This window comes from Pseudoflavonifractor sp. An184, assembly GCF_002160305.1.
GTDB classification, from domain to species: Bacteria; Bacillota; Clostridia; order Oscillospirales; family Oscillospiraceae; genus Lawsonibacter; species Lawsonibacter pullicola.
Window position 1 is genome coordinate 57,672 of the sequence record NZ_NFKI01000004.1, and the last position, 84,778, is coordinate 142,449.

Below are 84,778 nucleotides of genomic sequence, written 5' to 3' on the forward strand. Positions count from 1 at the left end.
ACGGCATCGTTGACCGGCCTCTTTTGGACCTTCGGCTCCTCCATAGGTTGCTGGCTCAGGATCTCGTCCAGACGGCCGATGGCTTCGTCGGCCTCCATCACCGCCTCGCTCATATACATGATGCGGTTGATCATCTGGCCGCAGGCAGGGGCGAACAGGGCGTAGAAGATCAGGTTCACCAGCGCCGTCCGCACGTCCCCGCCGGAGGCGATGAGCAGCGCTGCCGGGATCAGCAGGGCGAAGGCCCCGTTGATGAAGGTGAGGAAGCAGGTCTGGCCTGTCCGGCAGCTCATGGCGTACTGGCTGGCCAGGTTGCTGTAATCCTGAATGGCAGCGTAGAAGGCCTTGAAGGAGTAGACCGTCTGCTGGAACATCTTTACCACCGGAATGCCCCGGACATACTCCACCGCCTCGCCGCTCATGCGCTCGATCTCCTTTTGATAGCGGTGGAAGAAGCCGGCATTTTTGCCGCCCATCATCAGGCACATGGACAGCAAAGCCAGCACCATGGTGAGCAGGCACAGAAGGCCCATCCGCCAGTCAAAGAGGAACAGCACGACGATGGCAGCGATGGGTGTCACCGCCGTGGCGGCCAGGTCGGGGAGCTTGTGGGCCAGCAGGTCCTCGGTGAGCCCGGCGTTGTCGTCGATGAGCTTGCGCAGCCGCCCCGATTGATTCCCGGTAAAAAAGCCCAGGGGGAGCTTCAGCACATGGGCCATAGCGGCGCGCCGGATGTTCCGGGCGGTGCGGAAGGCGGCGATATGGGTGGACATAAGGGCGGCAAAGTACAGCAGGATACTGCCAATGGCAAACCACACCGCCATCCAGCCAAAACGACCCAGATCCCCGGCCCCGTCCAGGCTGGGCCAGGCGGCCAGTATGCTTCTGGCCACCAGCCAGACACACAGGTAGGGTACCAGCCCCAGCACCGCCGACAGGGCGGACAGGATACAGCCCAGGATCGTCAGGTTTTTGTGCCCGCCCGCATAGCCCAAGATGCGAGTCAGGCTGCTTGGTTTCTTTTGTTTCAAAGTGATCCCTCCTTATCAAAATAGTTAGCATTGACTAACCAATATCCAAAAAAGACAGGGGTCAAGCCCCCATCAATTTCAGCCATCCGGCAGTGTAGAAGTCGCGGAGTTGAGCCACATCCCGCAGGGCCTGATCCCGCGGCATATCGTGGACCACGATCTCGAATATCCCGTTGAACATCCCGCTGGCGATGATGTGACATAGGGATTTGTCCAACTCGGGAATGTCCTTTCCCAGGCGGCGGAGAACCTCCATGTATTGGAGGGTGTATTCTACCTCCACCTCCACCATGTTGTGGACGAAGTGCTCGTAGCTGGTGCCCTCTGAGCGGGTGAGGAGCAGCTTTACCGGCTCCCGGTGCTGACAGATGTAGTCCACCATCCAGTCCAAATAGGTCCCGGATTCCACCCCCATGTGGGATGGCTGCTGCTCCTCGGGCAGCTCGGCAAAGGAGGTCTGGGCCTCCATGAACTTGCCCATAAGGGCAGCGGCATGGGGCTCCACCAGGGCGTTGAACAGGGCCTCCTTGCTGGAGAAGTAGCCGTAAAAGGCCCCGGTAGTCACTCCGGCGTTCTTTACGATCTGCCGCAGGGAGGCACCCTGAAATCCTTTATCCAGGAACTCCGCCAGCGCAGCTTCCTGGATTTTTTCCAGAGTTGCAGTGGTTCTCTCTTCCATGAGGCAGCCTCCTTATAACAGTGTGATATAACATCGTTATAATACGGCTGACGGGAGCATTTGTCAATAGGCAGATTGAAAAAGCCCGGTGCAAACGCGCCGGGCTCTGTCTGGGTACGTTATTCTGTTTTGGACATGGGCAGGGCGCTCATGCTGTGGAGGCTCACCCCAAGAGTGGACAGGTTGTGGAGCATGGCGGAGGTTGCAGGGGGCAGGATACCCGCTACGCCAAGGCCGATGAGCGCCCCGTTGAAGCCGATAACGAAACGGTAGTTGTTCTGGATGCGGCGCATCAGAGCCATGGCCAGCTGCCGCAGGCGCACCAGCTCCCACAGGCTGTCAGCGGCGATGGTGATGTCGGCGATCTCCCGGGCGATGGCCGCCCCATCACTGATGGCGATGCCCGCGTCCGCCTCGGAGAGGGCGGGGGAGTCGTTGATGCCGTCCCCCACCATGAGGACGGTGCGGCCCTCCCGCCGGAGGGCGGCTACATAGTCCGCCTTGTCCGCCGGAAGCACTCCGGCCTGGAAATCGTCAACTCCCAGCTGTGCCGCGATGGCGGCTGCGGTGCGGGGGCTGTCCCCGGTGAGCATGACGGCGTTTTTCACGCCCAAGCCCCGCAGGGCGGAAAGCACGTCCTTCGCCTCCTCCCGCAGGGGATCGGAGATACAGATCACGGCCGAAAGCACTCCTTCGATTGCGAGATAGAGTTGGGAATACTCCGGGGGCAGGGCGTCGAACTTGGCCTGTTCGCCCTCCGGGATGGTCACCTTTTCGTCCTCAAAGATGAAGTGGGCGCTGCCGATGCGCACCTGCTCCCCATCCACCGAGCTGGCGATGCCGTGGGCCACCAAATATTCCACCCTGGCGTGGCGCTCCTCGTGGGTGAGCCCCCGGCGGTGGGCCTCCTCCACCACGGCGTTGGCCATGGAGTGGGGGAAGTGCTCTTCCAGGCAGGCAGCCAGGCGGAGCATCTCCGCTTCTTCCTTCCCGTTGAAAGGGACGATCCTCGCCACCCGGGGGCAAGCGTGGGTGAGAGTGCCGGTCTTGTCAAAGACGATGGTGTCCGCCTGGGCAACCGCCTCCAGGAATTTGCCTCCCTTGACTGTGATGTGCTCCCGTCCCGCCTCCCGCATGGCGGAGAGCACCGCCAGAGGCATAGCCAGCTTCAGGGCGCAGGAAAAGTCCACCATCAGCACCGACAGGGCTCGGGTCACATTCCGGGTGAGGGCCAGGCTCAGCAGGCTCCCGGCAAAGGTATAGGGCACCAGCCGATCCGCCAAACTGGATGCCTTGGCCTCAGCGGCGGACTTCATCTGCTCTGACCGCTGGATCATCTCCACAATCTGGTCGTAGCGGCCCTGGCCGGAGGCCTGTTTCACCTCCAGGACGCACTCGCCTTCCTCCACCACAGTGCCGGCGTAGACCGCGCCGCCGGGGCGCTTAGCCACAGGGACGGACTCGCCAGTGAGGGAGGCCTGATTGACGGTGATCTCTCCTTCCGCTACCACGCCGTCCAGGGGAATGACACCCCCGGCCCGGATCACCACCCGGTCACCGGGCTGGATCTGGCCGATGGGGGTGAGTACCTCGCCGGCCTCTGTTTTCAACCACACCCGATCCACATGGAGGGACAGGCTCTCCGCCAGGTCGGCCACAGACTTCTTCCTCGTCCAGTCCTCCAACAGCTCGCCGATCTCCAGCAGGAACATCACCATACCGGCAGTGCCGAAGTCCCGGCGGCCCACAGAGATCCCGATGGACAGGGCATCCAGCAGCTCCACCTTGATTTTCCCTCGGTTCAGGCAACGAAAACCCTTATGGAGAAAGGGCGTCATATGCCAGATTACCCGGGCAACCCGCAGCGGAGCGGGCAGGAACAGGGCGGCGGCCCCCTTCATCAGCACCTTGCCCACCAGTTTCTCCTGAAATTCCCGGTTCAGTTCCCGGATACTGTGACTGGGAAGGGTAACTGACTCCTCTGCCTTGGTCCAGGTGAAGCCGCCGATAGCGGAGAGGACGGTTTCCCGCTCCCCCGCATAAGTCACAATGACGCAGCAGGTACGCTCATGGACGACCGCCTCTTTGGTCCAGGACTGGGCCTTCAGCCAGGTCTCCAGCAGGTCCGCTTGGCGGAAGGTCATAGTTTTCTGCCTCAGCCGCAGGCGCATCCGGCCTCTGCTCTCGTGTACGATGGTCGCTCTCATAGTTGATCTCTCCTCATGGAAAAAGGGAGCCGCTTACCGGCTCCCTTCCGCAGTTTTTCAGGCCTCCTGGCCCTCTACCTGAGCCTCGGCCTCCTTGGCGGCCCGGGCCTCGTTGATGTCCTTGGCGGCGGCAAGAATGTCGGCGGCGTTCTCTTGGGCGGAGGTAACCGTCTCCATCACGCTGTCCTTCATCCGCAGGCCGGCAGCGGTGATGTGGGTATAGGCCTTCTTGGCGTCCTTGCTGGTGAGCAGCTTCACGCCGGCGGAGCCAAACAGGGCGCCGCCCACGAAGCAGGCCAGTCTGACATAGTGTTTCATCATGGGGGTTTCTTCCTTTCTGCTATGTACTTATTTGCGTTTGTAGCCTGTGATCATCACCATGACCATGCAGATCACGGCGCCCCAGGCCCAGAAGCGATGCTGTTTCATCAAGATCTCCTCCTGTTGGAAAACAAACATATCTCTTTGCGTATTGAAGTATTATAGCAGACACCCTGTGTAACTGCATTGCCAAATCAGCCGAGTAACCGCCTATTCAGACATTTTTTCGGTATTGGCCCGGAGGCACTCCATATTGTTGGCGGAAAGCGGCGGCAAATTGACTGACGCTGCTGTAACCTACCGCTTTTGCCACTCCTTCCAGATTTAATCCGGACGTGTTCAGCAGTTCTGCCGCTCGTTCCATCCGCCTCTGCCGCAGCCAGGTATGAACAGGCAGGCCATACAGCCGGCGGAACGCCTCCTTAAACGTGGTGGCGGAGAGACAGGCTCGGCGACTCAGGGCTGGGATGGTGAGAGGCTCATCCAGATGCGCTTCCATGTACCGACAGGTCTCCGCCAGAGACCGGGCTATATTCCGATTTGGCATCGAACCCGGGAGAGTATACGTCCCCTGTTCATCCTGGGTGGAGAGCAGATAGAGCAGTTCCACCGACTTCCACACGCACCAGCGCGCCTGCTCGCTTTGGGGAAGACGGTCCAAGTTATCAAAAGCTGCCCGGCTCCAGTTGGTGGGACCCTCCACGGCGCAGCCACCCCGACTGGCCATCCATCGCCGCACCTGCCCTGTGTCCAGGGTTAGGCCACCCAGCAGATTGCAGATAGTTTCCAGGCTCTCTCGGGCACCCCGGGCATCTACCGCCACCAGGACGCCAGCCAGAGATGAGTCCACCCGGGCATTGGTCAGCCCAGAGAAGTCAGTGAGAATCAACACCTTCCTGGCGTCAGCGGTCAGGAAGGTTCCGTTCCGCCGGGTCAAGGTCACTGATCCCCCCAGGCAGAACAGGGCCTCAAAGTGCAAGGGAGCCAGTTGGAGGGGTAATAGGTGTGGTCCCTTCTCCAGAGAGAACAGACAGGCTCGGGCGCCGGGCATCACCTGGGTCCAATCTCCACGGTCTGCCAGAAATTCCGCCAGCAATATTTTGCCCCCTTTCCATCTGTCTGCATCCCGGCTCTTTACCGGCTGAACAGCCCCTTCTTTTCCCAGGGCTCCTTCCGGATCTCCCCCACCTCATAGCCGGTGGCGGAAATGGCAGCACGCAGGGCATCCTCGTCCAGGTCCGTCTCTGCAATCACCGTGGTCTCTTTTTTGCTCCGGGAGGAGGTGACCTTCTTCACTGGAAATGATTTCCGAACCGCATCGTTTACATGGCTTTCGCACATGCCGCACATCATGCCGTCTACTTGGGCCGTGTACTTCCACATCGTCTATTCCTCCTGTCTATTTAAAAAGGTTAGATCACGCTAACTATTAGGCATGAAAAAGTGGTCGTTTTGGATGTCTCGCTTAGCCCAGTGCCACGTCCAGCGCCATCATCAGGGTGAAGCCCAGGGCGAAGGTCAGCGTTCCCACATTGGAGTGCTCCCCCTGGGACATCTCCGGGATCAGTTCCTCCACCACCACATAAAGCATGGCGCCGGCGGCGAAACTCAGCAGATAGGGCAAGGCTGGAACCACCAGCCCGGCGGCCAGGATGGTCAGCCCGGCGCCCAGGGGTTCCACCGCACCGGAGAGCACACCCCCCGCAAAGGCCCGGACCTTGCCCACCCCCTCCGCCCGCAGAGGCATGGAGATGATGGCCCCCTCGGGGAAGTTCTGGATGGCGATGCCCAGGGACAGGACCAGCGCGGCTGTCATCGTGATCTGGCCTTCTCCCGCCAGGAAACCCGCGTAGACCACCCCCACCGCCATCCCCTCTGGGATGTTGTGGAGGGTGACGGCCAGCACCATCATGGTGGAGCGCTCCAGCCGGGTGCGGGGTCCCTCTGCCTGCTGGCTCCGCTGGTGGAGGTGGGGGATCAGGTGATCCAGACCCAGCAGGAAGAGGATACCGGCCCAGAAGCCGATGACCGCTGGCAGAAAGGCCCAGACGCCCGCCCCAGCGGACTGCTCCATGGCGGGGATCAGCAGGCTCCAGATGGATGCAGCCACCATAACGCCGGAGGCAAAGCCGGTGAGCCCCCGCTGCACCCGGTCCCCCAGGCCCTTCTTCAGAAAAAAGACGCAGGCGGCGCCCAGGGAGGTGCCGAGAAGCGGGACGAGCAGCCCCCAAGCTACTGCCAGTTTCATTCCAACTCCCTCCTGTTCTTTGTCTGCCGGGACAAGTTTTCTTTCTGCTAATTAAGAGTAATAGTTAGTATATGCTAACTTATATGTATTGTCAAGGACCACACGAGTATTGAATCATCTTTTTCTATTCTGCCTTTATATTTTTACCACCATATAGGAGAATTTCATTCAGGGCACAAAGCCAATTTGCCCATTTACATTGTAGATTCCATCGTATTCGTATTCTTATTGACAAAAAGAACTTTTGTTCTATACTGGACACAGGCGAAAGCCGAAACTCGCAGCTTTCCGGTGAGGTTCACACCCCTGTGAACCTCAGGCATTCATGGGCCTCGTAGGGCACCAAAACCACCCTGAACGAAGGGAACATCCATGAAGGTCTTCAGTATTTGGCGCTGTACCGGCAGCGCGGGTGTGCGCCTTTCCGTGGAGAGCGGAAAGGACATGAATGGACGACTCTGTCGTTGTTCTCTACAATGGTGAGCCAGTATCGGTGCCAAAGGAGGTAGCGGAATTTCTGGAGCAGGAGCGGAAGCGGGAGCAGGCGCAGGACAAGCGGGACGAGAGGCATCTGAGTAGAAGTGAGTTTGAAACGGTGCTGTCCTGCCTTGGAAACACCGATCCTCCCGTGGAAGAAACTGCGATCCAGGCCCTCCAGCTTGAAACTCTGCGAAAGGCTGTCCAAAAATTGGATGCCCAGGAGCAAAACCTGGTCGCCCTGCGCTATGGTCAGGAGCTGACCATGGAGGAGATCGGGAGGCTCTGCGGCATCTCGAAAATGGCGGTATCAAAGCGGCTGAGAAGGCTCCACGAAAAGCTGAGGAGCTCTGTCACATGACAGGGCTCCCCAGCTTTTTTCTGTCTCTGGGCTTGCTATTCATAAGCTCCGCTCTCGTCCATACTGGATGGGAGCAAAATTTTTTCCAAAGATTTTCTATTTTCTGGTTTACAAACTGCTTCTGAGTGTCCTAATGGGTGAAGGACAAAGGTTCCGAATCGGAAAACCAGCTGATGGCCGCAGTTGGGATTGTCCTAAAACAAACTCAGAAAAGAAAGAAGGGCGAACATGAATCCAACCCCGTTGACCTATCTGGACGGCGAAACTCTGATGAGCACCGTCCTGCCGCCCATCCGCTTTGTCGTAGACAAACTGCTCCCCCAGGGACTGCACATCCTGGCTGGAGCGCCGAAGGTAGGAAAATCCTGGCTGGCTCTGTGGCTCTGCCTGTGTGTTGCCAAAGGAGAGCCGGTCTGGAATTTCCCCACTCTCCGGGGCGGCGTCCTCTACCTCTGCCTGGAAGACAGCTATTCCCGCATCCAAAACCGCCTGCTGGACATCACAGACAACGCCCCAGCAGACTTGTGCTTTGCCACCGTGTCTGAGAAACTGCACAGCGGGCTGGAGGAGCAGATCGAGGGATTTCTTGGCGCACACCCAGATACTGCGCTGGTGGTCATTGACACTCTCCAGCGCATCCGGGCTGTGGGAAACGAGGCAAATCCCTACGCCAGCGACTACCGGGATCTGGGTGTACTGAAGGAATTGGCAGACCGGAACCGCATCGCCATTCTGCTGATCCACCACCTGCGGAAACTAAACGATGAAGACCCCATGAACATGATCTCCGGTACCACCGGCATCAGCGGCGCCACGGACACCAACCTGGTACTGAAGAAAGGAAAAAGGAGCGGCAGCGCCGCCACTCTCTACTGCACCGGGCGGGACATCGAGTACCAGGAGTTGGCCCTGGAGTTCGACCAAGACGCCCATGTATGGAAGCTGGTGTCCAGCGGGGAATCCACAGAAGAACAGGACAAAATCCTGGCTTCTCTCTCTGCTTTCCTCGCGGAGCGCCGGGAATTTACCGGCACCGCCACGGAGCTGGCAGAGGCGCTGGAGCCCTATTGCAAAGAAAAAATGCGTCCCAATGTGCTGATGAAGCACCTGCTCCGCCGCCAAGAGGAGCTGTCCCGCATGGGGATTGCTATCCAAAACAGGCGGACTCGTGACCGGCGGGAGCTGTTGTTGACACGCGCCTGTGACGGCAATGACGGCAGTGACGGGAAAAACGATACGGAGCCGGTGCCGGATTTGTTGTCACAGCCGTCACAGCTGTCACCGAATCCAACAGACACTTCTGACGAAGGGGGCGCGGACAAATGAACCGATTGGAGAAAGATTTGAAATTGCTCTTGGATTCCTTGGCGGACCGCTGCATAGATGAGACCATGCGCTCCGTCATGGAGGCAATGAAACAGTCCATGGATGACGAGGAAATTCCCCCAGCGGAGACAGTGAGATCCTTCATCCAACACCCGGGACAGCCCACGGAGCTGACGGCTTTCCAGCAGGCCCTTGCAATGGACAATCTGCTGGAGCAGGCGGAAGTAAATTTCCGTACGCTCTGCGATCTGCTCCGCTACCACTACTGGAAACAGGCCGGAGCGGTCAGCTCCGTGGAGGAGTTCATAGAGCTGTTCCGGTAAGACGCTGAGTGGGTGCCGATAACGGGGATTCCTCCCTTTCGGGAGGGCAAGCATCGCGTCCGGCTATACGCCGGCCACCGTTCCGGGGTGCTGCCCCGGACCACAGCCCCTGAAGGGGAGAAAGGAGCGTCAATGCAGAGAGAAAAGAAAACCGAGATCATCACTCTGCGGGTAACACCGCAGACGAAAGACCGCATCCGGGCCAAGGCGCGGGAGCTGGGCCTGACGGTCACCGACTACCTGTGTCTCTGCGGGCTGGGCAAGAGGATCATCCGGGTGGAGGGCCTGGACAATGTGCTCTCTGAACTGAAAGCCCAGGGGCGGAATCTCAACCAGCTCACCACTCTGGCCAACATGGGCAAGATCGCCGTGGTGTATGGGGATCGACTGGCGGAGGGCTACGGTCAGATCAACGAGCAGCTCCGCCAGCTGTTGCGGGAGGTGACCTGAGATGGCTACTTTTACCGTCGTCAAGAACCGGGGCGGAGGCCGGGGCGCGCTGGGCGGAGTGCTGCGATACACCCAGCAGGACGAAAAGACGCTGTGGAAAGGGCAACGGTTAGCGACAGGCTGGAACTGCACCGCCCAGTCCGCTCTCTCCGAGATGCGGCTCACCAAGGATCGATTCCGAAAAACGGACGGGCGGCAGTGCTATCACTTTGTCCAGTCCTTTGCGGAGATAGACGACCTGACACCCCAGGAGGCCCACGCCATTGCTCTGGAGCTGGCCCAGCGGGAGTTCCCTAACTTCGAGGTGCTGGTGGCCACTCATATCGACACCGACCATCTGCACAGCCACCTGATCGTCAACAGCGTCAGCTTCCAGGACGGCAGGAAACTCCATCAGAGCGCCGCCGACCTCCAGGCCCACCGGCTGGCCAGCGATGAGATCTGTGCCACCCACGGCCTGGAGATCCTACCGCCGCCTCAGAGACAGGTCAAGCAGAAACGCATGGGCAGCCGGGAATACCGCTCCGCCGCCAAGGGCGAGAGTTGGAAGTTCCGACTGATGGACACCATCGACCAGTGCATGAAGTACGCCGAAACCAAAGACAAATTTATTTCTTTGATGGAGAGCGAGGGCTACCAAGTGCGCTGGACGGACAGCCGGAAGAACATCACCTACACCACACCGGAAGGAATGAAATGCCGGGATGACCGGCTTCACGAAACGAAGTATACGAAGGAGGTCATGGAACGTGAATTCCGAATCCGGGCAGAAATTATCTCTGGAGGAGTTGAAACAGCGAAATCGGGCATCGGCCTTTTCCGTGCCAGCCGCGCCGCCGGACACTCCCACGAGGCAGGACAGGGAGAATCTGCTGGCGGTACTCACGGCCCTGTACCGGCTGGAGAGCACCAACAGCAGCCGGCTGGAGCACCTGGAGGCCAGCGTTGCGGCACAGGAGGCCCTGTTTCGGGCGTTGAGCCGGCAGGTGGGGCAGCTCCCCACACAGTCCCAGCTGGAGGCGCTGGCGCGGGATGTGGCCCAAATGAGGGCGGAGCTGAAACAGGCTGGGAAGAAGAAAGAGCTTTCTGTTTCTCCGCCCAGTTTGGAGACGGCACTGTCCGTCCTGATCTGGCTGGCCCTGATTTTGCTGGGCACGCTGGTGGGCATGGTGGTCTTGCGGACGATCTGGTCCGGCTTGGCCGCACTCTGGAGCGCGATGCGGACGCTGATCCCGTAAGGGATGCCACCACCACACATCAGCACGGTGATAGAAAAGCCCTCCGCAGGGAGAGAGAGAAAAAGATCGCCCTTGGCCACAAGGAGGACGATCATGAGGAAGAACCAACTTGGCAGCAGACCATGAGCTGAGGCCAACCGTTCCCTGATATGGGAAGAAAGGCGAATATGAAAAAAGATTACGAGGAGTATCGGGACACCGGCATTCTGGGCGGCTACCACCCGGAGATGGCCGTACTGCGGGAGCAGAGCGATGGGGAGGTCATGACGATATTTCGTGACACAGAGTATCACCAGCAGGAGCAGAATATGGAGTGCCGGCGGGAGATGCTCATCCGTGGAAAGGTGTTTCATGTGACCTCTGTATTTCCCAACCAAGCCATAGCAACGCCCACGGACAAGATGCTCTCCCTCATCGACGCGGAGTTTTCCGAAAAGGGCCACAGCGCCTGACGTTTCAGTAGACTTGGGGGAGCCGGCGGGGTATACTGTTGCTGCCCCATACCGGCTTGCCCCAGGAAAAGGAGGTTACAAAATATGGCAAGCCAAAAATATAATATCCTCTATGGCCGGCTCAGTCAGGAGGACGAGCGGCAGGGGGAGTCCAACTCCATCCACAACCAAAAGCTGTTTCTGGAGAAGTACGCGGCAGACAATGGATTTGAGAACACCCTGTTCCTGTCTGACGACGGATACTCCGGGACCAACTTCGACCGGCCCGCGTGGAAGAAAATCGTGGAGATGATCGAGGACGGTGAGGTGGAGACCCTGATCGTCAAGGATCTCAGCCGGCTGGGACGGGAGTACCTGCAGGTGGGACAGCTGACGGAACTCTATTTTCCAGAGAAGGGCGTCCGGTTCATCGCAGTCAACGACGGAGTGGATTCCCTGGTGGAGAGCAGCAACGACTTCAACCCCATCCGCAACTGGGCCAACGAGCTCCACGCCAAGGACACCAGCAAAAAGGTGCGGGCCATCAAGCGGATGCAGGCGGAGCGCGGAGAGCGTTCTGGCTCCAAACCACCCTACGGATACAAAAAGAAGGATAAGGACACCAAGGAAATTGTGCCGGACGAGGTGACCGCCCCGGTGGTATGCCGGATGTTCGAGCTGTGCGCCGCTGGGAAGGGGCCCAACCAGATCGCCAGAATCCTGACCAGAGAGCAGATCCTGAACCCGACCAACCAGTACTACCAAGAAACTGGGAAAAACTGCAACCACCTGGACACGACCCGTCCATATAGCTGGAGCGGCAAAACAGTAGCAAATATTCTGGAGAACATCGTCTACCTTGGCCACACGCTCTCCCTGCAGCGAACAACGCTCTCCTACAAGAACAAAAAGCAGATCCGCAGACCAGAGAGTGAGCAGATCCTGGTGAAGAATACCCACGCTCCGCTGATATCTCAAGAGCTGTGGGACATCGTGCGGGATGTACGGGCACATAAGCGCCGCCCGCCCAAGCACATGGAGGAACCTAACTTGTTCTCCGGCCTGGTCTACTGCTCCGACTGCGGACAGTATCTAACGCTCTGCCGGACGGAGAAGATGCGGGAGGATCAGTACTACTTCCGGTGTTCTACCTACGGCAAGAGAGGCAAGGATGCCTGCACGCCTCATCAGATCCGAGAGATGGATCTGAAGCAGATCGTGCTGGACGATCTGCGCAGAGTGACCCACTTCGCCCGGATGAAGGAGCGGCAGTTCGCCCAGTACATCAACCAGAAGAACACCTTGGAACTGCGGCGGGAGATCAACCGTGTGCAGAAGGAGGTGGACGCCATGCGCCGCAGGAACGGGGAACTGAGCACCCTGTTCAAGCGGCTCTACGAGGACAACGTGCTGGGGCGGGTGACCAACGAGCAGTTCCGGATGCTCTCCGCCGACTACAACGAGGAGCAGAAAGAACTGGAGTCGGCTATCCCCGCGAAGGAGGAGCAGTTAGAACGGCTGAAAGCCTCGGTCGCCCATGTGGATGCCTTCATCGAGAAGGCCAAGCAGTACACTGCCATCGATGAACTGACGCCCCAGCTGCTGCGGCTGTTCATCCAGCGCATTGAGATCGGGGAGCGGTCGAAAAAGCACTCCCGCTCCGCTGGCCAGAGCGTTCGGATCGTGTACCGGGACATCGGCGCGCTGGACACGCCCATGCGGGAGGGCGACCACGCACCGCGCATGACCAAAGAAATCACAGAGAAAGAAGCAATCATCCGATTGCTGGCATGAAAACACAGAGGCGGACGGCTTCCGCCGTCCGCCTCTGTGCCTGAAAATTCACCCGGTTCAGAAAATGTACCTATGGGAACCATCAGAAAGCAGTTGCCTTTTGTTTTTCTGTTGTGCGGGAAAAACAAGGGCGGCTGGTGCCGCCCTTGTTCCTATGATTCCACCGGAACCAGCCCGTCCAGGGGGAAGGTCTGTCCAAAGATGGTAATAGAGGCAATTTCCGCCGGGGCAAAGACCCGCTCCGGGCGGTATCCCACTCGGGCAAACGGCGCATAGGTCCGCTCAAACATACCGTAGGAGACGGTCTCCGTCTCTCCCGCGGCCCTGCCGTACACCTGCTCCGCCATCCGAACCGTCTCGCCGGACTGGGTAGTGAGGACGGGCGATGCATCGTTGGAGGAAATCATGACCTCCCAGATGGAGTCGGAGAAGGGATCATCCCCGCTGGGGCGGATGCCGTAAAAGACCGCGATAGGGGAGAGATAGACAGAGTCCAGGAGGACCTCCTCTCCTTCCACCGTGAGGGGTTGGCCGACGGACTGAACGAAGCCGGAGGCCTGTTCCGACAGGGTGATGGTCAAATCGGTTGTCCAGTGGCCGCCCACAAAATCAAAGGTCTCTTCCACGCCCTCCGAGTATTCGGTCAGGCGGTAGGGGTAAAATTTGGTCTCCAGACCCAGCAGACTGACGGGGTCCTCGAGACAGACTGCGGTGATCAGAAAGGATACCTTGCCGTCGGCAGAATTGCCGTCGGGGAGGTAATCTAGGCTCCTGCCGCCTATGCGAGGGGGCCACGGGTTGTCGGTCTCCTCCCACCAGTACTTCAGGGAGTAGTTGTCCCCATCCAGGACAACTCCCTCCGGGGCGGTCACGTCCACCAGGATGGCCGCGGAGTACAGGCCTGTGTACATCTGATTCACGTCAACGGTCCACCCGTTTTGGAAGGTGTGGGACAGTCCCACCGGCTCCCACTCCTGGGAAAAGAGGGCCTCATCCTCCTGCCGCACGCCGAAGTAATCCAATACCTGCCGGCCAAAGCCGGTCACCGCCGCAAAGGCGCAGGTGGTCAGCAGCAGGGCGGCGGCCGCCAGCACTGCAATAGTTTTTTTCATCAGCTTCATAGGCCGTCCCTTCCTTTCTTCCAAAAAGAGGCGCTCCAGCATGGCCTCCTCCTGAGACCGGGTGGGTTTGACCTGCTCAAATACCCGGTAAATGTCACGATCTCCCACTGTGTTCCGCCTCCCATCGTTCTTTCAGCTTCTTCCGGGCCTGGACCAGCCAGGTGCGGACGGTGGAGGGTTTTTTCCCCAAGATCTCCGCCGTCTCCTGGGCGGTATAGCCCTGGTAGTAGTGGAGATAGAGCACCAGCCGGTATTTCTCCGGCAGGGACAAAATCAGCTCCCACAGCGCCCCGTCCTCCGGCTGCTCCCAGGTCAGGGCGTTTAACGCGGATTCGTCCGCCCGGCGGGTGCGCCACCAGTGCTTGAGCTGATTTTTACACTCGTTCCGGGCGGCGGTGATGAGCCAGGCCCTCTCGTGGTCCGGACTCTGAAAGGGTTTGTCCCACTCCATCACCTTGCGAAAGACATTCTGGGATGCGTCCTCCGCGTCGGGCACGTTTTTTAACAGCACCAGACAGATCTGATAGACCATGGCCACGTGTCTCCGGTAGAGGCTGGCCACTTCCTCCCGGCTGCGCGCTGGGTCCATCCTAAACGCCTCCCCTCTGCTCTCTCTATTTATCATACAATTTTCCACACCGAAATGTTGTGCTATGAACATAATTTTTTTAAAAAACTGGGAGCACTTTGGCGCTCCCAGTTTTTGCGATATGGCTAAAGGGCGAGGGGATGGTCGAGCTAAAGAAGGCGGCAGAGGCAATTTCAGCCGGGGCGATGATGCGATCCGGCAAGAAGCGGAAGCGTCCTTGCTCCGGCCCAACTCCAAACCGGTCTGTTCGTCTTCTCGAGTGCTGAACATTGGCCCGGTGTCTGTAATTTGGACGCTTCCGCCTTCCACTGTTGTCAGAGAGAGATTCCCCGCCCAGATGTCCACGACCTACTCGAAAATATCCGCCACCCGGTCCTGCACCTCCTGCATCTCCACTGTCAGTGAGAGCGGTGAGACGTAGATGGCCGAGAGCTGGATACGGCGGCCCTCCACGTCAAAGGGCTGCTGGAGCGGCAGGTATCTCCCCGGGGCCTCATCCGGAATGGCCAGAGAAAAGGACCAGTTCCCAGTGAACAGAGGCGGAGCCAGGACCCCGCTCTCCGATTGGTAGAACCTGGTCAGGGTCAGGTCCACCGTGCACCCTAGAAGGCTGGGTTCCTCCCGCCATGGGTTGGATTTCATAGAGCGGGGTAACATGGTTAGGTCAGCTTCTCCAGGGCCTCGGGGTTCTCCCAGCGGGTGTTCCACCAAGGTCGGGGAACCGATATGAACGACAACGTAAGAGCTGGACAGGATAGAAGTCGCACAGAGAGGCAAGTAAGACTTAGAAGGGCGTGGAAACCTGTAAAGGGTCAACTAAAGGGGAAATCGCCTAATTCAGGGCAAGAAAAATCCCATGAACCGTTGAGGCTCTAAGGTTTCTTTTTGACAAGTCACTACAATCTAGATATTTAAAATTTTGAATCAGCTATCTTAAATCTTGTCCAACGGTCCTTCTGGGCCACGCCGCTTTTGCGGCGTTCGAGCGTTTTGCCGCAGGTAAAACCTCGGCGCAGAGCGAATTCATTTCGCCCGAGCATTTTAAAGAATCCCGGGTACCAAAAAAAGAAGCACCTGCTATGCAGGTGCTTCTTTCAGGCTGTCGAAAAAGTCTAAGGACTTTTCCGACAGCCTGCAAAAATGCCGTTACTTTCCCGCCGCTGTGCGGCGGAAAAGTTCTCGCTGCGCTCGCTGAACGCCTTGCCATGCAAGGCATTCAGGGCATTCTATCCCACTCGAGGCGGGCTGCCGCCCCCTCGAGCTCCCCCGCCAACACTCGGGCGGATTCGTCTGAACAGAGGTTTTTCGACAAGCTGAAAGAAGCACCTGCTATGCAGGTGCTTCTTTTTTGACAAGTCACTACAATCTAGATATTTAAAATTTTGAATCAGCTGTCTTAAATCTTGTCCTACGGCCCTTCTGGGCCGCGCCGCTTTTGCGGCGTTCGAGCGTTTTGCCGCAGGCAAAACCTCGGCGGAAGGGCGGCTTCGCCGCCCTGAGCATTCTAATGCCGAAGGGTGTAGGCCGCCTCTGGCGGCCGGAACCCAAAACAAAAGGCAACTGCTTTCGCAGTTGCCTTTTGTTTTGGCAGCGGGAGAAGGATTCGAACCCTCACAAACAGAGTCAGAGTCTGTCGTGCTACCCTTACACAATCCCGCTATTTTTTGGTTTTTTGTTTCGCCCTCTCGCGAGGACAGGTGCTATTATACGCAAGGCCGGCGGAAATGTCAATAGTTTTTTCAAAATTTTTTGACAAAAATTTTCACGCCGCAAAAAGGCCGAAAAGATCCCCCTCAGAGTCGGGGCCGGCGGACGCTTCCGCCGGCCCCCATGTCTTGTTTCATCACAGCTCCCACGGCTGTCCCGTGGCAAAAAACCATAGCACCCGCCTGAAAACCTTCCGCCCGGTAACCCGCTCCAGGGCCCGGCTGTATGCCTCCAGCTGGGGGCGGTACTCCTCCGCCCGTGTCCCCTCGCCGCCGGGGCGGATGCGGTCGCTCTTGAAATCCAGGACGGTGAGCCCGTCCCCCTCGGCAAACCAGCAGTCGATGACCCCCTGGAGAAGCACCTCCTCCCCCTCCAGCCCGGGGCCGTAGTCCGAGGCCGGGGTCAGGATGGAGAACTTGAACTCCCGGTGGATCTCAGGAGAGGCCAGCAGCTGTTTCCCCAAGTCGGAGGCGAAGAAGGCTGCCGGCACCGCCGGGTCCACCGCCTCCCGCTGGAGGTGGGTGAGGAACCCCCCCGCCGCCAGGCGGTCCAGCTCCCGGCGGATCCCCTCCGGGCTGTGGTCCCCATTCAGGGGCAGATACTGCATGGCCAGGTGGAGGGCGGTCCCCCGCTCTGTGGGGGTGAGCCCCTTTTCCCGGGCAATGAAGTCCGGCCGCTGGATGGACTCCGGTCGGTGCTCCCGGGGCTTGGGGGTCTCCTCCGCCGCCTCCTGGTCCAGCACCCGTCCCTTCAGCTGGGTGGCGGTGAGCTTGGAGGGCATCTCGGACGCCGCCCCATAGGGGTAGCGCCAGGTGAGGGCCTCCATCAGTTCCCCGGCCTCTCCATCCTGCTCCGCCGCAGGCAGGTCGGCAAAGCGGCCCTCGGGCTGAGAGGCCGCCCGGAGCCCCGCCCCCTCCACCCAGCGGATGTCCCAGGCGGGCCCCAGCCCTTGGGCGCTCCGCTCCGGAGCGCCGCACATGGCCCGCAGCCCCTCCGCCTCCGGCCGGGTGAGGGCGTGGAGAAGAATCCATGCCCCCACGCTCTGCTGCCGCTCCAGGGCCGCCGGGGCCACCGGGGCGTCCGCCTCCCCCGCCAGCCGCTCCAGGGCCTTGAGCCCCTCGGTGAGGGCGATGGACAAAATCAGCTTCTCCTGGGCCCGGGTCATGGCCACGTACAGCAGGCGCAGCTCCTCGGCCATCATCTCCCGCTCCAGCTGCCGGGCCACCGCCCGCCGGGCCAGAGTGGGGTACTCCACCATCCGCTCCCGGTCCAGGCCCTTGGGGCCCACCCCCAGCTGGGCGTGGAACAGCACCGGTCGCATGAGGTCGTCCCGGTTGAAGCGGCGGGACAGGCCGCACACCAGCACCACCGGGCACTCCAGCCCCTTGGAGCGGTGGATGGACAGGATGGACACCCCCTCCCCCTCCCGGGCGGAGGAGGCAGCGGAGAACTTCCCCCCCGCCGCGCGGATGCGCTCCAGGCGCAGGAGGAACTGGAACAGAGAGCGGCAGCCGCTGTCCTCCAGCTCCCCGGCCAGGGCATACAGGGAGAGCAGGTTGTCCTGCCGCTCCTGTCCCCCGGGCATGGCCCCGAACAGGCCCAGCAGGTTGGTCTTTTCATAGATGTGCCAGATGAGCTGGCGGCAGGTCATGTCCCCCGCCCCGAAGCGCAGCTCCTCCAGCTCCTCCAAAAAGTCCCGGCACTCCCCGTCCCCCTCCTGGGCGGCGCGGACCACAGCGGAGTAGAAGTCCCCGCTTTTGCTCCCCGCCCGGAGGAGGGCCAGCTTGTCCCCGTCAAAGCCGTACAGCGGGGAGCGCAGGGCGGCGATGAGGGGCACGTCCTGGCGGGGGTTGTCCACGATCTGCAGCAGGGCCAGGGCCACATTCACCTCAGTGGTCTCAAAGAAGTCCCCGCCGCTGTCCGCCCTCCAGGGGACCCCCGCCTGGGACAGCTCCCGCAGGTAGTGGTGCATCACCACCCCGGGGCTGCGCAGGAGGATCATCACGTCGGAGGGGCGCAGGGGCCGCTCCCCGTCCCCCTCCTTCACCATCAGGGGCTGATCCAGCAGCGCCCGGATGCGCCGGGCGGCCCACCGGGCCTCCAGGCGGTTCTTGTCCTCCCGCTCCCCCTCCTCCTGGTCTCCCAGGAAGGACAGGTCCAGCAGGTCCAGCTCCAGCTCCTTGTGTTCACGCTCCGGGAACTTGCCCTCGGGGACCAGGGCCTGGTCGTCGGTGTAGTCCAGCTCGCCAAACTCAGTAGACATAATATTTCGGAACAGGTCGTTGCACCCCTCCAGCACCTGCCTCCGGGAGCGGAAATTCCGGGAGAGCACCCGCCGCCGGGGCTCCCCCTCCGCCGCCTCGTCCCCGTCCGGGAAGCTGCGGTACTTTCCCAAAAAAATGGTGGGGTCGGCCAGCCGGAAGCGGTAGATGGACTGCTTCACGTCCCCCACCTGAAAGAGTTTTCTTCCCCCGTCGGACACGGCGGAAAAAATGGCGTTCTGCACCTGGTTGGTATCCTGGTACTCGTCCACCATCACCTCGGCGTAGCGGGCGCTCCAGCTCCGGGCCAGCTGGGTGGGCTCTCCCGTCTCCGGGTCTGTGAGCAGGCGGACGGCGAAGTGCTCCAAATCGGAGAAGTCCAATAGGCCCCGCCGGGCCTTCTCCGCCTGATAGGCCCCCTGGAAGGTCCCCACCAGGTCCATGAGCCCCTGGACCGCCGGACGGCTCTCCGCAAGGGCGGCAAGCTGTTCCCCGCTGTCCCCGTCGAACCAGTCGGACAGCTTTCCGAACCGCTCCTTCACAGCGTCCCGCAGGTCCTTCACCCGCTGGGTGGCCGCCAGGGCCCGGGCCTCCTCCATGGGGCTGAGTTCCACGGTCCGCTTCCGCTTCCGGCCCACCGCCGGGAAGGGGATGGGCAGGCAGGCGAACGCCCGGTCCCAGCTGCCCCCCTCGGCGGCGGCGCAGAAGGCCTCCACCCCCTCCAGGGTGGCCTGGAGGGAGGGGGCGTAGTTCCCCTCCAGCAGCTCGTCGGCGGCCGTCAGGGCCAGGGCCTCCTCCAGCCGTTTGGCGCAGTCCCGCCCCTGCCGGGCGGCGTCGGTGAGGAGCAGCCGGCCCCAGGCGGTCTCCCCCGCGTCGGTCACCCCGGACAGCTCCCACACCTCCCGCTGCTCCCTCAGCCAGCGCTCCGGGTGGGGGTGGCTCTGGATGCGGCCGAACACGTCCAGCACGATCTGGGCCAGGCGGCTGTCGTCCCGCCCGGCGGACAGGGTGTCCACCAGGACGGCAAAGGGGCTGTCCGGCTTGATCCCCTCATACTGCGCCTCCAGCACGTCCTCCAGCACCTGGGCCATGAGCACCTGGGCCTCCCCCTCGTCGCACAGCCGGAAGTCCGGGTCCAGGTCCAGCCGGTGGCCCTCCTCCCGCAGGAGGGCGGAGCAGAAGGAGTGGATGGTGGAGATCTGGGCCCGGTACACCAGGGTGGACTGCCGCCGCAGGTGCCGGTCCCCGGGGTTCTCCGCCAGGCGGGAGGACAGCTCCTGGGCGATGCGGGTGCGCAGCTCGGCGGCGGCGGCCTTGGTGTAGGTGATGACCAGGAAGCGGTCCAGGTCCAGCCCCTCCCGGGTCACCCGGTCCAGCAGCCGCTCCACCAGCACCCGGGTCTTGCCCGATCCGGCGGCGGCGGACACCAGCAGCTCCCCGCCCCGGTCGTCTACGATCTTCTTTTGTTCGTCGGTCAAGGGAAAGGCCATAGAGGTTCCTCCTGTCGATTTATAGAGATGCAGGGGCGGCCTCCGGCCGCCCGCGTTCGTCTGAAATGGTGCACGATCTACGGGCGGCCAAAGGCCGCCCCTACGGCGTACCGGTCAGCGTATTTATCCGGACGGTCACCGTTCCCGCCACATCTGTGCGGTAGATCTCCGCCCCGGCGGCGGCGATGCGCTCCAACGTCTCCTGGGCCGGGTGGCCGTAGCGGTTGTCCGCCCCCACGGAGACGAGGGCGTACTCCGGCCGGGTCTGGTCCAGCAGGGCCTGGGAGGTGGAATATTGGGACCCGTGGTGGCCCGCGGCCAGCACCTTCAGGTCGGGCAGCTGGGTGTGGCGGAGCAGCAGCCCCTCCACGTCGGAGCCCATGTCGCCGGTGACCAGCACGTCAAACTCCCCCTGGGAGGCCAGGACGGTGAGACCCTCCTCGTTGGTCTCCCCGCTGCCCAGCGGAGCGATGAGGCGGATGGTCCGCCCCTCCCCCAGGTCCAGGGTGGTATCGGTCTGCACATACAGCACCTGAGTGCCCCGCTCCTCCGCGAAAGAGACGATCTCCTGCCGGAGGGCGCTGTCCGGCTCCACGTCGGGGATGGCCAGAGTGTCCACGTCCACCCGCCGCAGGAGCTGGGTCACCCCGTTGGCGTGGTCGCCGTGGAAGTGGGTGAGCACCAGCAGGTCCAGCCGCCCCACGCCCCGGTCGGTCAGGTAGTCGGCGGCCGTGTCCCCGGCACTGTCATAGCCGTCCCCGCCGCAGTCCACCAGGGTCAGGAAGCGGCCGGAGCGCACCAGAATGCTCTGCCCCTGGCCCACGTCCAGGGCGGTGACCGCCCCGGCCCCCTGCCAGAAGCTCAGATTGCTCAGCACCATGGACAGGCACAGGGCGGACGCCCCGGCGCAGATTGGGGTGACCCACCGCCGCCTCCCCCGATGGAGGAGGACGAACAGGATCAGCAGATAGACAAAAACCAGCCACATCCGGTAGTAGGGCGTGTCCAGGGTGACGGCGGAGAAGGGGGCCCGGGATAAGCCCTCGATGCTCCAGGCCAGGTACCGCCCCAGCAGAGAGACCGGCCGGGCCAGCAGGGCGGCCGCCTGGGGCAGGAGAACTCCCGCTCCGCCCAGGATCAGCCCCGCCCCGAACAGTCCGCCCACCGCCCACAGGGTGAGCAGGTTGGACAGCAGGGAGATGAGGGGCACCGAGTTGAAGTACAGGGCGGTGAGGGGCGTGGTGAGCACGCTGGCCCCCACGGTGGCGGCCATGGTGGAGACCAGGAAGCGCAGGACGCTCCGGGCGCACCAGCCGGGACTCCCACGCTTGGAACCCTGAAAGGGGACGCGGGCCATCAGGGCCTCCTGGATGCGTCCGGCGCACAGAAGGATGCCCGCCACCGCCGCGAAGGACAACTGGAGCCCCACATGGGTGATGGAGAAGGGGTTTGCCAGCAGAATGAGCAGCAGGGCCGTCCCCAGGGCGGTGGCGCTGTCCCGCTCCCGGCGGAGCAGCGGGGCAATCTGGAGCAGGATAATCATAATGGCCGCCCGGACGATGGACGGGGTGCACCCGGTCATCATGGTGAACAGGATGGACACGGGGATGAGCACCAGGGCGGTCCCCCTCCGGCTGCCGCCCAGCAGGAGGGACAGCAGCCCCGCCAGAAGCACCAGATGGGAGCCGGACACCGCCACCGTGTGGGTGAGGCCGGTGCGCTGGAGGTCGGTGTTGAAGGAGTCGGACAGGTCCGTCCGGTTTCCCGTGACCAGGGCCTTGGCCAGGGGCGCCACACCCTGGGGAAAGATGCGCTCCACGCTCTCCTCCAGGACCCGGGTCCAGCAGGCCGGCCAGTCCCGGATGGGCGGGGATTCCGGCCGCTCCACATCCAGGCGGCCGTAGGCCCGGGCGGTGAGAAAGACGCCCTGGGCGGTGTAGTAGGTGATCTCCTCCCCGGAGGAGGAGCGGTCCGCCCGGGAACAGTGGGCCACCGTCTCGATTTTGTCCCCGGGGCGCAGGTCCGCTCCCTGGTCGTCCAGATACAGCAGGGTCCGGATGTCCGGGCCGGACTCGGGCTCCAGGCGAACCTGGACGGAGAAACCGTAGCCGGTCTCCTGGGGCCACTGGGCCACGGTGCCCTGGAGGCGGATGGTGGTGTCGTCCAGGGCCAAGGCGGGCCGCCAGAACAGGGCGGAATACCCGGCGGTCCAGAGGAACCCCAGGGCCAGTCCCGCCGCCGCCCAGCGCACCGCCTTCCGTGCCCGCCTCTGCCCCTCCAAGGGAATCCAGGTGAGGGCGGACAGCACGGCCAAGGCGATCCCCAGAGGGATCAGCGCCTCATCCAGGGGCAGGTATCCGGCGCACAGAGCCGCCAGGGCAAAGGCAAAGGAGAAGATGGCCAGCCGACGCATGGGATCTCCTCCTCTCTATCAATATAAGACTGTTTTATTATAGCGGATTTTCTGGAAAAGGACAAGTGGGCCCCGCCTCCCCGGCGTTTCTGCGCGCCCGGCGCGGGAAGATTTTCCCCTTGACATTTTCCCGCCGCGCTCTATAATAATAGTACATTTGTTCTATTTTTATTCAGAGGGGAGGAACCGGCGTGGAGCTTATGGACAAGCTGGAGATTCTGGCCGACGCGGCCAAGTACGACGCGGCGTGCACCTCCAGCGGCCTGGACCGGGTCGGGCGGCCGGGAACCATCGGGAGCACCACCCTGGCCGGGTGCTGCCACTCCTTCTCCGCGGACGGGCGGTGTATCTCCCTTTTAAAGGTGCTTATGACCAACGTGTGCGCCTACGACTGCCAATACTGCGTCAACCGCCGGTCCAACGATCTGCCCCGGGCCGCCTTCACCCCCAGGGAGCTGTGCGAGCTCACCATGGGCTTCTACCGGCGCAACTACATCGAGGGGCTGTTTCTCTCCTCCGCCGTGCTGGTGAACCCCGACTACACCACCGAGCGAATGATCGAGGCCCTGCGCCTCCTCCGGGAGGAGTACCGCTTCGGCGGCTACATCCACGCCAAGGCCATCCCCGGGGCGGACCCCCGGCTCACCTACCGCTTAGGGCTGCTGGCCGACCGGATGAGCGTGAACATTGAGCTGCCCAGCGCGGGCAGTCTGGCCCTGCTGGCCCCGGACAAGAAGAAGGAGAACATCCTCGCCCCCATGGGGCAGATCCGGGACGGCATCTCCCTGGCCAGCCGGGAGCGGAAGCTGTGCCGCCACGCCCCCCGGTTTGCCCCGGCGGGCCAGTCCACCCAGATGATCGTGGGGGCCACCCCGGAGAACGACCGGCAGATCTTGACCCTCACCCAGGGGCTCTATGACAGGTACCACTTAAAGCGGGTGTTCTACTCCGCCTACATGCCCGTATCCAACAGTCCCCTCCTCCCGGCCCCCCAGAATTTCCAGCCGCCCCTCCTCCGGGAGCACCGGCTGTACCAGGCGGACTGGCTGCTGCGGTTCTACCACTTCCGGGCGGAGGAGCTTCTGGACGAGGAGGCCCCCAACCTGGACCCCCGCCTGGACCCTAAGTGCACCTGGGCCCTGCGCCACCTGGAGTTCTTCCCGGTAGAGGTCAACCGGGCGGACTATGAGGCCCTCCTCCGGGTGCCGGGGGTGGGGGTGCGGTCGGCCCGGCGCATTCTGTCCGCCCGGCGGGTGGGCCCCCTCACCTTCGAGGGGCTCAAGCGGCTGGGGGTGGTGCTCAAGCGGGCCCAGTATTTCCTCACCTGCTCCGGGAGGTCCCTGACGGGGCTGCGGGTGCGGGAGGACGGCCTGCTGCGGCACCTGGCGGCCCTGGACGCCCCCAGGGAGCCGGTGATGGAACAGCTCTCCCTGTTTGACGGGCCGGGAGACGGCGTTCCGTAACCCCCCGCTTTTCACGGCCGTCCGCCTGTGGTATACTGCAAGCAAAGCAAAACGCCGTCTGCGAGACAGAGGAGAGGAACACATGGAACTTTTGGAGGCAATGGAACGGCGCCACTCGGTGCGCAGCTATGAGGACCGGCCCCTGGAGCCGGAGGTCCGGGCGGAGCTGACCGGCTTTCTCGCCCAGTGCAGCCGGGAGAGCGGCCTGCACATGCAGCTGGTCCTGGACGAGCCGGAGGCGTTCGGGGGGCTCATGGCCCACTACGGAAAATTTTCCGGGGTGAAGAACTACATCGCCCTGGTGGGCAAAAAGTCGGCCCAGCTGGATGAGCTCTGCGGCTACTACGGGGAAAAGGTGGTCTTGAAGGCCCAGCAGATGGGGCTGAACACCTGCTGGGTGGCCCTTACCTATAAAAAGGTGAAGTCCGCCTTCCAGGTGGGCCCCGGGGAGAAGCTGGGGCTGGTCATCGCCGTCGGCTATGGGAAGAACCAGGGGGTTCCCCACACCTCCAAGGCTCCGGAGGCAGTCATGGAGACGGAGGGCCCGGCCCCCGACTGGTTCCGGAGAGGGGTGGAGGCCGCCCTGCTGGCCCCCACCGCCATGAACCAGCAGAAATTCAAATTCACCCTCCGGGGGGATACCGTGGCCGCCAAAGCCGGAATGGGCTTTTACACCAAGGTGGACCTGGGCATCGTCAAGTACCACTTTGAGCTGGGGGCGGGTACGGACCGCTTCCGCTGGGCAGAATAAGACCGAAACACTTCAGAACAGCGCGGAGGTTGACATGAGAGAGATCGTCTTATACATTGCCATGAGTCTGGACGGGTATATCGCCGATGCACAGGGCGGCGTAGACTGGCTGGACGGCCACGGGGAGCCGGAGGAGGGGATGGAGTCCTACTCCCGTCTGCTCCAGCGGATCGACACGGTGGTCATGGGCTGGAACACCTACCACCAGGTGACCACCCAGCTCTCCCCGGACCGGTGGGTCTATGAGGGGCTGCACACCTATGTGATCACCCACCGTCCCCTCCCCGCCGCGCCGGGCATCACCTTCACGGCGGAGGCCCCCTGCGCCCTCGTCCGGCGGCTGCGCCGGGAGGAGGGGAAGGCGGTGTGGATCTGCGGCGGCGGGAGCGTCGTCCAGCCCCTGGTCCGGGAGGATCTGATCGATGAGTACCACCTCTCCCTCATCCCCACCATCCTGGGATCCGGCATCCGGCTGTTTGGGGAGCTGGCGGACCAGCGGAAGCTGCGGCTGGTGCATACCCAGTCCACCGGCGGCATCGCCGAGCTGATCTACCGCCGGCGGTAGGAGAGGAGGCGGTCTCATGCCCTGGACCCAGGTCTCTTACCTCTACGACGGCACCTACGCCGGGTTTCTCACCTGCGTCTTTGACAGCTTCCGGCACCGGGAGGAGCCGGCGGACTTCACCCCATTTTCTGAGGCGGCCGCCTCCTTCTACCCCCAGCGGGCGGTGGAGACCCACCGGGAGAAGGCCCGGCGGGTGTACCGCTCCCTGGACCAGTTCGGCCGTGAGGGAAAGCGGTGGGCGGTGCGGGGCTTTCTCACCTGCCTGGAGGAGCGGGAGCTGTGGCTGTGGCGGTTCTACCAGCTTGGATTTCAGGAAAAGAGCGCGGTGAGCCGGGATCTCACCCACCCGGTGGTGGACACGGTGCGGAAGGCGGTGCGCCGCCTGGAGGAGGAGGCCCACCTGCTCACCGGCTTTGTCCGCTTCTCGGAGCTGGATGGGGTGCTGGCGGGGGAGATCTCCCCCAAAAACCGGGTGCTCCCCCTCCTGCGCCCCCACTTCTGCGGGCGCTACCCCCAGGAGCAGTTTCTGCTCTACGACAAGACCCACCGGGAGGCCCTCATTCACGTGCCGGGCCGGTGGTCCATCCTCCCCATGGAGGAGTTCCAGATGGGCCGGGCCGGGACAGAGGAGCTCCAGTACCGGCGCATGTGGCGAAAATTCTACGACGCCATCGCCATCCAGGGGCGGGAGAACCCCCGGTGCCGCATGACCCACATGCCCAAGCGGTACTGGGACAACATGACGGAGTTTCAGCGGGAGGAGCCGGAGACGGACTCCAGAGAGATTTCCCTCCCCTGAATACGCCCCAAGCCCGTCCGTCCGTATCCAAAATATGAAAATTTTACCTTCGCTGTCACACCGGCGGGAGGAAAAATCAGTCTGTCAAAAACTTGTTGGTCAAAGGATTCGGAGGGAAAGATACTGTGAAAGAAAACCGTCAGGGTTGTCTTTCACGTTCAATTAGACCACTTTTCAGAACGTTTTAACGTTCTGAAAAGTGCTGTCAGCTTGTCGAAAAGATTTTTTCGACAAGCTGAATTTTACCCCCGTTGTCACAACAGCGGGGGTAAAATTGTGTCATAGACAGAAGGACAAGAGAGGAGGCGAACGCCGTGGACCCCATCCGCACCCGGGAGGAGCTGGAGGCGCTGTACGACCATCACGTGAACATGCTGTGGTTGATGTTCAAAGGAACGAGGAGAGCGGTAAAGTGTCCGCGCCGGCGTCCCTATTGCCATCGGGGAACGTTTCATTCACAGAAAGCAATTGAGTATATAAAGGAAAAGCGGAGGCTTCGGCAACGAGCCCTCACAAGAGCCAAGACATGCGGCAGACCCCTGAAATTCGTGACGGAATTCCAGGGGCCTGTGTGTGTTTTGAGCAGGGGTGAATGCGGAGCGGTTCGTCAGGCGGCTGGAGGGAGAGATTCCGGACAGCTGTCTGTCAGCGGTCCGGCTTATCCTCTTCCTCCTCCGACCCAAGCTGGGCGCGGATGTAGGGGGCGAAGATGCGCTCCAGGAAAAAGGACTGGAGCAGGGCGGTGACGCCGGAAAAGGACACCAGGGCAATGAAGGGGATGCGCAGGAGCAGTTCCAGGGCCAGGTAGAGCTCCAGGGCCATGGCCAGGGTGGAGGGCAGGTGGACGATGGCCAGCCGGGCGCAGTTGGACAGAAGTCCCGCCACGCCGAAGGTGAACCGGGAGAGCACCGGAAAGAGGTAGCAGGCCACCCCCAGGGGGAGCAGGAGGAGGAAGGTGTAGCACAGGTAAAAGACATACTCGGCTTGTCCGGCGGAGGCCATCTGATAGGCCAGGCCGTGGAGAAAGAGCAGGGCCGCCCCCACCGCCAGCACCACCAGCGTGGCCAAAACCCCCACCTTCAGGTTGTCCCGGAAGGTGCGGAAAAACAGAGTCCAGCTGTCCCGGCGGTTTCCCCGAATGCACTGCACCACCGTATGGTAGAGGGCGGCGCTGGCCGGCCCCAGGGTGACCACAGGCAGGGAGCAGGCCAGCCAGAACACGCTGAGAAGCACCAGGTCCACCAGCTTTCCGGTGACGCGCCAGATGCTGTTTTCCGGGTTGAAGATGGCCATGGCGGGGCCTCCTTTCGGCGGCGGGCCCGGCGATTCCTCGCCGGGCCCGCGCAGCTTGTCAAAAAAGCTCTGTTAGGACGAATCCGCCCGAGTTATGGCGGGGGAGCTCGAGGGGGCGGCGGCCCGCCTCGAGTGGGATCGAATGCCCCGAATGCCTTGCACGGCAAGGCGTTCGGTGAGCGCAGCGAGGACTTTTCCGCCGCTGCGCGGCGGAAAAGTAACGGCATTGGGTCTTACCTGCTTAAAATTGGGATGCGATGTGGGGCGGAACGATCAGTTCAGCTCGGGCAGAGAGGCGGCGGCCACGCTCTGGCCCACCCGGCGGGCCTTCTCGTCGGGCAGGGTGGGGTGGATCTTGCCTGCCACCTCGGGGTACTCGTCGGCCAGGACCTGCTTGCACACGTCCAGGATGATGTCGCCGCCCCGACCGGACATGACCCGGCCCAGGAGCAGCACGTGCTTGAAGCCGTAGAAGTGGTGGTACAGGGCCAGGGAGTGGCCCAGATACACGCCGATGGAGCGGTAAATGGCCTCGGCGGGGGAGCCGGGGACCTCCATGAGCTTCTGGACCTCCTTGAGCTTCTCGGCGGGGGAGAGGTCCGCGGACAGGTTGATGCCGGCGGCGGGGGCCAGCTTGATGACGGAGTCCTGGGAGAAGTACTTCACGCCGCAGCCGATGTCCCCGGACCACTCGTCCTCCATGGCGCTGGGAGACACGTCCACCGGGGCGAAGGCCAGCTCGTTGAGCCAGCCGGTGATGTTGCCGTTCTGGTCCACATAGCCCACCGCCTCGCTGGTGCCCATGGCGATGCCCAGGATGTTGTTCTCCTCCAGGCTCATGGCGCCGGCCAGGGCGGACACGTCCCCGTCGTTGGCCACCACATAGGGCACGTCCCCGAAGGTGTCCTTGATGGCCCGGATGTAGATGTCCTTCACCTTGGCGTCAAACAGGTCCTTGGGGACCTTCAGGAACAGGGAGGCCACCATGGTGCGGTTCTCAATGTAGATGCCGGCGGAGGACACGCCCACCGCATCCACCCGGGGCATGTGGGCCGCGGCGGACTTCAGGGCCGAGACGATCCCCTCATAGTGGTAGTCCGGGTCGGCGGTGGTCTTGGGGAACCACACCACCTCCTCGGAGAAGACGGGCTCTCCGTCGATGACGGCGGACACCTTCCGGTCGGAGCCGCCCGCGTCAAAGCCGATGCGGCAGCCGCCCAGGTGGCGGCCCACCGCCTGGGGATTGCTCTTCTCGGCGGGCACGGCGTCGCAGTACACCACCTCGAAGGGTTTTTCATACACGTTGGACATGAAATCAGCGTCAAAGGCCCGCTTGCCGCCCACGCAGTAGGTGGCCTTCATGGCCTCATAGACGGCCTTGCTGCCGCTGAGGTAGACCTTGAAGCCGCCCTTCATCCACAGGAGCATTTTGATGAGCCGGTCCACATAGTAGACGTCCGCCTCAGCCATCTCCGGGGTGCCGTGGATAAAGGTCTTATAGACGGCCACCTCGCCGCCGGCCCGCTCCACCGCCACGTCCAGGGGCTGCCTGGCGTCCTTCAGAAAGGCCGCGTTGAACTTGCCCAGGGGAAGAAAGCCGGGGTCCAGCTCCGGCACATGTTTCACCGAGACTTCAATTCCAAGGTGCTTCATTGTATGAACCCTCCCGTTTTTGTAGGAAATACACAGGGTATCTTCCTATATAGACTATCAGCTTTTTTTGATCTGTCAAGCATATTTTCATAAAATTGAAAATTATTTTCTGTCTATCTATTGACGGGGGGAAACCGGACGGGTATGATGGAGGCAGCAGGGGGAACATTTCCCCCAGATTTGGAAAGGTGGAATGAATATGGATCTGTCTGTCCGGCTGCAGAGCCATCAGAAGTGGATCAAGGAGGAACTGGAGCGGAGCATCCGCTTCTGGCTGAAGAATGGAATGGACCCGGTGCACGGCGGCGTATACACCTGCCTGGACCGGGAGGGAAAGGTGTTCTCCACCGATAAGAGCGTGTGGATGCAGGGCCGGTGCGCCTGGACCTTCGCCTACCTGTGCCATGTGTACGGGGTGAAGGAGGAGTGGCTGGAGGCCAGCAAGAGCTGCCTGGACTTCATGGAGAAGTACTGCATCAACCGCCAGGCGGGCGGCCGCATGTACTTCACCGTCACCGGCGACGGCAAGCCCCTGCGCCAGCGCCGCTACTGCTTCTCCGAGGGTTTTTATGCCATCGCCAATGCGGAGTACTACGGCGTGACCGGGGAGAAGGAGTGCCTGGAGCGGGCCCGCCGGGCCTATGACCTGATCTGGAACCTGAACCAGGGCCTGATCGACGACCCCACCGGCATGGGTCCCAAGACCATTCCGGAGACCCGGTCCGGCCGGGCTCTGGCCAACCCCATGATCTACCTGAACATCACCTCCGTGCTGCGCCGGGTGGACCCGGAGCAGGAGGCCCTCTACAATGAGCGGGCCCAGAAGTGCGTGGATGAGATCTTCCAGTACCACTACAAGCCCGAGCTGGGCTGCACCCTGGAGAGCGTGGACCTGGACGGCGCCCCCCGCCTGGACGTGACCGAGGGCCGGGTGGTCAACCCGGGCCACGACATCGAGTGCTCCTGGTTCCTCATGGAGGACGCCAACCGGAAGGGGGACAAGAAGCAGCACGAGATCGCCATGAAGATCTTTGACCAGGCCATCAACGCCGGCTGGGACTATGAGTACGGCGGCCTGCTCTACTTTATCGACTGCCTGGGCCGTCCCCCCGAGGCCTACGAGCACGACATGAAGCTGTGGTGGCCCCACGACGAGACCATGATCGCCAGCCTGATGATCTTCCGGGACACCGGGGATGAGAAGTACCTCACCTGGTTTGAGCGGACCATGGACTACTGCAAGGAGCACTTCTCCGACCCCGAGTTCGGCGACTGGTACGGCTATCTCCGCCGGGACGGCAAGCCCACCATGCCCGCCTGCAAGGGCAGCACCTTCAAGGGGCCCTTCCACCTGCCCCGCATGCTCATCATGTGCGACCAGATGCTGGACCAGATCCTGGCCAAGCAGTCCTGAGCCCCGTTCCGCAGTGCGACCCGTGTAAAAGGAGACCGGCATGCCCTTTGGAAATGTCTTTGAAAAGATCAACAGCGAATACTATCAGCTCACCGGCGCGGAGAAGCGGGTGGCCGACTATGTGGTGGCCCACCAGCAGAAGACCCAGTTTATGTCCATCTCCGAGCTGTCGGAGGAGTGCGGCGTGGCGGAGGCCACCATCTCCCGGTTCTGCCGCCGGCTGGACTACAAGGGCTACAACGCCTTCAAGCTGGCCATCGCCAACTCCACCGCCGGACGGGTGGACGCCCCCCCGCCGGAGAGCGAGATCACGCCGGAGGACACCATTGAGGAGCTGAGCCAGAAGCTCTACGTCATCGACCGGGACGCCATGGCCCAGACCCTGGAGCTGATCCGGCCCGACGACATCCGCCGGGCGGCGGATATCCTCTCCTCGGCGGATAAGGTGCTGTGCATGGGACAGGGGGGCTCCATGCTCCTGGCCCAGGAGTGCGCCCACCTGTTCAGCACCAGCCTGCCCAACTACCATGCGGTGATGGACTCCCACCTGCAGGCCATCGCCTGCTCCCATCTGACGGACAAGGACGCGGTGCTCTACTACTCCTACTCCGGCTCCACCGAGGAGCTGCTGAAAAACCTGAAGATCGTCTGGGAGCGGAAGGCCAAGGTCATCCTCATCACCCGTTTCCCCAAATCCCCCGGGGCCTCCTATGCCCACGTGGTGCTCCAGTGCGGCTCCAAGGAGGGGCCGCTCCAGGTGGGGTCGGTGGCCGCCCGGGTGGCCCAGCTCTACCTCACCGACGTGCTCTTCCACGAGGTGTGCCGCCGGCACCCGGACCAGTGCGCCGCCACCCGGCAGGTGGTGGCCGAGGCCCTCTCCGACAAGCACATCTGAGGGGGCTGGATTTTGACGGGAATCCGCCAGAAATTGGAGAATTTGAAGAAAAGTTTCTGAATGTAAGTTGTGCGTAAAATTTTTTTAAAAATCATATTGACAAACCTCGATTAAAATTATACAATCCATACAACGGTGATGGAGTCACAAACATCGATTTTATGAAAAATGAAGGAGGAACCAATATGAACATGAAAAGACCTCTTGCATTCCTGCTGGCCGCGGGCATGACCCTCGGTCTGGCCGCCTGCGGCGGCAACGGCGGCACGAGCGGCTCCGGCTCGTCCGGCTCTTCCGGCTCCGCCGGCGGCAGCGCTGTCACCCTGGACCTGTGGGCCTTCAACATCGGCGGCTTCACCGAGGCCTCCAACTGGGACACCATCCTCGCAGCGTTTAATGAGCAGCACCCCGACATCACCGTGAACGTGACTCCCATCAACTATCAGGACGGCGACCAGAAGCTGACCTCCGCCATCACCTCCAACAGCGGTCCCGACATCATCTTCGAGGGCCCCGAGCGCATCGTGGGCAACTACGCCCGTGAGGGTCTGATGGTGGACCTGTCCGACCTGTGGACCGAGAGCGGCTCCGACATCGCCGAGGGCATCTCCAGCGTCTCTCAGCTGGACGGCACCTACTATATGTATCCCCTGAGCGTGGCCGCCCACTGCATGGCCATCAACTATGAGGTCTTCGAGGCCGCCGGCGCCCTCCAGTACATCGACGAGGAGACCCGCACCTGGTCCACCGACGACTTCGTGGCCGCCATGGAGGCCATCAAGACCGCCATCGACAACGGCACCGTCTCTCTGGCCACCCCCGGCATCGTCTACTGCGGCGCCCAGGGCGGCGACCAGGGCACCCGCGCTCTGGTGAACAACCTGTACTCCGACTACTACGTGAATGACGACGGCACCTCCTACAACGCCAACAGCGCCAACAACGTGAAGGCTCTGACCCTGCTGCAGGAGATGGTGAACGAGGGCTCCCTGTCCGCCAACGCCAGCTACGCTGCCGCTGACGAGCTGCAGGCCTTCGCCAACCAGACCTGCGCCGTCACCTTCTGCTGGAACTACTCCAACTACACCCAGTACGCCGAGCAGACCCAGTTCACCCCCTTCGCCATGGCCTTCCCCTCTGACGACAGCCAGCCCGAGCTGGAGATGGCCGGCCCCTACGGCTTCGGCGTGTTCGACAAGGGCGACGAGGCCAAGATCGAGGCCGCCAAGACCTTCATTAACTTCGTGTGCAACGACCAGACCGTGGGCACCGAGGCCGTCAAGACCACCGGCTTCTTCCCCGTCCACGCCGACTGGGGCGATGTGTACGCCGGTGACGCCGACGCCGACCTGCGCGCTCCCTTCGCTCTGATGAGCGACTACCTGGGCCGCTACTACAACCTGACCGGCGGCTGGACCGAGCAGCGCGCCCTGTGGTGGCCCATGCTGGCTGAGATCCTGACCACCGGCGCCGATCCGCAGACCGCGGCCGACAGCTTTGTGGAGCAGGCCAACGCCAACATCGCGTAACCATCCGGTTCAACCGAAAATATCATGCACTCATGTGCCCGCTCCCTTCGTGAGAGGGGGCGGGCGCATCCTTTTTCTCCCCTGTCTGACGTGTGTGAGGAAGAAAATACCCTAAAAAAGGGAGGAGACATCTATGGCGCAAACCAGCGCGGCGGCCCCCGCTCAGGGGAAGCCGAAAAAGCAAAAGCAGTCCCCCTATTCCGGCATGAGCAAGGCGCTGATCCGGCGTGAGACCATCTCCGCCTACTTCTTTCTGCTCCCCAGCCTCATCTTCTTTGTGACCTTCGTGGTCGTCCCCATGTTCATCTGCGTGTTTTACAGCTTCACGGAGTATGGCCTGGGCGGCGTGAAGGGCTTTGCCGGTTTGGAAAACTACGTCAAGCTGTTCCAGGACCCCATCTTCCACAAGGGCTTTATGAACACGGTGCTCATCGTGGTGGTGGCGGTGCCCACCGTCACCGCCTTCTCCCTGTGGGTGAGCTCCGCCATCTACAAGATGCACGCCATCCCCCGGTCCTTCTTCCGGTGCGTGTTCTACCTGCCGGTGGTCACCGGCTCGGTGGCCATCACCGTGGTGTGGAAGTGGATTCTGGACCCCTACAACGGCATCCTCAACCAGGTGGCCGGAACCTCCGGCTTTGACTGGCTGGGCAACCAGAAAACCGCCATCTGGTTTATCATCCTGATCCTGTTCACCACCTCCATCGGCCAGCCCATCGTGCTGTATGTGGCGGCCCTGGGCAACGTGGACCAGTCCCTCATCGAGGCGGCCCAGGTGGACGGCGCCACCAAGCTCCAGGTGTTCTGGAAGATCAAGTGGCCCCAGATCATGCCCACCACTCTGTATGTGCTGGTCATCACCACCATCAACTCCTTCCAGTGCTTCGCTCTGATCCAGCTGCTGACCAAGGGCGGACCGCTGAACTCCACCATGACCATCATGTACCAGGTGTACGACACCGCCTACCGGCTCAACGATCTGGGCTATGCCTGCGCCATCGGCGTGGTGCTGGCCATCATTATCGCGATTTTCTCCGCCATCCAGTTCAAAGTGGCGAAGACCGACAATTAAGGAGGGGGCGAGCAAATGAATAAGAAAACCGATCTGACCGGCACCTCCAAGGGCTATAAGATTTTCTCCGTGATCATTCTGGTGGCCATGGTGCTGTTCTTCCTGTTCCCCCTGTACTGGATTGTCACCGGCTCCTTTAAGGACCGGATTGAGATTACCGCCCGGGAGCCCATCTGGTTCCCCATGGACCCCACGGTGGAGAACTACGCGAAGCTGTTTGACAACCCCGCCTTCCTGTGGCTGTTCAACATCATCTTCATCTCGGCGGCGGCCATGGTGCTCACCTGCATCACCGCCTCTCTGGCGGGCTACGCCCTGGGCAAGAAGCGGTTCATCGGCCGGGGCGTCCTGTTCACCATCATCATCTGCGCCATGGCCCTGCCCAAGCAGGTCATCGTCATCCCCCTGGCCCAGCTGATGACGTTCCTCCACCTGAAAGACACCCTGTGGGCGGTGATCCTGCCCACGGTGGGCTGGCCCTTCGGCGTATTCCTGATGAAGCAGTTCTCCGAGAGCATTCCCACCGAGATCCTGGAGGCCGCCCGGGTGGACGGCGCCGGGGAGCTACGCACCTTCGCCAGCGTGGTCTTCCCCATGATCAAGCCCGGCATCGGAGCCCTGGCCATCTTCACCTTCGTGAACACCTGGAACGACTACTTCCTCCAGCTGGTCATGCTCATCACGGAGGAGAAGTGGACCCTGCCCCTGGCCATCGCCAACATGCAGGGCGAAATGTCCACCGACTACGGCCTGATCATGGCGGGCGCGGCTCTGGCCTCCGTCCCCATCATCATCGTGTTTATCGCCTTCCAGAAGTACTTCACCCAGGGCATCGCCATGGGCGCGGTGAAGGGGTGAGCCCATGATCTACGCCAAGAACGCGGACGCCCTGGCTTACCGGGGCATTCACCCCAACCTGGACCTGGCCCTGGAGCACATCACCCCCGAATTCCTGGCCGCCCTCCGGGACAACCAGCGGGTGGAGCTCAAGGGGGATCTGGTGTACTGCACCCGGTTTACTTATGAGACCATCCCCCAGGAGGAGAGCTTCTTCGAGGCCCACCGCCGCTATCTGGACATCCACATCATGGTGGAGGGGGAGGAGCGGGTGGACGTGAACCGCCCGGAGGACCTGAAGCTCACCGACGCCCAGGAGGGGAACGACTTCTACGCCTATCAGGGGGAGAGCTGGCACTCCACCGTGCTCAAGCCCGGGGAGTTCCTGGTGGTGTTTCCCGGGGACGCCCACCGCATCAAGGTGCAGGTGGACGGGCCCAAAACTGTCAGCAAAGCGGTGTTCAAGGTGTGCATTGACGCCTGAACCGCGCCCTCCCGGCGGGGCTGATCGTATCCGCCGGGGAATCTTGAAACTTGGAGAGACCGAATTATGAAGGATTTCAGCAAATATCAGGGGATCATCCCCGCTTTCTACGCCTGCTATGACGAGAAGGGCGACATCAGCCCCGCCGCCGTCCGGGCCCTGACCGAGCACTTCATCCAGAAGGGGGTCAAGGGCGTCTATGTGGGCGGCTCCTCCGGCGAGTGCATCTACCAGAGCGTGGCCGAGCGCAAGCTGGTGCTGGAGAATGTGATGGCCGTGGCCAAGGGCAAGCTCACCGTCATCGCCCACGTGGCCTGCAACAACACCGCCGACAGCCGGGAGCTGGCCGCCCACGCGGAGGCCCAGGGTGTGGACGCCATCGCCGCTATCCCCCCCATCTACTTCCATCTGCCGGAGCACGCCATCGCGAAGTATTGGAACGACATCTCCGACGCCGCCCCCAACACCGACTTCATCATCTACAACATCCCCCAGCTGGCCGGCGTGGCCCTCACCATGTCCCTGCTGAAGGAGATGCTGAAGAATCCCCGTGTCGTCGGCGTGAAGAACTCCTCCATGCCCGTTCAGGACATCCAGATGTTCCACGACGAGGGGGCCATCGTGTTCAACGGGCCCGACGAGCAGCTGCTCTCCGGCCTGGCGGCCGGGGCCATCGGCGGCATCGGCGGCACCTATGGGGCCATGCCTGAGCTGTACCTGAAGATCCGGGAGCTGTTCCTGGAGGGCAAGATGGAGCAGGCCAGAGAGATCCAGAACGAGTGCTGCCGCATCATCTATAAGATGTGCTCCGCCAAGGGCAACATGTACGCCGTCATCAAGGCCATCCTGCGCAAGCAGGGCGGGCCCGACTGCGGCGGGGTGCGCCTGCCCCTGGCCGCTCTGACCGAGGCCGACCAGGCCGTGGTGGACGAGAGCGCCGCCATGATCCAGGCCGCCGTTGCCAAATACTGCTGAGAGGAGTTCCCCTTCCATGCGAATTTATGAATGTGCGGACTACCGCGCCATGAGCCGCCGGGCGGCCAGCCTGATCGCCGCCCAGGTCGTTTTGAATCCCGAGGGAGTTCTGGGCCTGGCCACCGGCTCCACCCCCATCGGACTGTACAGCCAGCTGGTGGAGTGGTACAAGCAGGGCGACCTGAGCTTCGCCGGCATCCGCTCCGTCAACCTGGACGAGTACCTGGGCCTGGCCCCCACCCACGAGCAGAGCTACCGCTATTTCATGCAGCAGAACCTGTTCGACCATATCGACATCAAGCCTGAGAACACCCACGTGCTCAACGGCCTGGCCGCGGACCCCGACGCCGAGTGCGCCGCCTATGACCAGCTCATCCGGGAGCTGGGGGGCGTGGACTTGCAGCTGCTGGGCATGGGCCACAACGGCCACATCGCCTTCAACGAGCCGGGGGACAACTTCGGCCTGGGCACCCACGTGGTCAGCCTGTCCGAGCGCACCATCGACGCCAACCAGCGGTTCTTTGAGAGCCGGGACCAGGTGCCCCGCCAGGCTCTGAGCATGGGCATCAAGAGCATCATGGGCGCCCGGCGCATCCTGGTGGTGGTCAGCGGCGAGGACAAGGCCGACGCGGTGTGCAGGGCCGTCACCGGACCGGTCACCGACCAGGTGCCCGCCTCCGTCCTCCAGCTCCACCCCGACGTGACCCTGGTGGGCGACACGGCCGCCCTGTCCAAGCTGAAAGAGGCAGGTGTACCCGTATGCGGATAACCGGCGGACAGGTCTTTGACCTGGAACAGGGTTTCGTATCCCGGGACGTGTGCTTTGACGGAGAGAAGCTGGAGCAGAGCAGCGCCGGCGGAAAGACCTATGACGCGTCCGGCTGCTATGTGATCCCCGGTCTCACCGACCTGCATTTCCACGGCTGCGTGGGGGAGGACTTCTCCGACGCCACCCCGGACGGTCTCCAGAAGATGGCCGACTATGAGCTCAGCCGGGGCGTCACCCAGATCTGCCCGGCGGGCATGACCCTGGGGGAGGACCAGCTCACCCGCATCTGCCAGAACGCCGCCGCCCACCGGGCCAAGAACCCCGGGGGCGCGGAGCTGGTGGGCCTCCACCTGGAGGGACCCTTCCTGTGCAAGGCCAAGAAGGGGGCCCAGAACGAAGCCTTCCTCCACGACCCGGACCCGGCCATGCTCCACCGCCTGCAGCAGGCGGCCCAGGGCATGGTGAAGCTGGTCACCCTGGCGGCCGAGCAGCCCGGCGCCCTGGAGTTTATCCGGAGCGCCCGGGAGGACGGAATCACCGTCAGCCTGGGCCACACCACGGCGGACTACGACACCGCCTGCGCCGCCTATGAGGCGGGGGCCCGTCAGGCCACCCACCTGTTCAACGCCATGCCCCCCTTCACCCACCGGGCTCCCGGCGTGGTGGGGGCGGCCTTCGACCACCCCCAGGTGAAGGTGGAGCTCATCTCCGACGGGGTGCACATCCACCCGTCGGTGGTCCGGGCGGTGTTCCAGCTGTTTGGAGCCCACCGGGTCATCCTCATCTCCGACTCCCTGCGGGCCACGGGCATGCCCGACGGCCGCTACCCCTTCGGGGGCCAGGAGATCGAGGTCCACGGCAACCGGGCCACCATGGCGGACGACCCCAACACCCTGGCCGGCTCTGTGTCCGACCTGATGGCCTGCATGAGGAGCGCGGTGTCCTTCGGCATCCCCCTCCACGACGCGGTGCGGGCCGCGGCGGTGAACCCTGCCCAGGTGCTGGGCATCTTTGACCGGCTGGGCAGCCTGGATGTGGGAAAGACGGCCAATCTGGCCATCCTGGACCAGGATCTGAACCTGAAAGACGTATTTTTCCGCGGCCAGCTGGTGGACCGCGGCGCATAAACCGGCATACCCCCAATCTCATGCCCTCCGCCTCTACTCCATTTTCATAGGGCGGGGGAGCGGTCAAAAAGGAGGAAAAAGCCGCCGGGCCGGCGGTGCGGCAGTGTGGAGACCTGCCGTAAAGCCCGGGGAGTTTCGCTCTCCCCGGACGAGAGGGTACTTGCGGAGGCATTGCCCTTACGGCCCACGCATATGGCAACGGTATCCCTGAAGAATGTAAAGAAAATCTATGACAACAAGGTGACCGCCGTCCACGACTTCAACCTGGAGATCGCGGACAAGGAGTTCATCGTACTGGTAGGCCCCTCCGGCTGCGGCAAGTCCACCACCCTGCGGATGATCGCCGGCCTGGAGGACATCTCCGAGGGCGACCTGCTCATCGGCGGCAAGCGGATGAACGACGTGGAGCCCAAGGACCGGGACATCGCCATGGTGTTCCAGAGCTACGCCCTGTATCCCCACATGACCGTGTATGAGAACATGGCCTTCGCCCTGAAGCTGCGCAAGGTGCCCAAGGAGGAGATCGACAAGAAGGTGCGGGAGGCCGCCGAGATTCTGGACATCACCCAGTATCTGGAGCGCAAGCCCAAAGCCCTGTCCGGCGGCCAGCGCCAGCGCGTGGCCATCGGCCGCGCCATCGTCCGGGACCCCAAGGTGTTCCTCATGGACGAGCCGCTGTCCAACCTGGACGCCAAGCTGCGCAACCAGATGCGCGCCGAGATCATCAAGCTGCGTCAGCGCATCGACACCACCTTCGTCTACGTCACCCACGACCAGACCGAGGCCATGACCCTGGGCGACCGCATCGTCATTATGAAGGACGGCTTCATTCAGCAGATCGGCACCCCCCAGGAGGTCTTTGACCAGCCCGCCAACCTGTTCGTGGCCGGCTTCATCGGCTCCCCCCAGATGAACTTCTTTGACGGCCAGCTGTCCAAGAAGGACGGCAAGTACCAGATCCAGGTGGGCGAGGCCGCCATCGTCCTGGCCGACGAGGCCCAGGAGCGCCTGTCCCAGCGGGGAGCGGGCGATCAGGCCGTGGTGGTGGGCATCCGCCCCGAGCACATCTCCTTTGCCACCACCCCCGGAAGCCACACCATCGCCAGCAAGGTGGACGTGTCCGAGATGATGGGCAGCGAGGTGTACCTCCATGTCAACGCCGTGGGCCGGGACGTGGTGCTGCGCATCCCCACCGTGGAGCTGCCCGCCGAGCACCGCAGCGGCATCCCCTACGGCACCGACATCCACTTCACCTTCCGTCCTGAGCTGGTCCACCTGTTTGACCCCCAGACTGAGAAGAACCTGATGTACTAAAGGGGGCCGCTGGGCCGGCTTCTGCACCGTATAAAAAGGACCGCCGTGGTTTACGACTACGGCGGTCTTTTTTGCGATCTTATTCTGGGGGCAGGCGGTCCAGACGGGCCCGGAAGGAGATCTTCCGGGGGGTCTCCATGGCGTCGAACTGGACGGAGTAGGCCCTCCGGTCCAGATCCACCTCCAGAACGGTGCCCGGGCCGAACATGGCGTGCTCCACCCGCTGCCCCGGGGAGAAGCGGCCGGTCTGGTCCGTCTCGGGCAGATGCCGCAGGCTGTGGTCGATGTAGCTCCGGGCATCCCGGATGAGCCCCTCCTGGGGCTCCTGGGGGAAGGCGAGCAGGCCGGGGTCGATGTCCAGCAGGAACCGGGAGGGGTAGCGGGGGGAGCCGTCAAAGTTCCGTCCGTCCGCCTCGGACAGGTAGAGGCCCCTCTCCGCCCGGGTGAAGGCCACAAAGGCCAGCCGCCGCTCCTCCTCCATCCCCGGGAGGGTGCGCACCTTCCGGGAGGGGAAGATCCCCTCGTTCATCCCGCACAGGAACACGTAGGGGAACTCCAGCCCCTTGGCGGCGTGGACGGTCATCAGCTTCACCTTGTCCCCCGGCTCCCCGGCGTCGGCGTTGGTGAACAGGGCCACGTGGGAGAGATAGTGCTCCAGGGTGCTCTCCTCGCCGCAGGTGGTCTCATACTCATAGATGGACTGTTTCAGCTCCGCCAGGTTGTCCAGCCGCTCCTGGCTGCCCTCGGTGCGGAGCATGGCCTCATAGCCGCTCTCGTTGAGCAGGGCGGAGAGCACCTCGGAGATGGGCCGGTTTTCGTACCCGGCGGAGAAGAGCTCCACCAGGGAGGTGAAGGCGGCGGCTTTGGTGCCCTTGAAGACGGGGTCCTCCAGGCTGTCGGTGAGGGCCTGGTACAGGGTGCACCCGTGTTTTTGGGCGTACTCCTCCAGGAAGGCCATCCGCCGCTTGCCCAGGTTCCGCTTGGGCACGTTGGCCACCCGCCGGAAGGAGAGGTCGTCCCGGTAGACGATCATCCGCAGGTAGGACAGGGCGTCCTTGATCTCGGCGCGCTGGAAGAACTGCACCCCGCTGTAAATGGTGTAGGGCAGCTTCTCCTCCAGCAGCACCTGCTCCACCGTCCGGGTCACATAGTGGGCCCGGTAGAGGACGGTCATGTCCCGGTAGGGCACCCCCTGGCCGTGGAGGGCCTTCATCTCTGAGACCATCCACCGGGCCTCCTGCTCCTGGCTCTCCGCGAACTGGCACAGCACCGGGGGGCCGGAGGGGCGGGTGGGCCGCAGCTCCTTGGGGATGCGGTTCTGATTTTTGGAGATGAGGGAGTTGGCCGCCGCCAAAATCTCCGGGGTGGAGCGGTAGTTGTCCAGCAGGAAGATGGTGCGGGCGTCTGGGAACTTCTGGTCAAACTCCAGCAGGTACTTCACGTTGGCCCCACGCCAGGTGTAAATGGTCTGGTCCGGGTCGCCCACGATGAACAGATTTTTGTGGTAGCCGCACAGCACCTCCATGAGCTCATACTGGAGCTGGTCGATGTCCTGAAACTCGTCGATCATGATGTACTCCAGCCGCTGCTGCCACTTGAGCTTGATGTCCGGGTGCGTCTGAAAGATGTACAGGGAGAATTTGATCAGGTCGTTGTAGTCCAGGCCGAAGCACTTCTTCTCCTGGTACAGATAGCCGTAAAAGATGATGTCCGCGGGGGAGACGGCCCGGTCGTACTTCTCCTTCAGCGCGTCCAGGGACAGGGCGGTCAGGTCCCGGTAGTAGTCGGGCCGCTGGAACAGCTTCTGAATCTCGATCATGTCCCGGGCGGCGGAGAAGGTCATGTCCCGGAGGGTGAGCCCCCGCTCCTCATAGATGATCTGGAGCATGGCGTCAATGTCCGAGTTGTCCAGCACCAGGAAACTCCTGGGGTACTGGACCGCATGGCTGTCCTCCTGGAGGACGGAGACGCAGAAGCCGTGGAAGGTGTTGATATAGCCGGTGTCGTTGTCCCCGGTGAGGGCGTGGATGCGCTGGCGCATCTCACCCGCCGACTTATTGGTGAAGGTGACGCACAGAATATTCCCCGGCAGGATGCCCAGCTCGTTCACCAGGTAGGCGAAGCGGTGGGTGAGGGCCCGGGTCTTGCCGGAGCCCGCCCCGGCCACCACCCGGACAAACCCCTCGGTGGCGGTGACGGCCTCCCGCTGGGCCGGGTTGAGGCCCTGGAGCAGATCGGTCATGGCGGTGCCAGCTCCTTTCTCGAACGGTTGTTTGCTTTATTATACCAGACGCCGGGCCGGGGCTCAAGAGGGGGCCAAAAAATCCAGATGGCCGCAGTTCCGGATTTTCGTTGCGGGCCGGAGAAAAATGTGCTATTCTGTAACCTGCAACATCTTCTGGAGGTCGGTTCCATGAAACTTTTTCAACCCTCGGAGTCCCTGACGGTGGGGTTTCTGCTGGCCCTCACCGGCGGACTGCTGGATGCGTACAGCTACTTGAACCGGGGCGAGGTGTTCGCCACGGCGGAGACGGGCAACATCGTCCTGATGGGGATCAATCTGGCCCAGCAGAACTGGAGCGGCGCGCTGCACTATCTGCTGCCCGTGCTGGCCTTCACCGCCGGTATCCTGGCCGCCGAGTGGGTCCGCCGCCGCTGTGACCCCGGGGAGGGGCGTCCGCAGCGGCTCCACTGGCGGCTGCCCCTGCTGCTGGCCGAGTGCGTGGCCATTCTGGTGGTCTCGGCGCTCCCCGTGGGACCGCTGGACCCGCTGGCCAACATTATCATCTCCTTCGCCAGCGCCCTCCAGGTGGAGTCCTTCCGCAACATCCAGGGGTACGGCTGCGTCACCACCATGTGTACCGGAAATCTGCGCAGCGGGACGGAAAACCTGTTCCACTGGCTGTCCCGCCGGGAGCCCAAGGCGCCCCCCAAGATCAGGGTCTACTACGGCCTGATTACCTGCTTTATCCTGGGGGCGGTGGTCAGCGGCCTGGCGAGCCCGCTTCTGGCCCAGCGGACGGCGCTGCTGGCCTGTGTGCCGCTGCTGGCGGTGTTTTTCCTGCTGCTGCGGGGGGAGAGGGGAGACGGGGCATAAATCCCGCTTCCGCCGTCATTAGAAGAGCATCCCAATCAGAGATTCCCGAAGCCCGGAGAGACAGCTGTGTCCTCCGGGCTCTCTGCTGGGAAAGACGGCCGGACCCGCATCTGCGGCCGGAGGGCATCTGCCGCCTTGAAAAGGGAGGGGCGGTGTGGTACAATAAAATGCTTCATACTTTCTGAAATACCGGGGCGGGCGGAGGGGAGAGACCGCCGCGCCCCGGGGGAGAGAAATTGCAAGGACAGGAAAAGGGAGAGGTGTGCTTATGTACCTTAAAGCGCTGGAGATCCAGGGGTTTAAATCCTTCCCGGACAAGACGGTGCTCACCTTCGGCGAGGACATCACCGCCATCGTGGGCCCCAACGGCTCGGGCAAGTCCAACATCTCCGACGCCATCCGCTGGGTGATGGGGGAACAGTCCACCCGCACCCTCCGGGGGGGCAAGATGGAGGACGTGATCTTCGGCGGTACGGCTCAGCGCAAGCAGACCGGCTATGCGGAGGTCTCCCTGGTGCTGGACAACACCACCCACCTCTTTGACCTGGAGGAGAGCGAGGTCATGGTGACCCGCCGGTACTACCGCTCCGGGGAGAGCGAGTACTACATCAACCGCCGTTCCGTCCGCCTCAAGGACATCAACGAGCTGTTCATGGACACGGGCCTGGGCCGGGAGGGCTACTCCATCATCGGCCAGGGCAAGATCGACGAGATCTTGTCGGTGAAATCCTCCGACCGCCGGGAGGTCTTTGAGGAGGCCGCCGGTATCTCCCGCTACCGCCACCGGAAGGAGGAGGCCGAGCGGAAGCTGGAGCGCACCGACGAGAACCTGGTGCGCATCAACGACAAGATTGCCGAGCTGGAGCTCCAGGTGGAGCCCCTCCGGGAGCAGAGCGAGAAGGCCAAGAAGTACCTGGTGCTCCGGGACGAGCTGCGGGGGCTGGAAATCTCCGTGTGGCTGGACACCCTGGAGCGCATCCGGGTGAACAACATCAAGCTGGAGACCGATTATAAAGAGGCTGTCCGCCAGAAGGAGGAGGCCGAGCGTGCCGTGGAGGAGCGCTTCGCCCAGGCGGAAAAACTCTCCGAGCAGATGCGGGACAAGGAGGTTCAGGCCGACCAGCTGCGCTTCGCCATCCAGAGCCGGGAGGCCACCATCCGGGAGCTGGAGTCGTCGGTGGCCGTGCTCAAGAGCAGCATCCAGCACAACCTGGAGAACACCGCCCGCATCCGGGAGGAACTGGAGCAGCGGGAGGGCCGCCAGGACAGTTTATCCGGGCAGATCGCCGAGCGCGCCGCCCGGCTGAGCGAGATCGAGAAGCAGCTGACCGACACCCGCCGCCGGGCGGAGGAGCAGAACCAGAAGGCCCAGGAGGCTTTACGCACGGCCGGCACCCTGGCCCAGGAGCTGGAGGCGCTGCGGGGGCAGGAGGCCACCAAGACCGCCGACGCCCACCAGGCCAAGGCTCTCCTCTCCGCCCTGGCCGCCGCCGCCCAGGAGGTGCTGGACCGGGACGAGGCGGTGCGCCAGGAGCTGCGCGGTCTGGAGGAGCGGCTGGACTTTGCCCGCACCGACCTGGGGAAGGCGGACAAGAAGCTGAAGCAGGCCCGGGAGGAGCGGGACAGCGTCCAGAACGTGATCTCCGGCTACTCCCTGCGGCTGGAGAGCCGGAAAAAGAAGGCCGCCCAGGCCCAGGAGCGCCACACCCGCCTGCGGATGGATGAGAACGCCCTGGCCTCCCGCATTAAAATGCTCACCGAGATGGAGAAGGACCGGGAGGGCTACTCCAAGGCGGTGAAGCTGGTGATGGGGGAGGCCGACCGGGGCAGCCTCCGGAACATCCACGGGCCGGTGGCCGGGCTCATCCACGTGCCCGACCTGTACACCGTGGCCATCGAGACCGCCCTGGGGGGCGCCATGCAGAACATCGTGGTGGACCGGGAGGAGGACGGCAAGGCCGTCATCCAGTATTTAAAGCGCCGGGACGGCGGCCGGGCCACCATCCTGCCCCTGAGCTCCATCCGGCCCTACGACCTGCGGGAGGCGGGCAGCCTCCAGCGGGAGCCCGGCTTTGTGGGGGTGGCCGACCAGCTGGTGAAGTTCGACCCCAGGTACCGGAATGTGTTCTCCAACCTGCTGGGCCGGGTGGTGGTGATGGAGGACCTGGACGCGGCCATCGCCGCCGCCCGGAAGTACGGCTATAAGTTCCGCATCGTCACGCTGGACGGACAGGTGCTCAACCCCGGGGGCTCCATGACCGGCGGCTCCGCCAGCCGCTCGGCGGGTATCCTGAGCCGGGCCAACGAGTTGGAGCGGCTGAATACCCAGGCCCAGGGGCTGAAGGAGCAGCTTGCCCAGGCCGCCCGGGACCTGGAGAGCGCCAGCCGGGAGGCGGAGGCCGCCTCCTATGAGATGGAGACCGCCCAGGGCCAGCTGCGAGAGTGGGAGGACGCCATTCTGAAGGCCCAGGGAGAACAGAACCTGTGCAAGAGCGTCCTCTCCGACCTGGAGCGCCAACAGGAGGGCCAGCGGGCCGAACTGGAGCAGCTGAAACAGCGCTCCCAGGAGATTGAGAAGGACACCCAGGCCGCCCGGGGACGCATCCAGGAGCTGGAGGGGGAAGCCGCCGCCCTGAAGAGCGAGGCGGAGGGCAAGGCCAGGGGCCAGAGCGACCTGCAGGAGCGGTCCTTGAAGCTGACCCAGGAGCTCTCCGAGCTGAACGCCGCCCTGGCCGCCCTGGAGGCGGAGCGGGAGGCCACCAGCAAAGGGCTGGAGGAGCTGGAGAGCTTACGCAGCGACATCGCCGGGGATCAGGAGCAGAGCCGGGCCCTCATCGGCGACTATGAGGAGAAAAACGAGGCCTTCACCCGGGAGATCGGGGAGAAGGAGGCCCGCCTGGCCCAGCTGCGCCGGGAGAACGAGGAACAAAACCAGACCATCGCCCGGCTGAACCAGGAGAAGCTGAGCTTGGAGGGAGAACGGGTGAAGGCCACCCGGGAGGGCCAGGAGAAGAACAAGGAGCTGCTGGCCATCAGCGGCGAGGCCTCCCGCCTGGAGCAGAAAAAGGTGGCCGCCTCCCTGGAGGAGAAGCAGCTGCTGGACAAGCTGTGGGAGACCTACGAGCTCTCCCACGAGGCGGCCAAGCTCCAGCGGGTGGAGATCGAGTCGGCGCCCAAGGCCAGCCGCCGCATCGCCGAGCTGAAAAAGCACATCTCCGCCCTGGGCAATGTGAACGTGGGGGCCATCGAGGAGTTCCAGCGGATCAACGAGCGGTACACCTACCTCACCGACCAGCGGGACGACGTGGAGACCGCCAAGAAGGAGCTGGAGGACGTGATCGCCCAGATCACCGGGGAGATGAAGACCATCTTCGCCCGGGAGTTTGAGAACATCAACCAGGCGTTCCAGCAGACCTTCCAGGAGCTCTTCGGCGGCGGCCGGGCCGCCCTGGAGCTGGAGGACCCGGATGACATCCTCAACTGCGGCATCGAGATCAAGGTGCAGCCCCCCGGGAAGGCGCTGAAGGTGCTCTCCCTCCTGTCCGGCGGGGAGAAGGCCTTCGTGGCCATTGCCCTGTATTTCGCCATTCTGAAGGTGCGCCCCACCCCCTTCGTGGTCATGGACGAGATCGAGGCCGCCCTGGACGACAACAACGTGGTCCGCTTCGCCCGGTATATGCGCTCCATGTCCGATAAGACCCAGTTCATCGTCATCACCCACCGCCGCGGCACCATGGAGGAGGCCGACGTTTTGTATGGCGTGACCATGCAGGAGCAGGGCGTGTCCCGCATGCTCACCATTAACCTCAATGATGTGGAAAAAGAGCTGAATATTCGATAAAGAAGACGATCCCTGCTCCTGCATGCGGGGCCCCCGCCCGAGCCCAGCGCAGCGGGTCGGGTGGGGAGAGGAGACGCAAGGAAATGGAGCGACCAATGCCCGCCAGGGCGTTGGGAGCGGAGTGAACTTTGCGTCGACGAAGGAGCAGGGCGTGTCCCGCATGTTGACCATCAACCTGAACGATGTGGAAAAAGAACTGAATATCAGGTGAGGCGGGGATGAATGTGGATTATCCCAAGCGAAAGCACGTGCGGCTGAAAAATTATGATTACAGCCGGAATGGCATATATTTTGTGACCATCTGCACTCAAAATCGCAGGTGTATCTTGTCGCAAATTGTGCTGCCGCGTGTCGTAGGGGCGGAAATGGTAGGGCGGGGGCTTGCCCCCGCCGCCCCCCGGCTCACCGCATGCGGCAGGCTGGTGGAAGAAGAATTGACGGCCCTTATGGTACGATATCCGTCTGTTTGGATAGAAAAATATGTGATCATGCCCAATCATATTCATGCATTGATCTGCCTGCAAGAAGATACGGCGGGGGCAAGCCCCCGCCCTACGTTGATGCAGGTCCTGGGGACGTTGAAATCATTGACAACGCGGCGGTGGAATGGGATGATTGGACAACCTGGGGCAAAGCTTTGGCAATCCGGCTACCACGACCACATCATCCGGGACGACAACGATTTTTTGACCCACTGGACCTACATCGACCAAAACCCCGCCCGATGGACACAGGACGAGTATTACCAGGAAGAACGGGAGAGACAGCCATGAATGACAAGAGAAAGCGCGCAATTTTATCCGTTGTGGGGATGGTTGCCCTGCTGATCGTCTGTGTAATCGGGGTGCAGGCGGTATTTGCCGGGCTGGGGATGGTAAGCGCCCGGCATGGCGGCGTCTCCTCCAGCCAGAGCGCCCAGGCGGACGGAGACGGAAGCCAGCCGGTTCAGGAGCCGGGGGCTTCTTCCATGCCGGAGGATGCCGGCTCCTCCCAGCCCGCCCCCAGCTTCTGCCCCTTCTGCGGCGAGGGCCTGCCCTCCTCCTTCCAGTGGGGCCAGTTCTGTCCCTACTGCGGGGAGCAGGTTGAGGCGTAGGAGGAAAATTTATGGAAAAGACGATGAAATGCCTGCGCTGCGGGCAGACGCTGAAATTTCTGAGGAGGGAAAATCTACAACTGGGAAAGACCGGATGGATTACCGGGGACTGGGGCAATCTGCTGGCCGGAGCCCTGGATGTGGCCATCCTCCAGTGCTCCGGCTGCGGGAAGCTGGAGTTTTTCAAGGGGGACGCCTTTGAGGAGCAGGACGAGGGTCCGGCGGGTGACCTGGCCCAGGTGACCTGTCCGAACTGCGGCGTGCGCTATGACTGCGACTATCCCAAGTGCCCGGTGTGCGGCACAGAGAACACCATTTTTTGAGGAAGGAACGAGACCATGGGCTTTTTTGACAAACTGAAAAAGATCAACATTTTTTCCAGCTTCGGCTCGGAGCTCACCGACGACTTCTACGACGAACTGGAGGAGTCCCTGATCCTGGCGGACACGGGGATGGACACCGCCCTGGAGCTGGTGGAGGAGCTGCGCCGCCGGGTGAAGGACGAGCGCATCAAGACGATAGAGGAGGCCCGCGCCTGCATGTGCCGGTGTGTGGCTGACGCCCTGAACGCGGGGGACCCGGCGCTGGACCTGTCCACCCGGCCCTCGGTGGTGCTGTTCATCGGGGTGAACGGGGTGGGCAAGACCACCACCATCGGCAAGATCGGCTATCAGCTGCGCCGGGAGCGGAAAAAAGTCCTCTTCTGCGCCGCCGACACCTTCCGGGCCGCCGCCGCCGACCAGCTCACCATCTGGGCGGAGCGGGCCGGGGTGGAGATCGTCAAGCAGCACGAGGGGGCCGACCCCGCCGCCGTGGTCTTTGACGCGGCCACCGCCGCCAAGGCCCGGAACACCGACGTGATGCTGGTGGACACCGCCGGCCGCCTCCACAACAAGCAGAACCTGATGAACGAGCTGAATAAGATTTCCCGGGTCATCGACCGGGAGCTGCCCGGCTGCGCCCGGGAGACCCTGCTGGTGCTGGACGCCACCACGGGGCAGAACGGCCTCATCCAGGCCAAGCAGTTCAAAGAGGCCGCCGGCATCACCGGCATCGTCCTCACCAAGCTGGACGGCACCGCCAAGGGGGGCATTGCCATCGCCATCGCCAGGGAACTGGGCGTGCCCGTCAAGTACGCCGGCGTGGGCGAGGGCGTGGACGATTTAAAGCCCTTCGATGCCATGGAGTTCGCGGAGGCCCTGATTTAACAGAATATGTTGAAAAGCAAGTCGTCCACGCCCTCAGCCGCCGCAGGCGGCCCGGCGCTTGCGCCGTCCAAGCGTTTTGCCGAAGGCAAAACCTTGCCGCAGGGCGGATTCATTCCGCCCGAGGATTTGAATAAAATGGGCCCCCAAACAAACAAAGTTTGTTTGGGCGTGGACGATTTAAAGCCCTTTGATGCCATGGAGTTTGCGGAAGCGCTTATTTGAATTGACAATGGACAATTGACAATTTGCCGGGGACGGGAGCGGATGCTTCTGTTGGGAGGAAGCGGAATGGATTGGTACGATGTTGTTGTATTGCTCTTGATCATTCAAGTAGTTCGATTTCGCGCCCAGGGAGGGAAAATCCGCCTCCAGGACTTTAAGCTGTGGGGAAAGGATGTGACCCCGGAGCAGCGCCGGAACAACCTGATGGGGTTTGCCGTCATACTTGCTCTGATAGGGCTCGGCCTGCTGTTCTGGCTGGTGGATTGAGGGGCGTTCAGACAAACGTCGCTGTATGGTCCCGATGGGAATTTGTGAGGAGGCCGCACGCCGCCTCCTGGCCGCCTGGAAGATCAATCAATGGAAAATGAGAGGAGACACAACGTGACGCAGGAAAATCTTTGGTTCGGGCTGTTGGTGGCCTGGGTAGTCATTTGGCTGTGGACCCGGTTTCAGTCCGGGACCATGAAACTCAAGTATTTCAAGTTTTGGGGCGATGTGCCGGAGGCACAGCGGAAAGACAATCTCAGAGGATTTGGCATGACCGCGGCATTGCTGGTCATCAACGTGCTGCTGAATATCTTCTGATGGCGGCCTTTGACTAAGTTAAGAAAAATTTAAAGGGTCAATTCACATACTATCCAAACATTTCCGGTGGAACCTGTGGTACAATAAGAAAAATCAATTCGAGAGAGGAAGTTTTTGCCATGCCACGTATGGACGGAAGAGCCAACGACCAGCTTCGGCCGGTGGAGATCATTCCCAATGTAAACAAGTTTGCGGAGGGCTCCTGCCTGATCCGCTGCGGCAATACTCATGTGCTGTGCACCGCCAGCGTGGAGGACCGGCCGCCCCGCCACGTCCCCGAGGGGGAGGGCTGGGTCACCGCCGAGTACTCCATGCTCCCCCGGGCCAACCGGGAGCGGTCCCGCCGGGACATCTCCAAGCTGAAGCTCAGCGGCCGCTCCGCCGAGATCCAGCGGCTCATCGGCCGGGCCCTGCGCTCGGTGGTGGACCGGAAGAAGCTGGGCCCCTGGAACGTGACCATCGACTGCGACGTGCTCCAGGGGGACGGGGGCACCCGCACCGCCTCCATCACCGGGGGCTATGTGGCCATGATCCTGGCCTTTCAGAAGATGCAGAAGGCCGGGCAGCTGAACGCCTGGCCGGTGAGCGGGATGGTGGCCGCCGTCTCCGCCGGCGTGGTGGACGACGTGCCCATGCTGGACCTGTGCTATGAGGAGGACTCCTCCGCCATGGTGGATCTGAACTGCGTCATGGACGACCAGGGCCGCCTCATCGAGATCCAGGGCACCGGCGAGGGCCGCCCCTTCACCCTGGCCGAGCAGCAGAAGCTGGTGGAGCTGTGTGCCAAAGGTATTCAGGAGCTCCAGGCCATCCAGAAGAGCGTATTGGAGTAAGAAGAAGGGGGAGAGGGAGTCGTGGCTCAGGCATTTGAAGCGATCATGCTGATTTGTTTTGGGATTTCCTGGCCCTTCAACATCGCCAAATCCCTGAAATCCCGGACCGCCAAGGGAAAGAGCCTCCAGTTTGAAATCTGCGTGGTGGTGGGCTATCTCTTCGGCATCGCGGGGAAATTTATTGGCGGAAACGTCACCTATGTGCTGGCGGTCTACATCCTGGATGTGCTGATGGTGAGCACCGACATCGTTTTAACCTGCCGCAACCGCCGGCTGGACCGTCTGGCGGAGGCAAAAGAAGGGAGCGCTGCGGAATGAAACTGGTACTGGCCAGCAAAAATCAGAAAAAACTCGTGGAGATGAATGAGATCCTGTCCCACCTGGGGATTCAGGTCTGCTCCGAGGCGGAGGCCGGGGTGGACGTGGAGGTGGAGGAGACCGGCGCCACCTTCGAGGAGAACTCCCTGCTGAAGGCCAGGGCCGTCATGGAGGCCAGCGGCATGCCCGCCATCGCCGACGACTCCGGGCTGTGCGTGGATGCCCTCAACGGAGCGCCCGGGGTGTACTCCGCCCGCTACGGCGGGGAGGGGCTGGACGACGCCGGCCGCTACCGCCTGCTGCTGGAGAACATGCGGGGGCAGACCCCGCGGACGGCCAAGTTCGTGTCCGTCATCACCTGCTGCTTCCCCAACGGGGACGTGCTCTCCGCCCGGGGGGAGTGCCCCGGCACCATCGCCTTCGCCCCCATGGGGGAGGGCGGCTTCGGGTACGACCCGGTGTTCTTCATCCCCAGCCTGAAAAAGACCTTCGCCCAGCTCTCTCCCGAGGAGAAGAACGCCATCTCCCACCGGGGCAAGGCTCTGGAGGCTTTCCAGGTCAAGCTGGAGGAGTACCTCGGGGAAGATAGGAGTTAAGAATTAAGAATTAAGAATTAAGAATGGGGCGGCGCCCGACACACTAAATTACAGGAGTTAGAAATTATTATGGAAGAACTGACAAGCAAACAGCGCGCCCAGCTGCGGGGCCTGGCCAACAGCATCGACACCATTCTGATCGTGGGCAAGGACGGCATCGGGGACAACCTGGTGAAGCAGGCCGACGACGCTTTGGAGGCCCGGGAGCTCATCAAGGGCAAGGTGCTGGAGAATTCCCTCATGTCCGCCCGGGAGGCGGCGGAGGCCCTGGCCCCCCTCACCCGCAGCGAGGTGGTGCAGGTCATCGGAACAAAATTTGTATTATATCGTCCAAGCCACAAGAAGGATAAAAAGGACAAGATCGTTCTGGTGGAGGGCAAGAAAAAGCGGCCCTGACGGCTGAAACAAAATTTGAAGCAAAGGTGGGAACGCGCAGTGAAAATCGGCATTTACGGGGGAACCTACAACCCGCCCCATCTGGGGCACCTGGCGGCGGCCCGGACGGCCATTGACGCGCTGAAGCTGGATAAGCTGCTGCTCATGCCGGCGGCGGTGCCCCCCCACAAGGCGCTGCCGGAGAACACCCCCTCCCAGGAACACCGGCTGGCCATGGTGGAAAAGCTGGCCGACGCCATGGACCTGCCCGGCGTGGTGGAGGTGTCCACCCTGGAGCTGGAGCGGGAGGGAAAGAGCTACACCTCCGAGACGCTGGAGGAGCTGCGCCGCCGCTACCCCAAGGCGGAGCTGTGGCTGCTCATGGGGACGGACATGTTTCTGACCCTCCACCTGTGGCACGACGCCAAGACCATCCTGCGGCTGGCCAAGATCTGCGCCTTCGGCCGGACCGAGCAGGACGGGGAGGCGGTCTTTGCCCCCCAGCGGGAGTTTTTGACCCGGGAGTACCACGCCGACGTGGTGACCATTACCCTGCCCGGCCTGATCGATGTGTCCTCCACCCAGCTGCGGGAGCTGCTGGTCCGGGGGAAGGGGCGGGAGTACCTGCTCCCCTCTGTGTACGGCTATATTCTGATGAATCACTTGTACGGCACCCAGGTGCATTTAAAGTGCCTGGACCTGCCCGAGCTGCGGGCCTGCTCCTACTCCATGATCCGCCACAAGCGGGTGGCCCACGTGATGGGGGTGGAGGAGGAGGCGGTCAAGCTGGCCAAATTCTGGGGCGCCGACCCGGAGCTGGCCCGCCACGCCGCTATTTTGCACGATTGCACCAAATACCTGGGCCTGGAGGACCAGTTGCATTTGTGTGAGAAATATGGTATTGAATTAGACAGCTTGGAGCGCCAGGCGGTAAAACTGCTTCACTCCAAGACAGGGGCATGTATTGCCAAGTATGTTTTTGGGGAACCTGATGAGGTATACGAGGCCATTTTCTGGCACACCACCGGCAAGGCGGATATGACCCTGCTGGACAAGGTCCTGTATATGGCGGACTACATAGAGCCGAACCGGGATTTTGACGGGGTGGAGGAGCTGCGGAAGCTGGCCTACACCGACCTGGACCAGGCTATGCTCCTGGGGGTGGACTCCACCATCCGGGAGATGGAGGAGCGGGGCTATCTCATCCATACCAATACGCGGGAGGCCAGACAGTGGCTGCTGGATCAGGGCGTGAAGCTGAAGGAGTAAACAGACCTTATGAGCGGAAAAAGAGAGAGTAAGACAAACAGAACCCGCCGGAAGCCCTCGGGAGGGCTGGCCGGCTGGTGGAGACAGCACCGGGCCTGGGTGTCCGGCCTGGACCGGGGACAGAAGATCCGGTACCGCCTGTTTCAGTTTTTGGTGGTGGTGGCCGTCCTGGCCATTGCCGTCTGCCTGGCGGCCCGGGCCTGGATCACCCTGCCCACCGTTCCCAATCTCCCCTCCGGGACGGTGACGACGGAGGAGGGGGACATGACCTTCGACGGGGCCGAGCTGCCCAATGTGGCCAAGAGCGGTCGGAAGGACGGGGTGTACACCTTCCTCCTGGTGGGCCAGGACACGGGCGGCGGCGGCAATACCGACACCATGCTCCTTGTGACCTTCGACAGTGTGAACAAGGAGGTCCACGGCATGAGCCTGCCCCGGGACACCATGATCAACAGCAGCCACTCCGGCGCGGGACACCGGCTCAACGCGGTGTACAACTATAACAAGGGCAGCGACCCCGACACCCAGATGGAGAAGGGGATCACCGCCCTGAAGCGGGAGGTGGGCAAGCTCACCGGCATCATTCCCGATTTCTATGTGGTGGTCCAGTGGGAGGCCGTGGGCGAGCTGGTGGACGCCATCGGCGGCGTGGACTTCGACGTGCCCTTTGACATGGACTACGACGACCCGGCCCAGGACCTGCACATCCGCCTGAAGGCCGGCCAGCAGACCCTCAGCGGCGAGGACGCCATGGGGCTGATCCGCTGGCGGCACAACAACGACTACTCGGTGCAGTACCCCAACGGGGACCTGGGGCGGGTGCAGACCCAGCAGGCATTTCTGAAGGCGGTGGCGGCCGAGTGCCTGAAGCCGGAGATCCTGCTGAAGGCCCCCAGCCTGGCGCAGATCTTCCTGGAGCGGGTGAGCACGGATCTGTCCATCGGCAATCTGCTGGCCTTTGCCCAGCTGGCAGTGGGGATGGACGCGGAGAACGATGTGACCTTTGTCACCATGCCCTGGACCAACGCGAATTATCCCGGCGTGTCCATGATCCTGCCGGATGTGGACGAGCTGCTGGAGATCCTCAACGACGGCTTCAATCCCTACCAGGACGAAATCCAGGCCAGCGACCTGTCGGTGCTCTACCGCAGCAGCGACGGCAGCTATGGGGTGACCAGCGGCACCCTGCTGGACTCCTCCCTGTCCCGGCCCAGAAGCAGCGGTTCGTCCAGCTCCTCCGGCGGGAGCAGCGGAAGCTCCAGCAGTCAGACGCCGGATGTGCCGGCCACCGAGGAGCCGGTGGAGAACCCCGACGGCTCCCAGACCACCGATCCCAGCGGCTCCGGCGAGGTCACCGATCCCGGCGGAACCGGTGAAAATCCCGACGGCTCCCAGACCGGCGACTCCAGCGGCGGGACCGGAGAAAATCCGGACGGCTCTCAGCCCGCCGATCCCTCCGGTTCCGGCGGGACCACCGCCCCCGGCGAAAGCCAGGGCGGAGGGCAGACGGACCCCGGCGGCAGCTCGGGCGGCTCCCAGGATACCGCCGACCCCTCCGGCTCTCAGAGCGGCGGCGGGAGCAGCTCCAGCACAGGGGGCGGGGAGGCTGTTCCCCCCTCCCAGGACATTCAGGGCGGCGCAGCCGCCCAGGCGCCGGAGTCTGAAAGCGGCCTGACAGTGGCCGACCTGCCCAGCTGGCTCAACCCCACCGGGGCGGAGCCGGCGGCATAAAAATACGCAATACCAGGCTGGAACACAAAAGAGAAAGGAGAACTGCCTGTGACATCATATGAAAGCGCCATGCTGTTGGCCAACACCTTGGACGGCAAAAAGGGGGAGGAGATCAAGGTCCTGAAGACCGAGGGCCTCACCACCCTGGCCGACTACTTTGTCATCTGTACCGCCACCTCCACCACCCAGATCAAGGCCATGTCCGACGCCTGTGAGGAGGCCATGGAGAAGAACGGGGAGCGGGTCCACCACATCGAGGGCCACCGGGGCGGCACCTGGCTGCTGATGGACTTCTCCGCGGTGGTGGTCCACATCTTCATGGACGAGGCCCGGAAGTTCTATGATCTGGAGCGCCTGTGGGGCGACGCGGAGGAGATTCCTCTGGAGAAACCTCAGGCGGCCCAGTAAGTAGAGTGCTTGGAGAGGAAAAAGCTGAAATGGACAAGGACCGGTTTCAGAAGGTTTACAGCCAGGGCCTGGTCAATGTGGCCGAGATCCTGGTGGACACCCAGACGGGGGTCAATTACCTGTATTATTGGAGTGGAAACGGAGGGGGGCTGACGCCCCTGCTGGACCGGGAGGGAAAGCCGGTCATCACGGCGGTGGGCGGCGGCCCGGAGCGTTCCTGAGCGCCCGGTCCCAGACGGAGGAGAGCGAAAACTCCTTGACAACCGCCGGGAAATCCCATATAATTCATATCTGAAATACCAGAAAAGCGTTGCCGAGGAGGAGTATCCGGCCGCGGGCGGTGAAGAGAGGAGACGGGTGGTGCAAGTCTCCCCGCCGGGCGGGAGAAGGTGGCCTCGAAGCTCCGCCCCTGAACTTGACGCAGTAGGGGGCGGCGGCCCCCGCCGTTACCGGGCTTGAGCGTTCCCCCACAGGGGAAAATTCAGGTGGTACCACGGACATGCTTACGTTCGCCCTGAGCCAAAGCGGCTCAGGGCATTTTTATTGCAGGGGGAGGAATCTGTGTGGCGCAGAAGCCAAAACTGAGGACCCATACCCAGATGGATATTTCGCTGGTGGAGGAGATGCAGCATGTGGTGGACCGGGTCCTGGTGCCCAACTGCATCCGCAAGACCCAGGCGTTCTATCTGGGCATAGGGGTGCTGTGCCTGGGCATCGGGGCCGGCAGCGTGCTGGCAAGCGGGCAGCTGGCGGTGGGAGCGATCTTCGGCCTGCTGGGCCTGGCAATGCTGGGCTGGGGGGCCATGGCCTACCACATCGCGGCCCGCAAGACCTACCGGCAGATGGAGAAGGCGGTGCGGTTCACCGACTATGTGCTGGAGAAGGAGAGCCTGTGGGCCTCCAACGGAAGGGGCGACTTCCACTACCCCTACTCCAGCTGCGTCCGGCTGGTGGAGACTGAGAAGAACGTCTACTGCGTCACGCGGCAGGGGGACACCCTGGTGCTGAGCAAGGAAAATCTGAAGGGGGGAACCATGGAGGAACTGCGCCTGTGGCTGACGGAGCACTGCCGGCTGCCCATCGTGGTCCTCGACTCCCATTGGAAGGTTATCGAGCGCGTTGAATCAAATCAGAAGAAGGAGAATCCGCAATGAGAAAAGAACTGCCAAAGGTCTATGAGCCCCAGGAGGTGGAGTCCCGCATCTATGAGACCTGGGAGAAGAACGGCTGCTTCAAAGGCCATCGGGACCGGTCGAGAAAGCCCTTCACCATCGTCATGCCGCCCCCCAACGTGACCGGGCAGCTGCACATGGGCCACGCCATGGACTCCACCCTCCAGGACATCCTCATCCGCTTCAAGCGGATGCAGGGCTACGCCGCGCTGTGGGTGCCCGGCACCGACCACGCGGGCATCGCCACCCAGATCAAGGTGGAGGAGGAGCTGCGCACCAAGGAGGGGCTGACCCGCTACGACCTGGGCCGGGAGAAGTTCCTGGAGCGGGTGTGGGACTGGAAGCGCCAGTACGGCGGCCGCATCGTCCAGCAGCAGAAGAAGCTGGGCGCCTCCTGCGACTGGGACCGGGCCCGGTTCACCATGGACGAGGGCTGCTCCAAGGCGGTGCGGGAGACCTTCTGCGAGCTGTATGAGAAGGGCCTCATCTACAAGGGCAGCCGCATCATCAACTGGTGTCCCCACTGCGTCACCGCCCTGTCAGACGCCGAGGTGGAGTACCAGGACAAACCCGGCAGCTTCTGGCACATCCGCTACCCCATCGCGGGGGAGGAGGGCCGCTATGTGATCGTGGCCACCACCCGGCCGGAGACCATGCTGGGCGACACCGGCGTGGCCGTCCACCCCGACGACGAGCGGTACAAGGACATCGTGGGCAAGAAGTGCATCCTGCCCCTGGTGGGCCGGGAGATGCCCATTGTGGCCGACGACTATGTGGACATGGAGTTCGGCACCGGCTGCGTGAAGATGACCCCCGCCCACGATCCCAACGACTTTGAGGTGGGCCTGCGCCACAACCTGGAGACCATCCGCGTCCTGGACGACAACGGCAAGGTGGTGGAGGGCTACGGCAAGTACTCCGGCATGGACCGGTACGAGGCCCGTAAGGCCATCGTGGCCGATCTGGAGGAGCAGGGCTATCTGGTGAAGGTGGAGCCCCACCAGCACAACGTGGGCACCTGCTACCGCTGCCACAACGACGTGGAGCCCATCATCTCCGCCCAGTGGTTCGTGAAGATGAAGCCCCTGGCCGAGGCCGCTATCAAGGTGGTGGAGGACGGGGAGGTCAAATTCGTCCCCGACCGCTTCGCCAAGACCTATCTCAACTGGATGGAGAACGTCCACGACTGGTGCATCTCCCGCCAGCTGTGGTGGGGCCACCAGATCCCCGTGTGGTACTGCGCCGACTGCGGCCACATGACCGTCAGCCGCACCGACCCCACCGAGTGCGAGGCCTGCCACTCCAAGAACATCGAGCGGGACCCCGACGTGCTGGACACCTGGTTCTCCTCCGCCCTGTGGCCCTTCTCCACCCTGGGCTGGCCGGAGAAGACCGAGGACCTGGACTACTTCTATCCCACCGACGTGCTGGTCACCGGCTATGACATCATCTTCTTCTGGGTGGCCCGGATGATCTTCTCCGCCTGCGAGCAGACCAAGAAGCCCCCCTTCCACACCGTGTTCATCCACGGCCTGGTCCGGGACGACAAGGGCCGGAAGATGTCCAAGAGCCTGGGCAACGGCATCGACCCCCTGGAGATCGCCGAGAAGTACGGCGCCGACGCCCTGCGCTTCAACCTGATCACCGGCAACAGCCCCGGCAACGACATGCGCTTCTACACCGAGCGGTGCGAGGCCATGCGGAACTTTGCCAACAAGATCTGGAACGCCAGCCGCTTCCTGATGATGAACCTGACCATCGACAAGTGCGAGCTGCCGGAGAAGCTGGAGCTGGAGGACAAGTGGATTCTCTCCAAGCTGAACCGGGCCATCCGGGAGATCACCGAGAACATGGACCGGTATGAGCTGGGCGTGGCCGCACAGAAGATCTACGACTTCATCTGGGACGACTACTGCGACTGGTATATCGAGCTGACCAAGACGAGGCTCCAGGGGGAGGACGAGGACAGCAAGGTCCGGGCCCAGCAGGTGCTGTGCCATGTGCTTACCCAGATGCTCAAGCTGCTCCACCCCTTCATGCCCTTCATCACCGAGGAGATCTGGCAGGCCCTGCCCCACGAGGACGGGGTGGCGGAGGGCGGCTTCCTGATGCTCCAGAGCTGGCCCGTGGCCCGGGAGGCGCTGGACTTCCCGGAGGAGGAGAAGGCCATGGAGCTCATCATGGACCTGATCCGGGCCGTGCGCACCCGCCGCTCCGAGATGAACGTGCCCCCCAGCAAGAAGGCCCGTCTCACCGTGGCCACCGCCGAGGAGGACACCTTCCGCCTGGGCGAGGCCTTCCTGAAGAAGCTGGCCTACGCCAGCGAGGTGGACTTCGTCCCCGTGGGCACCGCCCCCGAGGCGGGCTCCGTCACCGTGGTCACCCACGCCGCCCAGGCCTCTATGCCCATGGCGGAGCTGGTGGACCTGGAGAAGGAGAAGGCCCGCATGGAGAAGGAGCTGAAGAAGAACTCCGCCGAGCTCCAGAAGCTGGAGACCAAGCTCCAGAACCCGGGCTTTGTGAACAAGGCCCCCGAGCACGTGGTCAAGGCCGAGCAGGAGCGTGCCGTCCAGCTGCGGGCCCTGGTGGCCAAGCTGGAGGAGCAGCTCCAGGGGATGTAACAGAACGGGGGATTCCAGCGGACGCTCTGGTGTCCTCTCGGAATTTGAGATCAAGAAGCGGTGGGGCGCGCCCCACCGCTTCAGTTTTTCGAAAAACCTGTGCAGAATCAAATCCGCCTGAGACGGGGCGGGGGAGCTCGAGGGGGCAGCGGCCCGCCTCGAATGGGATCAAATGCCCCGGAAGGCTTGCTGTGCAAGGATTCCGGCAAGCGAAGCGCAGACTTTTACGCCGCTGCGGGGCACAAAAGTAACGGCATTTTTATAGACGACTCATCCGACGGAGCTGTGGCCGCGGAGGGACAGGGGCGTGATTCTGCGGATTTCTCGCTTAAAATATAGAAAATATGGGGAAAAAGCAGGTTTTACCGGATGAAAATTCGGAGGCCCTTCCAAAGTTATCCAAGGCCCCTTGACAACGGGGGCCGGTGGGGATAAACTGCAAGACAAGCAAAGGCGCTGCGGTCAGCAATGACCGCGGCGCTTTTCCGCTTTTACCGCGCGGTACCGGTACTGAGAGCCTCAACACGCAAAGGCGCGTGTCCCGTTTTTGGACGGGATGCGCGCCTTCTACTTTTGTAGGGAGGGTGCATGAGCAATGGATATGTCAGTGTGGTTCCTGGTGGGTGCAATTTTGGTGTTCTTCATGCAGTGCGGCTTTGCAATGGTGGAAACTGGCTTCACCCGGGCAAAAAACGCGGGAAACATCATTATGAAGAACCTGATGGACTTTTGCATCGGCACGGTGGTGTTTGTCCTGCTGGGCTACGGCATTATGAACAGTGAAAACTATTTCTTCGGGCTGATCGGCATGCCGGAATACCAGATGTTTACAAGCTTCTATGACTTTGACTGGTCCAATTTCTTTTTCCAGCTGGTGTTCTGCGCCACGGCGGCGACCATCGTCTCCGGCGCAATGGCGGAGCGCACCAAATTTCTGGCATACTGTGTCTATTCCGGCTTTATCAGCGCCATCGTCTACCCCATTGAAGCCGGCTGGGTGTGGAACAGCCAGGGCTGGCTGGTCCAACTGGGATATGTGGACTTTGCCGGATCTTCGGTCATTCATATGGTGGGCGGCCTGTCCGCTCTGCTGGGCGCCTGGATGCTGGGGCCCCGGCTGGGCAAGTACAGCAAGGAGAAGAACGGGAAGATCCAGGTCAACGCCATTCCGGGCCACTCGCTGACCTTGGGCGCTCTGGGCTGCTTTATCCTCTGGTTCTGCTGGTACGGCTTCAACGGTGCGGCGGCGTCCGATGTGACGCAGATGGCCCAGATTCTGGGCACCACGACCATCGCGCCCGCGGTGGCCACCGTGTCCTGCATGGTATTTACCTGGATTCGGAGCGGAAAGCCGGACGTGTCCATGTGCCTGAACGCCTCTCTGGCCGGGCTGGTGGGGATTACCGCCCCCTGTGCCTCGGTGGACGTGGTGGGGGCCGCCGCCATCGGCGCGGTGTCCGGCGTCCTTGTGGTCGCCGCGGTGGAATTCATTGATCAGAAGCTCCATGTGGACGATCCGGTGGGCGCCGTGGCGGTCCACTGTGCCAACGGGATCTGGGGCACCATCGCCGAGGGGCTGTTCAGCACCAGCGAGGGCCTGTTTTACGGCGGCGGCGTGACCCATCTGGCCGTCCAGTGTCTGGGGGTGGTCTCCATTGGAGGCTACACTCTGGCGGTGATGTTCCTGGTATATAAGTTCATCGACGCGACCGTGGGCCTGCGGGTTACGGCGGAGGAGGAGATCATGGGCCTCGACGTCACAGAGCATGGCCTGACCTCGGCCTATGCCGACTTCCTGCCGGTCGCGCCGGGCTACGGCAGCGGAAATGAGCACAGCGGCCCTGTGGACGTGACGGGACTCAAGCCGGTTCCTCTGGCGGCGGCCGCGGCGGCTCCGGCCTCCGGCGCCCACAAGCTGACCCGGGTGTCCATCATCTGTAAGGAGGAGCGCTTTGCCATGCTGCGGGACACGATGGCGGCCATCGGGGTCACCGGTATGACCGTGTCCAGCGTGATGGGCTGCGGCACGCAGCTGGGCAAGGTGGGCCAGTACCGCGGCGTCAAGATGAGCATGAACCTGCTGCCCTATGTACAGGTGGATATTGTGGTCTCCAAAGTGAATCCGGCTCTGGTGGTGGCGGCCGCCCAGAAGTGCCTGCGCACCGGCAACTCGGGGGATGGGAAGATCTTCCTGACCAATGTGGACCATGTCATCAAGGTGCGCACCGGCGAGCAGGACTATGATGCGCTCCAGGACGACAACTGAACCGGCTTGACCGGTTTCCGGCGGCCTCCGGCCCGTGGGCGGAGCCGGTGGTGTCCGCAATCTGACGCCGGCGGGCCAAAGAATATGAAAAGGCTATGTGGGAGCGGGGAGGACACGCTCCCACATAGCCTTTCCTGTTTTCAGCGGGAGGGACGGACCGTTTGCCGGCCATAGGATTCTGCCCCCAAACCGGATGGCAGGGGCGGAGCCCGGGGCCCTGTTGAAAGAGGCGGGAAGGTCCCTTTTGGGCTTGTGAAACCGGCCAAAATGCGGTATGATAAAAGGGACTTCCCCGGAGAGACCGGCGGAGCGAAAGGAGTTTTCTTCCCATGTGGTTTGACGAAGCGGTCCTGTACCAAATTTATCCCCTGGGCCTGTGCGGCGCGCCCGAGTACAACGACGGAGTCACCGTGCCCCGCATCCGCCGCCTGCTGCCCTGGGCGGAGCATATCCGGAAGCTGGGGGCGGACACCGTCCTCTTGAATCCGGTCTTTGACAGCGACAAGCACGGCTATGACACCCGGGACTACAACCGGCTGGACCCCCGGCTGGGCGCCAACGAGGACCTGGCCCAGGTGTGCCGGGCTTTCCACGACGCGGGGCTGCGGGTCATGCTGGACGGGGTGTTCAACCACGTGGGCCGGGGTTTCTGGGCCTTCCGGGACGTGCAGGAGAAGAAGTGGGACAGCCCCTACAAGGACTGGTTCCACATCGACTTTAACGGCAACACCGACCGGAACGACGGCTTCTGGTACGAGTGCTGGGAGGGGCACAGCGAGCTGGTGAAGCTGAACCTCCACAACCCGGCGGTGGTGGAGCACCAGTTCCAGGCCATCCGCGGCTGGGTGGAGCAGTTCGGCATCGACGGCCTGCGCCTGGACGTGGCCTACTGCCTGCCCATCGGCTATCTCAGGCAGCTGCGGGCCTTCACCGACGCCCTGAAGCCCGATTTTGTGCTCCTGGGCGAGGCCCTGGGGGGCGACTACAACCAGTGGATGGGGCCGGACAAGTGCCACTCGGTCACCAACTACGACTGCTTCAAGGGCCTGTGGTCCAGCTTCAACGACCGGAATCTGTTTGAGATCGGCCACAGCCTGGCCCGGCAGTACGGGCCGGAGCCCTGGACCCTCTATAAGGGGGCTCACCTGCTGTCCTTCGCGGACAACCACGACGTAACGAGACTGGCCTCCAAGCTCACCGAGCCCAGGCATATCCCCTTGGCCTACGCCATTTTGATGGGGATGCCGGGCACCCCCGCCCTGTACTACGGCAGTGAGTGGGGGATCAAAGGGGAGAAGGGGGCGTGCAGCGACGACGAGCTGCGCCCCGCCCTGGAGCAGCCGGAGTGGAACGACTTGACCGGCTGGATCGCCAAGCTGGCCGCCGCCCGGCGGAACAGCCCGGCCCTGTGCAATGGCAGCTACCGCAACGTGCTCCTCACCAACCGGCAGATCATCTTCGAGCGAAAGACAGAGGGGGAGCGGGTGCTGGTGGCGGTGAACGCCGACGGGGAGCCCTATACGGCCCACTTCGACGCGGGCTGCGGCCTGGCCTGGGACCTGATCACCGGAGAACAGCACGACTTCGGCGGCGGCAGCGAGCTGCCCCCATACAGCGCCTATTACTGGAAGATGGAGCGCTGATCCCGCCGCGCCGGAAATAGAAGAAATGCGCCGCCCGGAGGCGGCGCATTTCAGTTTGTCGAAAAACCTCTGTTTAGACGAATCCGCCCGAGTATTGGCGGGGGAGCTCGAGGGGGCGGCAGCCCGCCTCGAGTGGGATCAAATGCCCTGAATGCCTTGCTTGGCAAGGCGTTCAGCGAGCGCAGCGAGGACTTTTCCACCGCGCAGCGGGGGGGAAGTAACGGCATTTTTATGCTTGAAACCGGTTTTCCGCCTTCCACTGGCGCTCCTTCCAGACCGCCCGCACCACGTACAGCAGGAGGAGGAGCACCCAGGAGAGAGCCTCCGCCCAGGCGATCACCATATTGGCGAAGAAGACCACAAGGGTATAGGAAAGAATGATCCGGCAGACCAGGGAGGCCATCCCCGCCAGACTGGAGTAGACCACGTCCCCCATCCCCTCCAGATAGCTGCGCACCGCGTTGGCCAGTCCATAGACCACATAGAAACAGGCGATCCGGCGGAAAAAGGCGTCCCCGATGGAGACGGCCTCCGGGCCGGCCCCAAACAGGGCGATCAGCTCCCCACCGGTGGGGATCACCAGCACAGTAAGCAGCAGGGAGACCGCCGCCATCACCGCCGTGCCCACCCGGAAGATGCTCCGGGCCCGCAGATTCTGTCCGGCCCCGCAGTTCTGGGCCACCAGGGTGGAGATGCCGGAGCCCAGGTTGAGAATGGGCACCATGACGATGGAATCCACCCGGTAGGCGGTGGTCACCGCCGCCACCGTCTGGGTGCCGAAGCCGTTCATAAAGTTCTGCAAAATCAGGCTGCCCACCGAGCTGACGCTGGACTGGAGCATGGGCGGAATGCCAAAGCGGCATCCCCACGCCAGCATGGTCCGGTCAAAGGACTGACGGCCGGGCCGGAAGCGGAGAATGGGATACTTTATGATGCCGTACCCGGTCAGAAACACCGTCATGGCCGCCTGAGCGATCACAGTGGCAATGGCCGCTCCGGCCACGCCCCAGCCCCAGACGGCCACAAACAGCACGTCCAGGGCCACATTCACCCCCGAGGAGAGGAGGACGGCATAAAAGGGAGCCCGGCTGTTTCCGATTCCCCGGAGGGCGGCTGAGTACACGTTGTAGACCGCCAGAAAGGGAACGCCGGCCAGGACAATGCCAAGGTAGTCCGCGGCCAGGGGGAGCGCCTCCCGGGTGGTGTGGAGCAGACGCAGAAGTTCCTCTGCAAAGCAGACGCCCAGGACGGACAGGATCAGAAAGATCCCGCCCAGCACCCAGAGAAAGGTGGAGAGAATCCGGCGGATGTCCTCCAGCTCCCTGGCGCCGAATTTCTGGGCGAACAGAATGGACAGTCCCAGAGTAAAGCCGGTGATGGCCAGCACATAGAAGTTGACCATGGAGGTGGTGGACCCCACCGCCGCCAGGGCCAGCTCCCCCACCACATTGCCCACGATAAAGGCGTCCGCCCAGTTGTAGAGCTGCTGGAGAATTCCGCTGAGCATCAGGGGCAGACTGAACTTTACCAGAATATACGCCAGACGCCCGAAGCTGTCCCGGTTTTCCGCCGCTGCCATGCCGCTCCTCCTTCCAGAAAAAAACCGCATGCAATAGCCTTGCATACGGTAGGTGCTCACCCGCTGATTTTCCATGTAAGGGACAGTATACCAGGAAATGCCCCAAAGCGCAAGGAAAAGTCGGATAAACGCCCCCGGCGGACCACTGTCCGCCGGGGGAGCCGGGTCACAGAATGATCATGGCGTCTCCAAAGCTGAAGAACCGGTACCGCTCCCGCACCGCCTCCTCATAGGCGGCCAGCACATGCTCCCGCCCCGCCAGTGCGGACACCAGCATGATGAGGGTGGACTCGGGCAGATGGAAGTTGGTGATGAGGCCGTCCAGCACCTTGAACCGGTAGCCGGGGTAGATGAAGATGTTGGTCCACCCCGCCGACTCCTTCAGCGTCCCGTCCTCCGCGGCGAAGCTCTCGATGGTGCGGCAGGAGGTGGTACCCACGCAGATGACCCGGCCGCCGTTTTTCCGGGTCTCATTGATGGTCCGGGCCACGTCGGCGGAGATCATGCAGTACTCCGAGTGCATCTCGTGCTCCGAGATATCCTCCGCCTTCACCGGCCGGAAGGTGCCCAGTCCCACGTGGAGGGTGACATAGCACAGCTTCACTCCCATGTCCTCCACCTGCTTTAAAAGCTCCGGGGTGAAGTGGAGGCCGGCGGTGGGGGCGGCGGCGGAGCCGTTGATCTTGGAGTAGACCGTCTGATACCGCTCGCTGTCCTGGAGCTCCTCCTTAATGTAAGGGGGCAGGGGCATCTTGCCCAGCTCCTCCAGCACCTCCAAAAAAATGCCCTCATAGTGGAAGCGAACCAGCCGGTTGCCCCCGGACACCTCCGCCTCCACTGTGGCGGTGAGACGGCTCCCGTCCCCAAAGACCACCTGGGCCCCGGGCTTCAGCTTTCGCCCCGGGCGCACCAGGCACTCCCACAGGCCATCCCCCTTGTCGGTGAGGAGGAGGACCTCACAGGCCCCGCCCCCAGGCAGCCGGTGGCCGATGAGCCGGGCGGGGAGCACCCGGGAGTTGTTCAGCACCAGGCAGTCTCCCGGACGGAGGAACTGGGGCAGGTCGTAAAAGTGGTGGTGGGAGACGGCCCCGGTCTCCTTGTCCAGGGCCAGCAGCCGGGAGGCGTCCCGCCGCTCCAGGGGGTGCTGGGCGATGAGTTCCTCCGGGAGGTAAAAATCAAAATCGGATGTTTTCAAGTGTCCTTCGCCTTTCTGTTCCAAAATTTGCACCGCGCCGCTCCGGGAAGGCCGGCTCGGAATGGGAGAATGCCGAAAAGGCTTTCGGCAAGCTGTGTTCCCGCCCCCAGGGGAGCGGGAACAGGAAATCAAGGATAAGATTTACCGGACGTATGTACCGGGGTAGTAAAATTCGATGATCTCCTCATAGGTGAAGCCACGCTCCGCCATGGCGCGGGCCCCGTACTGGCTCAGGCCAAGCTGGTGGCCGTTGCCGGAGCCCTGGAAGATATAGGAGCTGCCGCTCACCGTTACCTGGGTGCCGGTGGGGGTGTCCGTGCCGGAGCCGCCGGAGGAGACGGTATCCTCCGCCGGGTTGATGCTGCCCGAGCCGGAGATGGCGTACAGTCCGTCCAGGCCCGCCTGGCTCAGGGAACCGGAGCCGCTGATCACCGTGTAGGTGCCCTGGGAATCCAGGGATGCGGAGCCGTTGGCCGTGAGTCCACCGCCGGAACTGGACGTCCCGGCCCCCGAGGAGACCGACTGCCCGTTGACCGTGAATCGGATGGAACTGACCCCAAATACGCTGCGGATTGATGTGGGTTTTAAGTCGTTGCTCTCTCCATTGCCATAGGTCACCCGGACTTGAATCACGTTCCCCAAATCGGAATACGTAAGGGTCAGAGACGCGATGCCGCTGGAGGCGTTGTAGCCCCGGGCCTGGAGCCGCTGGGCCAGCTCCGAGCTGGTGTAGGATACCGTCCAGGAGGAGTAGCTGTTTTGGCTGGCCATATCCGCCTCGTAGGGGTCCTCCACGCCGCACAGGTAGGGGTACTGCTCCAAAGAGGAACCCCACACGTTGTACACGCTCTCGCTGGCTCCCCCGTGGCTGGAGGAGTAGAAGGCCTCGATGACCTGCCCGTCGTACCAGGCGTATTCCCCGGCCGTCTCGTCCACCGCCTGGTCGGTGCGCTCGTTGGCCTGGTAGGAGGAGCTGTTTGTCCCCGCGCCGTAGTAGGCTTGGCAGTCGGTGGTGTTGCACACGTCAAAGTGGTAGGAGGTGTGCTTGCCGCTGTGGATGTTGATGTAGGCGTAGCTGCGGGCGCACACCGCCTGAACCTTCAGGGCCTCCAGAGGCCAGCTGTTGCTCATCTCATAGGGGACAACCCCTTTGATGTAGGTCTCCAGGTCCACGATGTTCACCACCGTCAGGTCGCCCCCGCCGATGCGCTCATAGCGGAAGCCGCCGCAGTACCGGTACCCCTTGAACCAGGTGCGCACGGCGTCTGCCCCGGTGACGTCGGGCATCACCCCCAGGGCCAGCGCGTCCCCTCCGTCAAACTGGAACAGGATCTCCGCGGTTCCGGTGCGGGTGACGTTGACGGCGTAGGAGCTGGTGCCTGCCACCGTGCCGCCCAGGCTCTGGGCGGCGTCCTCCGCCTCCTGCCGGCTGGTATAGGAGCCGGCGCGCACCTGGTAGTCCCCGTCGATCCAGGCCACAAAACCGTCCCGGTACTCCTGGGCGTCGGCGGCGGCCTGCTCATAGGAGCGGTAGCCGCTCTCCACCAGCACATGGTAGCAGCCGATGGCCTCCCCGCCGTTGTCGGAGGTGGAGTAGGAGGTGCCGTTCACCCAGGTGTTCTGGGTCTTGACCATGGTGATCTGGGTCTCGTCCTCGTCCGTCCGGGCCAGCTCCACAAAATCCAGGCCGTCGTCAAAGTAGCCCATGCGGTAGCCCGAGCCGTAGCCGGTGTTGTTCTCCAGGTTGGCGTTCACCAGGGCGCCGCTGCCATAGGCCAGGCCCACCCGGACCATCTCGCCGCCGCTCCCCGCCGCCAGGACAGTGGGAAGGGCCAGGACCACCGCCAGCAGAACGGCGGCAAACTGCATAAAGAATCGTCTCATAGCTCTCTTGATTTCTCCGTTTCTGATGATTCGCTCTCTTGACACCCACCGGCAAACATGATAGGATAATTTCAAGTTTGCATGATAGAGGTCGCGGCCGACATGAGTACGCGTGGCCAGGGAGCCGGTTCCCGTCCACCCACGCCCAAAGGGAAGGCCGCCGAAGGGTTTTCCTCTCGCACCGGAACGGAGGGCCCTGGTCGCCGGGTCAACAGCTCTGCGACTGTCATCAGGGCGGTTCCCTGATGGAGCGCTGTCTGCTTTTGTGAATATTTTGCCGGCTGTGGGCGGTTTCGGCCACAGCTGACATTATAGTACAAAATCAGCCGCTTGAAAAGCCGCTGATTTCTTTTTTTCGCTTGGTTTTGTCTGGAACCCCGGACACCGAACATTCAATGGGGCCATAGAATGGCCTGAACCACTTGGGAGGTATTTCTTATGAAACAGTACAAAGTCGGAATCATCGGCGGCACCGGCATGGTGGGCCAGCGCTTCGTCACTCTGATGGAGAAGCACCCCTGGTTCCAGCTCACCGTCATCGCCGCCAGCCCCCGCTCCGCGGGCAAGACCTATGAGGAGGCGGTGAAGGACCGCTGGGCCATGACCACTCCTATCCCTGAGGAGGCCAAGAACCTGGTGGTGCTGGACGCCCAGGCGGACATTGAGAAGATCGCCGGCCTGGTGGACTTTGTGTTCTGTGCCGTGGATATGAAGAAGGACGAGATCCGCGCCCTGGAGGAGGCCTACGCCAAGGCCGAGTGCCCGGTGGTGTCCAACAACTCCGCCCACCGCTGGACCGAGGACGTGCCCATGGTGGTGCCCGAGATGAACCCGGAGCACCTGGAGGTCATCGCCGCCCAGAAAAAGCGCCTGGGCACCCAGCGGGGCTTCATCGCGGTGAAGTCCAACTGCTCCATCCAGTCCTACGCCCCCGCCTTCCATCCCCTGATGAAGTACGGCATTGAGAAGGCACTGGTGTGCACCTATCAGGCCATCTCCGGCGCGGGCAAGACCTTCGAGCGCTGGCCCGAGATGGTGGACAACGTCATCCCCTACATCGGCGGCGAGGAGGAGAAGAGCGAGCAGGAGCCCCTGAAGATCTGGGGCAAGGTGGAGGACGGCAAGATCGTCAAGGCCGCCGGCCCCGACATCACCGCCCAGTGCTTCCGGGTGGCCTGCCTGGACGGCCACATGGCCGCCGTGTTTGTGAAGTTCCAGGAGGGCAAGACCCCCTCCATGGAGCAGATCAAAGAGGACTGGGCCAATTTCAAGGGCCGTCCCCAGGAGCTGGAGCTCCCCTCCGCCCCCAAGCAGTTCCTCCACTACTTTGAGGAGCCCGACCGGCCCCAGACCCGCCTGGACCGGGATCTGGAGGGCGGCATGGCCGTCTCCCTGGGCCGCCTGCGCCCCGACAGCCAGTACGACTACAAGTTCGTGGGCCTGAGCCACAACACCCTCCGGGGCGCCGCCGGCGGCGCGGTCCTGCTGGCCGAGCTGCTGTGCGCCGAGGGATACATCCAGCCCAAGTGATCCGATCCCTTTTCCATTGCGCATGAGATAGGAGATATTGAGATAGGAGATAGAAGATATGCCTTCTTCCGACCCTACATCTCCTATCTTCTATCTCCTATCTCCTATCTTGTGAAAAAGGAATGGTGCATTATGAGAACTCCTGTTTTTACGGGCAACTGCGTGGCCATCGCCACCCCCTTTGACGCCAACGGGAATATCAACTACGACGCCTTCGGCCGCCTCATCGACAATCAGATCGAGGGCGGTGTGGACGCCATCTGCGTGTGCGGCACCACCGGCGAATCGGCCACCATGACCATCCGGGAGCACATCGCCGTGGTGGAGTACTGCGTCAAGCGGGTCAATCACCGTGTAAAGGTCATCGCCGGCGCGGGGAGCAACGACACCTCCGCCGCCGTGTACCTGTCCCTCCACGCCCAGGACTCCGGGGCGGACGCGCTGCTCCACGTCACTCCCTACTACAACAAGTGCAGCCAGGCGGGCCTTGTGAAGCACTATGAGTACATCGCCGACCGCACCGAGTTGCCCATCATCCTCTACAACGTGCCCAGCCGCACCGGCGTGTCCTTCACCGCCGAGAGCTATCAGATCCTCGCCCAGAACCCCAAGATCAACGGCGTGAAGGAGGCCAGCGGCAATTTCTCCCTGCTGGCCCACACCCGCCACCTGTGCGGGGACGACTTCTACGTCTGGTCGGGCAACGACGACCAGGTGGTGCCCATGATGTCCCTGGGGGCCAAGGGCGTCATCTCGGTGGCCTCCAACATCATCCCCGGCGTCATGCGGGAGATGACCCACCTGTGCCTGGACAACGACTTCCAGGCCGCCTCCAAGCTGCAGATCGAGTACATGGACCTGATCGACGCCCTGTTCTGCGACGTGAACCCTATCCCGGTGAAGGAGGCCCTGAACCTGATGGGTATGGAGGCCGGTCCGGTGCGCCTGCCCCTGTGCGAGCTGTCTGAGAAGAACCACGAGCGGCTCCGCGCCGCCATGGCCGCCAAGGGCCTGCTGTAAGCGCGCATTTTACAAAGGAGGTTTTCTCCCATGCTGAGAATCATCATTTCCGGCTGCAACGGCCATATGGGCCGGGTGGTGGAGTCCCTGTGCAATGCCGACCCGGAGGTTCAGGTGGCCGCCGGCTTCGACGTGCTGGGCTCCGCCGACCGGGAGTTCCCCGTCTGCTCCTCTCCGGCCCAGTTCACCGGGGAGGCGGACGCAGTCATCGACTTCTCCTCTCCCGCCGCCCTGGAGGGCCTGCTGGAGTTCGGCAAGCGGACCAAGACCCCTCTGATTCTGGCCACCACCGGCTACACCCCGGAGCAGGTGGCACAGATCGGGGCCGCCGCCCTGGAGGTGCCCATCTTCCGCTCCGCCAACATGTCCCTGGGCATCAACGTGCTGCTGGAGCTGGTGAAGAAGGCGGCCAGCGTGCTGGGGGACAGCTATGACATCGAGATCGTGGAGCGGCACCACCGCCGGAAGGTGGACGCCCCCAGCGGCACCGCCCTGATGATTGCCGACGCGGCGGCCCAGAGCTGCGGCCATGAGACGGAGTACGTCTTTGAGCGCCACTCGGTCCGCCATCCCCGGGACAAAAAGGAGATCGGCATCTCCGCCGTCCGGGGGGGCACCATCGTGGGGGAGCACGAGATCATCTTCGCCGGCCACGACGAGATTATGGAGATTAAGCACACCGCCCTCTCCCGGGAGATCTTCGCCCAGGGGGCCCTGGAGGCCGCCAAGTTTATGGCCGCCGTCAAGGAGCCCGGCCTGTACGATATGAGTGCCCTGGTGAAATGAGTATTTGGTTGTGAAACGACAAAAACTGCCGCCTGCACCGCAGGCGGCAGTTTTCGGTCTATGTAGGAGGCGGCGGGGCGCCGCCTCTGGAATCAGTAGGTCTGATTGGGGTTGGACTTGTTCTTGGCGTCCTTCCCGGTGGAGTTCTGGGGATTGGCGGTGGGATTCTGGTTCTGGGCCTCGGGGCCGGTGTAGCCCGGGCGCTTCATGCCTTTCTTAGCCATAGCAGGTTCCTCCTTAGTCGTCGCCGCGCAGAAGATTGTCGGCATAGTCTTTCAGGCTGGCCAGTGAGTTGACCCCGTCCGGTCTGGTCTGGATCTGCTCCCGGGCATAGGAGGGGAGGGAGTCAAAGTATCGCCGCGCCTCCGGCTCCCCGCGGAGCAGAGCATACAGGTCTTTGTACTGCAACGGATATCACCTCGGTCCCTAGTATGGCCGCTCTGGGGAGGATTATGCCCGCCGCAGAAAAAATTTGCATGCGGCAGGGAAAAGAGGTGCTTGACACTATCGAATATCGATGATATGATAAGGATGAAGATAGCGATATTCGATATTCCACAATGGAATTTCTGAAACAGGAGGTGCCGTCCATGGCACGGGAAAAATTTCAGACCCTCACCGAGCAGATGTTTTACATCCTCCTGGCCCTCCAGGAGGAGCGGTGCGGGGCGGACATCATGGCCCTGGTGGCCCAGATCACCCAGAACCGGGTGACCATCGGCCCGGGGACCCTGTACAACCTGCTGGAGGACTTTTTATCCGCCGGTATGATCATGCAGACCAAGGTGGAGGGGCGCAGGCGCAGCTATGTGCTCACCCAGCAGGGGAAGGACCGGCTGCTGATGGAGAAGCGCCGGCTGGAGCTCATGCTGGCCGACTACCGGCACATGACGGCGGAGCCGTCCCAGGAGCTCCGGCAGGGGAGTGCCGGATAGGCCCGTCCCATTCTAAGCTGATTTGAGAGGAGGCGTCCCGGGATGAAGCGGAAATATGAACTCAACAACTTTGAGCCCTATCAGTTCGCGGACATCCGGGACCATCTGGAGGCCATGGCCCTCCGGGGCTGGCGGCTGGAACGGATGGAGCGGTACTTCCTGGTCTACCGCCGGGGGGAGCCCAAACCGGTCCGCTACGCCCTGGTATTTCATCCCGAGATGGGCTATCTGGAGCCCGCCCCCACTCCGGAGGGGGAGGTGTACCGGGACTACTGCCGGCAGGCCGGCTGGGAGCCGGTGACTTTTTGGAGTACGGTTCCCCAAATCGAGGTCTACTGCAATGAGGAGCCCCACCCCATCCCCCTCCAGACCGACCGGTCCATTCAGTGGCGGGTGATGGGGGACTGGCTGGAGCGGCGGTATGTGCCCCGGCTTCAGACGGGGGCGGCCGCCTGCTCGCTGATGTTTCTCCTGTCGGCCATCTTCTGCGCTCTGTTCCTTATTGCCCCAGAGGACTGGGCCTTTCGGATTCTGACGCTCTGCCTGATTGCCCTTCTGATCTACCTGACGGCTGTTCCCCTGATCCAGCTGGCCAGCGCCAACCGCTGGCTCAGTCAGGTCCGCCGGGCGGAGGAGGGGCTGGGGGAGGGACCCGACGGCCGTCTGTCCCCTCTCCTGCGGTGGACGCGCAAAGTGAGTGTTGTGCTCTCTGCTCTCGTGCTCCTGTATTATGTATGGTACACGGCAGCTCAGGGCGGCGGCATCCCCAGTCTGGTTCGGAGCGTCGGACAGACGGCGGTCCTTCTCCTGGTGTGGTGGGGAATGGGCCGGGCGGAGGACTGGCTGCGCCGCCATGGGCGCTCCCAGGCGGCCAACTGGGCCGGCTATGGGTTTGTGGTGGTCCTCGCGTTTTTCATCCTCCAGCTGCGCAACTCCATCTTTTAGACCCCGTATGGGTCCCTGCAGAAGGGAGAGAGTTTTTTATGAAACGAAAATATGAGCTCAACCTCTACGCGCCCTTTCAGTATGAGGACATTCAGAGCCATCTGGAGGAGATGGCGGAGCGGGGGTGGGCGCTGGAGAAGGCCAGCCATCGTTTGTTTGTCTACCAGGCCGCAGAGCCCGGTCCGGTGCGCTACGCCCTGGCCTACCGGCCGGAGGTGGGCTGGATGGACCAGCTGCCCACCCAGGGGCAGGAGATCTACGCCGGCTACTGCCAGGACGCCGGCTGGGAGCTGGTGGACACCTGGGCCAGGTATCCCCAGATCCAGATCTACCGCAGCCGGATGAGATATCCGGTCCCCCTGGAGACCGACCTGACCACCCACTGGCAGGTGCTCACAACGTGGATGGATCGGCGGTATATAGAACCCCTGCGGAGCAATATAGCCATCGGAAGCCTGTTTGCCATGGTCACCGCCATGCTGCTGACTATCTTCCTCACCCAGGGGGAGTTTGAGCCGCCCATTTCGTTTCTGTGCATCGCCGCTGCAGTGCTCCTGGTTTTGTTGGTGCTCCACCAGCTGATCGTTCTGGTGGACGCCCAGCGGTGGCTGGAGGAGGCCCGCCGGGCCTCAGAGGAGGGCGCCCCCGGCCCAAGGGGGCGGATGTCCCTGCCCTGGAAGATCACATTGTGGCTGACGGCTGTGGCCGGTGTGGGAACTCTGGCCCTCTTTGTGGGGATCGCCGTGTCCGATCACGGCCCCTCGGCGGCGGTGCGCATCGCCGGGGCAGCGCTGGTGTTCTATGTCACCCTCTACGCCGCGTTCCGGTTCCGGGACCTGCTGCGGAAGCAGGGGGGTTCCCAAAACTGGAAGTGGGTTGTGTTCACTCTGGCGGCGGTGCTCCTGGCCCTTCTGGACGTGGGGCTGCGGGACTGGCTCACGGACTTTTGAGGGAGGCCCAGTAAGAAAAGCGGCGGGGGCAAGCCCCCGCCCTACATTTCTGTTACGCGGCAAAACCGGAGCGGGACCGATACAAACTCGATCCCGCTCCGGCATATTTTTTTCCGTCAGGAGGACTGGGGCAGGGTGACGATGGCCTTGAACAGGTCCCCATCCACCACCAGCTCGAAGGTGCCCCCTTGGAGCTCGGTGAGGCTCTTGGCGATGGACAGCCCCAGGCCGGAGCCCTCGGTGGTGCGGGACTCCTCGCCCCGGACAAAGCGCTCCATCAGCCGCTCGGGCGGCACGTTCAGGGGGTCCCGGGAGACGTTTTTCACCGACAGGCTCACGCTTCCCTTTCCCCGGAAGATCTCAATATACACCCGGGTGCCCTCCAGGGCGTACTTGGCGCAGTTGGACAGCAGGTTGTCGATGACCCGCCACAGGTGGCGGCCGTCGGCGTACACATAGCACTCCCCCTCGGGGACGGCGCGCACCACCGCCAGATGCTTGCCCTCCAGCTTCTCCTCGTACTCCCCCAGAGCCTGGTCCAGTAGCTGGACCATCCCGATCTTCTCCCGGTTCACCGACAGGGCCCCCGTGGAGGCCTTGCTGGCCTCTACCAGATCCTCGGTGAGCTTCTTGAGCCGCTGGGACTTCCGGTCCAGCACGTCGATGTACTGCCGGGCGGTGGGGTCGGTCTGCTCTGTGGTCTTCAGGAGGTTCACATAGTTGATGATGGAGGTGAGGGGGGTCTTCAGGTCGTGGGACACGTTGGTGATGAGCTCCGCCTTGAAGCGCTCGCTCTTCATCTGCTCATTCACCGCCTGAGTCAGACCGCCGGAGATGTTGTTCAGGGCCTCGGCGTGGCGCTTCAGATCCCCGGGCAGGCGCTCCGTCTCGATCTGGTGGTTCAGGTTGCCGGCGGCAATGACCTCCGTCCCCTTCCGCACCCGCCAGAAGCAGGCGCTCCACCAGCACAGAAACACCAGCACCGCCAGGTTGACCACCACTCCGGGCACCGGATACCAATCGTGGAGGGGCCACAGGTGGTCACAGGCAAAGATGGCGGCCAGATACAGGAAGAAACTCACCACCGCCTTCCAGGCCAGGGGCAGATCCCGGAAGAAGCCCACAAAGCGGCGCACCAGGAACATGACAACCCTGCACAGCAGAGTGGTCCGGGCCAGGGCCCGGGCCTTCATCCGGACCACCAGGGTCCGCAGGGCGGCCGCCATCAGAAGCACCCAGGCTCCCCCCGCCGCGGTACCCACGGCCAACAGAACTGCGGTCATGGTCTGGTCCGCCTCATCCACGGCCCAGACGGCCTCGGCTTGATACTGGGGGAACGCCAGAAACAGCAGCAGTGTTCCCACCGCCAAGGCGGCCAGCCACACCTCGCTGAATACCCGGTCCACAGGGGAGAGTACGATCCCCTCCTGCCCGGGCCGGTGGCCCGCCGCCCACAGAAGGAACAGCAGCAGAAGGGCCGCCGCCCCCAGAAACGCCAGGGCCAGCCCACCGTACAGGGGACCGTTGGCGGCATATCCGTCGCACAGGGTCAGCAGGCTGCGGAATTCATCCTGGACCGCCATCAGCTCCGGCTTGAGCACGCCGTAGCGCAGAATGGCGCTGCTTTGGCTGTCCTCCGACGGTGCCGGAGCGCCGGCGCTGTAAGAGGCTGTCGTGGAGGCGGTCCACGGCTCCGACTTGGCGGTAAAGTCCACCTGGCCGCTGTGGACCGTCAGCGCCCCGTAGTAGACGCCGGTGACCTGAGTCTCAAAGGACTGGCTCGAGTCCTGGAGGTTGGTGTCCAGCACCTGGGCGCCGTCGGCGCTGAGGATCTGATAGCGGAAATTGGTGCGCTCCGGCGACAGTGCCTCCCGGGTGGCCGCCAGCAGCGTCACCGTCTGCTCCCGCTCCACATAGTCCAGGCTTCCGCTGTCCAGATCAGCCTGGAGCTGCACATAGTCCTGCACCTGGTAGGCCCTCTGGTTCAAATTGGTGTCAAAGGCCCAGGTGGTGGTCCAGTCGCCGAATTGCGTATACCACAGGGCAAACAGAAACTGCTGTCCCAGCAGCAGGGCCGCGCACACCGCCGCCGCGAAGAGCGCCCAGGCGGCCGGCCGGAGGGTCCGATTGTCCCGCAGGCGTTTCAATCAGAGTCCCCCCTTGTCGATCTTGTACCCCAGGCCCCAGACCACCTTCAGATAGCGGGGGTCGGCGGGGTTGATCTCGATTTTCTCCCGCAGGTGGCGGATGTGGACAGCCACCGTGTTCTCCGAGCCGTAGGCCGGGTCGTTCCACACCTGCTCATAGATCTGGGCGGAGGAGAACACCTGGCCGGGGTGGGTCATGAGCAGGCGCAGGATGTTGTACTCGATGGGGGTGAGGGCCACCGGCTCCCCGTCCACCGTCACCTGCTTGGCCGAGTCGTCCAGGGAGATGGGGCCTACGGTGAGCAGGCCGGGGCTCTTGTCCGCCCCGCCCAGGGAGGTGTACCGCCGCAGCTGGCTCTTCACCCGGGCGATGACCTCCAGGGGGTTGAAGGGCTTGGTGATGTAGTCGTCCGCCCCGATGTTCAGTCCCAGGATCTTGTCCGAGTCCTCACTTTTGGCGGTGAGGAGGATGATGGGAATGTTGCTCCCCTCCCGCAGCTTGGCGGTGGCCCGGATGCCGTCCAGCTCGGGCATCATGATGTCCATGAGGATCAGGTGGACCTCGTTCTGTTCCACCGCCAGCAGGGCCTCCTTGCCGTTGTAGGCCCGCAGGGTCTTGTAGCCCTCGCTGGTGAGATAGATGTCCAGCGCGGAAACGATATCCTTGTCGTCGTCGCAGATCAGAATGGTGTGCATGTCTCTCCCAGTCCTTTCCTCAAATCCTTCTGATGTGTTACGTTTAGCATAACACAGACTGTTTAAGATGCAAGACGTAAAATCTTAAGAACCGATAAATTTTGCTTCTCCGCCGCGGCAGAGCCTCCCTGTTCCGTTCGGTGAAATCGGACAGAACCGCGCGGAAAAATTCATTGCCTTTTTGTTGGTTTTCCGGTAAACTAAAAGGTAGAAAATGGTCCTGCCGCGCTCCGGCCCGGCGGGAGGGGAACAGTGCTTTGGAGATCCGGGAGGAGGGGCACGCATGGAGGAATATCTGCAGCAGATTACCCGCCTGATGAACCTGAACGGCGAGGCCGTGGAGGGCATGATGGTGGTGAATAAGGACGGCATTGTGGAGTATTATAAGCCCGGAAATCCCTTTGGCAAGCTGCCGGAGGAGTTTGGGCGCAACGTGGTGGGGAACCACCTGCTCTCCGTCTATACGGAGCTGTCCGAGGAGAACAGCACCGTGATGAATACCCTGCGCACGGGACAGATCACGGTGGGGGAGAAGCAGGTCCTGACCCATGAGGACCTCCAGATCACCATGGTGACCACCACCTACCCTATTTTGAATCAGCAGGGGGAGATCCAGGGGGCGGTGGACATCGCCCAGATTCTGGACGTGCGCTCGCTGAAGGGGGCGGCACCTGCGTCGGCGGACCACTCGGTGCTGGACGACATTGTCACCCGGAACAAGGAGATGGCCAGGCTGAAGGCGGCCATCCGCACCATTGCGAAGAATGACTCGGCCACCCTCATTTATGGGGAGACCGGCACCGGCAAGGAGCTCTTTGCCGAGGCCCTCCACGCCCTCAGCGGCCGAAGAGACAAGCCCTTCCTTTCTCAGAACTGCGCCGCCATCCCGGAGAATCTGCTGGAGAGCATGTTCTTCGGCACCGAGCGGGGCGGGTTCACCGGGGCGGAGTCCAAAAAGGGCCTGTTCGAGCTGGCCGACGGGGGCACCCTGTTTCTGGACGAGATCAACTCCATGGACACCGCCATGCAGGCCAAGCTGCTCAAAGCCCTGGAGGAGCAGAAGGTGCGGCGCATCGGCGGCCGGGAGGACATCCGCTTCGACGTGCGCATCGTGTGCGCCTCCAACGAGGACCCGGAGGCCCTTGTGGAGCAGGGGCGGCTGCGCTCGGACTTCTACTACCGCATCGGAGTGGTGCGCCTGCGCCTGCCCCCGCTGCGGGAGCGGCCGGAGGATATCCTGCCCCTGACGGAGCACTACATCAAATTTTTTAACCAGACCATGCACAAGCAGATCCTGGGCCTGAGCCAGATGACCAAGGATTTGTTTCTCCGCTGGAGCTGGCCGGGCAACGTGCGGGAGCTGAAAAACACCATCGAAGGGGCCTTCAATCTGGAGAGCAGCTCCTACATCACCCTGGACTCCGTGCGCGGCCTGCTGGAGAAGCTGGAGCATCAGGAGTCGGCGGCGCTGGCCGAGCCCGCCCCGGAGCTCCCGAAGCCGCCGGAGGCGGAACCCCTCTCCTTTGCCCAGATCCGGGAACAGCTCCGCCGCGGACAGGTGGACCTGAAAAAATTACTGGCGGAGTATGAGGCCGGAATCATCCGGGAGGCCCTCCATCAGACCCGGCGCCTCAATGCCGCCGCCGAGAAGCTCTCCATGTCCCCCCAAAAACTGCAGTACCGGATGGAGAAGCTGGGACTAAAAGAAAATCAAAAAAATTTGATAAAGTAAAAAAATTTTGATCTCCGATTCAAAAATTTTGACCAAACACTTTTCCATATTTTTTGTAGTGAGAATGGAACAGTTTCCCATGTGGATTTCCAAAAAAATTTGTAGGGACGGACAAAGGGACCGGAATTCCCTTGACAGGCCCGCATTGGAAACATTACACTGTGAAATGTGCGAAGGCGCCGGTCCCTGATTTAGGGTCCTGGCGCCTTTTTCGATTTTTTTGGCATCGAATTTGCTGTAATGTACAATATGACAGAAAGGGGGCTGTGCTCTATGCACGCAAATCGGAAAACTGCCTATATCAACGGAAAGATCTTCACCTCTGACCGGGAGAATCTCCATGCGGAGGCGATGACGGTGGAGAATGGCCGCATCACCTGGGTGGGCGCCCAGGCCGACCTGCCCGCCGGTCCCTATGATGAGACGGTGGATCTCCAGGGCCGCCGGGTTCTCCCCGGGTTTGTGGACGCCCACGAGCACCCGGTGATGCTGGCGGACTTCAGCAAAAAGATTTCCAGCCTGCCGCCCAAGGTCAACTCCATCGAGGAGCTCAAGCAGGCCATCCGGGACGTGCGGGAGCAGCAGGGCCCCGGCAAGTGGATTGAGGGCTGGGGCTATGACGAGGGCAAGCTGGCAGAAAAGCGCTCCCCCACCCGCTACGATCTGGACGAGGGGTGCAGCGACTCCCCCGTGTCCATCATCCGCACCTGCGGCCACATCCGCTGTGTGAACAGCAAGGCCCTGGAGATGGCGGGCATCACCAAGGACACCCCCGACCCCCAGGGCGGCCAGATCGACCGGGATGAGAACGGCGAGCCCACCGGCGTCCTTCGGGAGTCCGCCCGCAACCTGGTCACCCCCCTGATCCCCGAGACTACCGAGGAGCAGAAGGTGGACCTGGTGGTGGATCTGGGCAAGCTGCTCGCCTCTCAGGGCATCACCGCCACCTGCGACATGGGCAATCTGGACCCCTCGGACAGCTATGATACATACATGGCGGCCGTCAAGAAGGGCTTCTGCCAGAAGGTCGGCGTCTACTACATGTGGGAGTTCTTTGCCGGCGACCCGAAGTTCCAGATCCCCGAGTCCCGCTTTGACCGCTCCCAGCAGATCTTCGCCGCCGGTCTGAAGCTCATCGGCGACGGCAGCGTCTCCGGCCGCACCGCCTGGATGAACGAGCCCTACCTGGACAGCGACGAGTGCGGCTTCCCCGTTTGCTCCGACGAGCTGATGGAGAGCGCCATCGCCTACTGCAAGGAGCACCACTGCCAGCTGTCCATGCACGCCATGGGCGGCCACGCCATCGACCGCATCGTGGACCGGGTCTACCCGGAGGAGAAGTGGACCGAGGGCGATGTGCCCCACCTGCGCATGGAGCACTGGACTGAGCCCTCTGAGTCCGCCATCCGCAAGAGCGCCGAGAAGGGGCTGGCGGTGGCCACTCAGCCCATCTTCCTCTACGCGGAGATCGAGAGCTACCTGACCAACCTGGGCGTGGAGCGCATGAAGAAGACCTACCCCATCCAGGACCTGCTGAAGGCGGGCGTGCCCTTCTGCTTCTCTACCGACGCCCCCGCCACCTCCTGGGCCGTGCCCTCCGATCCCTTCCCCTGCCTGAAGGGCGGCGTCACCCGCACCGCCTGGGACGGCACCGACTGCGGCCCTGACAATCGGGTGGACGTCGAGACCGCCATCCAGCTCTACACCCGGGAGGGCGCCCGCGTGGCCGGCATCCCGGAGATCGGTGAGCTGAAGGCCGGTTATCACGCCGATTTCATTACCCTCAGTGAGGACATCCTCTCCGTAGACCCCATGAAGATCGACCAGGTCTATGTCACCGCCACCTATGTGGACGGCGAAAAGGTTTATGAAAGTGAGGCCAAATCATGAAACAGAGCCGGACGAAAGATATTTTTGTACTGGGCTTTGCCATGTTCGCCATCTTCTTCGGCGCCGGCAACCTGATCTTTCCCCCGTCCATCGGCATTAACACCGGCGAGGATGTCATCTTCGGAATCGCCGGCATGACGCTCACCGGAATCCTGTTCCCCATGCTGGCCATGTACGCCGTGGTCAATATGGGCACAGATTTCCACGACCTGTCCTGCCACATCAACTCCTGGTGGCACCAGCTGTTCCGGGGCATCGGCCTGCTGATCGTCCTGTTCGGCACCATTCCCCGCTGCGGCGCGGTGGCGGCTGAGACCGGACTGCGGGGCATCGCCCCCGACCTGCCCGACTGGGCCAATGTGGTATTCCTGGTGGCCTTCTTCGCCCTGTCCTACTTCTTTGCCAGCAACCGCTCCAAGGTGGTGGACATGATCGGTACCTACGCCACCCCCATCCTGCTCATTGCTCTGCTGATTATCGTGGTGATGGTGTTTGCCATCCCCATCGGTTCCCCCACCGGCGGAACAGTGGACAATGCTTTTTCCTACTCTATGCTCACCGCCTATAATACCGGCGACATTCCCACCGGCCTGATCTGTGCCGGCGTGTTCCTGGGCAGCGTGAAGGAAAAGGGATACACCCAGTACAAGGACCAGAAGGCCATTCTGGTGCGCTCCATTCTGGTCTCCCTCACCATCCTGTTCGTCGTTTACGGCGGCCTGTGCTGGCTGGGCGCCTGCGGCACCCCCTACTTTGCCCCCGATATGGACCAGACTGCGCTCCTCAACGGCTTGGTGGAGATGCTGGCCGGGCGGGTAAGCCTGGTGGTTCTGGCCATCGCCGTGATCTTCGCCTGCTTCACCACCGCCTCCGGTATGATCGCCACGGTCTCCGACTGGATCATTGACTGGACGAAGGGCAAGATCCCCTATCGGATCGTCGCCTTTGTGGTCACGCTGATCATTTTCCTGGTGGCCGCCACCGGCGTGAGCAACGTGCTGGTAATTTCCGGCCCCCTGTTCACCCTGATCTTCCCCATGTCTGTGGTGATGACCGTTCTGGGCGTGTGCAAGAAGTTCGTGCCCAACGACGGCGCCTGGAAGGGCGCGGTCTACATGGCCACCCTGGTCAGTGTCTACGACGCCTTTGTCACCGCCCGCTCCAGCGGCCTTGTCTCCATCAACACCGACGCCCTGGACAGCCTGATTGCCATGATCCCCCTGAGCGAGTATGGCTTTGACTGGCTGATCCCCACCGTCATCGGCTTTATCGTGGGCGCCGTGATCTGGAAGGCTTTGGGCAAGGAGTCCAAGCCGGACGCCGCCCTTTCTTCTACCTAATCCCCATTTGCGCGGGCACCCCCGTCCGGCGTCTGCCGGGCGGGGGCGGTGCCGCACCTGCCGCATTTTCACAGCAAACCTTATGAAAGGGACGAAAGGAGAGAACAAACATGAAATCCCTGTACCAGGAGGCAAAGGCGATTCAAGACCAGATCGTGGCCGACCGCCGCTACCTCCACCAGATCCCGGAGGTGGGCATGGACTTGCCGGAGTCTGCCGCCTACATTGAGAAGCGGCTCTCCGAGATGGGCATTCCCTCCCACCGGTGCGGCGTGATGCCGGATGAAATCCGGAAAAAGTATGTGGCCATGGGCTTCCCAGACATGGCCGCCTCCACCGGCGTGGTGGCCACCATCGGCAGCGGGAGCCCCTGCATCCTGCTGCGGGCGGACTTTGACGCCCTGCCCATGGAGGAGATCAACGATCTGCCCTTCTGCTCCAAGCGCAAGGCCAGCCACATGTGCGGCCACGACACCCACGCCGCCATGCTGCTGGGGGCGGCCAAGCTGCTGAAAGACCATGAGTCTGAACTGAAGGGGACGGTCAAGCTCATGTTCCAGCCCGGCGAGGAGATGGGCTACGGCTCCAAGACCATGATCGACGACGGCCTGCTGGAGAACCCAAAGGTGGACGCCGCCTTCGCGCTGCACATCTTTTCCACCACTCCGGTGGGAGAGGTGACCTACTGCACCGGCGTCACAAGCTCCTCTCTGGACAGCTTCATCGTGAACATCCAGGGCAAGGGCGGACACAGCTCCACCCCGCAGCTCTCCATTGACCCCCTGATGATTGCCAACCAGATCTATACCGCGGCCAATATGCTCATGACCCGGGAGGTGGACCCCAAGGCCACCGCCACCCTGTCCGCCGGTGTGCTCCGGTCCGGCACGGCGGTCAATATTCTTCCGGATACCGCCACCCTCCAGATGGGCATGCGCACCTATGACAAGGAGGCCCGGGCCCATATCCTGGAGCGGCTGCCCCAGATCATCGACCACTATGTAAAAGCCTGGCGGGGCGATTACGAGCTGGTCACCTTCAACTGCCCCTGCACCTACACCGACGACACGGTCTCCCGCGAACTGCTCCCTGCCATCGCGGAAATCGTGGGAGAGGAAAATATCTCGAATACCGGACCCATGGCTGGTACAGAGGACTTCAGCTATGTGGCCGAGGCCGTTCCCAGCATGTTTATCTGCCTGGGCGCCGGCGGTCCCGACCAGTATCCCCACCACAATCCCCGCATGGTGCTGGATGAGAGCGTCTTCTTCCAGGGAGCCGCCATCCACGCCAACTGCGCCATGGAGTGGCTGAACCGGCACGGAAAATAATTCCTTGTCCGTAGAAATCCCATAGAAATGAATCAGGCACGATGCCAAATGAATCACACCGAAAGGAGTGCGCGGATGCCTGCCGCGCAGACAGCTATGGAAAAGAAAAAACGTTCCTTCGCAATGCCCCATGTTTTCGTGATCCTCACCATCATCATGCTGCTGGTGTGGGCCATCTCCTTCTTCGTGCCCAGCGGCAACTTCGAGCGGGTGCTGGACCCCAACTCCGGCCGTGAGATCGTCAACCCCGATGTGTTCAACTTCGTGGAGAAGGAATACATCATGCCGGACACCTTCTTCCAGACCTTCTACAACGGCATCGTGGGCGGCATCAGCATCATGGCCAACCTGCTCATCGTGTCCGGCGTGCTGGGCGTGCTGGAGTCCACCGGCGCCTTCTCCGCCGGCATCCACAAGCTGGTCCGGGCCACCAAGGGCAAGGAGCTGAGCCTGGTGGTCATCATGTACGTGCTGTTCACCGTGTTCGGCGTGCTGGGCTACGGCGAGGGCGCATATCCCTTCTATGGCCTGGCGGTCATGGTGATCATGTCGGCGGGCTATGACCGGATGACCGGCGCGGCCACCGTCATCCTGGGCTCCTGCGGCAGCTTTGCCTGCGGCATGCTGAATATGTTCACCACCGGCGTCTCCCAGCAGATCGTGGGCCTGCCCATGTTCTCCGGCATGTGGTACCGGGCCGTCGTGCTGGTGGTGTTCTTCACCATCGGCCTGGTCTTCCTGCTCCACTACGCCATCAAGACCCGCAAGGACCCCACCAAGAGCTACTGCTATGACGAGTACAAGGACCAGGACGCCAGCGGCGCTCTGGGCGAGGAGGTCCCCATGGACGGCCGGCGCATTCTGGCCCTGGTGGGCTTCCTGATCGTCACCATCATCCAGGGCTACGGCTGCGTGTCCCTGGGCTGGAGTTTCCCCAACATCACCGCCATGTACATCATCTTCATGATCGTCCTGGCCGTCATCTTCGGCATCTCCCCCAATGAGGTGTGTAACCGCTTCACCGCCGGCGCCGCCCGGGTGCTGGGCCCCGCCCTGGCCATCGGCTTCGCCAACGGCGTCATGGTCCTGCTCAACGAGGCCAACATCATGGATACCGCCGTGTACTACATGAGCAACGCCCTCCAGGGCAAGAGCCCCCTGATCACCCTGCTCATTATCTACGTGTTCGTCACCTGCCTGAACTTCTTCGTGGTCTCCGGCTCCGGCAAGGCGGTCATGATGATGCCCATCCTCAGCCCCCTGGGGCAGATTCTGGGCATCAACCAGCAGGTCATGGTGCTCACCTATCAGCTGGGCGACGGCCTGACCAACTACCTGTGGCCCGCCGGCGCCGCCGTGGCCTGCGCCCTGTGCGGCATCGACTTCGGCAAGTGGTTCCGCTTCGCCATCAAAGCCATCGGCACCATGATGGTGGCGGCCTATATCCTGATCATCGTTGCGAACGCCATCAACTACGGTCCCTTCTAAGCGGCGAAAAAATTTTTCAGGAATTTGAAAATTTCTCTTGACAATCGAGACATGCCCTGCTAAAATAAGCTTCGTTGTCCGCCAAGTGAACCGGCGGACGGCGAAGTTGGGGGTATAGCTCAGCTGGGAGCGCCAGCAAACGGAGGTAATCCCCCTCGATGTAGGGAAACAACAATTCAATCAAAAAGCCCGGAAACCCTTGAGATTCAATGGTTTCCGGTTATATGGGGGTATAGCTCAGCTGGGAGAGCGCTTGAATGGCATTCAAGAGGTCAGCGGTTCGATCCCGCTTATCTCCACCAAGAACAATGACTCACACAACCAAATGTGTGAGTCATTGTTCTATACCATGAAAAATAAATTGAGGACGAACACCTGATTCAATCCCCTATCATGAGGCCCGTGCAGTCATGCACGGGCCTTTTCCTTTTTCCATTTTTTATTTTATCATTTCGGAGGTGTACTATGGGAAACAAATTTTTTGCAGAACTGTCCCGGCGTCTAAACGCAGACGGAATTGAGTCATGTGGCATAGAGGACAAGCGGCTGGAGGTATTCCTCCACAGCCAGCCGGTTCTCTATGTGTCCCCGGCAAGCGACGTCTTCCTACTGCCAGCCGGTAGTCAAAACGAGGAGGCCAGTGAA

Annotated in this window: 75 protein-coding genes, 2 tRNA genes, 1 pseudogene, 1 riboswitch and 1 other annotated feature (1 of these 80 running past the window's edge); of the genes and pseudogenes, 55 read left to right on the top strand and 23 right to left on the bottom strand. The window is 62.5% G+C overall.

From position 1 onward, the window contains the following. The 7 genes from B5F19_RS02810 to B5F19_RS02840 all read right to left on the bottom strand — a co-directional run. A protein-coding gene (locus tag B5F19_RS02810; RefSeq protein ID WP_087287730.1) for an ABC transporter ATP-binding protein crosses the window boundary here: on the bottom strand, positions 1 to 1,031 show its 5' portion. It extends 754 nt beyond the left edge of the window; 1,031 of the gene's 1,785 nt are visible here — the first part of the coding sequence; the start codon lies at positions 1,029 to 1,031; its stop codon lies off the left edge, out of view. A gap of 61 nt (positions 1,032 to 1,092) precedes the next feature. After that, the gene (locus tag B5F19_RS02815) at positions 1,093 to 1,710 is read right to left on the bottom strand and encodes a TetR/AcrR family transcriptional regulator (protein WP_087287734.1); all 618 of its coding nucleotides are present in this window, start codon (positions 1,708 to 1,710) and stop codon (positions 1,093 to 1,095) included. A 119-nt stretch (positions 1,711 to 1,829) separates the two neighbouring features. Then, positions 1,830 to 3,917, bottom strand: coding sequence for a heavy metal translocating P-type ATPase (locus B5F19_RS02820; RefSeq protein ID WP_087287737.1), 2,088 nt, complete (start codon positions 3,915 to 3,917; stop codon positions 1,830 to 1,832). Between the two features lie 57 nt (positions 3,918 to 3,974). After that, positions 3,975 to 4,235 (bottom strand): DUF6110 family protein, encoded by a 261-nt coding sequence (locus B5F19_RS02825; RefSeq protein ID WP_087287916.1) that lies wholly within the window; start codon positions 4,233 to 4,235, stop codon positions 3,975 to 3,977. A gap of 217 nt (positions 4,236 to 4,452) precedes the next feature. Then, positions 4,453 to 5,334: an AraC family transcriptional regulator gene (locus B5F19_RS02830; protein ID WP_087287739.1), complete on the bottom strand. Its 882-nt coding sequence runs from the start codon at positions 5,332 to 5,334 to the stop codon at positions 4,453 to 4,455. A gap of 38 nt (positions 5,335 to 5,372) precedes the next feature. Continuing rightward, complete coding sequence (locus tag B5F19_RS02835) at positions 5,373 to 5,621, bottom strand: heavy metal-associated domain-containing protein (protein WP_087287742.1); 249 nt, start codon at positions 5,619 to 5,621, stop codon at positions 5,373 to 5,375. A gap of 82 nt (positions 5,622 to 5,703) precedes the next feature. Then, positions 5,704 to 6,486: a ZIP family metal transporter gene (locus tag B5F19_RS02840; protein ID WP_087287745.1), complete on the bottom strand. Its 783-nt coding sequence runs from the start codon at positions 6,484 to 6,486 to the stop codon at positions 5,704 to 5,706. A gap of 448 nt (positions 6,487 to 6,934) precedes the next feature. Here B5F19_RS02840 and B5F19_RS02845 point away from each other — a divergent pair, with 448 nt between their 5' ends. The 7 genes from B5F19_RS02845 to B5F19_RS02875 all read left to right on the top strand — a co-directional run bounded on the left by B5F19_RS02845 (position 6,935) and on the right by B5F19_RS02875 (position 12,886). Continuing rightward, positions 6,935 to 7,324 (top strand): sigma-70 family RNA polymerase sigma factor, encoded by a 390-nt coding sequence (locus B5F19_RS02845; RefSeq protein WP_087287747.1) that lies wholly within the window; start codon positions 6,935 to 6,937, stop codon positions 7,322 to 7,324. A 228-nt stretch (positions 7,325 to 7,552) separates the two neighbouring features. Next, positions 7,553 to 8,650 (top strand): AAA family ATPase, encoded by a 1,098-nt coding sequence (locus tag B5F19_RS02850; protein WP_087287750.1) that lies wholly within the window; start codon positions 7,553 to 7,555, stop codon positions 8,648 to 8,650. Next, complete coding sequence (locus B5F19_RS02855; protein WP_087287753.1) at positions 8,647 to 8,973, top strand: hypothetical protein; 327 nt, start codon at positions 8,647 to 8,649, stop codon at positions 8,971 to 8,973. The genes B5F19_RS02850 and B5F19_RS02855 overlap by 4 nt, the downstream gene beginning before the upstream one ends. A gap of 132 nt (positions 8,974 to 9,105) precedes the next feature. After that, positions 9,106 to 9,423, top strand: a complete 318-nt coding sequence (locus tag B5F19_RS02860; RefSeq protein WP_087287756.1) for a plasmid mobilization relaxosome protein MobC — start codon at positions 9,106 to 9,108, stop codon at positions 9,421 to 9,423. A gap of 1 nt (position 9,424) precedes the next feature. Next, a complete protein-coding gene (locus B5F19_RS02865) occupies positions 9,425 to 10,792 on the top strand; it encodes a relaxase/mobilization nuclease domain-containing protein (RefSeq protein ID WP_087287759.1) in 1,368 nt (455 codons plus the stop codon). A gap of 36 nt (positions 10,793 to 10,828) precedes the next feature. After that, a complete protein-coding gene (locus B5F19_RS02870) occupies positions 10,829 to 11,113 on the top strand; it encodes a hypothetical protein (RefSeq protein WP_087287762.1) in 285 nt (94 codons plus the stop codon). Positions 11,114 to 11,197: 84 nt separating this feature from the next. After that, complete coding sequence (locus B5F19_RS02875) at positions 11,198 to 12,886, top strand: recombinase family protein (RefSeq protein ID WP_087287764.1); 1,689 nt, start codon at positions 11,198 to 11,200, stop codon at positions 12,884 to 12,886. A gap of 152 nt (positions 12,887 to 13,038) precedes the next feature. Here the strand turns inward: B5F19_RS02875 and B5F19_RS02880 are convergent, their stop codons facing one another. From B5F19_RS02880 to B5F19_RS02905, 6 genes are all read right to left on the bottom strand, one after another. Beyond that, positions 13,039 to 14,115, bottom strand: coding sequence for a hypothetical protein (locus tag B5F19_RS02880; protein ID WP_087287766.1), 1,077 nt, complete (start codon positions 14,113 to 14,115; stop codon positions 13,039 to 13,041). Then, positions 14,102 to 14,596: an RNA polymerase sigma factor gene (locus B5F19_RS02885; protein WP_087287769.1), complete on the bottom strand. Its 495-nt coding sequence runs from the start codon at positions 14,594 to 14,596 to the stop codon at positions 14,102 to 14,104. The genes B5F19_RS02880 and B5F19_RS02885 overlap by 14 nt, the downstream gene beginning before the upstream one ends. A 348-nt stretch (positions 14,597 to 14,944) precedes the next feature. Further along, positions 14,945 to 15,238: a hypothetical protein gene (locus B5F19_RS02890; protein WP_140394145.1), complete on the bottom strand. Its 294-nt coding sequence runs from the start codon at positions 15,236 to 15,238 to the stop codon at positions 14,945 to 14,947. A gap of 943 nt (positions 15,239 to 16,181) precedes the next feature. After that, positions 16,182 to 16,255 (bottom strand) — tRNA-Gln (locus B5F19_RS02895). A gap of 184 nt (positions 16,256 to 16,439) precedes the next feature. After that, entirely contained in the window at positions 16,440 to 20,054 is a 3,615-nt protein-coding gene (gene addA / locus B5F19_RS02900; RefSeq protein ID WP_087287773.1) for a helicase-exonuclease AddAB subunit AddA, read from the bottom strand. A gap of 100 nt (positions 20,055 to 20,154) precedes the next feature. After that, positions 20,155 to 22,467 carry a DNA internalization-related competence protein ComEC/Rec2 gene (locus tag B5F19_RS02905; protein ID WP_087287775.1) on the bottom strand — a complete coding sequence of 771 codons (2,313 nt, stop codon included), beginning with the start codon at positions 22,465 to 22,467 and terminating at the stop codon, positions 20,155 to 20,157. Between the two features lie 191 nt (positions 22,468 to 22,658). Here B5F19_RS02905 and B5F19_RS02910 point away from each other — a divergent pair, with 191 nt between their 5' ends. From B5F19_RS02910 to B5F19_RS02925, 4 genes are all read left to right on the top strand, one after another. Then, the gene (locus B5F19_RS02910; protein WP_087287778.1) at positions 22,659 to 23,930 is read left to right on the top strand and encodes a putative DNA modification/repair radical SAM protein; all 1,272 of its coding nucleotides are present in this window, start codon (positions 22,659 to 22,661) and stop codon (positions 23,928 to 23,930) included. An 82-nt stretch (positions 23,931 to 24,012) separates the two neighbouring features. Continuing rightward, positions 24,013 to 24,681: a nitroreductase family protein gene (locus tag B5F19_RS02915; RefSeq protein WP_087287781.1), complete on the top strand. Its 669-nt coding sequence runs from the start codon at positions 24,013 to 24,015 to the stop codon at positions 24,679 to 24,681. Between the two features lie 34 nt (positions 24,682 to 24,715). After that, on the top strand, positions 24,716 to 25,246 hold the full coding sequence (locus B5F19_RS02920; RefSeq protein ID WP_087287784.1) for a dihydrofolate reductase family protein: 531 nt from the start codon (positions 24,716 to 24,718) through the stop codon (positions 25,244 to 25,246). Positions 25,247 to 25,262: 16 nt separating this feature from the next. After that, on the top strand, positions 25,263 to 26,045 hold the full coding sequence (locus tag B5F19_RS02925; protein ID WP_087287787.1) for a TIGR03915 family putative DNA repair protein: 783 nt from the start codon (positions 25,263 to 25,265) through the stop codon (positions 26,043 to 26,045). A gap of 645 nt (positions 26,046 to 26,690) precedes the next feature. Here B5F19_RS02925 and B5F19_RS02930 read toward each other — a convergent pair. Continuing rightward, on the bottom strand, positions 26,691 to 27,338 hold the full coding sequence (locus B5F19_RS02930) for a YesL family protein (RefSeq protein WP_087287790.1): 648 nt from the start codon (positions 27,336 to 27,338) through the stop codon (positions 26,691 to 26,693). 273 nt (positions 27,339 to 27,611) lie between these two features. Next, positions 27,612 to 28,991 carry an ROK family protein gene (locus B5F19_RS02935; protein WP_087287793.1) on the bottom strand — a complete coding sequence of 460 codons (1,380 nt, stop codon included), beginning with the start codon at positions 28,989 to 28,991 and terminating at the stop codon, positions 27,612 to 27,614. A 199-nt stretch (positions 28,992 to 29,190) separates the two neighbouring features. On the opposite strand from B5F19_RS02935, the gene B5F19_RS02940 reads away from it, so the two are divergent. From B5F19_RS02940 to ugpC, 10 genes are all read left to right on the top strand, one after another. Continuing rightward, a complete protein-coding gene (locus B5F19_RS02940; RefSeq protein WP_087287918.1) occupies positions 29,191 to 30,405 on the top strand; it encodes an AGE family epimerase/isomerase in 1,215 nt (404 codons plus the stop codon). A gap of 40 nt (positions 30,406 to 30,445) precedes the next feature. Next, positions 30,446 to 31,300 (top strand): MurR/RpiR family transcriptional regulator, encoded by an 855-nt coding sequence (locus B5F19_RS02945; protein ID WP_087287796.1) that lies wholly within the window; start codon positions 30,446 to 30,448, stop codon positions 31,298 to 31,300. A 185-nt stretch (positions 31,301 to 31,485) separates the two neighbouring features. Beyond that, the gene (locus B5F19_RS02950; RefSeq protein ID WP_087287799.1) at positions 31,486 to 32,829 is read left to right on the top strand and encodes an ABC transporter substrate-binding protein; all 1,344 of its coding nucleotides are present in this window, start codon (positions 31,486 to 31,488) and stop codon (positions 32,827 to 32,829) included. A 133-nt stretch (positions 32,830 to 32,962) separates the two neighbouring features. Continuing rightward, on the top strand, positions 32,963 to 33,901 hold the full coding sequence (locus tag B5F19_RS02955; protein WP_087287801.1) for a sugar ABC transporter permease: 939 nt from the start codon (positions 32,963 to 32,965) through the stop codon (positions 33,899 to 33,901). A 15-nt stretch (positions 33,902 to 33,916) separates the two neighbouring features. Further along, a complete protein-coding gene (locus tag B5F19_RS02960) occupies positions 33,917 to 34,759 on the top strand; it encodes a carbohydrate ABC transporter permease (protein WP_087287805.1) in 843 nt (280 codons plus the stop codon). A gap of 4 nt (positions 34,760 to 34,763) precedes the next feature. Next, positions 34,764 to 35,222: a YhcH/YjgK/YiaL family protein gene (locus tag B5F19_RS02965; RefSeq protein ID WP_087287809.1), complete on the top strand. Its 459-nt coding sequence runs from the start codon at positions 34,764 to 34,766 to the stop codon at positions 35,220 to 35,222. Between the two features lie 66 nt (positions 35,223 to 35,288). Further along, positions 35,289 to 36,197: a dihydrodipicolinate synthase family protein gene (locus B5F19_RS02970; protein WP_087287812.1), complete on the top strand. Its 909-nt coding sequence runs from the start codon at positions 35,289 to 35,291 to the stop codon at positions 36,195 to 36,197. A gap of 16 nt (positions 36,198 to 36,213) precedes the next feature. Next, the gene (nagB, locus tag B5F19_RS02975; RefSeq protein ID WP_087287815.1) at positions 36,214 to 36,966 is read left to right on the top strand and encodes a glucosamine-6-phosphate deaminase; all 753 of its coding nucleotides are present in this window, start codon (positions 36,214 to 36,216) and stop codon (positions 36,964 to 36,966) included. Beyond that, complete coding sequence (gene nagA / locus B5F19_RS02980; RefSeq protein ID WP_087287819.1) at positions 36,957 to 38,093, top strand: N-acetylglucosamine-6-phosphate deacetylase; 1,137 nt, start codon at positions 36,957 to 36,959, stop codon at positions 38,091 to 38,093. Before nagB ends, nagA begins: the two co-directional genes overlap by 10 nt. Positions 38,094 to 38,285: 192 nt before the next feature. Continuing rightward, positions 38,286 to 39,407 carry a sn-glycerol-3-phosphate ABC transporter ATP-binding protein UgpC gene (gene ugpC / locus B5F19_RS02985; RefSeq protein ID WP_087287821.1) on the top strand — a complete coding sequence of 374 codons (1,122 nt, stop codon included), beginning with the start codon at positions 38,286 to 38,288 and terminating at the stop codon, positions 39,405 to 39,407. A gap of 79 nt (positions 39,408 to 39,486) precedes the next feature. Here the strand turns inward: ugpC and B5F19_RS02990 are convergent, their stop codons facing one another. Continuing rightward, a complete protein-coding gene (locus tag B5F19_RS02990; protein ID WP_087287823.1) occupies positions 39,487 to 41,649 on the bottom strand; it encodes a UvrD-helicase domain-containing protein in 2,163 nt (720 codons plus the stop codon). Positions 41,650 to 41,820: 171 nt separating this feature from the next. Here B5F19_RS02990 and B5F19_RS02995 point away from each other — a divergent pair, with 171 nt between their 5' ends. The 21 genes from B5F19_RS02995 to B5F19_RS03100 all read left to right on the top strand — a co-directional run bounded on the left by B5F19_RS02995 (position 41,821) and on the right by B5F19_RS03100 (position 62,685). Beyond that, positions 41,821 to 42,504, top strand: a complete 684-nt coding sequence (locus tag B5F19_RS02995) for a YoaK family protein (protein WP_087287826.1) — start codon at positions 41,821 to 41,823, stop codon at positions 42,502 to 42,504. Positions 42,505 to 42,772: 268 nt separating this feature from the next. After that, a complete protein-coding gene (gene smc, locus B5F19_RS03000; RefSeq protein WP_087287829.1) occupies positions 42,773 to 46,345 on the top strand; it encodes a chromosome segregation protein SMC in 3,573 nt (1,190 codons plus the stop codon). A gap of 224 nt (positions 46,346 to 46,569) precedes the next feature. Next, on the top strand, positions 46,570 to 47,118 hold the full coding sequence (locus B5F19_RS03010; protein WP_162612502.1) for a transposase: 549 nt from the start codon (positions 46,570 to 46,572) through the stop codon (positions 47,116 to 47,118). After that, positions 47,115 to 47,438 (top strand): hypothetical protein, encoded by a 324-nt coding sequence (locus B5F19_RS03015; protein WP_087287837.1) that lies wholly within the window; start codon positions 47,115 to 47,117, stop codon positions 47,436 to 47,438. The genes B5F19_RS03010 and B5F19_RS03015 overlap by 4 nt, the downstream gene beginning before the upstream one ends. Before the next feature lie 11 nt (positions 47,439 to 47,449). Next, positions 47,450 to 47,761 (top strand): hypothetical protein, encoded by a 312-nt coding sequence (locus B5F19_RS03020; RefSeq protein ID WP_087287839.1) that lies wholly within the window; start codon positions 47,450 to 47,452, stop codon positions 47,759 to 47,761. A 15-nt stretch (positions 47,762 to 47,776) separates the two neighbouring features. Further along, a complete protein-coding gene (gene ftsY, locus B5F19_RS03025; protein WP_087287841.1) occupies positions 47,777 to 48,646 on the top strand; it encodes a signal recognition particle-docking protein FtsY in 870 nt (289 codons plus the stop codon). A 6-nt stretch (positions 48,647 to 48,652) separates the two neighbouring features. Next, entirely contained in the window at positions 48,653 to 48,868 is a 216-nt protein-coding gene (locus tag B5F19_RS03030; protein WP_087287844.1) for a hypothetical protein, read from the top strand. A 66-nt stretch (positions 48,869 to 48,934) separates the two neighbouring features. After that, on the top strand, positions 48,935 to 49,135 hold the full coding sequence (locus B5F19_RS03035) for a hypothetical protein (protein ID WP_087287848.1): 201 nt from the start codon (positions 48,935 to 48,937) through the stop codon (positions 49,133 to 49,135). 114 nt (positions 49,136 to 49,249) lie between these two features. After that, positions 49,250 to 49,453 carry a hypothetical protein gene (locus tag B5F19_RS03040; protein WP_140394146.1) on the top strand — a complete coding sequence of 68 codons (204 nt, stop codon included), beginning with the start codon at positions 49,250 to 49,252 and terminating at the stop codon, positions 49,451 to 49,453. A 119-nt stretch (positions 49,454 to 49,572) separates the two neighbouring features. Next, complete coding sequence (gene rph / locus B5F19_RS03045) at positions 49,573 to 50,286, top strand: ribonuclease PH (protein WP_087287854.1); 714 nt, start codon at positions 49,573 to 49,575, stop codon at positions 50,284 to 50,286. A gap of 21 nt (positions 50,287 to 50,307) precedes the next feature. Further along, entirely contained in the window at positions 50,308 to 50,604 is a 297-nt protein-coding gene (locus B5F19_RS03050) for a hypothetical protein (protein WP_242972678.1), read from the top strand. Then, positions 50,601 to 51,200, top strand: a complete 600-nt coding sequence (locus B5F19_RS03055; RefSeq protein WP_087287856.1) for an XTP/dITP diphosphatase — start codon at positions 50,601 to 50,603, stop codon at positions 51,198 to 51,200. The genes B5F19_RS03050 and B5F19_RS03055 overlap by 4 nt, the downstream gene beginning before the upstream one ends. A 69-nt stretch (positions 51,201 to 51,269) precedes the next feature. After that, positions 51,270 to 51,596, top strand: coding sequence for a ribosome assembly RNA-binding protein YhbY (gene yhbY, locus B5F19_RS03060; protein WP_087287858.1), 327 nt, complete (start codon positions 51,270 to 51,272; stop codon positions 51,594 to 51,596). A 39-nt stretch (positions 51,597 to 51,635) separates the two neighbouring features. Next, entirely contained in the window at positions 51,636 to 52,844 is a 1,209-nt protein-coding gene (gene nadD / locus B5F19_RS03065; protein ID WP_087287861.1) for a nicotinate (nicotinamide) nucleotide adenylyltransferase, read from the top strand. A 9-nt stretch (positions 52,845 to 52,853) separates the two neighbouring features. Then, positions 52,854 to 54,575: an LCP family protein gene (locus B5F19_RS03070; RefSeq protein WP_087287864.1), complete on the top strand. Its 1,722-nt coding sequence runs from the start codon at positions 52,854 to 52,856 to the stop codon at positions 54,573 to 54,575. Between the two features lie 42 nt (positions 54,576 to 54,617). Beyond that, positions 54,618 to 54,983, top strand: coding sequence for a ribosome silencing factor (gene rsfS / locus B5F19_RS03075; RefSeq protein ID WP_242972682.1), 366 nt, complete (start codon positions 54,618 to 54,620; stop codon positions 54,981 to 54,983). A gap of 29 nt (positions 54,984 to 55,012) precedes the next feature. Further along, positions 55,013 to 55,204 (top strand): DUF6440 family protein, encoded by a 192-nt coding sequence (locus B5F19_RS03080; protein WP_087287872.1) that lies wholly within the window; start codon positions 55,013 to 55,015, stop codon positions 55,202 to 55,204. A gap of 80 nt (positions 55,205 to 55,284) precedes the next feature. Next, positions 55,285 to 55,503, top strand: a binding site (T-box leader). Between the two features lie 43 nt (positions 55,504 to 55,546). Beyond that, complete coding sequence (locus B5F19_RS03085; RefSeq protein ID WP_087287875.1) at positions 55,547 to 56,137, top strand: YcxB family protein; 591 nt, start codon at positions 55,547 to 55,549, stop codon at positions 56,135 to 56,137. Further along, positions 56,134 to 58,776, top strand: coding sequence for a valine--tRNA ligase (locus B5F19_RS03090; RefSeq protein ID WP_087287878.1), 2,643 nt, complete (start codon positions 56,134 to 56,136; stop codon positions 58,774 to 58,776). The genes B5F19_RS03085 and B5F19_RS03090 overlap by 4 nt, the downstream gene beginning before the upstream one ends. A gap of 595 nt (positions 58,777 to 59,371) precedes the next feature. Then, positions 59,372 to 61,042 (top strand): ammonium transporter, encoded by a 1,671-nt coding sequence (locus B5F19_RS03095; protein ID WP_087287879.1) that lies wholly within the window; start codon positions 59,372 to 59,374, stop codon positions 61,040 to 61,042. Between the two features lie 329 nt (positions 61,043 to 61,371). Beyond that, positions 61,372 to 62,685 (top strand): alpha-amylase family glycosyl hydrolase, encoded by a 1,314-nt coding sequence (locus B5F19_RS03100; protein WP_087287882.1) that lies wholly within the window; start codon positions 61,372 to 61,374, stop codon positions 62,683 to 62,685. Between the two features lie 229 nt (positions 62,686 to 62,914). On the opposite strand, the gene B5F19_RS03105 is transcribed toward B5F19_RS03100, so the two are convergent. From B5F19_RS03105 to B5F19_RS03115, 3 genes are all read right to left on the bottom strand, one after another. After that, positions 62,915 to 64,264, bottom strand: a complete 1,350-nt coding sequence (locus tag B5F19_RS03105; protein WP_087287883.1) for an MATE family efflux transporter — start codon at positions 64,262 to 64,264, stop codon at positions 62,915 to 62,917. 166 nt (positions 64,265 to 64,430) lie between these two features. Continuing rightward, a complete protein-coding gene (gene queA / locus B5F19_RS03110; protein WP_087287885.1) occupies positions 64,431 to 65,459 on the bottom strand; it encodes a tRNA preQ1(34) S-adenosylmethionine ribosyltransferase-isomerase QueA in 1,029 nt (342 codons plus the stop codon). Between the two features lie 141 nt (positions 65,460 to 65,600). After that, on the bottom strand, positions 65,601 to 67,343 hold the full coding sequence (locus tag B5F19_RS03115; RefSeq protein ID WP_087287887.1) for a SpoIID/LytB domain-containing protein: 1,743 nt from the start codon (positions 67,341 to 67,343) through the stop codon (positions 65,601 to 65,603). Positions 67,344 to 67,420: 77 nt separating this feature from the next. Then, positions 67,421 to 67,607: riboswitch (Lysine riboswitch) on the top strand. A gap of 174 nt (positions 67,608 to 67,781) precedes the next feature. On the opposite strand from B5F19_RS03115, the gene asd reads away from it, so the two are divergent. The 3 genes from asd (at position 67,782) to dapB (ending at position 70,679) form a co-directional block, all read left to right on the top strand. Further along, positions 67,782 to 68,873: an aspartate-semialdehyde dehydrogenase gene (gene asd / locus B5F19_RS03120; RefSeq protein ID WP_087287889.1), complete on the top strand. Its 1,092-nt coding sequence runs from the start codon at positions 67,782 to 67,784 to the stop codon at positions 68,871 to 68,873. 132 nt (positions 68,874 to 69,005) lie between these two features. Continuing rightward, positions 69,006 to 69,893, top strand: coding sequence for a 4-hydroxy-tetrahydrodipicolinate synthase (gene dapA, locus B5F19_RS03125; RefSeq protein WP_087287891.1), 888 nt, complete (start codon positions 69,006 to 69,008; stop codon positions 69,891 to 69,893). A 30-nt stretch (positions 69,894 to 69,923) separates the two neighbouring features. Continuing rightward, positions 69,924 to 70,679: a 4-hydroxy-tetrahydrodipicolinate reductase gene (gene dapB / locus B5F19_RS03130; RefSeq protein ID WP_087287893.1), complete on the top strand. Its 756-nt coding sequence runs from the start codon at positions 69,924 to 69,926 to the stop codon at positions 70,677 to 70,679. Between the two features lie 92 nt (positions 70,680 to 70,771). Here the strand turns inward: dapB and B5F19_RS18185 are convergent, their stop codons facing one another. Next, positions 70,772 to 70,903 carry a hypothetical protein gene (locus B5F19_RS18185; protein ID WP_255378391.1) on the bottom strand — a complete coding sequence of 44 codons (132 nt, stop codon included), beginning with the start codon at positions 70,901 to 70,903 and terminating at the stop codon, positions 70,772 to 70,774. Between the two features lie 13 nt (positions 70,904 to 70,916). Next, positions 70,917 to 71,087: a hypothetical protein gene (locus tag B5F19_RS17640; RefSeq protein WP_191436060.1), complete on the bottom strand. Its 171-nt coding sequence runs from the start codon at positions 71,085 to 71,087 to the stop codon at positions 70,917 to 70,919. A gap of 182 nt (positions 71,088 to 71,269) precedes the next feature. Between B5F19_RS17640 and B5F19_RS03135 the strand changes: the two genes are divergently transcribed. Genes B5F19_RS03135 through B5F19_RS03145 form a run of 3 tightly spaced genes read left to right on the top strand, consistent with a single transcriptional unit; the run spans position 71,270 to position 73,509 of the window. Beyond that, positions 71,270 to 71,614: a helix-turn-helix transcriptional regulator gene (locus B5F19_RS03135; RefSeq protein WP_087287896.1), complete on the top strand. Its 345-nt coding sequence runs from the start codon at positions 71,270 to 71,272 to the stop codon at positions 71,612 to 71,614. Positions 71,615 to 71,656: 42 nt separating this feature from the next. Continuing rightward, positions 71,657 to 72,559: a DUF2812 domain-containing protein gene (locus B5F19_RS03140; RefSeq protein ID WP_087287898.1), complete on the top strand. Its 903-nt coding sequence runs from the start codon at positions 71,657 to 71,659 to the stop codon at positions 72,557 to 72,559. Positions 72,560 to 72,597: 38 nt separating this feature from the next. Continuing rightward, positions 72,598 to 73,509 (top strand): DUF2812 domain-containing protein, encoded by a 912-nt coding sequence (locus B5F19_RS03145; protein WP_162612503.1) that lies wholly within the window; start codon positions 72,598 to 72,600, stop codon positions 73,507 to 73,509. 116 nt (positions 73,510 to 73,625) lie between these two features. Here B5F19_RS03145 and B5F19_RS03150 read toward each other — a convergent pair whose 3' ends face one another. After that, entirely contained in the window at positions 73,626 to 75,656 is a 2,031-nt protein-coding gene (locus B5F19_RS03150; protein ID WP_087287902.1) for a HAMP domain-containing sensor histidine kinase, read from the bottom strand. Then, positions 75,657 to 76,352, bottom strand: coding sequence for a response regulator transcription factor (locus B5F19_RS03155; RefSeq protein WP_087287904.1), 696 nt, complete (start codon positions 76,350 to 76,352; stop codon positions 75,657 to 75,659). A 283-nt stretch (positions 76,353 to 76,635) separates the two neighbouring features. On the opposite strand from B5F19_RS03155, the gene B5F19_RS03160 reads away from it, so the two are divergent. The 7 genes and pseudogenes from B5F19_RS03160 to B5F19_RS17645 form a co-directional block, all read left to right on the top strand. Further along, positions 76,636 to 78,084 carry a sigma 54-interacting transcriptional regulator gene (locus B5F19_RS03160; protein ID WP_162612504.1) on the top strand — a complete coding sequence of 483 codons (1,449 nt, stop codon included), beginning with the start codon at positions 76,636 to 76,638 and terminating at the stop codon, positions 78,082 to 78,084. A 273-nt stretch (positions 78,085 to 78,357) separates the two neighbouring features. Continuing rightward, a complete protein-coding gene (locus tag B5F19_RS03165) occupies positions 78,358 to 79,974 on the top strand; it encodes an amidohydrolase (protein WP_087287908.1) in 1,617 nt (538 codons plus the stop codon). Further along, complete coding sequence (locus B5F19_RS03170; protein ID WP_087287910.1) at positions 79,971 to 81,314, top strand: branched-chain amino acid transport system II carrier protein; 1,344 nt, start codon at positions 79,971 to 79,973, stop codon at positions 81,312 to 81,314. The genes B5F19_RS03165 and B5F19_RS03170 overlap by 4 nt, the downstream gene beginning before the upstream one ends. A gap of 110 nt (positions 81,315 to 81,424) precedes the next feature. Then, positions 81,425 to 82,645 (top strand): M20 family metallopeptidase, encoded by a 1,221-nt coding sequence (locus tag B5F19_RS03175; RefSeq protein ID WP_242972679.1) that lies wholly within the window; start codon positions 81,425 to 81,427, stop codon positions 82,643 to 82,645. Positions 82,646 to 82,741: 96 nt separating this feature from the next. Next, positions 82,742 to 84,133 (top strand): AbgT family transporter, encoded by a 1,392-nt coding sequence (locus B5F19_RS03180; RefSeq protein WP_242972680.1) that lies wholly within the window; start codon positions 82,742 to 82,744, stop codon positions 84,131 to 84,133. A gap of 226 nt (positions 84,134 to 84,359) precedes the next feature. Continuing rightward, positions 84,360 to 84,435 (top strand) — tRNA-Ala (locus B5F19_RS03185). Positions 84,436 to 84,598: 163 nt separating this feature from the next. Next, positions 84,599 to 84,778: pseudogene (locus tag B5F19_RS17645) on the top strand (hypothetical protein); the annotation flags it as partial.

Coding starts and splice junctions, on each gene's coding strand:
- B5F19_RS03070 (WP_087287864.1), top strand. CDS start 52,854: ATGAGCGGAAAAAGAGAGAGTAAGACAAACAGAACCCGCCGGAAGCCC.
- dapB (WP_087287893.1), top strand. CDS start 69,924: ATGCTGAGAATCATCATTTCCGGCTGCAACGGCCATATGGGCCGGGTG.
- B5F19_RS02835 (WP_087287742.1), bottom strand. CDS start 5,621: ATGTGGAAGTACACGGCCCAAGTAGACGGCATGATGTGCGGCATGTGC.
- B5F19_RS02820 (WP_087287737.1), bottom strand. CDS start 3,917: ATGAGAGCGACCATCGTACACGAGAGCAGAGGCCGGATGCGCCTGCGG.
- B5F19_RS03020 (WP_087287839.1), top strand. CDS start 47,450: ATGGAAAAGACGATGAAATGCCTGCGCTGCGGGCAGACGCTGAAATTT.
- B5F19_RS02885 (WP_087287769.1), bottom strand. CDS start 14,596: ATGGACCCAGCGCGCAGCCGGGAGGAAGTGGCCAGCCTCTACCGGAGA.
- B5F19_RS02925 (WP_087287787.1), top strand. CDS start 25,263: ATGCCCTGGACCCAGGTCTCTTACCTCTACGACGGCACCTACGCCGGG.
- B5F19_RS03155 (WP_087287904.1), bottom strand. CDS start 76,352: ATGCACACCATTCTGATCTGCGACGACGACAAGGATATCGTTTCCGCG.
- B5F19_RS02915 (WP_087287781.1), top strand. CDS start 24,013: ATGGAACTTTTGGAGGCAATGGAACGGCGCCACTCGGTGCGCAGCTAT.
- B5F19_RS03105 (WP_087287883.1), bottom strand. CDS start 64,264: ATGGCAGCGGCGGAAAACCGGGACAGCTTCGGGCGTCTGGCGTATATT.
- B5F19_RS03115 (WP_087287887.1), bottom strand. CDS start 67,343: ATGAGACGATTCTTTATGCAGTTTGCCGCCGTTCTGCTGGCGGTGGTC.
- B5F19_RS02860 (WP_087287756.1), top strand. CDS start 9,106: ATGCAGAGAGAAAAGAAAACCGAGATCATCACTCTGCGGGTAACACCG.
- B5F19_RS03145 (WP_162612503.1), top strand. CDS start 72,598: ATGAAACGAAAATATGAGCTCAACCTCTACGCGCCCTTTCAGTATGAG.
- B5F19_RS03095 (WP_087287879.1), top strand. CDS start 59,372: ATGGATATGTCAGTGTGGTTCCTGGTGGGTGCAATTTTGGTGTTCTTC.
- B5F19_RS02840 (WP_087287745.1), bottom strand. CDS start 6,486: ATGAAACTGGCAGTAGCTTGGGGGCTGCTCGTCCCGCTTCTCGGCACC.
- nagB (WP_087287815.1), top strand. CDS start 36,214: ATGCGAATTTATGAATGTGCGGACTACCGCGCCATGAGCCGCCGGGCG.
- B5F19_RS02855 (WP_087287753.1), top strand. CDS start 8,647: ATGAACCGATTGGAGAAAGATTTGAAATTGCTCTTGGATTCCTTGGCG.
- B5F19_RS03160 (WP_162612504.1), top strand. CDS start 76,636: ATGGAGGAATATCTGCAGCAGATTACCCGCCTGATGAACCTGAACGGC.
- B5F19_RS02920 (WP_087287784.1), top strand. CDS start 24,716: ATGAGAGAGATCGTCTTATACATTGCCATGAGTCTGGACGGGTATATC.
- B5F19_RS03180 (WP_242972680.1), top strand. CDS start 82,742: ATGGAAAAGAAAAAACGTTCCTTCGCAATGCCCCATGTTTTCGTGATC.
- B5F19_RS02955 (WP_087287801.1), top strand. CDS start 32,963: ATGGCGCAAACCAGCGCGGCGGCCCCCGCTCAGGGGAAGCCGAAAAAG.
- B5F19_RS03175 (WP_242972679.1), top strand. CDS start 81,425: ATGAAATCCCTGTACCAGGAGGCAAAGGCGATTCAAGACCAGATCGTG.
- B5F19_RS02890 (WP_140394145.1), bottom strand. CDS start 15,238: ATGAAATCCAACCCATGGCGGGAGGAACCCAGCCTTCTAGGGTGCACG.
- B5F19_RS02875 (WP_087287764.1), top strand. CDS start 11,198: ATGGCAAGCCAAAAATATAATATCCTCTATGGCCGGCTCAGTCAGGAG.
- B5F19_RS03055 (WP_087287856.1), top strand. CDS start 50,601: ATGAAACTGGTACTGGCCAGCAAAAATCAGAAAAAACTCGTGGAGATG.
- B5F19_RS02960 (WP_087287805.1), top strand. CDS start 33,917: ATGAATAAGAAAACCGATCTGACCGGCACCTCCAAGGGCTATAAGATT.
- ftsY (WP_087287841.1), top strand. CDS start 47,777: ATGGGCTTTTTTGACAAACTGAAAAAGATCAACATTTTTTCCAGCTTC.
- B5F19_RS02815 (WP_087287734.1), bottom strand. CDS start 1,710: ATGGAAGAGAGAACCACTGCAACTCTGGAAAAAATCCAGGAAGCTGCG.
- B5F19_RS02845 (WP_087287747.1), top strand. CDS start 6,935: ATGGACGACTCTGTCGTTGTTCTCTACAATGGTGAGCCAGTATCGGTG.
- smc (WP_087287829.1), top strand. CDS start 42,773: ATGTACCTTAAAGCGCTGGAGATCCAGGGGTTTAAATCCTTCCCGGAC.
- B5F19_RS02905 (WP_087287775.1), bottom strand. CDS start 22,467: ATGCGTCGGCTGGCCATCTTCTCCTTTGCCTTTGCCCTGGCGGCTCTG.
- nagA (WP_087287819.1), top strand. CDS start 36,957: ATGCGGATAACCGGCGGACAGGTCTTTGACCTGGAACAGGGTTTCGTA.
- B5F19_RS02995 (WP_087287826.1), top strand. CDS start 41,821: ATGAAACTTTTTCAACCCTCGGAGTCCCTGACGGTGGGGTTTCTGCTG.
- asd (WP_087287889.1), top strand. CDS start 67,782: ATGAAACAGTACAAAGTCGGAATCATCGGCGGCACCGGCATGGTGGGC.
- B5F19_RS02990 (WP_087287823.1), bottom strand. CDS start 41,649: ATGACCGATCTGCTCCAGGGCCTCAACCCGGCCCAGCGGGAGGCCGTC.
- B5F19_RS02930 (WP_087287790.1), bottom strand. CDS start 27,338: ATGGCCATCTTCAACCCGGAAAACAGCATCTGGCGCGTCACCGGAAAG.
- rph (WP_087287854.1), top strand. CDS start 49,573: ATGCCACGTATGGACGGAAGAGCCAACGACCAGCTTCGGCCGGTGGAG.
- B5F19_RS02865 (WP_087287759.1), top strand. CDS start 9,425: ATGGCTACTTTTACCGTCGTCAAGAACCGGGGCGGAGGCCGGGGCGCG.
- B5F19_RS03035 (WP_087287848.1), top strand. CDS start 48,935: ATGGATTGGTACGATGTTGTTGTATTGCTCTTGATCATTCAAGTAGTT.
- B5F19_RS18185 (WP_255378391.1), bottom strand. CDS start 70,903: ATGGCTAAGAAAGGCATGAAGCGCCCGGGCTACACCGGCCCCGAGGCC.
- B5F19_RS03030 (WP_087287844.1), top strand. CDS start 48,653: ATGTTGAAAAGCAAGTCGTCCACGCCCTCAGCCGCCGCAGGCGGCCCG.
- B5F19_RS03165 (WP_087287908.1), top strand. CDS start 78,358: ATGCACGCAAATCGGAAAACTGCCTATATCAACGGAAAGATCTTCACC.
- ugpC (WP_087287821.1), top strand. CDS start 38,286: ATGGCAACGGTATCCCTGAAGAATGTAAAGAAAATCTATGACAACAAG.
- B5F19_RS02850 (WP_087287750.1), top strand. CDS start 7,553: ATGAATCCAACCCCGTTGACCTATCTGGACGGCGAAACTCTGATGAGC.
- B5F19_RS03100 (WP_087287882.1), top strand. CDS start 61,372: ATGTGGTTTGACGAAGCGGTCCTGTACCAAATTTATCCCCTGGGCCTG.
- B5F19_RS03170 (WP_087287910.1), top strand. CDS start 79,971: ATGAAACAGAGCCGGACGAAAGATATTTTTGTACTGGGCTTTGCCATG.
- B5F19_RS03080 (WP_087287872.1), top strand. CDS start 55,013: ATGGACAAGGACCGGTTTCAGAAGGTTTACAGCCAGGGCCTGGTCAAT.
- B5F19_RS02970 (WP_087287812.1), top strand. CDS start 35,289: ATGAAGGATTTCAGCAAATATCAGGGGATCATCCCCGCTTTCTACGCC.
- B5F19_RS02965 (WP_087287809.1), top strand. CDS start 34,764: ATGATCTACGCCAAGAACGCGGACGCCCTGGCTTACCGGGGCATTCAC.
- B5F19_RS02825 (WP_087287916.1), bottom strand. CDS start 4,235: ATGAAACACTATGTCAGACTGGCCTGCTTCGTGGGCGGCGCCCTGTTT.
- dapA (WP_087287891.1), top strand. CDS start 69,006: ATGAGAACTCCTGTTTTTACGGGCAACTGCGTGGCCATCGCCACCCCC.
- yhbY (WP_087287858.1), top strand. CDS start 51,270: ATGGAAGAACTGACAAGCAAACAGCGCGCCCAGCTGCGGGGCCTGGCC.
- B5F19_RS02870 (WP_087287762.1), top strand. CDS start 10,829: ATGAAAAAAGATTACGAGGAGTATCGGGACACCGGCATTCTGGGCGGC.
- addA (WP_087287773.1), bottom strand. CDS start 20,054: ATGGCCTTTCCCTTGACCGACGAACAAAAGAAGATCGTAGACGACCGG.
- B5F19_RS02945 (WP_087287796.1), top strand. CDS start 30,446: ATGCCCTTTGGAAATGTCTTTGAAAAGATCAACAGCGAATACTATCAG.
- B5F19_RS03015 (WP_087287837.1), top strand. CDS start 47,115: ATGAATGACAAGAGAAAGCGCGCAATTTTATCCGTTGTGGGGATGGTT.
- B5F19_RS02940 (WP_087287918.1), top strand. CDS start 29,191: ATGGATCTGTCTGTCCGGCTGCAGAGCCATCAGAAGTGGATCAAGGAG.
- B5F19_RS02935 (WP_087287793.1), bottom strand. CDS start 28,991: ATGAAGCACCTTGGAATTGAAGTCTCGGTGAAACATGTGCCGGAGCTG.
- B5F19_RS03140 (WP_087287898.1), top strand. CDS start 71,657: ATGAAGCGGAAATATGAACTCAACAACTTTGAGCCCTATCAGTTCGCG.
- B5F19_RS02950 (WP_087287799.1), top strand. CDS start 31,486: ATGAACATGAAAAGACCTCTTGCATTCCTGCTGGCCGCGGGCATGACC.
- B5F19_RS03090 (WP_087287878.1), top strand. CDS start 56,134: ATGAGAAAAGAACTGCCAAAGGTCTATGAGCCCCAGGAGGTGGAGTCC.
- B5F19_RS03135 (WP_087287896.1), top strand. CDS start 71,270: ATGGCACGGGAAAAATTTCAGACCCTCACCGAGCAGATGTTTTACATC.